Here is a 115,343-nt window from a genome sequence, read left to right on the forward strand (position 1 = left end):
TGGCCGTGGCCGCACCGCCGCTGAACGCTTCGCCGAACGCCAGGCCGAGCGCCTGGCGCAACAGGCGCACGCGCACCCGGACGCCGACGATCGCAACACTGATGATGCCGACGCGGACGACAGTGCGCCGGTGGTGGAGGCCTATGCCGCGTGGCAGAGCGCGCCGGAAGCAGCCTCCGACCAGTCCGACCAGTCCGACAACGAGACGAAAGCGCAGCGTTCGGCCCAGCCGGAATCTGACCGCAATCGCGGCCGTGGACGCGGCAATCGCGGCGGCCGCAAGCAGAACGATCGCCATGGCGGCGAAGGCGCTGTCGCCGCCGCCGAGGCGCCGGTCGTGACCGAAATGACGGAGATGGCGGTCGATCAGCCGGTCCAGCCGCCGGTTGCCGAAGCCTACGCTGACGCGGTCCAGGACGCGCCAGCCGAAGCGGTCGCGCCGGCGAAAAAGAAAAGCGGCGCCAAGCCGCCCGCCCGCAAGGTCAAGGCCGCGGCCAAACCGCAAGCGGAAGAGGGCAAGCCGGCCAAGGGCGCCAAAGGCGGCAAGGGTCGCAATGCCGCAACGGCGGGCGCCGCCGAGCCGGCCGCGATCGCCGTGGAGCCGGCCGCGCCGGTGGTGGTCGAGGCTGAAGCGACGCAAGCCGCGCCGGCCAAGCCCGCCAAGCCAAGGGCACCGCGCAAGCCACGCGCCCCGAAGGCCGCCGCCGAGTCCGGCGAGTAATCTGCGAGTAATCGGCAAGGCCCGGCAAGGGCGGCTATGGATCGTATAATGACAATGTTACGATCTTATTAACCGGTGCGGCGGACGCCGCCCATAAAGGTAGCCGCCTCATGCCCATCCTTTCCGCACTCACGCTGTATCCGATCAAATCCTGCGCCGGCGTGGCGTTGCAGGACGCCACGCTGACCACGGCGGGGCTGATGACCGAGAAGATCTACGACCGCGAATGGATGGTCGTCGACGAGGACTCCGTGGTCATGACGCAGCGCGAACATCCCCGCATGGCGCTCATCACTCCCACGCTGAAAGCCAACACGCTCGAGTTGCGCGCGCCCGGCATGCTGCGCCTGGAGATTCCGCTCGGCCTGCCCGACCCCGATTTGGCGCCGACCCTGTCCACGCAAATCTGGGACCACACCATCCTGGCCTACGACTGCGACGACCTGACCGCCGAATGGTTCACCAAGGCCATCGGCGTGCCGTGCCGCCTGGCGCGCTTCCACGCCAACGCCACCCGCGCCGTCAGCGAGACCTGGACCAAGGGCGTGCCGGCCACCACCTTGTTTTCGGACGGCTATCCGATCCTGGTGGTGGGCGAGTCGTCTTTGGACGACCTCAACGACAAGCTGCGTGCCGCCGGCCGCGCGGCGATCCCGATGAACCGTTTCCGGCCCAACCTCGTCATCGGCGGCATCGAGGCCTTCGAGGAGGACTACGCCGAGTCGTTCCAGATGGGCGACGCGCTGCTCAAACCGGTCAAACCGTGCCCGCGCTGCCCGATGCCGTCGATCGACCAGGCCACCGGCGTGTTCGGCCCCAACCCGCTCGACCTGATGCAAGGCTACCGCGCCAAGCCCGAACTCGACGGCGCCGTCTGCTTCGGCATGAACAGCATCCTGATCACCGGCGACGGCCAACGCGTGCGCGTTGGTCAGGAAATCGTCGTTACACTGGCGTTTTAATGCACTTGGGCCGTCCAGGGCATTCCCAAGCGGCGCAACTTGGCGTAATGTTGCAATGACATGAAACCGGGTGAACAGTAAGGGCAATTATGACGCAAACCGCCACTGGCAAAGTAACGACGCCGACCGACCACGCAACGCGCGCGAACGATCTGGCGGCCGAAAACCAGGCTCTGCGGGCACGCATGGCGTATCTGCTGGAACAGGCCGAACGCAACCACTCGATCATGACGCGCCACCAGGCGTTCGACCTGAACATCGTCGGCGCCCCTAATTTCCCCGAGCTGGTCGGCACCATCTTCCGCGTGCTGCCGGTGATCTCCGAGCTCGACAGCGTGACCCTGACCCTGGTCGACGAGGGCGCCGACATCCGCGAGGTCATGCTCAAGCTCGATGTGGTGTTCGCCGATTTTCCCGACCTGATCTTCGTCGAGGAGCTCGATGGCCTCGGCTTCGACCTGGGCCAGCGCGGCCCGGGCGCGGCGCCACCCAAGCCGCTGTTGGGCATGTACGACGCGCAGCGCCACGCGCTGCCGTTCCCCAACGCGCCGGCCGGGCTGCAAAGCGTGGCGCTGGTGCCGCTGCTGCGCAACAAACGGGTCATCGGCAGCCTCAACCTTGGCAGCCGCGATCCGACCCGCTTCACGCCCAGCCTGGGCACCGACTTCATCGAGCATATGGCGTCGATCATCGCCATCTGCCTGGAAAACGTCATCAGTAACGAGATGCTCAAGTACATCGGCCTGACCGACTCGCTGACCGGCGTCTACAACCGCCGCTACATCGACCGCCGGCTGCTCGAGGAGATCGCCCGCGCGCGGCGCCAGTCGTATCCGATCTCGTTCATGTACATCGACATCGACCACTTCAAGCGCGTCAACGACACCGTCGGCCACGGCGGCGGCGACGAGGTGCTGCGCGAGGTGGCCACCCGCATCAAGAACGAGCTGCGCGCCTCGGACGCGCTGGCCCGCTTCGGCGGCGAGGAGTTCGTCGTGCTGCTGATCGACGCCAATCTGGAAAGCGCCGCCTTCGTCGCCGAACGCATCCGCTCGAGCGTGGCCGGCACGATGATCGCGCTGTCGCCGGAACTGCAACTGTCGGTGACGGTGTCGATCGGCGTGGCCTGCCTCAACCCCGGCGACACCGAGGGCGACCCGGTCACCGTGGCGCGCGACTGGGTGGCCCGGGCCGACACCCTGCTGTACGCTGCCAAAGACGCCGGGCGCAACCGCGTGGTCAGCGTGCCGCCGGCGGCGTGAGCGATCGCTTCAGACTGTGCTCCGTGTTGTTCCACGTAGGGCGGATTAGGCGGCACGCCGTAATCCGCCAATGCACGCGCCGTCGAAACGCACGCATTGGCGGATTACGCTGCGCTAATCCGCCCTACGTGTCTCCGGGGTGTTTTTGACGGCGGTGGCGCTAGCGCAGCAACCGGCTTTCCGCCCGCGCGACGGCGTCGGCCACGCCGCGCACCACCACCACATCGCCCGCCTCCAGCACCGTGTCCGGCCCCGCGTCGAGCTGGGCCTTGCCGCGCCGGATGGTGGTCACCTCGGCGCCCGAGCCGGCGACGTCGAGCTCGCCGAGCGCGCGGCCGACGGCGGTGGCGCCGCCGTCCAGCGTGACCGAGTGTAGCCGCTCCAGGTCGGCGTCCTCGCCGGCGTCGCTGACGCCGCGGAAGTAGCCGCGCAGCGACGCGTAGCGTTCCTCGCGCGCGGCCTGCACCCGGTGCACCACGCGCCGCAGCGGCACGCCCAGCATCACCAGCGCGTGCGAGGCCAGCATCAGGCTACCCTCCATCAATTCCGGCACCACCTCGGCCGCGCCGGCCGCCTTGAGCCGGTCGAGGTCGGTGTCGTCGTGCGCGCGCACGATCACCGGCAACGTCGGCGCCAGCTCGTGCACCAGGTGCAGCACCTTGAGCGCCGACGGCGTGCTGGCGTAGGTGATCACCACCGCGCTGGCGCGGTAGATGCCGGCCGCGATCAGGCTCTCGCGCCGCGCGGCGTCGCCGTACGACACTTGCCGTCCGGCCGCCTGCGCCTCCTGCACCCGCTCGGGGTCGAGGTCGAGGGCGTGGTATTCGATGTTTTCCTCGCTCAGCAGGGTCGCCAGGCTCTGGCCGCTGCGTCCGAAGCCGGCCACGATCACGTGCTTGCTGGTGGACATGGTGCGGCTGGCGATCTTGGTCAGCGCCAGGGATTGCATCATCCACTCGTTGCTCGACACCTTCATGACGATCTGGTCCGATTTGGCGATGATCAACGGCGCCACCAGCATCGACAGCACCATCGACGCCAGCACCACCTGGATGATGAACGGGTCCATCAGCTTGCTGCCGCCGGCCAGGTTGAGCAGCACGAAGCCGAACTCGCCGGCCTGCGCCAGCGCCAGGCCGGTGCGGATCGAGACGCCGTCCGACGAGCCGAACAGCTTGGCCAGGCCGGCGATCAGCGCGAACTTGAGCAGCACCGGGCCGCCCAGCAACACCAGCACCAGCCACCAGTTCTCCAGCACCAGGCGCACGTTCAACAGCATGCCGATCGTGATGAAGAACAGCCCCAGCAGCACGTCGCGGAAGGGCTTGATGTCCTCCTCCACCTGGTGGCGGTATTCGGTCTCGGAAATGAGCATGCCGGCCACGAAGGCGCCCAGCGCGAGCGACAGCCCGGCGCGCTCGGTGATCCAGGCCGCGCCCAGCGTGATCAAGAGCAGGTTGAGCATGAACAGCTCCTGCGAGCGGCGCTTGACGACGATGGTGAACCAGCCGCGCATGAGCCGGTGGCCGACGAACAACAGCAGCGCCAGCACGATGACCGCCTTGACGCCGGCCCAGGCCAGGGTCTCGACCAGCGCGTCGGGGCGCTGGCCCAGCGACGGGATCAGGATCAGCAGCGGCACCACGGCCAGATCCTGGAACAGCAGGATGCCGATGATCTTGCGGCCGTGTTCGCTTTCGAGCTCAAGCCGCTCGGTCAGCATCTTGACCACGATGGCGGTCGACGACATCGCCAGCGCGCCACCGAGCGCGAACGAGGCTTGCCAGCTGATTTGGAGGGAGGGGGGCAATTGGGTGGCGATGGTCCAGCCGAACAGCATGGTGGCGCCGATGGTGCACACCACCTGCGCCATGCCGAGCCCGAAAACGATGCCGCGCATGGCCATCAGCTTGGGCAGCGAGAACTCGAGGCCGATGGAGAACATCAGGAACACCACGCCGAACTCGGCCAGTCCGTGGGTGGCTTCGCTTTGCTCGGCCCAGCCCAGCGCGTGGGGGCCGATCAGGATGCCGACGGCCAGGTAGCCGAGCATCGGCGGCAGGTGCATCATGCGGAAAGCGACCACGCCCAATACGGCGCTGCCGAGCAGTATCAGGGTCAATTCCAGGGGTGAAAACGTCATTTCAACATAGCCGGTAAAATAATATTTAGTTGTTTGTCGCCAAGGCCCGGCGTTATGTTTTGACTGGCAAGTTTTTTGCTTTCTCAATTCGGCTATACTTGGGTATGAGTGTAACCCATGAAAAAACAATGCTGAAAGCTTTTGACGCAAAAACGGCCGGGCACGCGTTGCGGTTGGCAAGTGAAACGTTGCAAAACGAGGCCGACGCCATCGCCGCGCTCAACGCCCGCCTGGGCGACGACGACAGCGTCGTGCGGGCCATCGAGTTGTTGCTGAACTGCAAGGGCAGGGTGGTGGTGTCGGGCATCGGCAAGTCCGGCCACATCGCGCGCAAGATCGCCGCGACCCTGGCCTCGACCGGCACGCCGGCGCTGTTCGTGCATCCTGCCGAGGCGGCCCACGGCGACCTCGGCATGGTCACCGCCGACGACGCCTTCATCGCCATTTCGTATTCCGGCGAGAGCGCCGAACTGATGACCATCCTGCCGGTGGTGAAACGCATGGGCAGCAAGGTCATCGCAATGACCGGCAAGCCCGGCTCGAGCCTGGCCGGGATCGCCGACGTCCACCTGAACGTGGCCGTGGACAAGGAAGCCTGCCCGATGAACCTGGCGCCGACGACGTCGACCACGGTAACGCTGGCGCTGGGCGACGCGCTGGCCGTCGCGCTGCTGGACCTGCGCGGCTTCCGCGAAGAAGATTTCGCGCGCTCCCATCCGGGCGGCGCGCTGGGCCGGCGCCTGTTGACGCACGTGCGCGACGTCATGCGCAGCGGCGACGACGTGCCGAAGGTCGGCGCCGACGTCAAACTGACCGACGCGCTGCTGGAAATTACGCAAAAAGGCATGGGCATGACCGCCATCGTCGACGCCGACGGCAAGCCGGTCGGCGTGTTCACCGACGGCGACCTGCGCCGCATGATCGAGAAGGTCCAGGACTTCACCAAGGTGGTGATCCGCGACGTGATGCACCCGAATCCGCGCAGCATCTCGCCGGAAAAACTGGCGGTCGATGCCGTGGCCGTGATGGAGCAGTACCGCATCAACCAGATGCTGGTGACCGACGCCGATGGCAAGCTGGTCGGCGCGCTGCACATCCACGACCTGACCCGAGCAAAGGTGATTTGATGACCGAGCTGACTTATGTGGAACGCGCCGCGCGCGTCAAACTGATGATCTTCGACGTCGACGGCGTGCTGACCGACGGCAGCCTGCACTACGGCGCCGAGGGCGAGGCGCTCAAGACCTTCAACGTGTACGACGGCCTGGGCATCAAGCTGTTGCAGGAGTCCGGCGTGCAGACGGCCATCATCAGCGCGCGCATCTCCCCGCAGGTGGCCAGGCGCGCCGCCGACCTGGGCATCGGCTTTGTGCACCAGGGCGGCCACGACAAGCTGACGCCGTTTAACGCGCTGCTGGAAAAGACCGGCCTGACGGCCGAACAGGTCGGCTTCATCGGCGACGACATCGTCGACCTGCCGATCCTGACGCGGGTCGGCTTCGCGGTGGCGGTGCCGGGCGGACGCAAGGAAGTGCTCGAGCGCGCCCACCACGTGACGGTGGCGCAGGGCGGGCGCGGCGCGGTGCGCGAAGTGTGCGAACTGCTGCTGCACGCGCAGGGCACGTACGAGCGCGTGCTGGCGCAGTTCATGGTGTGACGGAGTGTAATCATGCGTAAAAGAACAGCACATCGCTGGCAGCTCACGCTGACGATGATCATCGGCGTGTTTGTCGCCGTCGGCAGCTTTTGGCTGGTGCAGGTGGTCAACCAGTCCGGCCAGGAGCAGCAGGCGGACCAGTTCCTCAACGAACCAGACTACATCATCGACCGCTTCAGCCTGGTGCGCATGACGAAGGAGGGCAAGCCGGCCTACATCATCTCCGGCGACAAGCTGACGCACCGCCCGATCGACGACTCGTCCGACATCGACAAGCCGTTCCTCAACAGCCTGTCGGGCCAGCAGCCGCCGATGACGATTCACGCCGAGACCGCGCGGGTCGACCAGAACAACACACGTGTCACGCTCAACGGCAACGTCGACGTGGTGCGGCCGGCTTCGCCCAAGGCGGAGGCGATGCGCCTGCAAACCAGCACCTTGACCGTGTTCCCGGACGAGGAACGGATGGAAACCAAGGCGCCGGTGCAGATGAAGCTGGGCAGCACGACCTCCAGCGGCACCGGCATGAAAACCAATAACGCCACGCGCCAGCTGCAACTGGGCGGACGCGGAACGATCACGATGCCGCCCAAGGCGCCGCGCTAAATCAATACAAGATACGACAAGAGACAGATATGAAGGACACCATGATGAAAAAACTGATACTGTCGGCCGCGCTGCTGCTGGCCGCGATGGGCGCGGCCCACGCTGAAAAAGCCGACTCCAACAAGCCGACCGAGATTTCCTTCGACAACCTCGACGCCGACGACGTCAAGCAGATCAAGACCTTCACCGGCAACGTCGTGCTGACCCGCGGCACTTTGCTGATGAAGTCGCCCAAGGCGGTCGTCACCGAGGATCCCGAGGGCTACCAGCTGGTGGTGCTGACCGGCGCGCCGGGCGTGCAGGCGACGTTCCGCCAAAAGCTCGACGGCGCCGGCGACCAGTGGGTCGATGGCCGCGCCGACCGCATCGAGTACGACGGCAAGACCGAGCTGGTCAAGCTGTTCTCGAAGGCGCAGATCAAGAAACTGGAAGGCAGCAAGACCGCCAGCCAGGTCGATGGCGAATTCATCTCCTATGACAGCCGGCGCGAATTCTTCGCCGTGAAAAACACCGCCAGCGGCGAGAGCAAGCCGGGCGCCGGCCGCAGCACGATGGTGATCCAGCCGTCGGCCAAGCAGGCTCCCCAGCCCGCTTCGGCCACCAATCCAGCGGCGGGGAAATAAGCATGGAGCCAACATGCGGTAGCACCCTGATCGTGCGCGGCCTGCAAAAGACCTACGGCAAGCGCCAGGTCGTGCATGACGTGTCCTTGCAGGTCGAATGCGGCGAAGTGGTCGGCCTGCTCGGCCCCAACGGCGCCGGCAAGACCACTTCCTTTTACATGATCGTCGGCCTGGTGCCGTCGGACGCCGGCACCATCGATATCAGCGGCGTCGACATCTCCTCGCTGCCGATCCACCGCCGCGCCTCGCTCGGCCTGTCGTACCTGCCACAGGAGGCTTCGGTGTTCCGCAAGCTGACCGTGGAAGAGAATATCCGCGCCGTCCTCGAAATCCAGAAAGTGGACGGCAAGCCTTTATCCAAGGCTGCCATCGATGAACGGCTCAATACCCTGCTGGCCGATTTGCAAATCGAAAAGCTGCGCGAAAACCAGGCGCTGTCGCTGTCCGGCGGCGAGCGCCGCCGCGTGGAGATCGCCCGCGCGCTGGCCACCAACCCGCGCTTCGTGCTGCTGGACGAACCTTTCGCCGGGGTCGACCCGATTGCCGTCATTGAGATCCAGCGCATCGTGCGCTTCCTCAAGGAACGCAATATCGGCGTCCTCATTACCGATCACAATGTGCGCGAGACGCTGGGCATCTGCGACCGCGCATATATCATCAACCAGGGCTCGGTTCTGGCTTCAGGCCGGCCGGACGATATCATCGCCGACGAGTCGGTCCGCCGCGTGTACCTGGGTGAACACTTCAGAATGTAATCGCGCCCCATGAAACAGTCATTGCAACTGCGCACGTCGCAGCACCTCGCGCTGACACCCCAGCTGCAGCAGTCGATCCGTCTGCTGCAGCTGTCCACGCTGGAGCTGCATCAGGAGCTCGAGCAACTGCTCACCGACAATCCCCTGCTCGAGCGACTGGACGACCCGCTCGACCGTTCGCTGCGCTTGCTGTCCGACGGCGCCATCAGCCAGCAGGCGCCGTCCGGCGAAGCGCCCGCCGAAGGCCCGCCCAACCAGCAGGACGCGCCCGCGCCGGCCGACGCCGACACCTACGACGGCCCGGCCGCCGATACCGAAAGTACCAGCAGCGAGGCCGATGTCGACTGGAGCGACGCCGGCCGCAGCAAGGCGCCCGACGACGAGGACGCGCGTCCGCAACTGGAGGCCAACCACTGCACCCTGCGCGAGCACCTGATGGAACAGATGCGCGTGACGGTGCTGGAGATGCGCGACCGCGCGCTGGTCGAGCTGATCATCGACGCGCTCGACGAGAACGGCTACCTGGAGGAGCCGCTGGAGGAAATCCACGCGCGCCTGCCGGAGGAACTGGAAGTCGACATCGACGAGCTGCGCACCGCGCTGTCGATGCTGCAAAGCTTCGACCCGATGGGCGTGGGTGCGCGCAACGCCTCCGAATGCCTGGCGCTGCAGATCAAGCGCCTGCCGGGCATCGCCCTGGTGACGCGGCGCATGGCGCTGACCATCGTCGAGAACCATTTGACGTGGTTCGCCCAGCGCGACTTCAACAAGCTGAAAAAGGCGCTGGTGTGCGACGACGAGGATTTGCGCGAGGCGCAGGCCGTCATCCGCCTGTGCAATCCGCATCCGGGCTCGGCGTTCGCGTCCGACGTGTCCGACTACGTGGTGCCGGACGTGATCGTCAAGAAGGCGCGCAACGGCTGGCAGGTCAGCCTCAACAACGACGTCATGCCGCGCCTGCGGGTCAACGCCATGTACGCCAACCTGCTCAAGCAGGGCAAGGGCGAGGGCCAGATGGGCGCGCAGCTGCAGGAGGCCAAGTGGCTGATCAAGAATATGCGGCAGCGCTTCGACACCATCCTGCGCGTGGCCCAGGCGATAGTAGAAAGACAAAAGAACTTTTTCTCGCACGGCGCCGTTGCCATGCGCCCCCTTGTGCTTCGCGAAATTGCTGATACACTGGGTTTACACGAGAGCACTATTTCTCGGGTGACGACTCAAAAGTACATGCTGACGCCGCACGGCATGTTTGAGTTGAAATATTTCTTTGGTAGCCACGTCGCCACCGAAGCGGGCGGTGAAGCAAGTTCGACGGCGATACGGGCACTCATTGTGCAATTGACAGGAGCTGAAGACCCTAAAAATCCATTATCCGACAGTAAGATTGCGGACATGCTGGGGGAACAAGGCATGGTGATTGCGCGACGCACTGTTGCCAAATATCGCGAAGCGTTGAAAATCCCTCCCGTCAGTCTCCGCAAGTCTTTGTAGTTACTTGGTCACTGTGCGCCCGGCCGCAATGGGCGCGGCACTGACCGTAAGCGACATCTATCTTTAGGAGCGTGTATGAATCTGACCATCAGTGGACATCATCTCGAAGTGACCGCGGCCATCCGCGAATACGTACAGAACAAACTGGAACGTGTCACTCGTCACTTCGATCAAGTTATTGATATTGCTGTCATTCTGACTGTAGATAACCTTAAAGAGAAATCCAAGCGCCAAAAGGCGGAAATCAATCTGCGCATGTCGGGTAAAACCGTGTACGTGGAAAGCCTGTCCCAAGACCTGTACGCCGCGATCGACACCCTGGTCGACAAGCTTGACCGGCAGGTCATGAAATACAAATCCAAAGTTCAGCAGCACGGCCACGATGCGATCAAGCATCTCCCGGATAGCTACGAACCCGCTGCCGCCGCCCTATAACAACGGCCTCCGGCACCATCCAACAAAGGGCGCAAGGGCGCCCTTTTTTGTGTCCGCGTTTTTCGGTCCCGCGTTTTACTTCCTCTCGATTCGATGAAAATCATTTATCCCGTTTCGACGGTAGAATAGATTTTTTTTCACGGGTTGCGACATCATGAGCGAATTGGTCCACACCGCTATCGTCAACGGCACCGGCTTCATCACCTTGGACCGGCCCAAGGCGTTGAATTCGCTGTCCCTGCCGATGCTGCGCGATATCACGGCGGCGTTGCTGGCGTGGCGCGACGATTCCGATGTCGGCGCCGTGGTCATCCGCTCCAGCAGCGAAAAGGCCTTCTGCGCCGGCGGCGACATCCGCTTCTTCCACGACGCCGGCCGCGCCACGCCGCAAACCGGCAGCGCGCTGATCGAGGATTTCTTCACCGAGGAGTATTCGCTCAACCACCTGGTGCACAGCTATCCGAAACCGTACATCGCGCTGATGGACGGCGTGGTCATGGGTGGCGGCATGGGCATCGCGCAGGCCGGGCCGGACAGCCGGGTGCGCATCGTCACCGAGCGCACCCGGATGGCGATGCCGGAGGTGAACATCGGCCTGTTCCCGGATGTGGGCGGCAGCTATTTCCTGTCGCGCGCACCGGGCGGGCTGGGGCGTTACCTCGGCGTCACCGGCGTCACGATAGGGGCGGCCGATGCGCTGTACGCGGGCCTGGCGGATCACTATGTGCCTGCGGATGAACTGGAGGTGCTGGACGCGATTCTGGAGTCGACGCCGGGCGCCGAGCTGGTCGAGGCGATCGCGGCCTTTGCGGAGTCGTTCAAGGACGCGGCCGGGGTATCCAGGCTGGAGGCGAACCGCGCCGACATCGACCGCCACTTCGGCGCCGGCTCGGTGCCGGCCATCTTCAAGTCGCTGGAGGCGGACACCACGCCGTTCGCGCTCGACACGGTGCGCGCGATGGCCGGGCGGTCGCCGTTGATGATGCGCGCGACGCATGAGTTGATCCGACGTGGCGCGGCGCTGGACATGGCCGGCTGTCTGCGCATGGAGCGCGCGCTGGTGCGGCGCGTGTTCGACCACGGCGAAGTCATCGAAGGCGTGCGCGCGCTGGTCATCGACAAGGACAACGCGCCGAAATGGAATCCGCCGTCGTTGGAAGCGGTGACCGAGGAAATGGTGCGGCAGCTATTCGAGCCGGTGTGGCCGGAATACGCGCACCCGCTACGACATCTGTGAGCTGGAGGCTACTGCTCGCGGTGCCGCAACACCACCCGTTCATTCGGGTGGAAATACGCCGCCAGTTTCTCCGCCATATACACCGACCGGTGCTGCCCGCCGGTGCATCCCAGCGCCACCGTCAGATAACTGCGGTTATCGGTCTTGAAGAACGGCAGCCACTTCTCGACGAAGCCGCGGATATCGTTCATCATTTCCACCGCGCTCGGTTGCGCGTCGAGAAAATCGATCACCGGCGCGTCGCGGCCCGTCAGCGGGCGCAGCGTCAAATCATAGTAGGGATTCGGCAGCGCGCGCACATCGAACACGAAGTCCGCATCCATCGGCACTCCCAGCTTGAAGGCGAACGACTCGAAGAACAAGGTCAGCGGCGCCCCCTCGCTGGCGACCAGGTCCTTGACCCAGGCGCGCAGCTTGTTGGCGCTCAGCTCCGACGTATCGACCACATGGCCCAGCTGCTCGATGGCCGACAGCCGCTCGCGCTCTTCCATGATGCATTCGATCAAGGTGCGGCGCGCGGCCGGATTCTGGCCCGGACGCAACTCGTGCGACAGCGGATGGCTGCGGCGCGTCTCCGAAAAGCGCGCCACCAGCGAGTGCGTGTTGGCGGTCAGGAACATGACCTTGACGTCGTGCCCCTCTTCGCGCAAGCGCTTGACGTCGGCCGGCAACGAGGCCAGCGATTCGGCGCTGCGGGCGTCGACGGCAACCGCCAACGCCTGCAAGCCTTCCTCGGCCAACGTCGAGACCAGGTTCGACAGCAAGGCCGGCGGCAGGTTGTCGACGCAATAGTGGCCGGTGTCTTCCAGCACGTTCAAGGCCACCGATTTGCCGGAGCCGGAGATGCCTGTGATGAGGACGATACGCATGATGGTTTTAATCTCCGCTCATGGCTTGTCGCTGACGCTCCATGAACTCTTGTAAGGTGTCGATACCGCGCAATTGCAGAATGGTGTTGCGTACGGCGGCCTCCAGCAGCACCGCGATGTTGCGGCCGGCCGCGACGGGAATGACGACCTTGCGGATCGGCAGTCCCAGCACGTCCTCGGTCGGGAACTGGAACGGCAACCGCTCCACTTCCTCCTCGGCCGCGCCACGGCGCACCAAGTGCACGATCAGCTTCAGGCGCATCTTGCGGCGCACCGCCGTCTCGCCGAAGATCGCCTTGATGTCCAGCAGGCCCAGCCCGCGCACTTCCAGCAGATTCTGCAGCAGGGCCGGGCAGCGCCCCTCGATCATGTTCGGCGCAATGCGCGAAAACTCCACCGCGTCGTCGGCCACCAGGCCGTGCGAGCGCGAAATCAGTTCCAAGCCCAGCTCGCTCTTGCCGAGGCCCGAGTCGCCGGTGATCAGCACGCCCACGCCCAGCACGTCCATGAAGACGCCGTGCATGATGATGCGTTGCGCCAGCTTCTTGGAAAGATACACGCGCAGGAAGTCGATCACCTGTGCGGCAGGTAACGGAGTGGAGAACAACGGGATGTTTTTTTCGTCGCAGATGGCGAGGATGTCGGGCGGCGTTTCCAGGCCTTGCGCGATGATCAGCGCCGGCGGGCCGCCAGCGATCAGCTCGCCGATGACGTGGGCGCGCGTGAGCGCCTTCAAGCGCTGGTAGTAATTGATTTCCTGGTGCCCGAAGACCTGGATGCGGCCCGGGTGGATGGTGTTCAGGTGGCCGACCTGGTCGGCGGCGGAGGCGACGTCGCCGGAGATCAGGCGCTCGCCGCCGGGAAAGCCGGCGAACCAGCCGAGCTGCAAACTCTCGCGATTGTCGTCGTAAAGCCTTTGTATCGTCAGCGGCGTTTGCAGCATGGGGCGTCTTTATCTCAAGGTTGAACTAAGGTGGGCCTGCCCCGTAGTTTAACCTATTGTCCCGCTACCCATGCTTGCAAGCCATTTCCCGATGACCTGTCAGCCGGCGGCCTGCAGGCTCGGCATCCAGTTGATGATGCGCGAATGCACCGATTTCGGGTCCGGATCGGTCGAGAGCGCGGTGCGGAAAGCGTCGTCGGAGAACATCTCGGCGATTTCCGACAGGATTTCCAGGTGCTGTTGGGTGACGTGGTCCGGGATCAGCAGGAAGAACAGCAGGTTGACCGGCTTGCCGTCGGGCGACTCGAAAGGAATCGGCTCGGCCAGGCGGACGAACGCCGCCAGCGGCGATTTCAGGCTCTTCATGCCCTTGATGCGGCCGTGCGGCACGGCCACGCCATGACCCAACCCGGTGGAACCGAGGCGCTCGCGCGCGAACAGGTTGTCCGAGACGGTGGAGCGGGCGATCCCGCAATTGTTTTCGAAGATCAGGCCAGCTTGCTCGAATGCGCGCTTCTTGCTGGAGACTTCCAGGTCAAGCAGGACATTTTCGAGTGAGAGTATTTTGCTCAGGTTATTCATAAGACGATAAGAATGTTACGACGCACAAGGCGTGCCGCCGCCGAATTATAGGCTTGTTTGTGCGCCATGTAACATGAATTCGCGCGCGCCGGCGTTGCTTAATGATCAGGCAGCCAACGCGCCGGGGCGCCAACGGTCCTACTGAAAATGCACCGCAGAAAGCATTTGCTATTTATGCGTAAAAAACCGCGAAAGCGCCGGTTTTTCGCCGCAAAGCGGCCCGCTTTTCCGATTTTTCGCGTTTTTCCAGCGAGGCGCGCATTTCTTACGAAAGTCGCATCGTTGATCACATCATACGCCTGATTTTTGCTATTGACGCGCGCCGCGCAGGTTCGGTGGTTTCTGTGCCGTGCTGAAATTGCTGCGCCACGGATTGATGTCCAGGCCGCCGCGCCGGGTGTAGCGCGCGTACACCGCCAGCTGCTGCGGCGCGCACTGGCGCAGGATATCGACGAAGATGCGTTCGACGCATTGTTCGTGGAATTCGTTGTGCTCGCGGAAACCGATCAGGTATTTCAATAAACTTTCCTGGTCGATTTGCGGGCCGGCGTAATGGATCTGCACGCTGGCCCAGTCGGGTTGGCCGGTGACCAGGCAGTTCGACTTGAGCAGGTGCGACACCAGCTTTTCCTCGACCGGCTCTTCGTCGTGGGCGGCCTTCAGGATTTCCGGCGACGGGCTGTAGTTATCGACCTCGATGTCGAGGCGGTCCAGCAGCAGGCCGTCGAGTTCGCCCATCGAGATCATGCCGAATTCCTCCGGCTGGGTGATGGTGATGTGGACGTTGGCGCCGGCCGCCTCGGTCAGGTCCTGTTGCAGCAGCGACTTGAGCGCCACCACGTTTTCCAGGCGCGTCTGGTTGAACGAATTGAGGTAGAGCTTGAACGATTTCGACTCGATGATGTTGGGCGAATCGGCCGGGAAGGTCACGCGGGCGATCGCCACCTGCGGCTTGCCGCGCTGGTTGAGCCAGGAGATCTCGTAGGCGTTCCAGATATCGACGCCGAAGAAGGGCAGGGTGCCGGCCAGGCCCAGCTCGTCGCGCTTGCCCTGGCGCGGGATGGGGAACAGCAGCTCCGGCGCGTAATCGGTGCGGTAGGCGGAGGTTTTTCCCAGCGGGGACAGGTCGACGGAGTTGGTCATGGCGGGCTTTGAATCGGTAAAGGTGAAATGGTAGCGTACTTTGACCCGGCGGGCTTCGCCAACGCGCGCCGCTCGGAGTATCGAACGAATTTCTCGAACCACCACAGGGCCACCAGGGTCGCCAGCAAGAGCATGACATTACTCGCCCAGGCGTATTGGCTTTCGTACAGCACCATGCCCTTGATATGCCCTAAATTGCGGCTGTGATAGCCAGTTGCAAACACGGTGGCGAAATCCCATCCGAAGTGGAATGCCGTGGAAAACCATAGGGATTTTGTCTTCACTACTGCCCAGCCTGAAAATAGTCCGAACACGAAGGCGGAGAAGTGAAAAACATAATTCTGGGAGGGGTGTGACGCCGCAAAAAGCACGGCCTGAAGTGCCAGCACGACAACCAACGGGAATTTGCGGAAATATTTCGTCAGCAGGCCGAGGATGACGCCTCTGAAGATGAACTCCTCTCCAACGGCCGCCATCAGCGCGACCGCCGCAACGGCTGAGAGATGGTATAGCGACAGCTCGGGCTTGAAGGCCTCGCCGTTCCTTAGCTGAAATACGATAAAGGTGGATAGCACGGCTAGCAGCAGCGAGGACATCAACCCAAACAAGGCAAACCGAAGATCCCGATTTCCGAACAGGAAATACGAGGACAGGATGGCAATCGCCGAACCCATGCCCAAAATGATTGTATTGATCGACAGCGGTAATTCTGCCGCGCGCAGGCATGGGATCAGTAGAACAAACAACAGAACGGGCGAGATGTTGCGGGCGATCTTTTTCATAGGTGCCGCGCTATTGCGGAAGCGGAGTTGATCGGTGATGCGGAGCGTTGCGGTGGCTTTAGCGCCGTCAACCCGCAGGACGTGATGGGGTCGTACCCGACGGGTACGACCCCTAAGCGACGGAGCGTGGTCCGTCACAACAAGGTGGGTGGGTTCAACCCAGGAACAGCTTGTACACCGGATTGGCGCTCTCGTCCCAGTAACGGTAGCCGAGCGTGGTCAGGAACTGCGCGAACGCGCCCATCTCCTCGGACGGCACCTGCAAGCCGATCAGGATGCGGCCCACGTCGCCGCCCTGGCTCCGGTAATGGCACAGCGAAATGTTCCAGTTCGGCGCCATGCTGTCGAGGAAGCGCATCAGCGCGCCCGGGCGCTCCGGGAACTCGAAGCGGTACAGCAGCTCGTCCTTGGCCAGCCCGCTCTTGCCACCGACCAGGTGGCGGATGTGCGCCTTGGCCAGCTCGTCGTGGGTCAGGTCGAGCGTCTTGAAATCATGCTCTTCGAACTTGCGCGCCAGCGCGCCCGACTCGCCACGGTCGGCGATCTGCACGCCGACAAACACATGCGCCTCGTCCTTGTCGCTGATGCGGTAGTTGAACTCGGTGACATTGCGCGGGCCCACCAGCGAGCAGAAGCGCTTGAAGCTGCCGCGTTGCTCGGGCAGGGTGACGGCGAACACCGCCTCGCGCGCCTCGCCCAGTTCGGCGCGCTCGGCAACAAAGCGCAGGCGGTCGAAATTCATGTTGGCGCCGCAGGCGATGGTGATCAAGGTCTCGTTCTTGACCGGGTCCTTGGTCATGGCCGCGCGCTCGATGTAGGCCTTGGCGCCGGCGATGGCCAGCGCGCCGGCCGGCTCCAGGATGCTGCGGGTATCGGTGAACACATCCTTGATGGCGGCGCTGATGGCGTCGGTGTCGACGATGATGATGTCGTCGACCAGCTCGCGCGCGATGCGGAAGGTTTCTTCGCCGACCAGGCGCACCGCTGTGCCGTCGGAGAACAGGCCGACGTCGGCCAGGGTGACGCGCTCGCCGGCCTTGATGCTGCGCGCCATGGCGTCCGAATCGATGGTCTGCACGCCGATGATTTTGATGTCCGGGCGGATCGCCTTGACGTACGACGCCACGCCGGCGATCAGGCCGCCGCCGCCGATGGCCACGAAGATGGCGTGGATCGGGCCGGAGTGCTGGCGCAGGATTTCCATGCCGATGGTGCCCTGGCCGGCGATGACGTCCGGATCGTCGAACGGATGGACGAAGGTCAGCTTCTGTTCCTGCTCCAGGGTCAGCGCGTGGTTGTAGGCATCGGTATAGGACTCGCCGTGCAGCACCACTTCCACGTCCGAGCCGCCGCGGGCCTTGACGGCGTCGATCTTCACTTGCGGGGTGGTGGTTGGCATGACGATCAGCGCGCGGCAGCCCAGCTTGGCCGCCGACAGTGCCACGCCTTGGGCGTGGTTGCCGGCCGAGGCGCAAATGACGCCGCGCTTGCGCTGGGCGTCGCTCAGGTGGGCCATCTTGTTGTAGGCGCCGCGAATCTTGAAGCTGAACACGCTCTGCATGTCCTCGCGCTTGAAATAAATTCGGTTCTCGTAGCGCTGCGACAAGGTCGGCGCGAGTTCCAGCGGGGTTTCATCAGCGACGTCGTAGACGCGCGCGGTCAGGATTTTCTTCAGATAGTCGATAGTCATGGTCTGCAAACAGTGATTCCAGAGGGCCAGAACCCCGGGGGTCAAGTCTGTCATTCGGACACGAGCTGTGCCGTAACTGCGGCTACGGCACAGCTCGTGTCCGAATGACAGACTTGACCCCGCGGGGTTCCGCAGTTGTTCGATGCTAACTATCCGGCGGGTGACCGGGTCGGGCAGGGGCGCGGGTTGCGGCCGGTGGGCCGGGACCTTGCTGTTCAATCGTGCGGTGTGCTGATCATTATAATGGACACCTTTCGTCCCGCTAAAGAAACCGATGATCGAATCTGCAATCGCCTGGCTGCTCAACGTGCTCGCGGCGCCGGAAGTGGGCCTGACATCGGTCTTCGTCATCAGTTTCGTTTCCGCCACTCTGGTGCCGCTGGGCTCGGAACCGGCGGTGTTTGCGGTGATCAAGGCCAATCCGGAGCTGTTCTGGAGCGCCATCGGCGTCGCCACCGTCGGCAATACCCTCGGCGGCGCCGTCGATTACTGGATCGGCTACCAGGCCAAGACCACCTTCGCCAAGGAGCGCAAGAGCCGCTGGTTCCATTGGCTGGAGCGCTACGGCGCCAAGACCATGCTGCTGGCCTGGCTGCCGGGCATCGGCGATCCGCTGTGCACGCTTGGCGGCTGGCTCAAGCTACCTTTCTGGCCCAGCCTCGCCTACATGGCGGTCGGCAAACTGTTGCGCTACCTGACCATGACCACCCTGCTGTTGTATGTGCCGGACGGCGTCTGGCACCGGATCGGGCAAATGCTGGGCTAATCTGGTGCAATTGATCGTATTGCCGGAAGCGCAGGATTCGGAATTTCGTTTAGTTTTTAGCGGAAAATTTGAATTTTATCGCCGGTAAACGAGCTCATCCGCAAATTAATAGCGCAGGATGGCCAGCGCGAGAGTCCCCCCGCCGTCTAAGGGTGTTCCGACATGGTGCGTCGCAATACGCTAGAATGGCCCTCCCGGGTTCCAGTTTACAAGTCCAATCGCATAATGAATGCCCCTGCTCAAATCCAAGCTCTGCTGGCGGAAACGCCCCACGGACCGGAGGCCCAGCGTCTCCGCGAAATTCCTTACAACTACACGTCGTTTTCCGATCGCGAGATCGTCATCCGGCTGCTGGGCGAGGAATCGTGGAGCTTGCTCGATGCCTTGCGCGGCGCGCGCCAGACCGGCCGCTCGGCCCGCATGCTGTACGAGGTGCTCGGCGATATCTGGGCCGTCCGCCGCAATCCGTACCTGCAGGACGACATGCTGGACAATCCGAAGCGCCGCCAGGAGCTGATCAACGCGCTGCACCACCGCTTGGCCGAGGTCGACAAGCGCCGCCTGACCGTCGACGACGACGGCAGCGAATCGGAAGCGTCCAAGCAGCGCAGCGTCAATGTCATCAAGCTGCTGCGCGCGGCCGGCAAGGCCGTGGCCGACTTCGGCGAGGAATTCAAGCAGGTCTACGACCTGCGCAAGCGCACCAACAAGGTGCTGGGCCGCTACACCGACAAGCACAACATCTGCTTCGACGGCATGAAGCGCATCTCGCACGTGACCGACGCCACCGACTGGCGCGTCGAGTATCCGTTCGTCGTGCTCACGCCCGACAGCGAAGAGGAAATGGCCGGCCTGGTCAAGGGGTGTATCGAGCTGGGGCTGACCATCATCCCGCGCGGCGGCGGCACCGGCTACACCGGCGGCGCCATTCCGCTGACGCCGATGTCGGCCGTCATCAACACCGAGAAGCTGCTCAACATGGGCCCGGTCGAGATGAAGGTGCTGCCCGGCCTGGACAAGGAATACGCCACCATCTACACCGGCGCCGGCGTGATCACCAACAAGGTGTCCGAAGCGGCTGAAAAAGCCGGCTTCGTGTTCGCGGTCGATCCGACCTCGGCACACGCGTCCTGCATCGGCGGCAACATCGCCATGAACGCCGGCGGCAAGAAGGCCGTGCTGTGGGGCACCGCGCTCGACAACCTGGCATCGTGGCGCATGGTCGATCCGAACGGCGACTGGCTCGAAGTGACGCGCCTGGACCACAACCTGTCGAAGATCCACGACACGCCGTTGGCCCGCTTCAAGCTGGAATGGACCCATCCGAGCGCGCGCGGCGAAGCCAAGGGCGCGCCGTTCAAGACCGAAATCCTGGAGATCGCCGGCCGCACCTTCCGCAAGGAAGGCCTGGGCAAGGACGTGACCGACAAGTTCCTGTCCGGCCTGCCGGGCATCCAGAAGGAGGGCACGGACGGCCTCATCACGTCCGGCCGCTGGATCTTGCACAAGATGCCGAAGTTCGCCCGCACCGTCTGCCTGGAGTTCTTCGGCCAGGCGCGCGACGCCATCCCGTCCATCGTTGAAATCAAGGATTACCTCGACGGCCTGCCGGCCAAGGGCGAGCAGTTCGCCACCCTGCGGCTGGCCGGCCTGGAGCATCTGGACGAGCGCTACCTGCGCGCGGTCGGCTATGCCACCAAGTCGAAACGCGGCGTGCTGCCGAAGATGGCGCTGTTCGGCGACATCGTCGGCGACGACGAGAACGCCGTGGCCATGGCCGCGTCGGAAGTGGTGCGCATCGCCAATACCCGCGTGGGCGAGGGTTTTGTCGCCGTCAGCCCCGAGGCGCGCAAGAAGTTCTGGCTCGACCGCGCCCGCACGGCCGCCATCGCCAAGCACACCAACGCCTTCAAGATCAACGAAGACGTCGTGATCCCGTTGAACCGCATGGGCGAGTACACCGACGGCATCGAGCGCATCAACATCGAGCTGTCGATCAAGAACAAGCTGCAGCTGGTCGATGAGCTGCGCGACTTCTTCGCCGCCGGCAATCTGCCGATCGGCAAGAGCGACGACGCCGACGACGGCGTGGGCGACGCGGAAATGCTGGGCGATCGCGTGCAGCAGGCCGAGGCGCTGCTGACGCAAGTGCGCGACCGCTGGACCTTCCTGCTGGCCGAGCTCGACAAGCCGTTGAGCACCGTCACCGGCGAGCTGGCCGCGCTGGGCCTGGAACGCCTGCTGGCCGTGTTCGACGAGCGCCTGAAAACACAGCCGGACGCGACCCTGTTCGACATCGTCCAGGACCGCACCATCCGCGTGACGTGGAAGCAGGAAATCCGCGCCCAGCTGCGCCAGATCTTCAGCGGCGCGGCCTACAAGCTGATCCTCGACGAGGCCACGGCGATCCACAAGCGCGTGCTGCGCGGGCGCGTGTTCGTGGCGCTGCACATGCACGCCGGCGACGGCAACGTCCACACCAATCTGCCGGTCAACTCCGACCACTATGAGATGCTGCAACTGGCGCATTCGGCTGTCGCGCGCATCATGGTGCTGGCCCGTTCGCTCAACGGCGTCATCTCGGGCGAGCACGGCATCGGCATCACCAAGCTGGAGTTCCTTACCGAGGAAGAAATCGGCCCGTTCCGCGACTACAAGCTGCGCGTCGATCCGGAAGGGCGCTTCAACAAGGGCAAGCTGCTGAACCTGCCGGGCATGGAGGCGGACTTGTCCAACGCCTATACGCCGTCGTTCGGCCTGATGGGCCACGAATCGCTGATCATGCAGCAAAGCGATATCGGCGAGATCGCCAACAGCATCAAGGACTGCCTGCGCTGCGGCAAGTGCAAACCCGTGTGCTCGACCCACGTGCCGCGCGCCAACCTGCTGTACTCGCCGCGCGACAAGATCCTGGCGACGTCGTCGCTGATCGAGGCCTTCCTGTACGAAGAGCAAACCCGCCGCGGCATCTCGATCAAGCACTGGGAAGAGTTCGAGGACGTGGCAGACCACTGCACCGTCTGCCATAAATGCGTAACGCCATGCCCGGTCAACATCGACTTCGGCGACGTCTCGATGAACATGCGTAACCTGCTGCGCAAGATGGACAAAAAATCGTTCAATCCGGGCAAATCGGCGGCGATGTTCTTCCTCAACGCCACCGATCCTTCCACCATCAACGCCACCCGCGCGGCGATGGTCGGGATCGGCTACAAGGCGCAGCGCCTTGGGAACGACTTGCTGAAGAAATTCGCCAAGAAGCAGACCAAGGCGCCGCCGCCGACCACCGGCAAGCCGCCGGTGCGCGAGCAGGTGATTCACTTCATCAACAAGAAAATGCCGGGCGGCCTGCCGAAGAAGACCGCGCGCGCACTGCTCGACATCGAGGACGACAAAGTCATCCCGATCATCCGCAATCCGAAGAAGACCACGGCCGATACCGAGGCGGTGTTCTACTTCCCGGGTTGCGGCTCGGAGCGGCTGTTCTCGCAGGTGGGCCTGGCGACCCAGGCGATGCTGTGGGAAGTGGGCGTGCAGACCGTGCTGCCGCCGGGTTACCTGTGCTGCGGTTATCCGCAGCGCGGCTCGGGCGAGTACGACAAGGCCGAGAAGATGATGACCGATAACCGCGTGCTGTTCCATCGCATGGCCAACACGCTCAATTATCTGGACATCAAGACGGTGCTGGTGTCGTGCGGCACCTGCTACGACCAGCTGGCGACCTACGAGTTCGACAAGATTTTCCCGGGCTGCCGCATCATGGACATCCACGAGTATTTGCTTGAGAAGCAGGTGCGCCTGGAAGGCGTGACCGGCACGCGCTATATGTACCACGAGCCGTGCCACACGCCGATGAAGTTGCAGGAGGCGACCAAGACCGTCAATGGCCTGATCGCCACCCACGACAACGTCAAGATCGAGAAGAACGACCGCTGCTGCGGCGATTCGGGCACGTTGATGATCGCGCGTCCGGACATCTCGACGCAGGTGCGCTTCCGCAAGGAAGAGGAAGTCATCAAAGGCGCCGACAAGCTGCGCGCCGACGGCTTCGAGGGTGAGGTCAAGATCCTGACCAGCTGCCCGGCCTGCCTGGGCGGCGTGTCGCGCTACGGCGAGGACGCCGGCACCACGGCCGACTACATCGTCGTCGAGATCGCCAAGCACCTGCTGGGCGAGAACTGGATGGCCGACTACGTCAAGCGCGCCAACGACGGCGGCATCGAGCGGGTGCTGGTGTGACGGCGGCCTTTGCTGACACCTGTGATCTTTGCCGGCTGCTGGCGGCGCCCGCCGAGGGCGTCGTCATCTGGAGCGACGATCAGCTGTCGGTGATCGCCGTCGAGGATGCCGAGTATCCGGGCTTCACGCGCGTGGTGTGGAACGCCCACGTCAAGGAAATGACGGATCTGGATGCGGCCGAGCGCGGCCATGTGATGGATGTCGTGTTCGCGGTGGAGTCGGCGCAGCGCGCCGTGATGGCGCCGGAGAAGATCAACCTCGCCAGCTTCGGCAACATGACGCCGCACGTGCACTGGCATGTGATTCCGCGTTATCTGGACGATGCGCATTTTCCCAACGCGAGCTTTGCCACGGCCGTGCGGTCCGGCGCGCCGGAAGTGCTGGCCGCGCGCCGCGCGCTGGTGCCGGCGCTGCACGCCGCGATTGTCGAACGTTTAAACGCCTGATTGAAAGTCCACCTATGAGCACCAAGAATCCAACCGCCATCACCGTCCACAACAAGTCCAAGGTGCTCGACATCGCCTTCGACGACGGCGCCTCGTTCACGATTCCGTTCGAGCTGATGCGCGTGTATTCGCCGTCGGCCGAGGTCATGGGCCACGGCCCCGGCCAGGAAGTGCTGCAAGTCGGCAAGCGCGAAGTGGGCATCGCGGCGATGGACCCGGTCGGCAACTACGCGGTGCAGCCGACCTTTACCGACGGACACAATACAGGATTGTTCACGTGGGATTACCTGTACAAGCTCGGTAACGAGAAGGACAAGCTGTGGCAGGATTATATGGACCGCCTGCATGCTTCGGGACTGGAAGGCGACAGCGGCCGCGATCCCGCCAACACCCCGGCGCCGGCGCCGCACGTGCATGGTCCATCCTGCGGGCACAAACACTAGTGTCACGGGGAGACACGTAGGGCGGATTAGCGAAGCGTAATCCGCCATGCATGCTCCGCCAGCGGCTCAAAGATGGCGGATTACGGCGTTCCGCCTAATCCGCCCTACGTGTCTCCGTTAGACTTTACCTGCCGCCGGTCGGTTGCCACGGCCAGACGCTTACTGCCACATTGATCGGCTTCGGTATCAATTTCTGCTGATAGAACACGTCCGCCACGCGCTGCTGATTGGCGGCGATGGCGGCGCTGACCGGCACCGCGCCATAAAGCGTGCGGCGCTGCCAGGTCGCCACGATATCCGCTGGCAGTCCCATTTGCGGCGCCAGCATCGCGCTCACTTCCTTCGTGTGCCCGTTGGCCCACTGGCCGGTCAGCGCCACCTGTTCCAATAGCGCCGACAACACCTTCGGCGACTGCGCGGCGAACTTGCGCGACGCCAGATAGAATCCGTTCGCCTGCGGCAGGCCCGTATAGTCGCTCAGCACCCGCACCTGATACGACTTCTGCGCCGACGCGAAGTACGGGTCCCACACCACCCACGCATCGATGCCGCCGCTGACGAACGCCGCCCGCGCATCTGATGGCGACAGGTACACCGGCTTGATGTCGCTGAGCTTCAAGCCCGCCTTCTGCAACGCCGACGCCAGCAGGAAGTGCGACCCCGATCCCTTCTGGAACGCGACCTTCTTGTCTTTCAAATCCGCCACCGTGCGCGCCGTCGAGTCCTTCGGTACGAAGATCGCCTCGCTGTTGACCGGCGCCGGCTCGGCCGCGACGTACAGCAGGTCGATGCCGGCCGCCTGCCCGAACACCGGCGGCGGCGCCCCCGTGCTGCCGAAATCGATGCTGCCGGCGTTGAGCGCCTCCAGCATCTGCGGACCGGCCGGGAATTCGATCCACTTGATCTGCTGGCCGGCGAAGGCCTTCTCCAGCGTGCCCTGATTCTTCAAGATGCCCAGCAAGCCGCTGCTTTTCTGGAAGCCGATGGTGATGGCCGGCGCGCTGTGCGCCAGCAGGGGAAGGGCCAGCAGCAAGCCGGCGGCGATGTTCTTCATGGTTTTCCTTTATGCGCTTTCGCGCTCGATAAGTTCGCAGGCCAGCAGGTTGAGGCGCGTGTCCTGACCGGACGCCGGCAGCACGCCCAATTGTTCGAGGATGCGCAGCGCGGCGATCTCGCCGATCTCGCGTCCCGGCGGCCGGATGGTGGTCAAACTGGGAAGCAGCAGCGGCGAGAACGGATAGTCGCCGAAGCCGACAATGGCGCACTGTTTGGGTATCTCCAGCCCGGCGCGCTGGCCCGCCAGCAAGGCGCCCGCCGCCAGATTGTCGTTGGCGAAGATGATCGCTTCAGCATTCCGGCCGCTGCGCTTTGCAGGCTTGAGCGCCAGCGCCTCAATGGCCTGTTTCCCGGCGTCGAACGGCGCCTCGGCCGTCGGTACGTAGATGTTCGGTTGCAGCCCATGCTCGTGCATCACGGCCGCGTAGCCGTCGCTGCGGTCCACGGCACTGAGGTCGCCCGCCAGGCTGTTTTGCACGAAGGCGATGCGGCGGTAGCCTTTGGCGTACAGATAGCGCGCCGCCTGCTCCCCAACCACGTGATTGGAGTAGCCGACTTGGATCGGCTTGCGGCGCGGTTCGTAGTCCCATGTTTCGACCACCGGGATCCCTGCCTCCGATAGCAGCTTTTCCGTTGCGCGGTTGTGGAACCGCCCTGTCACCACCAGCGCCGCCGGCTTCCAGCCGAGGAAGGCGCGCACCGCGTTCTCCTCCTGCTTGGCCGAGAAGTAACTTGACGCCAGCAGCAGTTGATAACCGTGTCGGCTTAACGTGTCGCTGAAACTCTGGATCGTGCTGGCGAAGATCGGGCCGGAGATATTCGGGATCACCATGCCGATGATGCGGCTGTGCGACGACGCCAGACTGCCCGCCATCAGGTTCGGCACATAGCCCAACTGCTTGACGGCGGCGGCGATGCGCGCGCTGCGCGTGGGCGCCACGCGGCCCGGCTCCGTGAAGTAGCGCGACACAGTGATCGAGCCGACTTCCGCCAGCCGCGCCACGTCGTGGATGGTCGCGCGGCCGGAGCCACGGCGCTTGCGTGTGATTTCCGGATCGCTCATTTGCTTGGTTCGCGCATATTTAAAAAAGACATATCGATGAGTTTTTTAATTCTTTGACTTCAAATCGGCCCGCACCGACACTAAAAAAAGGGTATCGGTACCATTTAAAGTCTAGCAAACGTCAGGCGGGGAACTAAGTTGGTTCTTCGATGATGAAAGTGGATTTTCCGCATATGGCGCAAAGGGCGCTTTCAAATCAAGGGATCGGCAATGAAGAACAACAGTAAAAATATCGGTGCGCTGACGTTGGGCGCTTTGCTTGTCAGCTCGGCGTGGGCGGGCGGGTTGGATGCGGCTGATGCCCTGGACGCGGCCAGCGCACCCATTCTGGATCGCGCCGACAGCGCCGCCGTTCCCAGCGTGACGGTCAGCGCGACGCGCCGCAACACCTCGCTGCAATCGGTGCCGGTGGCTGTGTCGGTGTTGAACGGTGACGACCTGGCACAGGCCAACCGCACCAGCATCGACACGATCGTCCAGGAAGTGCCGAGTGTGACGTTCCGCCAGCAGGGCGGTAACAAGGATTCGACGATCTTTGTGCGCGGTATCGGTACCATCTCGACTTCTCCCGGCGTGGAACCGACTGTGTCGACGGTGATCGACGGCGTGGTGTATGCGCGCCCGGGCCAGGCGACGCTGGATTTGCTGGACATCGAGCATATTGAAATCCTGCGCGGCCCGCAGGGAACCTTGTTCGGCAAAAACGCGTCGTCCGGCGTGCTGAATGTGATCGGCCGCAAACCATCGGAACAAACCAGCGGCTTTGTCGACGCTTCCTGGTACGAGGGCAACGAGAAGCGCGTGCGCGGCGGCCTGTCCGGCACGATCCAGCCAGGCGTGGTCAGCGCCGCCGTCACCGCGCTGTATGCGGACTACGACGGCAACGTCGATAACGTGCATGCCGGCGGCGGCAAGGTGAATGGCTACGACCGCAAGGGCGTACGCGCCCGCGTCGACATCACGCCGAACAAGGATCTGGATGTGAGCCTGATCGCCGACTATCTGCGTTCGAACGCGACACCTTCCTTCACCGCCTACAAATCCACCAGCGCGCCGTTCTCGCAGGCGATCGCGCCGGTCGTCGCGTCCACCGAAAACCGCAGTATCAACACCGATATCCCAAGCGATATCCGCGATACTAACAAAGGCTTGTCGGCGCAGGTCGACTGGCGCAACGGCGGCTACACACTGACTTCGATCACCGCCGTGCGTGACTGGGACAACCAGCAGTACACCAGCACCTCGGCCATCGGCAACGCGGCGGAGGTGGCGCGCATCTCGGCCGCGTATCCTGCGACGCGCGATATCGGCACCGTCGATTTCCGCCAAGTGTCGCAAGAACTGAGGCTGGCGTCGCCGAAGGATCAGTTCCTCGAATACGTCGTCGGCGCGTTCTACTTGCATGGCAAGGACCGCGAAATGTACCAGCGCATCGTCGTCACCACCACTGCGTCGAACGCCGGCCGCGCTGACTATGGCGTCAAGAACGACAGTTACTCGCTGTTCGGCGAGAGCACGCTCAATCTGACGCCGGAGTGGCGCGCCATCGTCGGCGCGCGCTGGACCAAGGACGAACTGTCCTACGACCATGTCCGCACTTCGACATCGACGGCGGCTTTCCCCGGCGTTCAGCCCGGCGTAAGCAACAGCGGTTCGACCAGCGAGGACGGCTACTCCGGGCGTTTGGGCCTGCAGTACCAGCTGTCGCGCGACGTGAACGCCTACGCGACCTACTCTCGCGGCTACAAGGGACCGGCCTATAACGTCTTCTTCAACATGCTTGGCCGCGACACTTTGGCGCTGAAGCCTGAAACGTCCGATTCGTTCGAACTGGGACTGAAGGCGAGCGCCTTCGATCGCCGGCTGACCGCCAACGTGGCAGTCTTCAATACCAAGTACTCCAACTATCAAGCCAACTTCTTCGATACCGTCGCCGGCACCGTGATCACGCGCCTGATCAACGCGGGCGACGTCTCGACCAAGGGCGTCGAGCTGGATATCAATGCGCGGCCAACCCGCCAGCTGACGTTGACCGCGTCGCTGGCCTACACCGATGCGCGTATCGACAGCTTCAACTGCCCGCCGGCCGCCACGGCGTCGTGCAACCTGAATGGCCAGCCGTTGCCGTTCTCGCCGAAGTGGAAGTCCTTCACCCGCGCCAACTACGCGCTGCCGCTGCAAAACGGCTTGATCGTCGACTTCTCGGCCGACTATACGTATCAGGCCAAGACGCAGTTCGACCTGTTCCAGTCGCCGGATGCGATCCAGGGCGCGTATGGCGTTATCAACGCCGGCATCGCGTTGTCGTCGACGCCGGGCGGCTGGCGCGTCGCGCTGGTGGGTAAAAACCTGGCCAACAAATCCTACGCCACCAATCTGGTCACTTCGACCGGCTACGTCACGCGCGCCGTGCCAAGGGACGACGAGCGTTACTTCGGCATCACCGCGCGCAAGGAGTTCTGATGACGCGTCAATTGAGCATCGCCGCCTTCATGATGCGGCACGGGCACCATGTGGCCGCGTGGCGCCATCCGCAAACGGACCTGGAGTCGAATCCGTTCAAGGTATTCCGGCAGCAGGTGCAAAGCGCGGAGCGGGCCTGCCTTGACGCGGTGTTCTTCGCCGACAGCCTGGCGCTGACCGGCGGCGTACCGGCGCTGGAGCCGTTGACCTTATTGTCGGCGCTGGCCGCATCGACCGAAAAGATCGGTTTGGTCGGCACCGCCACCACCACCTACAACGAGCCTTACACGGTGGCGCGCCAGTTCGCGTCGCTCGATCAGATATCGGAAGGCAGGGCGGGGTGGAACCTGGTCACGTCCGACAACGCGGCGGAGGCGGCCAATTTTGGCCGCGACCAGCACGTGGCGCACGCGGCGCGTTATGAGCGCGCGCGAGAATTTCATCAGGTTGTCACGGGATTGTGGGATAGTTGGGAAGATGGGGCGCTTATTAACGACAAGGATGGCGGCCGGCTGATCGATCCCGCCAAGCTGCGCAAGCTGGATCATCGCGGCCCGCATTTCGCTGTCGCCGGACCGCTGAACGTGTCGCGCAGCCCGCAGGGGCGGCCGGTGGTGGTGCAGGCCGGCGGTTCCGAGGCGGGGCGCGATCTGGCCGCCGCCACGGCGGAGGTGGTGTTCACGGCGCAGCCCTCGCTGGCGAAGGCGCAGGATTTTTACCGCGACATGAAGCGCCGCGTGGCGGGGCACGGCCGCAGGCCGGAGTCGCTGAAGGTGATGCCCGGCTTGTTCGCCGTGGTGGGGCGTTCTCAGGGCGAGGCGGACGACAAGTTCGGTCAGTTGCAGCGTTTGATCGAGCCCAAGGCCGGTCTGGCGCTGCTGGGACGCATGATCGGCAACTTCGATTTGTCGGGCTATCCGCTGGACGGGCCGCTGCCGGATCTGCCGCAGACGCAGGACGGGCAGCGCAGCCGCCAGCAGTTGCTGACCGATCTGGCGCAGGGCGAGAATTTGACGATACGCCAGCTGTACGAGCGCATCGCCGGCGGGCGTGGACACTTCACGGTCGTCGGCACGGCGCAGGCGGTGGCAGATCAGATGCAGGCGTGGTTCGAGCAGGAGGCAGCGGACGGTTTCAATTTCATGGCGCCGGCGCTGCCGGGAGGCCTGGATGATTTTCTGTCGCTGGTGGTGCCGGAATTGCAGCGGCGCGGCTTGTTCCGCACCGAGTACCGTGGCACGACGTTGCGGGAGCATCTGGGGCTGAAGGCCGTTGATAATTCGTGGTGACACGTAGGGCGGATTAGGCGGAACGCCGTAATCCGCCAATGCGTGCGCCGTCGAAACGCACGCATTGGCGGATTACGCTTCGCTAATCCGCCCTACGTGTCTCCGTGGTTAAGCTATGTTTAGAATAGGATGTGAGATGAAGGTAGCTAGCAGGATTGTGATCGCGGCGGTAGCCGTATCGGCATTCATCGCGCCATTGCACGCACAAGAATACTTCGGCGACTTCCGTCCCGACGCGCCTGAACTGGCCGCGCGCGGCTCGTTGCCGGTCGGCGTGCGCACCTTGGTCGCCGAGCATGCGGACCAGATAGACGTGCTCCGTTACAGCGACGCCAATCCGAATCCGCGCTACACCCGCAAGCTCACACTGGAAGTCTGGTATCCGGCCACCCTTGCGGCGGGACAAAAGGAACATACGGTTTATAACGATGTGTTGGGCTCCGGTCCGAACGATCCCGCCCGGCCCAACACGCCATTCCAGTTCAACGGCCGCGCGGCGCGCGACGCGGCGCCGGTCGCCGGACGCTATCCGCTGGTGATCGTCTCGCACGGCTATCCCGGTTCGCGCCTGCAAATGAGCTACCTGACCGAGAACCTGGCGTCGAAGGGCTACGTCGTGGTGGCGATCGACCATCCCGAATCCACCCGCGCCGACAAGGCCGGTTTCGCCAGCACCCTGCTGAACCGCCGCCTGGACGACCTGTTTGTGCTCGACAGCGTGACGGCTTGGGCCAAGCCGGGCAGCGGCAACTTCCTCGCCGGCGTGGTCGATGTCGGCAATACCGCTTTGATCGGCTACTCGATGGGCGCATACGGCGCGCTGAACACCGTCGGCGCGGGCGTGAGTGCCGCCGCCGCCGCGTTTGTCCCCGGCGGCAAGCTGGCCGTGAACCAGCAGGGCAACGCGGACTACGCATCGCACCGCGACGCCCGCATCAAGGCGGTGGTGGCGTTCGCCCCTTGGGGCGGCGCGCACAAGGTATGGGATGCCGATGGGCTGGCCGGCGTGCGCACGCCAACCTTGTTCATTACCGGAGACCAGGACGACGTGGCCGGCTACAAGGATGGCGTGGTGCGTATCTTCGAGGGCGCCGTCAATGCGGACCGCTACCTGCTGACCTACCAGGGCGCTCGCCACAACTCGGCGCCAAACCCGCCGTCGCCGGCGATGTGGTCCAGTTTCGACGATTTCCAGTCCTATGCCGAGCCGGTGTGGGACAGCCGCCGCATCAACAACATCAACCAGCATTTCGTGACGGCCTTCCTCGGCATCCACCTCAAGGCGCAGGCGTTGCAGCCGTATCTGGAGCTACCGCCGCTGGCCGCCGACGGCACCATCAAGCCCGATCCTGGCCTGTGGAAGGGCTTCCGCAAGCGCGCCGCGCTTGGGCTCGAGTGGCGCCATCTGCCCCCACAATCGGCCCGATAGGCGTCCAAGGGCGCGCGGAAGGGAAAAAACCCCGTGCGCTTGTATAATGCAGGCAAACTAACAGGCCTGCCACCATGACAAATACCACTCATTTCGGTTACAAAACCGTCGCGGAAGACGACAAAGTCCGCGAAGTTGCCAAGGTTTTCCACTCCGTCGCCGCCAAGTACGACATCATGAACGACGTCATGTCGGGTGGCCTGCACCGTCTGTGGAAGACGTTCACCATCGCCAACGCGGCCGTGCGCCCCGGTTTCAAGTGCCTCGACATCGCCGGCGGCACGGGCGACCTGGCCAAGGTATTCGCCAAGCAGGCCGGCCCGACGGGCGAGGTCTGGCTGACCGACATCAACGAGTCGATGTTGCGCGTCGGCCGCGACCGCCTCTTGAATCGCGGCCTGTTGACCCCCACCTTACTGTGTGACGCGGAGAAATTGCCCTTTCCGGACAACTATTTCGACCGCGTCAGCGTCGCCTTCGGGCTGCGCAACATGACCCACAAGGACCAGGCGCTGGCTGAAATGCGCCGCGTATTGAAGCCCGGCGGCAAGTTGCTGGTGCTGGAGTTTTCGAAGGTGGCGACGCCTTTGCAGAAACCGTACGATATTTATTCATTCAAGGTGCTGCCTTGGATGGGCCAGAAGATTGCCGGCGACGCTGAAAGCTATCGCTATCTGGCCGAGTCGATCCGCATGCACCCGGACCAGGACACGCTCAAGACCATGATGGAAGAGGCGGGTCTGGAACGGGTAACGTATTACAACTTGACGGCAGGTGTGGCCGCTTTACACACCGGTATCAAACTGTAAATACTGTAGGAATGACCATGAACATGAAAAAACTGATGATCAGCGCGGTTGTTGCGCTGTCCGCGTTCACGATGCTGGCCGAGGCGACCGCGCGTCCCGCCGGCGGCAACCGTTCGATCGGCCGCCAGTCGCAAAACGTCAACCGCATGCCGCCGGCCGCCGCGCCGACCCCCGCACCGCGCCAGGCCGCGCCTGCGCCGGCACCCAACGCACAAAACGCACCGAACGCCATGCCGGCCAAGCGCCCAAGCATGTGGAAAGGTATCCTCGGCGGCGCGCTGCTGGGGCTGGGCCTGGGCGCCTTGTTCTCGCACTTGGGCATCGGCGGCGCGATGGCCGGCATCCTGAGCACGATGCTAATGCTGGCGTTGCTGGCCGGCGCCGCGTACTTCATCTTCCGCATGTTCCGCCGCAAGTCGCAGCCGACCGTGGCCCCGGCAGGTGGCAATTTCGGCGGCAACTTCAACGGCAACAACAATGCGTATAACAACGCGAACGCCTATACCGCGCCTGCGAGCGGCGGCACGCCGGAAATCGGTTCGCGCCTGCCTGAGCAGCAATACCAGCCGGTGCAAGCCGCGCCGGTGCCGCACACCCCGTGGGGCGTGCCGGGCGATTTCGACGCCGTGTCGTTCCTGCGCGTTGCCAAGAGCAACTTCATCCGCCTGCAAGCGGCCTGGGACAAGGGCGACACCGCCGATATCCGCGAGTTCACGACGCCTGAAGTGTTTGCTGAAATGAAAATGCAAATCAACGAGCGCGGCGCGCAAAAGGATTACACCGACGTCGTCAGCATCGACGCCGAGCTGCTGGGCATCGAGACCAGCGAAACCGAATACTTGGCCAGCGTCAAGTTCACCGGCATGATCAAGCCGGCGCCGGACGCGCTGGCCGAGCCGTTCAACGAGGTGTGGAACCTGACCAAGCCGATCTCCGGCGCCTCGGGCTGGTTGCTTGCTGGTATTCAACAGTTGGCCTAATCACCGGGAAATCCCGGCGAACTGGTAAGATCGAGACCGCCCGCTTTCCGGGCGGTTTTGTTTTTCTGGCGTAAAGAACTTGTTGAGCGACGACCTACCGATGACCCCACTGAATTTCAGCCACTTTTCCGCCCTGTTATCGGCCGCCGCGCCTGCCAGCGCGGCCGTCAACCATTTGCTGGCGCAGGAGCCGTGGGCGCGAGAGCAGTTGCGTCGCCACGCCGGCAAGGTCGCCTGCATCGATGCCGGCACCGTCGCGCTGCGCCTGCGCGTGACGGCCGACGGTATGTTCGAGGCCGCACCGGCGGACGAGCAGGCCCGGGTTACCATCAGGGTCAAACTGTCGGACTTGCCGCTGATCGCGCAAAACCGCGAACGCGCGTTTTCCTACGTGCGCATCGAGGGCGACGCCGATTTCGCCAACGCCATCTCCAGCCTGAGCACGTCGCTGCGCTGGGAAGCGGAATCCGACCTGGAAAAAGTGGTCGGCCCGGTGGCGGCTGTGCGCATGGTCTCGGGCGCCAAGGCCGCGTTCGAGGCGGTCAAGACGGGCCACCAGAAGCTGGCCGAAAACGTCGCCGAGTTCCTGCTCGATGAAAAACAGGTGCTGATACGCCCGCAGGCGGTCGAGCAATTCTCGGCCGACGTGGTGCGCCTGCGCGATGACGTGGAACGGGCCGCCAAGCGCCTGGCCAAACTGGAACAGAAACTGGGAACCCAATGATTTTGAAATTTTTACGCCTGCTGAAAATCCTGCGGGTCGCCATTCGTTACGGTCTCGACGAAATCGCCATCTCCGGCCTCAAAGTGCCGCGCACCGCCAAACTCATCGACACCATCATTTTCTGGCGCGACATCTCCGCGCCGCGCGGCGTGCGCCTGCGCATGGCGCTCGAGGACCTGGGACCGATCTTCGTCAAGTTCGGCCAGGTGCTGTCGACCCGCAGCGATTTGATACCGGCCGACCTGGTGATCGAGCTGTCGCGCCTGCAGGACCGGGTGCCGCCGTTCGATTCCGACCTGGCCATCGCGCAGATCCGCAAATCGCTGGGCGCCCATCCCGACCAGCTGTTCGCCTCGTTCGAGCGCACCCCGGTGGCGTCGGCGTCGATCGCGCAGGTGCACTTTGCCACCTTGAAGGACGGCAAGCAGGTCGCGGTCAAGGTGCTGCGTCCGGGCATGAAGAAATCCATCGACGAGGACGTCGCGCTGATGCATATCGCCGCCGAGTGGGTCGGCCGCGTTTGGGCCGACAGCAAGCGCCTGAAGCCGAAGGAAGTCGTCGCCGAGTTCGACAAATACCTGCACGACGAGCTGGATCTGATGCGCGAGGCCGCCAACGCCAGCCAGCTGCGGCGCAATTTCGCCGACTCCAAGCTGCTGATGGTGCCGGAAATGTACTGGGACTATTGTTCCAACAGCGTGATCGTCATGGAGCGCATGCACGGCTTGCCGGTGTCGCAGATCGACAAGCTGGAAGCGGCCGGCGTGGACCTCAAAAAACTGTCCAGCGACGGCGTCGAGATTTTCTTCACGCAAGTGTTCCGCGACGGCTTTTTCCACGCCGATATGCATCCGGGGAACATCCTGGTGTCGATCGAGCCGGAAACCCTGGGCCGCTACATCGCGCTCGACTTCGGCATTGTCGGCACGCTCAACGACTACGACAAGGATTACCTGTCGCAAAACTTCCTGGCCTTCTTCCGCCGCGACTACAAGCGTGTGGCCGAAGCCCACATCGAATCGGGCTGGGCGCCGAAGGAAACCCGTGTCGACGAACTCGAATCGGCCGTGCGCGCCTGCTGCGAGCCGATCTTCGACCGCCCGCTGAAGGATATTTCCTTCGGCCAGATCCTGCTGCGGCTGTTCCAGACCTCGCGCCGCTTCAATGTCGAAGTGCAACCGCAACTGGTGCTGCTGCAAAAGACGCTGCTCAACATCGAAGGCCTGGGTCGCCAGCTCGACCCCGACCTCGACCTGTGGAAGACCGCCAAGCCATATCTGGAAAACTGGATGGCCGAGCAGGTCGGCTGGCAGGGCTTGTTGCAGCGATTGAAGGCCGAGGCGCCGCGCTACACGCAAATCCTGCCGCAACTGCCGCGCCTGGTGCACCGGGCGCTGGAGCAGCAGGGCGAAAAGCCAACCGATAACGGCGAGCTGATCAAAGTGCTGATCCACGAACAGCAGCGCACCAACCGTCTGCTCAGCCTGGTGATTTATGTTGGCGGCGCGTTCGGGCTGGGCGTTGCCGGCTTCCAGCTGTATCTGCGCTGGCACCATCTGCTCTGACCATGGCCGAGTTCCAGCAGCGCGATCCGATGTCGCCGGCGTTCTGGGATGAACGCTTCGCGCGCAACTTCACGCCATGGGATCGGGGCGGGGTGCCGCTGGCGCTGCGCGACTTTGTCGCCGCCAACGCGCCCATGGTCACCCTGATACCCGGCTGCGGCTCGGCCTACGAGCTGGCGTTTTTGGCCGGGGCGGGGTGGGATGCGACCGCGATCGATTTTTCGCCGCAGGCAGTGCGGGCAGGTAAGCTCGCTGTTGGCGAGCATGCGGATCGCGTGGTCGAAGCGGATTTCTTTGCGTGGCAGCCGGCAAAGCCGTTGCAGCTGATATATGAGCGCGCCTTCCTGTGCGCCATGCCGCGCGCGATGTGGCCCAGGGTGGCGACGCGCTGGGCCGAGTTGTTGCCCGCCGGAGCGCTGCTGGCCGGCTACTTCTTCTTCGATGACGCGCTCAAGGGGCCGCCGTTCGGCATCGCCCGCGAGCAGCTGGATGCATTGCTGCGGCAAGATTTCGAGTGCGTCGCCGACGACCCGGTCAGCGATTCCATCCCGGTCTTCGAAGGCAAGGAGCGCTGGATGATCTGGCGTCGACGGACTTGACCGCAGGAAACAGGCTAGGGCGGTGTAAAAAGCTTTATAATTCAGGGTTTTGATGATTTTTGCGGAGTAATAGATGCCGATCTACGCTTACCGCTGCGAGGCATGTGGTTTTGCCAAGGATGTCTTGCAGAAGATTTCCGACCCGCAGCTGACTGTTTGCCTGTCGTGCGGCAAGGAGTCGTTTAAGAAACAATTGACCGCAGCTGGTTTCCAGCTGAAGGGTACCGGCTGGTACGCGACCGATTTCCGTGGCGGCACGCCGCCGGCGACGGGCGTGTCCACCGGTCCGGTGGACGGTGCGGCCAAGGCCGACGCCCCCAAGGCGGACGCGGCTGCGAGCGCGCCCGCCAAGCCGGCGAGCGGCACGGGAACGGCCTGAACGACGGCAGCGGTCCGGCCGCTGCCGCCCGTCATTCCACCCACATGAGCACCCATATAAGAGTCTTCGATGCGTAAATATTTCATTACCGGCCTGCTGATCCTGGTGCCGCTGGCGATTACCGCCTGGGTGCTGAGCCTGGTCATCAACACGATGGACCAGTCGCTGCTGTTCGTGCCGGAGCGCTGGCAGCCGCATACGCTGATCGGCTTCGACATCCCCGGCCTGGGCACGCTGCTGACGATCGTGATCGTGTTCCTGACCGGCCTGCTGACCAACAACCTGGTCGGCAACTACGTGGTGCGCATGTGGGAAAAGCTGCTCAAGCGCATTCCGCTGGTGAACTCGCTCTATTCGAGCGTCAAGCAAGTGTCGGACACCTTGTTCTCGTCGTCGGGCAACGCCTTCCGCAAGGCGGTGCTGATCCCGTATCCGCACCAGAACTCGTACACCATCGCCTTCCTGACCGGCACGCCCGGCGGCGACGTCAAGAACCATCTGGTGGGCGATTACGTCAGCGTCTACGTGCCGACCACGCCGAATCCGACGTCGGGCTTTTTCCTGATGCTGGCGCGCAAGGATGTGGTCGAACTCGACATGTCGGTCGACGCCGCCCTGAAGTACATCGTCTCGATGGGCGTGGTGGCGCCGGAAAGCGTGCCCCAAGCCATCCAAGTCGTCAGCAAATAACGCAGCATCAGCAACACACCGAATTCACGAGCAATCTAACCTGAACCGAGAAATAACATGTCCTCAATGCGTACTCACTACTGCGGCCTCACCACTGAAGCGCTGCTTGGCCAAACCGTCAGCCTGTGCGGCTGGGTACATCGTCGCCGCGACCACGGCGGCGTGATCTTCATCGACCTGCGCGACCGCGAGGGCCTGGTACAGATCGTTTGCAATCCGGAACAGGCCGAAGTCTTCAAGGCCGCCGAACACGTCCGCAACGAGTTCTGCCTGCGCGTGACCGGCGTGGTCAAGGACCGCCTGGCCGGCACCGTCAACGCCAACCTGAAGTCGGGCAAGATCGAAGTCGTCTGCTCGCAACTGGAGGTGCTGAACCCTTCCGTTGCCGTGCCGTTCCAGCTGGACGACGACAACCTGTCCGAAACCACCCGCCTGACCCACCGCGTGCTGGACCTGCGTCGTCCGCAGATGCAAAACAACCTGCGCCTGCGCTACAAGGTGACGATGGAAGTGCGCAAGTATCTGGACAACCTGGGCTTCATCGATATCGAAACGCCAATGCTGACCAAGTCGACCCCGGAAGGCGCGCGCGACTACCTGGTGCCGTCGCGCGTGAACGCCGGCAGCTTCTTCGCGCTGCCGCAGTCGCCGCAGCTGTTCAAGCAGTTGCTGATGGTCGCCAACTTCGACCGTTACTACCAGATCACCAAGTGCTTCCGCGACGAGGACCTGCGTGCCGACCGCCAGCCTGAATTCACCCAGATCGACTGCGAAACCTCGTTCCTGACCGAACAGGAAATCCGCGACCTGTTCGAGGAAATGATCCGCATCGTCTTCAAAAACACGATGGACGTCGACCTGCCGAACCCGTTCCCGGTGATGGACTTCTCCGAAGCCATGGGCAAATACGGTTCGGACAAGCCGGACATGCGCGTCAAGCTGTCGTTCACCGATCTGACCGACGTGATGAAGGACGTCGACTTCAAGGTCTTCTCGGGCGCCGCCAACATGCCCAACGGCCGTGTGGTCGGCCTGCGCGTGCCGAAGGGCGCCGACATGCCGCGTTCGGAAATCGACGCCTACACGCAGTTCGTGGCCATCTACGGCGCGCGCGGCCTGGCGTACATCAAGGTCAACGAAAAGGCCAAGGGCCGCGACGGCCTGCAATCGCCGATCGTCAAGAACCTGCACGACGCCGCCCTCGCCCAAGTGATCGAAATGACCGGCGCCGAAGACGGCGACCTGATCTTCTTCGGCGCCGACAAGGCCAAGGTCGTCAACGACGCCATCGGCGCGCTGCGCGTGAAGATCGGCCACAGCGAGTTCGGCAAGAACGCCGGCCTGTTCGACGACGTCTGGTCGCCGCTGTGGGTGGTCGACTTCCCGATGTTCGAACACGACGAAGAGAACGACCGCTGGACCGCGACCCACCATCCGTTCACCGCGCCGAAGGACGGCCACGAGGACATGCTGGAAACCAATCCGGGCGCCTGCATCGCCAAGGCCTACGACATGGTCTTGAACGGTTGGGAACTGGGTGGCGGTTCGATCCGTATCCACCGCGAGGAAGTGCAGTCGAAAGTGTTCCGCGCGTTGAAGATCGACGCCGACGAAGCGCGCCTGAAATTCGGCTTCCTGCTCGACGCGCTGCAATACGGCGCGCCGCCGCACGGTGGCCTGGCCTTCGGCCTGGACCGTATTGTGACCCTGATGACCAAGTCCGATTCGATCCGCGACGTGATCGCCTTCCCGAAAACCCAGCGCGCGCAGGATCTGCTGACCCAGGCGCCGTCGGAAGTGGACGAGAAGCAGTTGAAGGAACTGCACATCCGTCTGCGCGCCGTCGAGCCGAAAGTCGCCAGTTAATTAGTCTGGCATAATGAAAAGGCGCCAACGTTCGCACGTGGCGCCTTTTCTTTTGCCTGAAGCTTATGCCATACAAGATACCCGAATCCGTGCTGGTGGTGATCCACACCGCCGACCTGCAAGTGCTGCTGATCGAACGCGCCGACAAGCCAGGTTACTGGCAATCGGTGACCGGTTCGCTCGACGCCGTTGACGAGCCTTTGCTGGAGACGGCCGCGCGCGAATTGTTCGAGGAAACCGGCATCGTCGCCGACGGCGAGCGCATCGTGCTGCGCGACTGGCACTTGTCCAATATCTACACCATCTACCCGGTCTGGCGCCATCGCTACGCGCCGGGGGTGACGGAAAACACCGAGCATGTGTTCAGCGTGGAAGTGCCGCGCGATATCGCCATCACGCTCAGTCCGCGCGAGCATCTCCATCACGCGTGGATGCCGCACCTGGAAGCGGCCGATAAATGTTTTTCTTTCTCCAACGCCGAGGCGATCTTGCAACTGCCGCAACAAATTGTTATGAAATGAGTCATTCCGGCGTTTATTTATTGCCCGTCGGAAATTCATTGACTATACTCTTGTGACAGGGGCAATGGCCCGTCACCGGAGTCATTCATGAGCACGCCCACCACCTCCAGCCCCACGTCGTTCGTCCCGGACGCCGATGTCGTCCTGATCGATTCCCTGTTGTCCAGCTTCAAATGGGGCGGCGCGGCCGGCACCGGCGCCACCGTCACCTACAGCTTTCCGTGGACCACGGCGGTCGACGCCACCTACAGCGGTTCGGGCGGCACCGCGTATTCGCAGCTCGATGAGCCGAGCGGCACCCAGCATTTCGGCCTGAACGCTGTCCAGCAGGCGGCCGCTGCGGCGGCGCTGGGGGCTTGGTCCAGCGTCGCCAACATCACCCCTGCAAGGATCCAGGAAAGCAGCGCCGCCGTCGGCGATATCCGTTTCGGCTGGACCTCGTCGGCGGAACCGGTTAGCGACGGTTCGACCGCCTGGGGGTGGGCGTACTATCCGAACGCGGTGCACCCGAGCGGCGGCGATATCTGGATTCATGCCGGTCCGTCGGGCGTGACCGACCCCGACTGGACGGTGGGCAGCTACAACTACATGTCGCTGATGCATGAGTTGGGCCATGCGTTGGGCCTCAAGCATCCGTTCGAGGACGGGACGGTGATCAACCCCTTGCTCGCCAACCATCAATTCTCGATCATGGCCTACGATAGCGCCCTCTACAGCCAGTTCATCGATGTCACGGTCACCGCCAGCGGCCGCTCGTGGACCGCCCACGAGGTTGCGCCCGATACCCCGATGCTGTACGACATCGCCGCGATCCAGTATATGTACGGCGCCAACATGACCTACCACACCGGCAACGACACCTACACCTTCGATACGGCAACGCCGTTTCTGCGCACGATCTGGGACGCCGGCGGCAACGACACCATCTCCATCGCCAATTTCAGCGCGGGCAGCGAGATCGACTTACAGCAGGGGCATTACTCGTCGATTCACATCCCCTCCGACAGCACTGCGGGTTTCAACTGGTCCAGTCCGCCACCGGTGGGGGTCTACGACGGCACGGACAACCTGGCCATCGCCTTCGGCGCGGTGATCGAGAACGCCATCGGCGGCGCCGGCGACGACACCTTGATCGGCAACGGCGTCGCCAATCGGCTGCAGGGCAACGGCGGCAGCAATACCCTCGATGGCGGCGCCGGCATCGACACGGCCGTCTACAGCGGCAACTTTAGCGCCTACAGCATCGCCGCCAGCGGCAACGGCGGTTACACCGTGACGTCGCGCGCCAATCCGGGCCAGAGCGACACGCTCACCGGCATCGAGCGGTTGGCGCTGGCCGACGGCACGCTGTCGCTGGGCGCCGCCAGTCTGGCCGACGATCCGCTGCAGGCGCAATATGTCGCGCTGGCGCAAAAATTCTATGTCGGCTATTTCGGCCGGCCGGCCGACGCCGGCGGCCTGGCCAATATGGTGGCGCAGTTCGCGGCGGCCAGAGTGCCCACCACGATCGCCGAGTTCACCTCCGCCTACCAGACCGATAACACCGTCAAGACCTTGGTGAACGGCTTTGGCAACAGCACCGAGTCGGCCACGCTTTATCACGGCACCAACAGGGAGTTCGTCACGGCGATCTACCAGCATCTGCTGGGCAGGGCGCCCGCCGCCGAAGGCTTGAATTTCTGGACGAATGCGCTCGACGCCGACAACGGCCTGGCGCGCGGGCTGGCCGCGCTGAGCATCATGTCCGGCGCGGAACGCAACACCACGCCCCAGGGGCTGATCGACGCGGCGCTGATCGCCAACCGCGTCACCGTCGCCGCCAACTTCACCGCCAGCCTCGACCAGCCACGCGAAGTGGCCGGTTACGCCGGCGCGGTCGCTGCGGGTGTGGCGCGCGCCATGCTCGACGGTGTCGACCAAAACACCAGCGTGATCGCCTACCAGACCACCGTATTGAACACCACCAACACGCTGGCCGCCGGCGTGGTTGCCGGCGCGCCGGAATTGGTGCTGGTCGGCGTGGGCAGCTTCAGCCACGATCCGGTCTTCGCCTAAGACGGTTCCGCCGGCGCCGTTGGACGGTCGCCGGCCCCCGTTTTTGGCCACCGGGCGAGATTGTGCCGCATCAAATAGCGGCGGGCTGTGCCGCGCATACTTTGGAATTCGGAGCACCTTCCGGGGGATGTTGTGGCGACGCTGTTGCGGCTCAGAGGTTACCGTTTCTATTTTCACAGCCAGGTCACGGGCGAACCGCCGCACCTGCATGTGGACAAGGACCGCAAGTCCGCCAAGTTCTGGATCGAGAGCACGACGGTGGTGCGCAACGTGGGCTTCAGCCCGCTTGAAGTGCGCGAGATCACCCGCATCATCGTCGAGTACCGGCTGGATTTTCTGAGGATCTGGAATGACTACTACGCCTGACGAGCGTATCAGGACCGTGGTGTTCGAGGACCAGGCGCTGGTGGTCGGGCTGATGGACGGGCGACGCATCAGCACGCCGTTGGCATGGTATCCGCGCTTGGCGGGCGCCACCTCCGTGCAGCTGGATGAATGGGAAATCGTCGGCGCCGGCGACGCGCTGCACTGGGCGCGCTTCGATGAGGATCTCAGCGTGGCCGGCATGCTGCGCGGCTTCGCCGCCAACGGCAAGCGGGTTGATGAGGACGATCCGGGCTAACCGTGCGCGGATCGCTGTGTGCGTAGGCGAACACACGCGCAGGCGCACTCGGGGTTAGAATGTTCCGTATGAAAATCCGAGTTGCCACCTACAATATTCACAAGGGAGTGTCCTCCATCCGCGCCGAGCCGCGTGTGCTGGCACTAAAACAGGCTATCGGCCTGTTCAATGCCGATGTGGTTTTTTTGCAAGAGGTACAAGGCAAGCATGACCTCAAGGCCGCCAAGTACGGCGCCGAACAACTGGGCCAGAAGCATTGGCCCGCTGCGGCGCAGCATGAATATTTCGCCGGCGAGTCGCGCCATTTGCACGCCGCGTACGGCATGAACGCGGTCTACGACCACGGCCACCACGGCAACGCGCTGCTGAGCGCATTCCCCATCGCCAACATGGCCAACCACGACGTCTCCGACCACGCCTACGAACAGCGCGGCATCCTGCATTGCGTGCTCAACACCGAGCACGGGCTGGTGCATTGCTACGTGGTGCACCTGGGCCTGTTCGAGGCGGGCCGCCGCCGGCAGACGCAGGCGCTGATTTCGGCCGTGCGCGAGTCGGCGCCGGACGGCGAGCCGGTCATTATCGCAGGCGACTTCAACGACTGGCGCAACACCCTCAGCGGCGAGCTGCGCAACGCGCTGGGCGTGGTCGAGGCCTTTGACGAGCTGGGCACCAACGCGCAGGTCGACGGCATTCTGCGCACCTTGCGCCGCAAGGCCAGCCTGAAGGCCACCATCAACCCGGCGCGCACCTTCCCGTCGGCGCTGCCATTCTTCCGGCTCGACCGCATTTACGTGCGCGGCTTCAAGGTGGAATCAGCCGAGGTCATGCATGGCAGCCTGTGGGCCAAGCTGTCCGACCACGCGCCCATTGTGGCGTCGTTGTCGCTGGGGTAGGGCACGCCATGGGCTCCGTCAAACTGCTTGCCGATAACGAAGTCACGCTGCTGTACACCGGCACCGAGTTTTTCCCGGCGCTGATCGGCGCGATCGACGCGGCCCAGTACGAAGTCTATTTCGAGACCTACATCTTCGCCGACGACGAGACCGGCCAAAAAGTCCTGGCCGCGTTGTCCGCCGCCGCCCGGCGCGGTGTCGACGTACGCATGATCACCGACTGGTGGGGCACCGGACGCCGCAAAATCAACTGCATGCACGAGAAGCTCGAGGCCGCCGGCGTGCACCACCGCATCTTCAATCCGTGGTTTACGCGCGGCATCACGCGCACGCACCGCAAGATCTGCGTGGTCGACCGCGAGATCGCGCTGGTCGGCGGCATCAACATCAACGACGACATGTTCTGCGACTACAACCACGCGATCAGCCTGTCGGCGCCGCGCTGGGACTTCGCGGTGCAGGTGCGCGGCCCGCTGGTGGCGTCGATCCATCTGGAGGCGCAGACGCAGTGGCAACGCCTGGGCAAGATGGGCTTAATGAAGCGCATCAGTCTGTACCGCGATGCCCGCAAGGTCAACAAGATTGCCGCCGCCAACATGGTGCACGCCGGCTTCGTGGTGCGCGACAACCTGCGCAACCGCCGGACGATACAGCGCGCCTATCTGCAGGCGCTGGGCCGCGCGCGCAAAAGCGTGATGCTGGCCAACCCGTATTTCGCGCCTGGCCGTAAATTCCGCCACGCGCTGGCCGCCGCCGCCGAGCGCGGGGTCGAGGTGGTGTTGCTGATCGGCGTGGGCGAGATCTGGCTGCAGGACGCGGTGGCGCACTCGTTCTACCCGAAGCTGCTTGCGGCCGGCGTCAAAGTGGTGGAATATCACAAAACCCAGTTGCACGCCAAAGTGGCCGTCATCGACGACGACTGGGCGACCGTGGGTTCGAGCAATGTCGACGGCTTGAGCCTGTTTTTGAATCAGGAAGCGAACGTTATCATCAAGGATGCGGCCTTCGCGCAAAACCTGCGCCAGCACATCGAGGCGGCCGTGGCCGACGGCGTGGTCATCAGCTATGCCGACTTCGAGCACGTCGGGCGCTTCCGCCGCATCGGTTACGAAATCGCGTTCGTGTTTTACCGGACCGTGATGCGGTTGTTCTCCGTGGGGAAATACGCTTGAGCGATAGTGTCAGACTGGATAAATGGCTGTGGGCGGCGCGCTTTTTCAAGACGCGCTCGCTGGCCACGGACGCGGTGGACGCGGGCAAGGTCAAGGTCAACGGCGACAAGGTCAAGCCGGCGCGGACGGTGCGCATCGGCGACAAGCTGGACATTGACAACGGCTCGGACCGTTGGGAGATCGACGTGATGAACCTGTCCGACGTGCGGCAGGCGGCGCCGATCGCCCGCAATTTGTACGAAGAAACCGACGAGAGCGTCGAGCGGCGCGCCAACGTGGCCGAGAACCGCAAGATGTTCCGCGAGCCGAGCGCCGGTTTCAAAGGCCGTCCCACCAAGCGCGACCGCCGTCAAATGGGCAAGCTTTCATAACAGGCGTCAGCCGCCTGTGAGCGGCTTCCCGTATTCCCTTCATGCATCCTCTATTGCTGCGTCGCAGCAATAGACCCCCACCTCTAAATGTACTGTTTGACTTTTATCCCCCAGTGGATAATAGTACGAGCGTTCGCAATTTTTTCACACGGAGTAAACGAAGTGGAGCAAAATGTTCTTTTCTCCATGTAACTACACCTTGGGATGCAAGTTATTAATACCTCAACTAAATTTATGCGCAAGGGCGAGCTGACTCGCGCGGCGATCCTGGATGTGGCGCTGGACCTGGCCAGCCGGGACGGCCTCGAAGGCCTCACCATTGGATTGCTCGCGGATAAGATGAACATGAGCAAATCCGGCGTGTTCGCGCACTTCGGATCGCGTGAAGATTTGCAGTTGGAAGTGCTGAAGCTGTATCACCACCGTTTTGAGCAGGAAGTGTTTTTCCCCAGCGTGAAGGAGCCGCGCGGTTTGCAGCGTCTCCGCTCGATGTTCGCGCGCTGGGTCAAACGTGTCAGTGTGGAAGTGGCATCGGGCTGCATTTACATCAGCGGCGCGGTCGAGTACGACGACCGTCCGGGTCCGATCCGCGAGGAGTTGATGGCGATGGTCGGCGCCTGGCAGGGCGCGTTGCTGCGCTGCGTGAAGCAAGCCATCGAGTGCGGCGACCTGCAAGCGGACACCGATCCGCAGCAACTGGTCTACGAGATGTACGGCCTGATCCTGGCCCTGCACCACGATGCGCGTTTCCTGCGCATTCCGGGCAGCCTGGAGCGCGCCGGCGTCGGCTTCGAACGCTTGATCGTTTCCTACCGTAATGCAGAGGTCCCCCAGGCAGTTCCTCAATAACAAACAACGCATTTAAACTAATTTTAGTAGTCATCAGGAGAATAAACATGGGTCAATACGTCGCGCCAATCCGGGATATGCAATTCGTGCTGCACGAGCTGCTCAATGTGCAAGAAGAACTGAAGGCACTGCCGGACTACGCCGAAATCGATGCCGACATCATCAACCAGGTGCTGGAAGAAGGTGGCAAGTTCACGTCGGAAGTGCTGTTCCCGCTGAACCATTCGGGCGACCGCGAAGGCTGCAAGCACGACGCCGCGACCCACTCCGTGACGACGCCGAAAGGCTTCAAGGAAGCGTACAAGCAATACGTCGACGGCGGCTGGGCCGCGCTGGCGTGCGATCCTGAATACGGCGGCCAGGGCCTGCCGGTGCTGCTGAACAACTCGTTCTACGAAATGCTGAACTCGGCCAACCAGGCCTGGACCATGTACCCGGGCCTGTCGCACGGCGCCTACGAGTGCCTGAAGGAACACGGCACCGACGACCAAAAGAAAACCTACCTGCCGAAGCTGGTGTCGGGCGAGTGGACCGGCACCATGTGCCTGACCGAACCGCACTGCGGCACCGACCTGGGCCTGCTGCGCTCGAAGGCGCTGCCGCAGGCCGACGGTTCCTGGACCATCACCGGCAACAAGATCTTCATCTCGGCCGGCGAGCACGACATGGCTGAAAACATCCTGCACCTGGTGCTGGCCCGCGTGCCGGACGCGCCGGAAGGCTCGAAAGGCATCTCGCTGTTCCTGGTGCCGAAGTTCCTGCCGAAGGAAGACGGCTCGGTCGGCGAACGCAATCCGATCACCTGTGGCGCCATCGAAGAAAAAATGGGCATCCACGGCAACTCGACCTGCCAGATGAACCTGGACGGCGCCAAGGGCTGGATCATCGGCCAGCCGAACAAGGGCCTCAACGCCATGTTCGTGTTCATGAACGCGGCCCGCCTGGGCGTGGGCATGCAGTCGCTGGGCCTGACCGAAGTGGCTTACCAGAACGCGCTGATCTACGCCAAGGACCGCACGCAAATGCGCTCGCTGTCGGGCGTGAAGAATCCGGAACTGCCGGCCGACCGCATCATCGTGCACCCGGACGTGCGCCGTATGCTGCTGACCGGTAAGGCCTACGCCGAGGGCGCGCGCGCCTTCACTTCCTACGTCGCGCTGCAGATCGACCGCGAACTGCACCACCCGGACGAAGAAGTGCGCAAGGAAGCGGCCGACGAAGTCGCGCTGCTGACGCCGATCGTCAAGGCTTTCATCACCGACAACGCCTGGATCGCCACCTCGGAAGCGATGCAAGTGTTCGGCGGCCACGGCTACATCGCCGAATGGGGCATGGAGCAGTACGTGCGCGACGCCCGCATCAACCTGATCTACGAAGGCACCAACACCATCCAGTCGCTCGACCTGCTGGGTCGTAAGATCCTCGGCGACAACGGCGCCAAGCTGCGCAAGTTCGGCGAGAAGATCAAGGCGTTTGTCGAAGACAACGGCACCGACGAAGCGATGAGCGAATTCATCACCCCGCTGGGCGACCTGGGCGACAAAGTCACCAAGCTGACCATGGAAATCGGCATGAAAGCCTTCCAGAATCCGGACGAAGTCGGCGCCGCCTGCGTACCGTACCTGCGGGTTGTCGGCCATATGGTATACAGCTACTTCTTCGCGCAGATGGCGAAGATCGCACTGGCCAAAGAGGACAGCGGCGACAATTTCTACAAAGCCAAGCTGGCGACCGCACGCTTCTACTTCGCCCGCCTGCAGCCTGAAACCGCGACCTTGATCCGCCAGGCACGTTCGGGTTCCGCCAACCTGATGGCACTCGACGCCGACCTGTTCTAAGAGACTAGAGGAAACGACATGACCAATTTCATCGTTAAAAAAGTAGCCGTGCTGGGCGCCGGCGTGATGGGCGCGCAAATCGCCGCCCACTGCGTCAACGCCAAAGTACCCGTCGTCCTGTTCGACCTGCCGGCCAAGGAAGGCCCGAAGAACGGCATCGTTCTGAAAGCCATCGAGAACCTGAAGAAACTGTCGCCGGCGCCGCTGGGCAACAAGGACCACGCCGCGCTGATCGAAGTGGCCAACTACGAGGACGACCTGGCCAAGCTGGCCGAGTGCGACCTGATCATCGAAGCCATCGCCGAGCGCATGGACTGGAAGCACGACCTGTACAAGAAGGTCGCGCCGCACATCAGCGCCAATGCCATTTTCGCCTCGAACACCTCGGGCCTCTCGATCACCAAGTTGTCGGAAGGTTTCGACGCCGACCTGAAATCGCGCTACTGCGGCGTGCACTTCTTCAACCCGCCGCGCTACATGCATCTGGTCGAGATCATCCCGACCGAAGCGACCAAGCCGGAAATCGCCGACCAGCTCGAAGGCTTCCTGACCACCACGCTGGGCAAGGGCGTTGTGCGCGCGAAAGACACGCCTAATTTCATCGCCAACCGCGTTGGCGTGTTCGGCATCCTGGCGATCGTGCACGAAGCCGAGAAGTTCGGCCTGTCCGTCGACGTGGTCGACGACCTGACCGGCGCCAAGCTGGGCCGCGCCAAGTCGGGCACCTTCCGCACCGCCGACGTCGTCGGTCTGGACACGATGGGCCATGTGATCAAAACCATGCAGGACAACCTGCCGAACGATCCCTTCGCCGCCGTCTACAAGACGCCGGAAGTGCTGGCCAAGCTGGTCGAGAAGGGTGCGCTGGGCCAGAAGTCCGGCGCCGGTTTCTATAAAAAGGTCGGCAAGGACATCCAGCGTCTGGATTTCGCCACCGGTGAATACGTCGCCGGCGGCGGCAAGGCCGCCGACATCATCGCCCGCATCTTGAAGGAAAAAGATCCGGTCAAGAAAATGAAAGCGCTGCGCGAATCGACCAACCCACAGGGCCAGTTCCTGTGGGCGATCTTCCGCGACGCCTTCCACTACATCGCCGTGCACCTCGACACCGTGGCCGACAACGCGCGCGACATCGACTTCGCCATGCGCTGGGGCTTCGGCTGGACCACCGGTCCGTTCGAGACGTGGCAGGCGGCAGGCTGGACGCAAGTCGCCCAATGGGTCAAGGAAGACATCGACGCCGGCAACGCGCTGTGCAACGCACCGCTGCCGGCTTGGGTGTTCGAAGGCCCGGTCGCTGAAAAAGGCGGCGTCCACACGCCGGAAGGTTCGTACTCGGCCGTCTCGAAATCGTTCGTGCCGCGCTCGACTTTGTCGGTCTACGACCGCCAGGTGTTCCGCGCGCCGGTGTTCGGTAGCGGCGAGATCGACGGCAAGAAAGCCGGCACCACCGTGCATGAAGACGACGACGTGCGCCTGTGGCACACCGGCGACGACGTGCTGATCATCTCGCTCAAAACCAAGATGCACGTGATCAGCCCTGGCGTCATCGCCGGCTACCGCAAGGCGTTGGCCGAAGCGGAGAAGAACTTCAAGGGCCTGGTCATCTGGAATTCGGACGCGGCCGAAGGCGGCGCGTTCTCGGCCGGCGCCGACCTGCAATCGGCGTTGCCTGCGTTCATGCAGGGCGGCGCCAAAGCGGTCGACCCGATCATCAGCGAACTGCAAAACACCTTCATGGCGATGAAATACTCGAACGTGCCGGTGGTGGCCGCCGTGGCCGGGCTGGCGCTGGGCGGCGGTTGCGAAATGGCGCTGCACGCATCCAAGCGCGTGGCCTCGATCGAGTCGTACATCGGCCTGGTCGAAGTGGGCGTCGGCCTGATCCCGGCCGGCGGCGGCCTGAAGGAAGCGGCATTGCGCGCCTTCAAGGAAGCCAAGGGCAACGACATCCTGCAATTCCTGAAAACCGGCTTCACCAACGCGGCCACGGCCAACGTGTCGAAGTCTGCGCTGGAGGCGCAGGCGATGGGCTACCTGAAGGAAGACGACGTCATCGTCTTCAACCCGTACGAGCTGCTGCACGTGGCCAAGGTTGAAGCGCGCGCCATGTTCGACAAGGGTTATCGTCCGCCGTTGAAGACGCCGATCCAGGTCACCGGCCGCTACGGCTGGGGCACCATCAAGGCGCAACTGGTCAATATGCGCGACGGCGGCTTCATCTCCGCGCACGACTTCAAGCTGGGCGACATGATCGCCGAGATCGTCTCCGGCGGCGACATCGACCAGGGTTCGTTCGTCAGCGAGCAGTGGATCCTCGACATGGAGCGTAAAGCCTTCCTGGAACTGCTGAACCATCCGAAGACGCAAGAGCGGATCATGGGCATGATGCAAACCGGTAAGCCGGTCCGCAACTAAGCCGCCGACCGATACTGAACAGGAAGAACATAATGAGCAAACAAATTCAAGACGCATACATCGTCTCCGCCACCCGCACCCCGATCGGCAAGGCGCCGCGCGGCATGTTCAACAAGACCCGCCCGGACGACCTGCTGGTGCGCGTGCTGCAATCGGCGCTGGCGCAGGCGCCAGGCCTGGACCCGGCGCTGATCACCGACGCCATCATCGGCTGCTCGTTCCCGGAAGCGGAGCAGGGCTTCAACATCGCCCGTCAAGCGGTGCTGCTGGCCGGCCTGCCGAAGACCGTCGGCGGCGTCACCATCAACCGTTATTGCGCCTCGGGCATCACGGCGCTGGCCATGGCCGCCGACCGCATCCGCGTCGGTGAAGCCGACGCCATGATCGCCGGCGGCGTCGAATCGATGTCGATGGTGCCGATGATGGGCCACCACCCATCGATGAACCTGAACATGTTCACCGACGAAAACGTCGGCATGGCTTACGGCATGGGTCTGACCGCCGAGAAAGTGGCGACGCAGTGGAAAGTGTCGCGCGAAGCGCAGGACGCATTCGCCGTCGAATCGCACCGCCGCGCCATCGCCGCGCAGCAGGCCGGTTTCTTCAAGGACGAGACCACGCCGGTCGAAATCATCACCCGTACGCCGGACCTGAGCACCGGCGAGATCAAGGTCAAGACCCGCACCGTCGACACCGACGAAGGCGCCCGCGCCGACTCGACGATGGAATCGCTGGCCAAGCTGAAGCCCGTGTTTGCCGCCAAGGGTTCGGTCACCGCCGCCAACAGCTCACAGATGTCCGACGGCGCCGGCGCGCTGCTGGTCGTGTCGGAGAAATTCCTGCGCGAGCACAACCTGACGCCGCTGGCCAAGTTCTCGTCGTTCGCCGTCAAGGGCGTGCCGCCGGAAATCATGGGCATCGGTCCGAAGTTCGCGATTCCCGACGCCTGCAAGGCCGCCGGCATCACCCAGGACCAGCTGGACTGGATCGAGCTGAACGAAGCGTTCGCCGCGCAGGCGCTGGCCGTCATCGGCGACCTGGGCCTGGATCCGGCGAAAGTGAACCCGATGGGCGGCGCGATCGCCCTGGGCCACCCGCTGGGCGCGACCGGCGCGATTCGCGCCGCGACCGTGGTGCACGCGCTGCGCCGTAACAACCTGAAGTACGGCATGGTGACGATGTGCGTCGGCGCCGGCATGGGCGCGGCCGGTATCATCGAACGCGTATAAATCTGACCGGGTAATCAAAAAGAGGGCGCTGTCGGGCAACCACGGCGCCCTTGTCATATGGAGATAGCATGGATATTTTGAGCAGCAAGGAAAACGGCGTCCTGACCCTGGAATTCAACCGCCCGGAACGCAAGAACGCGATCACCGCCGCGATGTACCAGACCATGGCCGACGCCATCAACGCAGCGGAGCAGGACGCGGCCGTGCGCGCCATCCTGATCGTCGGCAAGCCGGAGATCTTCACTGCCGGCAATGACCTGGAAGACTTCATGAAAACGTCGCCGTCGACCGGCGCGCTCGAAGACCGTTCGGTGTACAAATTCATGATGGCATTGACCGGCACGACCAAGCCGGTGGTCGCCGCCGTGGCCGGCGCCGCCGTCGGCATCGGCACCACCTTGCTGATGCACTGCGACCTGGTCTACGCCGCCGACACGGCCAAGTTCTCGATGCCGTTCGCGCAGCTGGGGCTGTGCCCGGAGTTTGCCTCCAGCGTGCTGCTGACGCAAATCGCCGGCTATCCGCGCGCGGCCGAAAAGCTGATGCTGGGCGAAGCGTTCCTGGCGCAGGAGGCGATGGAAATGGGGCTGGTGTCGCGCGTGTTGCCGGCCGCCGAGTTGCTGGCGTTCGCGCAAGGGCAGGCGGCCAAGCTGGTAGCCTTGCCGGCCAGCTCGATCCGCGCCACCAAGCAACTCATGAAGGCCAGCCGCAACGCGCTCGTCAGCGAAACCATCACCGCCGAGAACAGGCTGTTCAGCGCGATGCTGACGGCGCCTGAGGCCAAGGAGGCGTTCACCGCGTTCTTCCAGAAGCGCAAGCCGGATTTCAGCCAGTTCGCTTGAAGGTATATTGGTGCGGAGTAAGCTCGCTTTCTGAGGCGTGGTCACATCAGGTCACACTGATACTAAAGCTGGTTATCGCCCGCACCAGCTCCGGTGCTTGAGCGAGCGGTATTGCAGGTCCAACCGGGATCAGCTTGCTTGCCGCCCTGTCAAAGAGGATCACAGCTTGTTCGTTCGGTAGATGGCGGGACACATAAATGAAGCCGTCAACGTTGAGAGGGTTGTCGAAGACAGCCTTCGCCCACGTTTGCGATATCTTGTAGCTGCTGGTGCCCGTCAGCGCGGCATGCCCGCCCATTTTTATCAGTAAGTGACCTGTCAAATCGAACAGGTTCAAATGTGCCGAAAAACGATGCACCCAGCGTCTGTCAATTTCTGACTTAGCGATGCCGAATTTACCTCTCCTTGGTACTGCGTCATGGAGCAGCGATTCCGCAAGTGCGACGTCAAAACTAAGGCCGAGATAGCAACAAGAATATTCGGCTGCGCCACATGCGCAGCCTGGCGCATCGAAGCGGTTCGCGCCGCTTTTACCGAAGTAAGGTTCGCCGGTTTCAAAGCCCGAAATCCTCAACAACTCCGGTACTGGCAATGGCACTATTGCGATATCTGTGTTTGTTGAAAGAGATTTGTCAGGCTTTCTTAAACGAAGGGCACCCAATCAAGCCTCCAGAAACGCGGTCGCCGCAGCCAATACTTCGTCGTACCTTCCCTTTCGAAGCGCCTCTACAGGCGTTTTTTTTCCTAACGAGAGACGCGGATTCGTAAAGAATTGCCATTTGCTTGACCCCGCCAAATGACCGAGCGCTTTGCTCACAGCCTGGAGCTTGCGGCGATCTATGCTGGCGTCTGCAAAGAATGCTGGATAGAGTTTTTTGCCGGACTCGCCATCCAGAGAGAACATCCGCATCTCGGCTACGGCTTTGTTAATCGCCTGTCGAGTCAAGCCCATTCGATCAGCCAGCGCGCCAGAGTCAATCAACTCTCCTTTCTCCTCTAGTTTGGATCTGTGTTCGAGTTCCTTTTTCGCAAACTGGTCAAGAAATTCCTCGTTTTCATTTCGAATTGCGTCCTCGCTGGCTGGGGCATCGATTCCGGGGGCTTTCGAAATTACTTCAGTGGCGGACTGGTGTTGGAGGCGAGCGAAAATGTCAGCTACTTGTTCCCAACGCACATCAGGGGCACGCTGAAACTCCAGCAGTAGTGAATCCACTTTGGAAGCTTTTTCTTTTGGTTCACGATTGGGCGTGTCCTTGATATAAACCAAAAAGTAGCCATCGCCAAGATCGGCGCTCCCGCTGATGATCCCGCCAGTTGTGATTTGCTTTTCACTTTTTGGTTGCGCCGAAGTTGGCGCGTGATGGGTGCGTTTCGACTTCATGATGGGACGTGAGATTTTCGGGTCTCCCAGCTTTGCAGCTCCCTGTTTCGACATGACGCCCTCCTGTTCCTGGTTCCCTCATTGTACTCCGCTACGACTTCGTGGCAACCAAAACAACCAAAACAACGAAAGAGGTCAGCGGCATCAGGTCGAGCTGAGTCTGGTTACGCCGTGTCGCCGGGCCGCCCGTTCCGTTGACAATTTCATCGTCCTGTCATATTAAAAACCTAAGCTTGTCCGCTCTTAAATGATCGGAGCAAGCATGACTTCATCGATTTCGCGTCGCAGTTTCCTGGCCCAAGGTGGGGTATTGGTGGGCAGTTCGGCCTTGGGCGGCCCGCTGTTGCTTGGGGGCTGCGGCGGCAGCACCACCCCGATCGCCATCGGTGTCAGCGAGAACGAACGGCCCAAGATGCCCTCGGGAATACAGTTCGGCGACATTGCGGACAACCGCGCGATCATCTGGAGCCGGAGCGACCGTAACGCGCAGATGATTGTCGAATACGATACCAGCGACCGTTTCAGCAACGCCAGCCGCATCGTCGGCCCCACCGCCAGCGACGCCACCGATTTCACAACCCGTGTCGACTTGGGCGGCTTGCCCGCCGGCCAAACGGTATTCGTGCGCGTGCGCTACGTGGATCCCAACAATTCGAAAATCGAAAGCGAAACCATCTCGGGCCAATTCAGGACCACTCCTGCTGCCGATGCAACCCGGGCCGTGCGTTTTCACTGGAGCGGCGACCAGTGCGGCCAGGGCTGGGGCATCAATACCGAGTTTGGCGGCATGAAAATCTACGAAGCGATGCGTTTGCGCGACCCGGACTTTTTCATCCACAACGGCGACACGATTTATGCCGACGGCCCGATCCTGGCCCAGGTCACGGCGGAAAACGGCAAGGTCTGGCGTAATCTGGTCACGGAAGAAGTCAGCAAGGTCGCCGAAACGCTGAAGGAATACCGTGGCCGCCATGCCTACAATATGATGGATGCGAACTTCCGCAAGTTCGCCGCCCAGGTGCCGCAGGTCTGGCAATGGGACGATCACGAAGTGACCAATAACTATAGCGCTTCCAAGGATTTATCGGCCGACGCGCGCTACACCGAAAAAAGCATCGCGACCCTCACCACCCGTGGCAGACGCGCCTTCCTGGAATATGCGCCCATGCGCTATTACAAGCAAAGCGAACCGCAGCGCATTTATCGCACCATCTCGCACGGTCCGCTGCTGGACGTGTTCGTCGTGGACATGCGCAGCTACCGTGGTCCGAACAGCACCAACCTGCAAACCGCTGAAGACGCCAGTTCGGCGTTTTTGGGTCGTGAGCAGGTGGAATGGCTGATCGCCGCGTTGAAGGCCTCGACCGCGACCTGGAAAGTCATCTCCGCCGACATGCCCATCGGCCTGAACGTCGGCGACGGCAAGAATGCCCAGGGTGAGGCGTTGTGGGAAGCACTCGCCAACGGCAACGACGGGCTTCCCCTCGGCCGCGAACTCGAAATGGCTCGCCTGCTCAGTAGCATTAAGGCAGTGCCCAACGTGGTCTGGATCACCACTGACGTTCACTACTGCGCCGCCCACTACTACGATCCCGCCCAGGCCAAGTTCACGAATTTTTCCCCATTCTGGGAATTCGTCGCCGGCCCGATGAATGCCGGCACCTTCGGCCCGGGCGTGCTCGACAAGACCTTCGGCCCCACAGCCGTATTCTCGAAAAGCCCGCTGATTCAGAACTCCTCGCCGTTTGCCGGCTACCAGTTCTTTGGTGAAGTCAATATCGACCCGCAAACCAAGGCGATGAAGGTCGAGCTGTTCAACCTCGACGGCGTCTCGCAGTTTGCACAGACGCTGCCGGCGGTGGGTGTTTAAACCATAGACCGGTAGCGCGCAGGCCAGCAGCGGGCGTCAGACTACGGTGTGGTCTGGCGCCCGTCAGCATTTTTATCTCCTTTTATTCCTCTTTATTCCGGCTTCGATAACGTTATCCCCAGCGGGATAATCGTCAATAAAAAAACCGGGGGTCAGTGCCGACATTCGGACAAATTAAGATAATTGGGAACTTTTCTATGGTTAAAAGTTCCACAATGTCCGAATGTCGGCACTGACCCCCGCATGGGGTGCCGGGATTTCACGCGTTTTCAGCTACTATGACTAACCTTACGCAAGTAAACTCCTTGCCAACATCTTCCGGACCGATCCGCTGACTCCCTCCGCTGCGGGTACGGATCCTGCTTTATCATCAAGACAATAGAATATCTCCGGCGCCTCGGCAGTGTTGCTGCCTTCGTCCCGTGCAATACTTACCGAAAGGCACTACCGAATGGCCATCCGCGTCGCCCTGCACCATAAAACCAGCTACAAATTCGACCGTTTGGTCACGCTTTCACCGCATGAAGTGCGCTTGCGCCCGGCGCCGCACGCGCGCACGCCTATCCTGTCGTATTCGCTGAGCATCACTCCGGCGCAGCACTTCCTCAACTGGCAGCAAGATCCGTATGGCAACTACATCGGCCGCGCCGTTTTCCCGGAAGCGACCAAGGAGCTCGATTTCACCGTCGACCTGATTGCCGACATGACGGTCATCAACCCGTTCGACTTCTTCCTCGAGGATTACGCCCAGCATTTCCCGTTCGCCTATCCGGAAGCGCTCAAGCTCGAACTGGGCTCGTATCTGCACTTTGAGGAAGATCCCGAGGTCGTCGAGTGGATCGCCATGGCGCGCCGCGAGATCCTCAAAAAAGACCTGATGACGAATGACTTCCTGGTCGCCATCAACCAGCGCCTGCAGGGCGACATCGGCTATCTGGTGCGGATGGAACCGGGCGTGCAAACCCCCGCCGAAACGCTGGAGAAGCGTTCCGGCTCGTGCCGCGACAGCGGCTGGCTGCTGGTGCAAATCCTGCGCGGCATGGGGCTGGCGGCGCGTTTCGTGTCGGGCTACCTGATTCAATTGAAGGCCGACCAGCAGGCGCTCGACGGCCCAAGCGGCACCGACGTCGACTTTACCGACCTGCACGCGTGGGCCGAGGTCTACATCCCCGGCGCCGGCTGGATCGGCCTCGATCCCACCTCCGGCATGCTGGCCGGCGAGGGCCACATCCCGCTGGCCTGCACCGCGATCCCGTCGTCGGCCGCGCCGGTCAGCGGCTTCACCGACGTCGCCGAGGTGGAATTCCACCACGTGATGACCGTGACGCGCATCCACGAAGACCCGCGCGTGACCAAACCCTATGCCGACGCCGATTGGCACAAGATCGACGCCCTCGGCCAGCAGGTCGACTACGACCTGCAAGCGATGGACGTGCGCCTGACCCAGGGCGGCGAGCCAACCTTCGTCTCGATCGACGACATGGACGGCGCAGAGTGGAACACCTTGGCGCACGGCAACAAGAAACGCGAACTGGCCGGCGAATTGATGCTGCGCCTGAAGAACCACTTCGCCCCCGGTGGCATGCTGCACTACGGCCAGGGCAAATGGTATCCGGGCGAACCGCTGCCGCGCTGGGCGCTCAACATCTTCTGGCGCACCGACGGCCAGCCGATCTGGCGCAACAAGGCGCTGTTCTCGGACGAGAAGAAGGCTGACGGCTACGGCGCAGAACACGCCAAGCGTTTCACCGAGGCGCTGGTCAGCACCCTCGGCCTGCCGTCCAACAGCCCGATCCCGGCCTACGAGGACGTGCTGGTGCAAGCCCGCCGCGAGGAGAACCTGCCGGTCAACCTCGATCCGCTCAAGGCAGACTTGAAGTCTTCGGAGGAGCGGCGCCGCCTTGCGCGCCTGCTGGAAAACGGCTTGGGCGCGGTGGCCGGCTACGTGCTGCCCCTAAAACCGGAAGAACTGACCGACGACGCCAAGGCGCGCCTGTCGATCGCCTTGCCGACCACCTGGCGCACGTCGGCCTGGCCGCTCAAGCGTGAGCACCTATACCTGATCGAGGGCGAATCGCCGCTCGGTCTGCGCCTTCCGCTCAACGCGCTGCCGTGGGTGCAGCCGGAGGACGAGGAGCCGGAATTCGACCGCGATCCATTCGAGCCGCGCGGCCCGCTGGCGCCGGCGGCGAAAGGCGACGGCGTGCCGTCCCACGCGGAAGTCGACGCGGCAGCCCGCAAATCGGCGGCCAAGAAGGTCGATCCCGCCCCGGCGCCGCGCGAGGTGATCCACACCGCGCTGTGCGTCGAAGTGCGCGGCGGCCGCCTGCATGTGTTCATGCCGCCGCTCAAACGCATCGAGGACTACCTGGCGCTGGTAACCGCGATCGAAACCACCGCCGCCCACCTGAACATGAAGCTGTGGCTCGAGGGCTACCAGCCGCCGCGCGACCCGCGTGTCAAGCTCCTGAGCGTGACCCCGGATCCCGGCGTCATCGAAGTCAACGTGCAGCCGGCGGCCAGCTGGAAAGAGCTGGTGCACAACATGACCACCTTGTATGAGGAGGCGCGCAAGACCCGCCTGGGCACCGAAAAATTCATGAACGACGGCCGCCACACCGGCACCGGCGGCGGCAACCACGCCACCCTGGGCGGCGCCACCGTCGCCGACAGCCCGATGCTGCGTCGTCCGGACTTGCTCAAAAGCCTGATCACCTACTGGCAAAACCACCCGGCGCTGTCGTATCTGTTCTCCGGCACCTTCATCGGCCCGACCAGCCAGGCGCCGCGCGTGGACGAGGCGCGCGACGACAATCTGTACGAGCTGGCGATCGCCTTCCAGCAAATGGACAAGGTGCTGCCGACCCTCCACGAGGGCGACAAACCCTGGATGGTCGACCGCCTGCTGCGCAATTTGCTGGTCGATTTGACCGGCAACACGCACCGCTCCGAGTTCTCGATCGATAAGCTGTATTCCCCCGACGGGCCGACGGGCCGTCTCGGTCTGGTAGAATTCCGTGCCTTCGAGATGCCGCCGCACGAGCGTATGAGCCTTTTGCAGATGCTGTTGCTGCGGGCTTTGGTCGCGCGTTTCTGGCGCCAGCCCTACCAGGCCAAGTTGGTCCACTGGGGCACGGCGCTGCACGACCGCTGGATGCTGCCGCACTTTGTGGCGCAGGATATCCGCGATGTTGCGCGCGATTTGCGCGCCGCCGGCTACCAGTTCGAGGAGCACTGGTTCGATCCGTTCATCGAATTCCGCTTCCCGCGCTTCGGCACCGTGGTGTACGAGGGCGTGGAGATGGAGCTGCGCCAGGCGATCGAGCCGTGGAATGTCCTGGGCGAGGAAATGACCGGCGGCGGCACCGCGCGCTATGTCGATTCGTCGGTCGAGCGCATGCAGTTGCTGGTGCGCGGCCTGACCGACGGGCGCCACGTGGTCGCCTGCAACGGCCGCATGCTGCCGCTGCATCCGACCGGCGTGCCGGGCGAATATGTGGCCGGCGTGCGCTTCCGCGCGTGGAGCCCGTGGTCGGCGCTGCACCCGAGCATCAAGATCCAGGCGCCGCTGGTGTTCGACCTGGTCGACACGTGGAGCGGGCGCGCCATCGGCGGCTGCACCTACCACGTGGTGCACCCGGGTGGACGCAGCGAGGACAGTTCGCCGATCAACGCCAACGCCGCCGAGGCGCGCCGCTTCGCCCGTTTCTGGGCGCATGGGCACACGCCGGGGCAGATGTATGTGTACAAGGAAGCACTGAATCCGAGCCTGCCGATGACGCTCGATTTGCGCTGGCAGCCCGATTGAGCGCACTATAGAGAAAAATTAGAAGAAAAACCGATCGACCGCGATGCCTAAGCAACTGCTATCCAAATATCTGGCCGCACCGGATAGTTTCGACGAAATGCTGGACGCCTCGAAAGAGCCGCGTCCGCATTGGCGCGCCATGTTGGACGGCCTGCGCGCCGAAGCGCCCGATTTGATGCGCCAACGCCTCGAAACGGTGCAACGCGAGGTGCGCCAGAACGGTGTCACCTACACCGTCTACGGCGACACCGCCGGCACGCACCGGCCGTGGGACCTTAACCTGCTGCCGCTGATCCTGCCGCGCCAGGAATGGGAGGGCATCGAGGCGGCCGTGATCCAGCGCGCCACCCTGCTGAACCGCGTGCTGGGCGACGTCTACGGCCCGCAAAACATGCTCAAAGAGGGCTTGCTGCCGCCAGCGTTAATTCACGGCCACGCCGGCTTCCTGCGCGCCGCCCACGGCATGCGCCACCCGGACGACATTGCCCTGCATTTTTACGCGGTCGATCTGGCGCGCGCGCCCAACGGCCGCTGGTGGGCCACCGCCGACCGCACGCAATCGCCTTCGGGCGCAGGCTACGCGCTTGAGAACCGCGCCATCATCGGCCGCAGCTTCCCGGCACTGCTGCGCGACATGAAGGTGCGCCCGCTCGAAGGCTTCTTCGGCACCATGCGCGACAGCCTGGCGCACTGGGGCCGCCGCTGCGCCGCCAACGGCGACGCCCATCCGCTGCGCGCCGGCGAGGCGCCGCTGATTGTGCTGCTCACGCCCGGTCCCTACAACGAAACCTACTACGAACAAGCCTACCTGTCGCGCTACCTTGGTCTGCCCTTGGTGGAGGCGGGCGACCTGACCGTCCGCGGCGGCATCGTGTTCATGAAGACCTTGTCCGGGCTGCGGCGGGTGCACGTGATCATGCGCCGCGTCGACGACGACTTCTGCGACCCGCTGGAGCTGCGCTCCGACTCCGCGCTGGGCGTGGCCGGCCTGACCGAGGCGGCGCGCCGAGGGAATGTACTGGTCACCAACAGCCTGGGATCGAACCTGCTGGAATCGGGCGCCTTGCTCGGCTTCCTGCCGGCGCTCAGCGAACGCCTGCTCGGCCAGCCGCTGCGCATGCCGTCGGTGGCCACCTGGTGGTGCGGCGAGCCGGCCGCGCTGGAGGAGGCGATCGAAAAACTGGACCAGCTGGTGATCATGCCGGCCTTCCCGCAGCTGCGCCAGGCGCCGGTATACGGGCGCGATCTGAAAGACGCCGCGCGGGCCACGCTGATCGCGCAGATGCGCGCCAACCCGAACAACTACGTCGCCCACGAATTGGTCCGGCTGTCGCAGGGGCCGGTGTACCAGCCGGAGACCGGGCGCCTGAGCGCGCACTCGATCGGCCTGCGCGTGTTCGCCTGCGCCACGCCGGACGGCTACGTCGTCATGCCGGGCGGGCTGACGCGCGTCGCCACCGGGCCGGACGCGCGCGTCATCACCATGCAGCACGGCGGCGGCAGCAAGGACACGTGGGTGCAGGCCAGTTCGCAGGCGCGCCACCAGCAACCCGTCCCGCGCAGCATGACCGCGCAAGACCTGGTGCGCGACGACACCCAGCTGTCAAGCCGCATGGCGGAGAACCTGTTCTGGTTGGGCCGTAACACCGAGCGCTGCGACGACATCGCGCGCCTGCTGCGGGTGGCGCTTAACATCGTCTTCAACGTGCGCGCCGGCTATCCGGGCGCCGAATGGCCGACCGTCGAATCGCTGTGCGCGTGGTTCCAGCTGACCCCCATGCCCGAACCGGAGCCGGCGCAGCGACAGAGCCAGCAAAGTCAAAGCCCGGATCAGCAAACCCAGAGCCAGGACCAGCAGACCCAGACCCAAAGCCAGGACCAGAGCCAAAGCCAGAGTCAGGGCCAAAATCAAAGCCAAAGCCAAAGTCAGAGCCAGGGCGCGGCACCAGAAGCCGGGCACGAGCCCGAGCCGCCGGCGTCTGCGCGCATCGCGCACGACGCGCAGATCGAAGCGGCACTGCTGCTGGCGGTGGTCTCGCCGGAGGTGCCGGGCCTGGCGCGCCAGCAGCAGCAGCTCTATAACACCGCCAGCCAGTTGCGCGAGCGGCTGTCGGTCGACAACTGGCGCGCGCTGAACCGGCTGGTCGAACGCGCCGGCGGCGCCGCGCTGCCGTCGCAATCGGAAGCGATGACGATCCTTGACGACGCCGCCGCCTCGCTGATGACGTTGACCGGGTTCGGCCTGGATGGCATGACGCGCGACATGGGCTGGCGTTTCCTGTCGCTGGGGCGGCGCCTGGAGCGCCTGCAATTCCAGAGCATGGTGCTGCGGGCGGCGCTGGGTATGGACCCGGAGGGCAATCTGGATTGGGTACTGGAGCTGTCCGACAGCATCGTCACCTACCGCGCGCGCTACCGCGCCCAGCCCGAGTGGCTGCCGGTGCTTGACCTGTTGATCCTCGACGACAGCAATCCGCGCTCGATCAGCCATCAGCTGCATGGCGTGCTCGAAGGCTTGCGCAAGATCGCCAAGGTGTACGGTCCTTGCGGCGAGCACAATCTCGCCCCGTTGCAGAACGAGCTGCTGTCGCTGTCGCCGGAGGCGGATCTGTACGGCGCCAATCCACGGCTGATCGACCTGCTGGCGCGCGTGCAAAATGCCAGCGAGGTGATGGCCGAGCAGATCGGACTGCAGTTCTTCAGCTACACTGGCAGTCTGCAGAACAAATTCGAAACTCCGTGCGCGCGGGGGTATGCGCGATGACGCAATCCCAAACCCAGCAAACCGCCAGCCCGCTGCCGAACACCGCCACCGACACGCCTCCACCACAAGCGCCGATCGCCTGCGCGCGCTACCTGGTGGTGCACCAAACCCGCTACAGCTATCAAAGCGCGGTGTCGCTGTCGCAGCAGTACCTGCACATGACGCCACGCTCGTTCGACTACCAGCGCACCGAATCGCACCGGATCGTGACCGACCCGCCGGCGGAGGACATCACCGACGGCGCCGACTACTTCGGCAATCTGACGCGCCACTTCAGCATCACCGCGCCGCACAGCGCGCTGCTGGTGCACGTCGAATCGACCTTGGCGCTGTCCCCGCGCCGCACCTTGGAGCAGATCGCCGACAGCGCCCCATGGGAGCTGGTGCGCGACCTGATGCTGACCGACCGCAGCGACGCCACGCTGGAAGCGTGCCAATACCTGTACGCGTCGCCGCATGTGAGCCTGAGCGCGGAGCTGGCCGACTACGCGCGCGCCAGTTTCAGCGCCGGCCGCCCGCTGCTCGACGCCGCGCTCGACCTGACCCAGCGGATCTTCGACGACTTCGAGTTCGACAGCACCGCCACCGACATTTCGACGCCGCTCGAGCAGGTGCTGAGTGGACGGCGCGGCGTCTGCCAGGACTTCGCGCAACTGATGATCGGCGGCTTGCGCGGGCTGGGCCTGCCGGCGCGCTACATGAGCGGCTATTTGCTGACGCATCCGCCGGAAGGGCAGCCGCGCATGATCGGCGCCGACGCCTCGCACGCCTGGGTGTCGGTGTACGACCCGGCGCTGGGCTGGATCGACTTCGACCCGACCAACCGCTGCCTGGTGCAGCACGAGCACATCGTCACCGGCTGGGGGCGTGATTTCAGCGACGTCACGCCGATGCGCGGCATCGTGCTCGGCGGCGGTGAACAGGGCTTGCAGGTTAACGTTACCGTCACGCCGCTGGAATTATTGTAGCCCGGCATTGAAGCCGCACTGTTGTCAATCCACGCACTTCCAGCCCTATGCGCGCTGGCTAACTGAACAACATGGCCCATGTGGCTATGATGCTGGCAAGCGTGCCTTCCGGCGACCGCACCCACCCATCTTCCAGGCAAAATGAAAACCTTTCACTGCGACAAGTGTGCCCAACAAGTCTTCTTCGAAAACACGCTGTGCTTCAATTGCGACAGCATGCTCGGCTACCAGCCGGAGCAACGCGTCGTCAGCAGCTTCGAGCCGGCGGAGGAGGGCACGTGGCGCAGCTTGAACAAGAACGACGCCGGCCGCCTCTACAAGCAATGCAGCAACTACGTTAACCATCAAGTCTGCAATTGGATGCTCGATGCCAACGATCCGAACGAGTTATGCGCTTCGTGCCAGTTGACGGTCGTCATCCCCACCCTCAGCTCGGAAAAGAACCACCTGTTCTGGCAGCGCCTCGAATCGGCCAAGCGGCGCTTGCTGTATTCCCTGTACTCGCTGCACCTGACCCCGGTCTCGAAGGAGGAGGACGAGGAAACCGGCCTGGCCTTCCAGTTCCTGGAGGATGGCCCGGGCGACGACGAGAAGGTGATGACCGGCCACGATAATGGCCTGATCACGCTCAACATCGCCGAGGCCGATCCGGCCCAGCGCGAGCGCACCCGCGAGCAGATGCACGAACACTACCGCACCTTGCTGGGCCATTTCCGCCACGAGAGCGGGCATTATTACTTCGACCGCCTGATCGCCGACAGCGAGTGGATCGACGGCTACCGCGAACTGTTCGGCGACGAGCGCCAGGACTACAGTGAGAGCCTGAAGAAACACTACGAGAACGGCGCGCCGGCCGACTGGGAGCAGCACTTCATCAGCACCTACGCCAGCTCGCACCCTTGGGAGGATTGGGCCGAAACCTGGGCGCACTACCTGCACATGATCGATACGCTGGAGACGGCGCACGCCTGCGGACTGTCGCTCAAGCCGCGCAAGAAGGAGGAGCCGGAGATGGTGATCACCGCGCCGCCGCTGAAGATCGATTCCTTCGACGAAATCATCGCGGACTGGTTCGCGCTGACCTATGTGCTCAACAGCTTGAATCGCAGCGTCGGCACGCCCGACTCGTATCCGTTCAAGCTGCCGACGCCGGTCCAGGAAAAGCTGCACTTCATTCACAAGGTGGTGTTGGAGCAGGTTGGGAAGAAGAAAGCCAAGCCGGCGCCGAAGACCGCCGTCGCGAGCGATAAAAAAGCGCCGGCGGTGGCAACCGCATGACGCGCGGCGCGCCGCCGGCTCACGGTTTGGCCGGTGGCGGCTGCATCTCGCGCCAGTAGTCGCGCTCTATCCTGGATAAATCCACGTCCCTTGCGGCCTGGTCGAACGCCCGCTGGTGTATCAAGCCCTGCGCGGTGTGCTGGAAGCACACGTGCACGCTGCGCGTGGAGAACAGATGGTCGGCCGTCTCGATCCGGTCGCGCTCGCCTTGCGTGTAGCGCTCGGCGGCGAGCAGGTAGCGCAATATGCGCTTCTCGATGACGATGGCGGCGAAGCGTCGCGCCAGCAGCTTGCGCACGTTGATCTCATCGCTGATGGCTGGTTCTGCCATTAGCACGCCCGCCCGCGCGAGGCTGTCGAATTGCTCGCCGTACGAGTAGCCGCCCACGGTGCCGATGCGCACCGTTTCCAAATCCTTCAGCGCGCCAGCCGCCACCGGCTTGTCCTTCAGGTAGGCCAGCACCGTCTGCCGGCTACCAACGGCGCTGGAAAAATGGCATACCTTCTCCCGTTCAGGATTGCGGATCAGCGCCACCGCGCCGGCGTAGTCGCGGTCGTGCAGGCCGACTTCCATCGCGCGCTTCCATGGGAAATAGTCGATCTGAATCTCGTAGCCCATGCGCCTGACCACCGCGCCGATCAACGCGCCCGTCAGCCCGTTCTCGGGCAGCGTGCGGCTGAAAAACGGCGGCCATTCCTCGGTGGCGAAGCGCATGACGGGCGGCTCGGCGCCGAGCGCCGGGATGCTCAGCAATAAACCTGCGCAAAATTTCAACAGCCGTAACAGCTTCAAGCAGCCCCCAATCCCACCGCGACGGCGGTGAACGTGTCGACTATGCTCCCACAGTTCTTCGGCAGCCGCAAAGCTTGTTGCCGGAGGGTGACTTCCACTGGGAGGCGCCACATGCGTTATGCAAGTGAGGTGAGCTCAGCGGTGGACTTGGCCCAGCAATGCGTCGATCAATTGCCGGCTGTCGTACGGGCTGTCCGGCAGCGGAAGATCTGGCCGCACGAGCGCAGGCTCGGCCGCGCCGGAAGGCCGCTGGAAGATCCGGCGCGGCACGCTGAATCCCAGGCCGCTGGCGGGCAGCGCGAAGTTCTGCGTGCCGCCGCTTTGCCGCGTGCGCGCCGAACCGGGCGCGCCGGCCACCTTGGCGAAGCCGAAGTCCTGCACCACGTTGCTGAACAGGATGGCCGACGAGTAGGTGTTGCGTCCCACCAGCACGTAGGTGGCGCCGCCGAAACGCAGCGGCTCGTCCGCTTGCGGCGGCAGCCATTTTTCTATCGATCCGTCGACCACGTCGCCCAACTTTTCGGTGGCGCTCTCGCGGCCCTTGATTACCTTCTTCTTGTACGTCGACGCCCAGCGATACGGCTTGTCGGCGATGTAGCGCAGGATGCCGTCCATCCACATGTCGTCGTTGCCGCCGCCGTTGGCGCGCACGTCGATCAGCAGCGTCTTAACCTTGGCGTCGCGCAGCTGGGTGAAGGCGCGCTCGGTGAAGTCGGTGAACTGTTTTTTGTCCGGCCAGTAAAAGGTGTTGACCGTCATGAGCGCGGCGCTACCGGGCAGCAGCTCGAAACGGAACTGCCGGTCGAATTGCGATCGTCCGTCCAGGTAGGCGGGCAGCCTGCGGCCGGCCTCGGCGTGCAGGCGCCGGCCATCGGCGGTCAGCACATCGAACCGGGCCGTGTCGCCGTACATCTTCCAATACAGGAAGGGCCAGCGGGTCGACAGCAGGTCGGCACGGAAGGCGGGCGTGTCGCCATGGCAGCGTTCCAGCAGCTCGGCGACCACGCGCCGCGCGGGCACGCCGTTGATCTGTTCGATGCGCGCGCCGGCCAGCGGGGAGGCCGCGCCGCCCAGTTCGGCGCGCACGGTCAGGCCGCCTTGCGCGTCCACCACCACTTCATAGGGGAAGAAGCCGCCGCCGCCCGCGATGAACGCCTCGCTCTGGCCGCCGGCGTCGGGTTGCGTCACGACCATGTGGGCGTCCGCGAAGACGGGGTTGAGCGTGGCCAGCAGCCGCCAGACCTGGTCGCGTGTCATCGGTTTGTCCAGTTGCGCGTCGATGCGCCGGTAGGTCTGCCGCAATTGTTCGGCGTCGACCGAGAATCCGGGATCGGGATGGGTGCTGGCGATGGCGTCCTGGATGAAGCGCAGGTCGGCGCGCAACTGTTCAGGCGTGAAGACGGGCGCCGTTTGCGCCTGGGCGCAATGCGCGGCCAGCAAGGTGGCGGTGGCGATCAGGGCGAGCAAGGCCGGCCGGGCGAAGCGGAGGGTGGGCGTCATCGGTTTCCATCAGTAAAGATCCATGGGATGACTGTAGTGCCTGCCGGTGGCGTTGACCAGCGGTGGGCGACGAACTGCGGGTTTGACGGTATGGAATGCCTTATTGCCGGTGTGGCACGGTTGTGGGTGTGGCACGCAACAGACATTGCAGAGCAATGACGGCATCATCGACCAGTCAGCCAACTAGCCCGCAGGATACAAAATGGATTCCCCCACCCGCCATCTGAACCAACCGCTCCCCTATGACCCGTCCTACGAAATCGAGGAGGAGGACGAGGCCAAGACCATCGCCGGCCTGCAGGATGCCATGCGCAACGTTGCCGAGACCGTCCACAAGGACAGCGGCCACGCGCCGCGCGGTGTGCATGCCAAGAGCCACGGTTTGCTGCGAGGCCAGTTGCGGGTGCTGGACCGGATTCCGCCGGACTACTCGCAGGGTCTGTTCGCCACCGCCGGCGAGTATCCGGTGGTGATGCGCCTGTCGACCACGCCCGGCGATCTGCTGGACGACAAGGTGTCGACGCCGCGCGGCATGGCGATCAAGATCGTCGGCGTGCCCGGCGAACGGCTGGCGGACACCGAGGGCGACACCACGCAGGACTTCGTCATGGTCAACGGGCCGGTGTTCCTGTCGCCGACCGCCAAGCAATTCCTGAACAGCGCCAAGCTGCTGGCTGCCACCACCGACAAGGTGCCGGCGTTGAAGAAGGCCTTTTCGGCGGCGCTGCAAGGCGCGGAGAAGGCGATCGAGGCGGTTGGCGGCGAGAGCGCCGCGCTGAAGGGAATCGGCGGCCACCCGGAAACCCATATCCTCGGCGAGACATTTTTCACGCAGGTGCCGGTGCTGTTCGGCCGCTACATGGCCAAGCTGTCGCTGGTGCCGGTGTCGCCGGAACTGGTCGCGCTGAAGGACCAGCCGGTCGATCTGGATGGCAAGCCCAACGGCCTGCGCGGCGCGGTGGTCGATTTCATGACCGAACACGCGGCCGAGTGGGAGTTGCGGGTGCAGCTGTGCAACGATCTGGCGACGATGCCGATCGAGGACGCGACGGTCGAGTGGACCAGCCCGTGGGTGGCGGTGGCGCGCATCAGCGCCGGGCCGCAGGCGGGGTGGACGCACGGGCTGTCGGTGCTGGTGGACGACGGCATGCAGTTCAGTCCGTGGCACTGCATCGCCGCCCACCGTCCGTTGGGTTCCATCATGCGCGTGCGGCGCGCCGTGTACGCGGCGTCGGCGCGCTTCCGCGCCGAGCGCAACGGCACGCCGATCGCCGAGCCGGTCAACCTCGACCATTGGCGTGAGCACTGATCGACGCCTTCGACGGCGCATAGATGGCGGTTTACGGCGTTCCGCCTAATCCGCCCTACGTGTTTCCGAGGGCACTCCACGTGTGGGTCCACGGGAGACACGTAGGGCGGATTAGCGTAGCGTAATCCGCCATGCACGCGCCGTCGACGGCCCGCGATCAATACTTGTAATTCAACCCCACCACGAAGGTCCGCCCCGAGTGCACGTACAGCAAGGTGTCGTTGCGCTGGCTGTCACGCCCGTAACGCAGCGGCGTGTCGTTCAGGTTCTGCCCCTCCAGACTGACGCGCAACTGCGGGGTGATGTTGTACGACATGCTGAAGTCGATGTTGGTCGAGCCATCGACCACGGTGAAGTCGTGTCCCTGCACATCGCCCAGCACGTTGAGCAGATACGACGAACGGTGCGCCGCCGACACCCGCGCGCTGAACGTCTTGTCCTCGTAGAACAACGTCAGGTTGTGCGCCTTCGGTGACAGGCCGGTGAAGTTGGCGCGCCGCGTCAGCAGCTCATTGGCGGCCGTGTTCGGGTTGTCCACCCGCGTGATGTACGTGATCTTCGAATCGACGTGCGTATAGTTGGCCAGCAGGCCGAAATTGGCCCAGATCCCCGGCAGGAAGCTGAACGGCGCCTGCAGGTTGAACTCGTACCCGGTCAGCGGGCCGCCCGGCGTGTTGACCTGGCGGTTGACCACCACCGTGGTGTTGGGCAAGGTGGCGCAGGCCGGCGTGCCGCCGGTGATGCTGCAACCGCCGCCCAGCAGGATCGATTCCGGCAAGCCCAGCGACGAGAACACCGCGCGCTCCGACACGCCCTGGATAAAGGTGCCGATATCCTTGTGGAAGGCGCCCACCGACACCATCGCGTTCTTGGCGTAGTACCACTCGGCCTGCACGTCGTAGGTCTTGGCGCGGATCGGCGCCAGATTGGGGTTGCCGATCGTGACCGTCTGCACCTGCGTGCTGAGCGTGGTCGACGGCGCCAGGTCGGTGTATTCCGGACGCGCCAAGGTCTTGCCGGCCGAGAAGCGCAGCATGACGTCGTGCGGCAGGGTGGCCGAGACGTTGAGCGCCGGCAGGGTGTCGCGGTAGCTGTTCTTGAATCGCGCCGGTTCCAGCACGCCGTTGGCGTTGAGCAGCGCGAAGCTGTCGACGTTGGTGCGGGCGTGGCGCACGCCGACATTGCCGCGCAGCGGAATCGAGAACAGGTCGTATTTGAAGTCGGCCGCCAGGAATAGCGCCTTGATCGACTCGTCGACGCCACGGTTGGCCTGGTTCAAAAAGTTGTAGCTCGAACCCGGCACCTCGGTGCAATGGCACTCGATGTTGTAGACCTTGAGGAACTTGTCGAGGTCGACGGCCGCCCACGCGTTCGGCACGCCGCCGCCGCCCAGGCCCTTGCCGAAGCCGCCGATCTGGCGCGTGATGTCGCCCATGCCGACGCCGGCCGGCAAGGTCAGGCCGTTGCCGCCGGAGCCGATCTCGACGTTGGTCCAGGTGTTGTCGCGCTTGGAGAAGCCGGTGCGCAAGGTCAGGTTGTCGTTAAGCTCGTAGCTGGCGTTGACCTGGTTGGTCTTGAGCGTGTTGCGGGTGTGCAGATAGCGGCCGACGAACTGGCCGTGGAAGGTGCCGTCCGCCTCCTGCGGCGCGAAGCTGAAGTTGTTCGGGTTGGTGACGTCGATGCCGAAGTTCATCGTCGGTACGTTGCGGTTGTTGCGGAAGTCGAAGGAGTAGCCGTTGGCGTTGGGCGAGTCGAACTGCACCGTGGTGCGCTGCGGCTCGTCCAGGTCCGAACGCGACTGGCCGGTCAGGAAATCGATCTTCAGCCGGTCGGTGACATCGTGGCGGCCCGACAACACGTGCTGCCGGAACAAGGTCGAGTAGACGTCGAGCAGCCCTTCGCTGCGGATGTCGACCGCGTTGAACTTGCCGTAGTCCCAGCTGCCGGCTTCGTTGAAATGGCTCTCCAGGATCGACGTCTGCGGCTTGCCGTTCGATTGCCCCAGGCTGCGGCCGAAAGAGATGGCCGAGATGTAGTTGTCGTAGCGCTTGTTGTTGAACTTGCCGCCGAGCAGATCGAGATTGAGCTCGGTGCTGCTGCTGGGGCGCCATTGCAGCGAGCCGGTCACGCCGGAGCGCTCGTACTGGGTCATCGAGCGGCGGTAGCGCGGGATGCGTGGCGCGAACGCGCCCGAGCCGGGCAGTGGATTGGCGACGGTTCCCCCGTAGTTGTCGGTGCGCGACATGACGTCGTTGTACGCGGCCAGGTTGGACGTGCGCGGCACGCCGAAGCCGCAGTTGGCCGCGTTGATGCCCTTGACGGCGTTGTTGGCGGGATTCTGCGGCGCGTAGCCGGCCGGGGCGCAAAAGCCGCCGTCGTTGCTGGCGCTGAGCAATTCGACCGCCTCGTAGCCTTCCTCCTGCACCGTGCGTTTCGAATAGGCGGCCGAGATCAGCGCGCCGAACTGGCCGTACGGCGTTTTCCAGCGGTCCGACAGCAGCGCCGTCACGCGCGGGCTGTATTTTTCCGACAGCGAGTTGTGCATCTCCTGCGCGCCCAGGCTGAAGGTGCGGCCCTTGAAGTCGAACGGGCGCGCCGTGCGCAGGTCGACGGTGGCCCCGAGCGAGCCTTCCTCGACGCTGGCCTCGGAGGTCTTGCGCACCTCCAGGCTGTTGAACAGTTCGGAAGCGAACACGGAAAAGTCAAAGCCGCGTCCACGGTTGGTGCTGCCGTTGATGTCGGAGGCGCCGGTGGCCGTCACGCCCTCGATGCCGTTGATGCGCACGCGCGTGAAGCCGGCGTTCAGGCCGCGCACGGTGATCTGCTTGCCCTCGCCGCCGTCGCCGCGCGTGAGCGACACGCCCGGCACCCGCTGCAGCGATTCGGCCAAGTTGGCGTCGGGGAACTTGGCGATGTCCTCGGCCTTGATGACGTCGATGATGCCGTCGCTGGCGCGCTTGGTGTTCAGCGCACTGTTGAGGCTGGCGCGGAAGCCGGTCACGACCACCACGGAGTCGGCGGACTGCGCGGACGCTGGCGTCGTTGCCGGCGCCGGTTCGGCGGGGGAGGTTTGCGCGTGCGCGGATGTGGCCACGGTGGCCATCGCGGCCATCGCGGCCAGCACGCCGCCGACGGCGAGCACGGACGGTTTGAGCGGACTTGGGTTCCGGTTCTTCATGCGTATCCTTTTGTATTTTTTGATGCTGTGTGGATGTCTCTCCCTGCTTGGGAAAATCGATCATATGCGACTTCAACGCGCGAAAAATCGGCGTCGCGGAAACGATCAGTGAGTTGATTTATTGGGGGAGGTTGCGGGCGTTGGCGTTGCTTGCTAACTACAATTCGCGTCGCCGGGAAAGGTTCGATCCCGCGCGCGCCTATTGTGCGCCGCCGTACAGTGCTCTTGCTACACTTTGGCTTTCGGCACATAAAGTCATCATGGCGGCCCACTCCGTTACTACGCTGTCCTTCCCCGCCGCCGTCGGCGCCCGGTCGACCCGCTTCATCGGCGGCGGCACGCCCATGCGCGACATGGTGCGCGATTTCCCATGGCAGGACACGGCGCTGGGCGCCATCGACGACTGGTCCGCCGCGCTGCGCACCAGCGTCGGCATCGTCATGCATTCGGTGCACCCGATGTTCCTGTGGTGGGGCGACGGGCTGACGCAGGTCTACAACGACGCCTACGTGCCGTGCTTCGGCGAGGGCAAGCATCCGGCCGCGCTCGGGCATGGCGGGCGCGAATGCTGGGCCGAGATCTGGCCCATCATCGGGCCGCAGATCGACGCGGTGCGCAACGGCGGCGAGCCGCGCTGGTACGCCGACAACCTGGTTCCGATCTGGCGCAACGGCCGCATCGAGGATGTCTACTGGAGCTACACCTACACGCCGGTGTTCGGCGAGGACGACGGCATCGCCGGCGTGCTGGTGGTGTGCACCGAGACCACCGCCAAGGTGCTGGCCGAACGCCGCCGCCACGCGCTCGACCTGCTGGCGCGCCGGCTGCTGGCCTGCCGCAGCGAGGCCGACGTGCGCGCCGGCATCGCGCTGAGCGCCGGCGACGCGCCGGACGACCTGCTGTCGGTGGACCTGTTGCGCGGGCCGGGCGCCGCTGCCGCCAACGGCGCCGACCTGGCCGTCGGCGATCCTGCCGTCATCGTCATCCGTGGCGCCGAACTGCATCTGTGCGACGAGCTGGCGCTGGCGTTCCGCGTGTCGCAACGGCTGCCGATGGACGTGTCGTTCCGCCAGTTCCTGGAACAGTACACCGCCACCGTGTGCGCCACGCTGAGCCGTCTCGACAGCGACCGCGCGCTGGCGCAGGCGATGGCCGAAAGCGAGCGCCTCAACGCCGACCTGAACGCGTCGTCGCGCACCAAGGACGAATTCCTGGCCATGCTGGGCCATGAGCTGCGCAATCCGCTGGCGCCCATCGTCACCGCGCTCAAGCTGATGAAGCTGCGCGGCGGCGAGCACAGCGAGACCATCCACGAGCAGGAAGTGATCCAGCGCCAGGTCGACCACTTGGTGCGGCTGGTGGACGACTTGCTCGACGTCTCGCGCATCGCCAGCGGCAAGGTCGAGCTGCGCAAGGAGACGGTGCCGCTGGCGGACGTGCTCAACAAGGCGATCGAAATGGCCGGTCCGCTGCTCGAGCAAAAGCAGCACCGGCTGCTGGTCGACGTGGCGCCGGTGCGCTGGCACGGCGACCCGGCGCGGCTGGCGCAGGTGGTGTCCAACCTGCTGAGCAACGCGGCGCGCTACACGCCGGCCGGCGGCCACGTGACCCTGGCCACCCGGGTCCGGGAGCGCGCGCTGACGCTCCAGGTCACCGACGACGGCTCGGGCATCTCGCGCGACCTGCTGCCGCACATCTTCGATCTGTTCGTGCAGGGCAACCGCCTGGTCGACCGCGCCAAGGGCGGCCTGGGCATCGGGCTGGCGCTGGTGCGCAACCTGGTCCGGATGCACGGCGGCGACGTGGCCGCCTACAGCGCCGGCGAAGGGCGCGGCAGCACCTTCACGCTGACCTTGCCCGACTCGGTGGTGGAGGAAGCCGACTCCGGCCACGCCCCGTCGAGCGACAGCGCGCCGGCGCAGGGCGGCGGCACCCATGTGCTGGTGGTCGACGACAACCAGGACGCCGCCGATTCGCTGGCCGAGCTGCTCGGCGCGCTCGGCTACAACGCCACGGTGGCCTACGATCCGGCCCATGCCATCGCCGAGGCGGACAGGGCGATGCCGCAGGTGGCCATCCTCGACATCGGCCTGCCCGGCATGGATGGTTTCGAGCTGGCCGCCCATCTGCGCCGCCTGCCGCGCGGCGACGGCCTGAAACTGATCGCGCTGTCCGGCTACGGCCAGGAGAACGACAAGCACCGCAGCCGCGAGGCGGGCTTCGCCGCCCACCTGGTCAAGCCGATCAATATTGCCGACCTGCAGACAACGTTATCATAAAGAGTTGTGTTTTTCTTAAATAAGCCGCTAGAATAGCTCCCGGGAAACTTTATCAGGCCGGGAGCCGTATGGAATTGGTTTATAAGAACGAAAAAGCGTTGTTCGGCATCATGCTGGCCGTCTCGCTTGCCGTTTGGACCGGCCTGCTGGCGGCGACCATGGGCGTGGCGCTGGCCTATTTACTGATTTACCTGCTGCTGTTCTTCATTACCTACTGTTTCGCGCAATCGGCGCTGGTGTCCTGGCTCAAGGGCACGGGCGTGCGCATCACCCCCGAGCAATTCCCCGACCTGCGCGAGCGCATCGACGCCTGCTGCCGGCGCCTCGGGCTGGAGAACGCGCCGGAGGCGTACCTGCTGCAAATGGGCGGCAGCTTCAGCGCCTTCGCCACGCGCTTTCTCGGCAAAAACTTCATCGTGCTGTATTCGGACATCGTCGATGCGCTGGAGGAGCGCCCGGACGCGATCAACTTCTACATCGGCCACGAAATCGGCCACCTCAAGCGCCACCACCTGCGCTGGTCGGCGTTGCTGGCGCCGGCGTCCTGCGTGCCGCTGCTGGGCGCGGCCTACGCCCGCGCGCGCGAATACACGTGCGACCGCCACGGTTTCCATGCCTGCGACGACCTCGACAGCGCACAAGTAGGCCTGGCGGCGCTGGCGGCCGGCGGCAAGCGCTGGCGCCAGCTCAGCACGGCCGGTTACGCCGCGCAGGCGCAGCAGTCGTCCGGCTTCTGGATGTCGTTCCACGAACTGGTCGGCGACTATCCGTGGCTGGTCAAGCGCATGGCGGTGATGCGCGGGCTGGCCGGCGGCAGCGAGGTCGAGCAGCCCGGCCGCCACGGCTGGGCCTATTTGATGGCGCTGTTCGTGCCGCGGCTCGGTGTCGGCGGCGCCGGTTCGCTGCTGGCGGTGCTGGCGCTGGGCGGCGTGCTGGCGGCGGTGGCGCTGCCCGCCTACCAGGACTACGCCACGCGCGCGCGCATGGCGCAGGCGGTCGGCGTCGGCCAGGACGCGACGGCGGCGGTGGAGCGCTACTTCTACGCCCACGGCAGCGGCCCGGCCACCCTGGAGCAGGCCGGCTACGCGATGGCCGACCCCAACCACGTGGTGCAGAGCATCACGGTCGATGCCGCCAATGGCGCGGTGCACGTGTTCCCGGCCGACTTGAATTATCGCGGCAAGGCTATTGCGTTCACGCCGAGCCTGGATGAGAATAAGCGCGTGGCCTGGCGCTGCGGCAGCGACGCCATCCCGGCCCGGCTGCTGCCGGCCGACTGCCGCGAGTAGTCGGCCGCGCCGGCCCCGCCGACCCTCGGCGCCACCCCTCGAAGGACGCCGTTTTGATCACACCGCTGGAAGTCGCCGCCAATGCCGTCATGGCGCTCTCCATCGTACTTGCCGGCCGCAACAATGTGCATTCGTGGTGGCTGGGCGTGATCGGCTGTTCGATGTTCGCGGCGTTGTTCTACACCTCCAGGCTGTACGCCGACGTCGCCCTGCAGGCCTTTTTCATCGTCACCTGCCTGATCGGCTGGCGCCAGTGGGTGGCCGGCGGCGGCGGCGCCGCGCTGCCGATTTCCAGGGCGCGTCCGTTGCTGGTGGGCTCGATGGCGGTGGCCGGCCTGGCCGCCACCGCCGCCTATGGCCTGATGCTGCAAGCGTGGACCGACGCCTACGCGCCGTTCATCGACTCGGCCGTGCTGATGTTCAGCATCATCGCGCAACTGCTGCTGATGGGGCGGCGGTTGCAAACCTGGCCGTTCTGGCTGCTGGTCAACACCGTCTCCGTTCCGCTGTACGCCAGCCGTGGCCTGTACCTGACCGCCGCGCTGTACGCAGCCTACTGGCTCAACGCGCTGGCGTCTTGGTTTTTCTGGCGCCGGCAGATGCGCGGCCAAGAGGCAACGGCGCAACTAAACGCGTAGAAAACACCGACAAAAATCGACATTGCTCTAAGCACGCTCTATCATTCATTTCCAAGCGGAAAAAATATGGAGCACAAAATGCAATGGTTCTATGATCTCAAGATAGGCAAGAAGTTAATTCTGGCGTTCGCCGTGGTGATCGCGCTGACCTGCTTCCTGGGCCTGTTCTCGATCAACCAGCTGGTCAAGGTCAACCAGGCTTCCACCGATATCGCCACCAACTGGATGCCGGCCGTGCGCTACCTGGGCCAGATGCAAACGTCGATGTCGCGCTACCGCATCTCCGAATCGACCCACATCCTGCTGTCCGAGGAGGCCGACATGGCGGCCACCGAGAAATCGATGGCGACCCGCCTCGAGACGCTGGGCAAGCAACAGGCCTCGTACGCGGCGCTGGTGTCGGAGCCGGAGGAAAAACGCATCTATGCCGAGTTGCAGAAAACCTTGGAGGCCTACCAGGCCGAAAGCAAGAAACTGACGGCGCTGTCGCGCGCCGGCCAGAAGGACGAGGCGCGGGTGCTGTTCCGCGGCGCCTCCAACAAGGTGTTCCGCCAGGTCAACGAGCAGCTTGACGCGCTGGTCAAGATCAACGACGACGGCAGCATGGCGGCCGACACGTCGGCTGCGGAGACGTTCTCGCTGGCCCGCAAGCTGATCCTGGGCACGCTGGGCGCGCTGATCGTCATCAGCCTGCTGCTGGCGACGACCGTCTCGCGCGCCGTCGCCGCGCCGCTGCAGGAGGCGGTGGTGATCGCCCGCCGCGTGGCCGAGGGCGACCTGACCGGCCACATCGTCAGCAGCAGCAAGGACGAGACGGGGCAATTGATGTTGTCCCTCAAAGCCATGAACGACAGCCTGTTGCGGGTGGTGGGCGAGGTGCGCGGCGGCACCGATACCATCGCCACCGCCTCGGCGCAGATCGCCAGCGGCAACCTCGACCTGTCGAGCCGCACCGAGGAACAGGCCAGCTCGCTGGAAGAGACCGCCTCGGCGATGGAGGAGCTGACCTCGACCGTCAAGCAGAACGCCGACAACGCCCGCCAGGCCAACCAGCTGGCGCAATCGGCGTCCGGCACGGCCACCGACGGCGGCCAGGTGGTGGGCGAGGTGATCGCGACCATGGAGGCCATCAGCGCGGCCTCGCGCAAGATCGTCGACATTATTTCCGTCATTGACGGCATCGCCTTCCAGACCAACATTTTGGCGCTCAACGCCGCCGTCGAGGCGGCGCGCGCCGGCGAGCAGGGGCGCGGTTTCGCGGTGGTCGCCAGCGAGGTGCGCAACCTGGCCCAGCGCAGCGCGGCGGCGGCCAAGGAGATCAAGCAGCTGATCGACGATTCGGTGACCCAGGTCGACAGCGGCACGGCGCTGGTGCAGCGCGCCGGCACGACGATGAGCGAGGTGGTGTCGAGCGTGCGCCGCGTCAGCGACGTGGTGGCCGAGATCTCGGCCGCCAGCCACGAGCAGAGCACCGGCATCGAGGAGGTCAACCGCGCCATCACGCAGATGGACGAGGTGACCCAGCAGAACGCCGCGCTGGTGGAGGAGGCCGCCGCCGCCGCCGGGTCGTTGCAGGAGCAGGCCGCCAACCTGGCGGCGGTGGTCAGCGTGTTCCGGCTGCGCTAAGCCCGCCGCACACGCCCCGCACAACGCCGCGCCCCGTCAGGAGTGCGGCGTTTTTCTTTGGTGGTTGGAGGTGCGGAAGGCGCTCGGCGTGATGCCGGTGCGCTCGCGGAAGGCGGTGGCGAAATTACCCGCATTGTTAAATCCGATCAGCAGCGCGATGTCCTGCACATCCATGTCGGTATCGCGCAACAATTCCTCGCCGCGCCGGATGCGCGCGTCGCGGATGAAGGCGAACACCGTCATGCCGGTTTGCTCGCGGAAGATTTGCGACAATTTTTCACGGTAGGTGCCGACGCTGCGCGCGATCTCCGCCAGCCCCGGCAGGGTGGCCAGGTTGTCGTCGATCAGGCGCTTGACGGCGGCCACGATGACCGCGTCCGGATCGCTGTCGGCGGCGCTTCCAGCGTCGCCGGAGCCTGCTTCGGCATCGTTGGAGGCTTGCTGGCCACGGTCGCTGACCCGGCGCGCCAGGTTCAGGTGCACCTGGATGCGGGCCGCCAGCTCGCCCGGCGAAAACGGCTTGGATACATAGTCCACGCCGCCGATCGACAGGCCCATGATGCGCTCCTCGTCCGCGTCGGCGCCGCTCAGGAAGATCACCGGAATGTCCTGCGTCACAGGGTTGGCTTTGAGCAACCTGCACGCCGTGTAGCCGTCCATATTGGGCATGCGCACGTCGAGCAGGATCAGGTCCGGTTGATTGGCCAGCGCCAGCTGGTAGCCCTGCAGCCCGTTGAAGGCCACCGACACCTTGTAGGGCAGCTCGCTAAGGAGATCGACCAGCACGCGCTGCTCGAACGCGGAGTCATCCACGATGAGGATTTTGCGCTGCGTACTGTCACTGGTCGGCATGGTTCACCTTGCTTGGTTGATAAATTCTTCACGCCCTGTTGCGTATTATGCCTATCTTTTAAAAATTTTTAATAGTTTTCTACGCTCCCAAAACCGTAGTCACTTGTAGCAAAAGCACGGTTTTTTTTTATCATCAATAATTGGTTCAAGTGTTGAGTGATGGCAATTGTCCTGAACAACGCCCCTCCGCACCGTCGCTCAATTGTTAATTATGGGGGTAGAAATGAAAAACAGGCGCACATCCCGGTTGGCGGGCGTGGTGGCGGTGATGGCGGCGGCGCTGGCCGCCACCACGCCGGTGGCCGACGCGGCCGTCTATGTCAACGGCAGCAAAACCAGCAACTTCGACGTGACGATGAAAATCATCGCCGACTGCACCATCGCCTCCAACGCGCTCGACTTCGGCCAGTCGCAGGGCGTGCTGGCGACGTCGGTGTCGGTCAACACCACGCTCAGCGTCACCTGCACCAACACCACGCTGTACAACGTGGGCCTGAACGCCGGCACCGGCACCGGTTCGACCACCGCCGCGCGCGTGATGAGCGGCACCGGCGCCAACACCAGCACCGTCGCCTTCAACCTGTACCAGGCGGCCGGCGCCACCAACTGGGGCAACTCGCAGGGTACCGACACCCGTTCGGGCACCGGCACCGGCAGTGCGCAGACGCTCACCGTGTATGGCGTGGTGCCGGCCCAGGCGACGCCGCAGCCGGATACCTATAAATCGACGATCACCGCCACCGTGTATTTCTAAACGATGAAACTACCGGCGCGACGGTTGTGCTGGATGGTGTACGGCGTCCTCGCGATGCTGGGAGTACAGGCGGGCGCTGCGAATCTGCAGATTTCCCCCGTGATGATTGTTTTGCGTGCCGGCCAGGGTGCCACCGGCATCACCATGCAAAACCTGGGCGAGAGCCCGGTGTATGGCCAGGTCAGGGTGTATCAGTGGGAGCAGAAGGACGGCGACGACCTCCTGACGCCGACCCAGGAAGTGGTAGCGAGTCCCCCAATTCTACAGATCGGGCCCAAGAGCAGCCAGATCATTCGCCTGGTGCGACGTAGCCAGCAACTCCCAAGCAGCGAGTTGTGCTACCGGATTTTGATCGACGAGATTCCGCCCGAGGGCGGCGGCCCGGCGGCCGGCGTGGATATCCGCCTGCGCTATTCGGTGCCGATGTTTGTGTTGCCGGCCGACGAGCGCGCCGCGCCGTCGCTGGCGTGGAGCGTGTTCAAGAAGGACGGCAACTGGATGTTGCGGGTGAAAAACAGCGGCAACCAGCGCGCGCAGATCGGCGCGCTGGAGCTGCGCAACGCCGCCGGCGGCCAGTTCGTCATCGCCCCGGGCCTGTTCGGCTATGTGCTGGCCGGGCGCGAGCGTGAGTGGCGCCTGCCGACGCCGGCCGAAGCGGACCTGCGCGGCGCGCTGGCCGTCAAGGCCAACATCAACGCCCGGCCCGTCAGCGATAGCGCCACCGGACGGCTGGACTGAGCGGGCATGTGGGGACGGCTGATCTGCCTGTCTCTGATGGCCCTGAACCTGGCGACGGCCGCGCTGGCGCAAGCACCGCCGCCGCCGCCGGTGGAAGAGGAACTTTTTTTGGAGGTGGAATTGAACGGCGAACCGACCGGACTGATACTGCGCTTTACCCGTGGCACCACCACGGGCTTGCGCAGCAGCGTGCAGAACCTGCGCGACCTGGAGCTCGACCCCCGCCTGTTCGGGGTCGAGGGCCGGGATCAGTTCGACCTCGACGACATCAAGGGCCTGCGCTACAGCTACGACGCGGCGCGCCAGTCGATCGCGCTGCGCGTCGACGACACGCTGCGCGCGCCGGTGGCGCTATCCGGGCGCACCGTGCGCGTGGCCGGCCCGGCCGCCGTCACGCCGGGGCTGGTGCTCACCTATGACGCCTTCGGCCGGCTCGACCGCGAGCGCGGCGTCTCGGTCGCCAACGAGGTGCGCTACTTCAACGACAGCGGCGTCTTCACCAGCACCGGCGTCTACAACGCCGGCGCCACCGGCACCGGTCCGCGCTTCATCCGCCTCGACAGCGCCTGGGTGCGCTCCGACCCGGTGACCCTGGAAACCTGGCAGGTGGGCGACCTGATCTCGTCGTCGCTGCCGTGGAGCCGTTCGCTGCGCATGGGCGGCGTCCAGTGGCGCAAGAGCTTCGACCTGCGGCCCGACCTGCTGACCTTCCCGGTCGCCAGTTTGGCCGGCTCGGCCGTGGTGCCGAGCGCCGTCAGCCTGTACGTCAACGGCGTGCGCCAGGTCGAGACGGCCGTGCCGTCGGGCCCGTTCGTGATCAACCAGGTGGCCGGCATCAACGGCGCCGGCCAGGCCACGCTGGTCACGCGCGACACCGCCGGGCGCGCGGTCACCACCACCGTACCTTTATATGTCGACACGCGCCTGCTGGCGGTCGGCCTGACCGATTATTCGGTCGAGCTGGGCGTGCTGCGGCGCGACTACAGCACCCGCTCGTTCGGCTACGCGCGCGTGCCGGCCGTCAGCGGCTCGCTGCGCCACGGCGTGAGCGACAGCCTGACCGTCGAGGGCCACGGCGAGCTGGGGCGCGATGTCGTCAACGGCGGCGCCGGCGCCATGCTGCGCCTCGGCCAGGCCGGCGTGGTGCGCGCCTCGCTGGCCGCCAGCGGCGGGCGGCGCAACGACAGCGGCAGCGGACGCGGCCTCCAGGCCGGCCTGGGCTACCAATATCTGAGCGGGCGCTTCAGCATCGACGCCGAGACCCTGCGCGCCAGCGCCGGCTACAGCGACCTGGCCACCGCCGACAGCGGCGCCGGCGCCCGCGCCAACGACCGCATCAACCTGAATCTGGCGCTGTTCCCCGGCCACAGCGTCGGCGTCAGCCTGGTAAGCCTGCGCGCGCCGTCGCTGCCGCCGGCGCGCATCGCCGCGCTGTCGTATTCGGCCACCCTGGGCGCCGGCTTCTACCTGAGCGTGAGCGCCTTCCGCGACCTGCGCGACGCCGCCGCGCGCGGCCTGTTCTTCAGCCTGAGCGCCTCGTTCGGCGACCGCATCGCCGCCAACGCCAGCGCCGGCCGCCAGAACGGCGTGCGCAGCCGCATCGTCACGGTGGGCCGCTCGGCCGACTACGCCGGCGGGTTCGGCTGGGGTCTGCAGTCGCTCGAGAGCAACGGCGCGCCGCTGCGCCAGGGCCAACTGACGTATCTGGGCGGCTACGGCCAGGTCGGCGCGCTGGTGCAGCAAAACGGCGACAACCGCAGCGCCTCGCTCAGCGCGGCCGGTTCGCTGGTGGTGATGGACGGCGGCGTGCACGCGGCGCGCCAGGTCGGCGCCGGCTTTGCGCTGGTGTCGACCGACGGCGTCGGCGGCGTGCCGGTGCTGCAGGAGAACCGGGTGATCGGCCGCACCGGCGCCGGCGGCTATTTGCTGGTGCCCAACCTCAATCCCTACCTGATCAACCAGGTCGGCATCGACACCGGCGCGCTGCCGCTCGACGCCCGCATTCCGGTCTCCCGCCGCGAGGTGGTGCCGGCGCGCCAGTCCGGCGTGCTGGCGCGCTTCCCGGTCGAGACCTACGCGGCGGCCAGCGTGATCGTGCACGGCGCCGACGGCAAGCCGGTCGCCGCCGGCGCGCAGGTGCTGCATGTCGAGAGCGGCGCGTCCACCCTGGTCGGCTTCGACGGCGTCGCCTTCATCGACAACCTGGCGCCGCTGAACCATTTGCGGCTGACCGTCGACGGCGTGCCATGCATCGTCGAGTTCGCGTACGAGGCGGTCAAGGGCCGGGCCATGCCGACCCTGGGCCCCTTCACTTGCCGGGGTGTGCAATGACGGCGCGGCGGCTGGCGCCGTGGGTAGGCCTGCCGCTGGCGCTGCTGTGCGCCCACGCGCGCGCCGACAACTGCACCATCGCGCCGCAAAACATAGTCTTCCCCAGCGTCAGCTCCATCTCCAGTGTCCCCGTCTACGCCTCGGCCACGTTCAAGGTCACCTGCACCTGGACCGACTTCCTGGGCAACCTGCTGACGCCGAACGTGACCGTGTGCCTGTACCTGGGCGCCGGCAGCAACTCGTCGTCGACGGTGACGAGCACGCGCCAGGTCGGCAACGGCGCCATGCGCGCCAACTACAACATTTATACCGACGCGACCTACGCCCCGGCCAGGATCTGGGGCGGCTGGGTCGGCACCGACACGCCGACCCCGATCACCTTCACCCTGACCAAGAGCGGCGGGCTGGGCACGCTCGAGCAGAACGTCACGCTGTATGGCAGGCTGGCGGCCGACGCCACGCTGGCTGCCCTGGCGGTGGGGCCGAACGACCTGACGTTCACCTCGGATTTCGGCGCCGGCAACGGCCTGATGCAATACATTTTCTTCCTGCTGCCGGCCACCGGATGCGCGCTGGGGCCGACCCTGCCGATCGTGTTCCAGGTGCGGGCCGCCGTGATCAACGATTGCAACATCAACGTCGGCAACCTGGCGTTCCCGAACAGCTCGCTACTCAACAGCAATGTACGCACGACGTCGACGATGTCGGTCCAGTGCAGCAAGAGCACGCCGTACCGGGTGGCGCTGTCGGCCGGTACCTACGGCGCCGCGACGACGGCGCGCAGGATGCGCAACGTCTCGACCACGGAATTGTTGAGTTATCAGATATCGAACACGCTCGACGGCGCCAGCTGGGGCGACGGCAGCGGCGGCACCACGATCGTCTCGGGCACGGGCACCGGCGGCACCCAGACCCAGACGGTGTACGGACTGGTGCCACCGCAGAGCACGCCGTCGCCGGGGGACTACAAGGACACCGTGACGGCCACGGTGGTGTTTTAACGGGGAAGGAGCCGGCGCGCGCGGGTGGCGGCCGGTGGCATTAGAAGTAGACGACCCAGCTCTGCGTGCCCGATTCGGTGCGGATGGGCGCGGCGGAGCGGTCGGTGGTGGCGGAATTGGCGGCGGCGGGCTGGTCGCCTCCGCGCGTGAGCAGGTAAGGGGTTTTCAGTTCGCAGGCGACTATCGGGGCGGCGGCGGTCGTTGCCGCAGTGGCGGTGCGGGCGGTGGCGCGCGGCTCGCTGGCGGTCTGCACGGTGCAAGCCTCCTTGACCACGAAGCTCACCTGCATGGCGCTGGTGGCGGCCTTGTTGCCCGCGACCGCAGACAGCGGTGAGCAGAAGAGGACGGCGGCAAGCGCGACGGTAAGTGGGGCGGCAAGGATTTTCATGACGATCGATTCGAAAGGCAGTGGTTAGTAAGTTGCATCCATAGAACGAATTTTACCGTGAATCAACATTCTATCCAATGTTCACATTTCACGCTGAAATTCACTTTCGCAAAACGGCGGAATTTGGAGAGTTTTCAAGGTCGTTTTTTAGCCTATGTTGGTCACTGAAAAAAGGCTAAAAAATATTGTTTTTCAGAGGGAAAGTACTTAAACCGCAGGGCAAAAAAGGGAGGCGAAATTGACACTAGAAAAATCACACATAGTCACAGGGGTTTGCTCGCAAAAAAGTCACACATTGTTACAGCCGGCATGCAAGTAAGTCGCATCGCTCGCTGCATTCTCAATCAATTTTCCTGTTCACCTGAACCGAGGAGTTACACATGAAACATACCGATTTCGGCCGCATGCCTTGCCCTATCGCCCGCAGCCTGGGTAAAGTTGGCGAATGGTGGAGCATTTTGATCCTGCGCGACGCCTTCTACGGCCTGTCGCGTTTCGACGAATTTGAAAAGAGCCTGAAGATCGCCCCGAACATGCTGACCCGCCGCCTGGCCGGGCTGGTCGAGGGCGGCCTGATGGAGCGGCGCCAGTACAGCGCCCGTCCACCGCGCTATGAATATCTGCTGACCAAGGCCGGCCGCGACTTCAAGCCTGTGCTGCTGGCCTTCATCGCCTGGGGCAACGACCATTTGGCACCGGAAGGCGCCAGCCTGCTGGTGGTGAGCCGCGAAACCGGCAAACCGGCCGATCAGGTGCTGGTCGACGCCAACAGCGGCCTGGCCATCAACGACGAAGACTACATGTTCGCACCGGGGCCCGCCGCCAGCGACACCATGCGGACCCGTTTGATCGAGATCAGCAAGCACGCTTCCTGAGCGTTGTCGTAGCCACACAAGAAGGCGCCGCTTGCGGCGCCTTTTTTCGTTGCGGCCGTGCTCCCGCCTCTCGTTCTTGCATAGCCGTAAGGTGCGTCCGCCATTGTCCAGGCTTTGTAAAATTAATTCCTCGTCATTCTTTTGGGAGCACCCATCATGAACAACAAGATCAGGATCGCCGTCGCCGCGTGTGCGGGCTTGCTGGCCGCCGGTGCCGCCACCGCGCAAAATCTGAGCAAGGGCGACCAGCGACTCCTCACCAGCCTGGCCCAGGCCAACGTCAACGAGGTCGCCGCCGGCAACATCGCGCTGCAAAAAGCCACGTCGCCGGAGGTCAAGTCCTTCGCCCAGAAGATGGTCGACGACCACACCAAGGGCTTGCAGGAGGTGCAGCAGGTGGCGCAGGCCAAGAACGTGACCCTGCCCGCCGAACCCGACGCCAAGCACAAGAAGATGGCCGACCGGCTCAACGCGCTCAGCGGCGAGGAGTTCGACAAGAGCTACATCGCCAACGCGGGAGTCAACGACCACAAGGCCGCCCACAAGCTGGTTACCGACGCCCAGCAAAAGGCCAAGGATCCGGACATCAAGGCGCTGGCGGCCAAGTTGCAACCTACCATAGACCAGCATATGAAGACCGTGCCGCAGCTGGCGGCGGGCAAAAGCGACGCGCCTAAAACACAGTAAATAAATTGCTGCAAGGAACTGAATTAGCTTTGCATTCAGGCACTTGGCGCGGGGCGGCGAGGGCTCCTGAAAACTGTGGAATAATGCGGTAACAGCGTTTAAATGCGTTCGGGCAACTATGCCCGGCACACAGTCAAAGGACGTCACTTGGTGGACATGTTTGCCCTCGATGAGGAGCTGGCGCGGTGGGAGGCGGTGTTGCCGGAGATTTCCGGCACGGCGCGCTTGCCACTGCTCGTGGCGCTCGCCTGGCATTTGCGCCAGCGCGCGCCCGCGCGTGCGCGCGCCCTGTCTGCCGACATCGCCGACATCGCTGCCCTGACGGGCGCGCTGCCAGCGGCCGACGCGCTGGTGGTGCGCGGCCGCCTGCTGCTGATCGCCGCAGAATCGGAATGGCTCAATGGCCGGCTCGACACCGCTCAGTACCAAGCGGAACAGGCGCTGTCGCTGTTCGAGCAGGGCGCCGCCATCCGTCCCGACGCACACGCCGCGTGCGCCCGCGCCGACGCCTGCTGGTTGCTGGCCTGGGTGTCCAACGACCGTGGCGACAGCTCCGCCGGCGATCGTTGGCTGGCGCTGGCCGGCGCCGCCGCCCGCGTCGGCGGCGACCCGGTGCGGGTGGACGTGATCGACGCCGCCGCCGGCATTTGCGCCGCCTTCGGCGACTGGCAGGCCGCGCAGCGGCACTGGGACGGCCGCTTCGATGCCGATCCAAGCGGCCTGGCGCCGATCGCCGCCGGCTGGGTCAGCGACTACTTCGGCACCTGCGCCTTTCAGCGCAGCGAGTACGGCCGCGCCATCGGCCACCTGATGCTCAGCTTCGAGATGGCGCTGGTGAGCGGCCAGGTCCGCCGCGCCATCATCATCGCCACCAACATCGGCAACGGCTTCACCAGCCTCAACGCGCACGAGGCGGCGCTGGAATGGATGCAGCGCGGCCTCGACCTGGCGCGTCCGGCCGGCTGGCCGCTGTCGATCGGCATGTGCCTGATGCAGACCGCCGAAACCTTGCGCCAGCTGGGCCAGCGCGAGGCCGCGCAAACCCTGTTGCGCGAGGCGCTGGCCGTGCTGGCGCCGTTGTCCGGGTCGCGCGCCTACGCGGTGGCGCTGGAATACCAGGGCGACCTGGCGCTCGACCTGGGCAACCACGCGGCCGCGCTCGACAGCTTCACGCGGCTGGCCGCGCGCGGCGACGCGCTGGCGCAGAACGATTTCCAGAGCAGCGCTCGGCGCGGCCAGGCGCACGCGCTGTCGCACCTGGGCCGGCCGGACGAGGCGCTGGCCGCCGTGTGCGGCGCGCTGGCGCTGGCGCGCGAGCATGGCGACGCGCTGGGCCAGATCGCCGCCCTCAATGTGCTGGCCGATATCCACGCGCACCACGCGCTGCCCGAGCCGGACCTGATGATGGCGCCCAACCCGGTGCTGCACTACCTGCTGCTGGCGCTGGAGATCGCCGCCACCATCGACGGCTACACGGTGCCCGGCGCGCTGCTCGACGCCACCGCGCGCGCGTACGCCGCCATCGGCGACCACGCGCGCGCCTACGCGATCGCGCTGCAGGCCTCCGCCGCGCGCGACCAGACCCACAGCCAGCAGGCCACCAACCGCGCCATCGCCATGCAGGTGCAGTACCAGACCGAGCGCGCGCAGACCGAGGCCGAGCATCATCGCCAGCTGGCGGCGGCCGAGGCGCAGCGCGCCGAGGTGCTGCAGCAAACCAGCGCCACCCTGGCGCACCTGAGCGCGATCGGCCAGGAGATCACCGCGCACCTGGACGCGGCGGCGGTGTTCCGCGCCCTCGACCGGCACGTGCACGGCCTGCTCGACGCCACCCATTTCTCGATTTTCCTGCTCGAGTCGAACGGCGTGTGGCTGTCGTGCGCCTTCGGCGTCGAGGCCGGCAATCCGCTGCCGGAGGTGCGCTATTCGCTGGCGGACCCGCGCGCCAACACGTCGCGCTGCGTGCGCGAGCGGCGCGAGATCCTGATCGAGCTGGGGGCGGCGGATGTGACGCCGAACCTGATCCCCGGCACCTTGCCGACCCTGACGTTGCTGTTCGCGCCGCTGCGCGTGGGCGAGCGGGTGCTGGGGGCGATGACGGTGCAGTCGCTGCACGCCAACGCCTACGGCGAGCGCGAACGGCTGATCTTCCGCACCTTGTGCGCGTACGGCGCCATCGCGCTCGACAACGCCAGCGCCTACCGGCAGGTGGCGGCGACTTTGAAGACGCTGAGCGCGACCCAGGAGCAGCTGCTGGAAAAGAACCTGGAGCTCGAACGCGCCTACCAGGCGCTCGAGGAGGTCAGCCTGACCGACCAGCTGACCGGCCTGCGCAACCGCCGCTTCTTCCTGCGCAACGTCGACGCGGATGTGGCGATGAGTTTGCGCGGCTACGACGGCGGGCAGCATCGCGGCCACCAGTTGACCGAGTCCGAGCTGCGGGCAGCCAACGATCTGGTGTTTTTCATGGTCGACATCGACCACTTCAAGGAGGTCAACGACCGCTATGGCCACGCCGCCGGCGACGCCATCCTGGTACAGATGACCGAGCGCCTGCGCGAAGTGTTCCGCGAATCGGACTATGTGATCCGCTGGGGCGGCGAGGAGTTCCTGGTGCTGGCGCGCGCCACCCACCGCGACGACGCGCGCGTGGTGGCCGAACGCATGCGCCGCGTCGTCGCCGAGCGCGAGTTCGTGCTGCCGGACGGCGTGCGGCTGTCGAAGACCTGCTCGATCGGCTTTGCCTGTTTTCCCTTCCTGCCGGCGCAACCGCGCCTGCTGTCATGGTCGCAGGTGGTGGAGCTGGCCGACCAGGGCCTGTACATCGCCAAGCGCTCCGGCCGCAACGCCTGGGCGGCGTTGTACGGCACCGAGCGCGCCCGTGCCGACGGCCTGTTCCCGCGCCTGATGCATCAAGTCGACGAGGCGCTGTCGGAAGGCGAGGTGCGGCTGGTCAGCAATCTGGAAGGACCGCTGTCGCTGGGCGGCGAGCGCCGCCGCATCGGCTTGTCGAGCGACCTGGAAACCTGATCCGGTTCGATCAGGCGGCCGGCGGCTCGACCACCACCTCGAAATTGAGCGAATTGGCGATGTAGCATTTTTCGTGCGCCTCGTGGTGAATGGCGTGCAGTTCATCGTCACCCGGCGGCGCGGTGCCGGCGAACACGATGGCCGGGCGCAGCGCGATGCGCGTCATCGCCATTTTGCCCTGATCGTTCTTGCCGAGCGTGCCGATGGCGTGGTCGGTGTAGCTGTCGACCGTATGCCCCCGTTTGGCGGCGATCGAGAGGAAGAACAGCATATGGCAGCTCGACGCGGCGGCCACCAGCGCCTCCTCGGGATCGACGGCGGCGGCGTCCGACATCGGCAGCGGCACCGACAGCGGCGACGACGACGCCGGCACAACCGCGCCGCCGTCGAAGCGCCAGGTGTGCGCGCGGCTGTAGCGCTGACCGAGGAAATCCTGTCCGTCGCGTTTCCATTCCAGTGTTGCCTCGAACTGCATGCGATGCTCCTATTTGGCGGCTTTGGGGCATTCAGTATCCCACATCGCCGGCAGCGAGTCGGGCATGGCCGGTTTCATGTCGGTGATGACCAGCGAATTTTTTCCGGATAACTCAGCGTCGATTTCGATCGGCACCCGGCAGCCATTCCAATACACCGTCTGGTTCTTTTCCAGTCGCGAGAATTCCGTCGTTGATTTGATGAGCATTTGTCCCGGTTCGAGGCGCTCGCCGATGGGGAGCGTCCAGCCATCGTGCTGGGGATCGCTGAAGAAGGCGACCTTGTCCCGCAGCGGATTGATGATGAGCGTTTTGACATTGACGGCGGTGTTGCCGGTGTTAAGCACCGAGACGTAAGTGGTTGATTTTATTTTATTATCTTCCAGTATGTACCACGACGACCGCAGGCGGATGGTTTGATAGCAGCAGCCGGACAGCAGCGCGGCCAGCGCCACGAACGCGCCGGCCCTCATGGCCGCGCTCCATCGCCGCCGCGCACATGGGCGCGGGTATTGGTCTTGTGGATCTCGTCGGTCTGCGCCTTCAGCGTTTGATCGAGTACGGCGAGCTGAGCGGAGATGGCGCCGATGGCGGCGCTGTAGTCTTTCTCCGCCGGCAGCTTCGCCGATATTGTCAGCAGCGTTCCCTTAATGTCGCTCAGCGTCTGCGCACTTTTGGTATTGTCTAAAGTATTGATCAGGGTGATCTGCTTGTTGAGCAACTGGCCGAGATCGTTGCTGATCTGGTTATTGACGGTTGAATTATCGATGATCGATTGCTGAAGTTTTTTCAGTTGCGCGGTCAGTTCGATGATCAGCGCGGCGACGGCCGGATCGCCCTCCCGCGCTTGTAATATTTTCCTGAGCTCGTCGAGTGTTTCTTTGCTGAAGGCGACCTCGCCGCCCTTCGCGAGCGCCACTTCGCCGCCTTTTTGGAGCGCGAGCGTGCCGACGACGCCGGCGCCGAGTGCGCCCGTCGCCGCGATGGTGGTCCACAACAGGCCCGCCTGGCCGGCCGCGCGCACCGCGTCGGCCGCCGCCATCGGTGGCGCACCCGCACCTGCGTTGTCGGCGGCCCGCTCGGCGGCGGCCAGCTGTTCCTCGCTGGCGTCCACCGCGCCGGCGGGGAAGCGCTTCCAGTACTCCCCCTGCGGGAAGTCCGCCATCACGCTGTGGTAGCCGAGCGCGCGGTAGCTTTCGAACTGGACCTCGTCGAAGAACTGGTCGGCCGTCGAATGGTGCGGGAACGGGTTCATCTGCGCCTTGTCGGCCTTGGCGGCGTAGCGCGTGATGTCGAGCGGCTCGTTGCCCGACAATAGCGGCTTGATATAAATGATACTGCCGTCGGGGCACGATCCGTCCACGGTGGAGTAGCGGATCACGCCGTGCGCCGAATGTTTATGCCTGTTTTGCGCGCCGCGCGTCCAGGCCGGCGTCGGCAGGCCGTCGGGGAAGACGATGGAGACGCCGAAGTCGGTGCGGATCTTGCGGATCGCGTTTTCCAGGTCTTCGAATTCGTATTTCGGATCGCAGCTGGCGTCGACCACGACGATGCGCCGGCAGCGGCGGCGCACCATCTCGTACAGGCCCAGGTTCTCGAAGTGGCCGCCGTCGCTCAGGTAGACGAAGTCGCTCTTGGCGGTCGTCGCGCCCAGCGACTCAGTCAGGATCGACATGGAGCCGAGCGGGGGCTCTGAACGCTGCAGCGCCTTGACGTCCTTCAGTGCGGGATTGGGCAGCCACCATCCCAACCGGACGTTAAAGAAGGTCATCACGAAGGCGATCAGCGTCGAGGTGTGGTATCCCATGCTCGATGACGCGGCCGCGCCGGAGATCGTCATGGCGCGCGCCAGCGAAATGCCTTTTTCGGACGAATAAAAATCCGAACGCTGATACTCGGTGCCCTTCGAGCCGGTGAAGTGCGGCGTGACGGTGAACGAGGCCGCCTTGCGTTGCTGCCAAGCGAGGTCCTCATTGCTGGGCTTGACCAGGTTGAGCGCGATGTTGATCACATGATAGAGCCGTGGCCTCGGTGGCGGACGTGGCGGCGGCGTCTTTAGCGGGTCCAGCTCCTTCATCTGCAAATTGTCGTTCGGATCGAATCCTGTGAACGGATCTGGTTCGCGCTTGTCACGCGCGGCACCCAGATAGGCGCGCACCAGCCGGTTGCCGTACATGCTGTGCAGGGAAAAGGTGTTGGTGCCGAAGTAGCGCGAGGCGATCAGGCCGATGATGACCGAGCCGGCAAATATGAAGAACTGGCCTCCCAATCCGGCTTGCGTGGTCTGGATGGCGTAGTAGGTGTCCAGATTGGCGCACAGGCGCGTGTTTGCAAAGATGGCGCCCAGCGTGAGGTGTTGCAGGTCGCCGATCATGGCCAGCACGAAGCTGGTGACGATCAACAGCGCGGTGATGAAGATCGCCGCGGCCAATTGCAGTACGTGCTCACCGGCGATGGCGAACGCGCTCTTGACTTTGCGCGTCAGCCGTTGGCCGCTTTTGCTCCAGTAGCCGTATAGCCCCGTCACCACGCCCATGCCGCCGGCCGACGCGCCCAATAATTTGGTCCATGGGCTTTGCAGCAGCAGATAGGGGCCGAAGATCACCACGGCGTTGGAGAACATCCAGGCCAGGCAGGTCCAGAATATCCAGGCGCTGGCGCGCGCCCACCATTCGCGGTCATCTTCATCCGAGAAGCGCTGCGCGAGGCCGACGTAGATGGTGATGGTCAGCCAGCCGGCCGCCAGCAGCGCGGGCACGCAAAATACGGAATACAGGCCCGCCGCCAGCATGTCGTTGGGTGCGTAGTGCTCCATCAGTGCCAACTGTGAGAATTTTTTTATCACGTGGAACATCAGCGCGCCGGCGATGGCGCCAACGCCGAATGCGGCCAGCATCTTCTTGCCGGACTTTGCGTCAGGGGTGTTCGATTGCGGGCGCAAGGCAAGCAATTGGGCCGTCGTCGTGACCACGGCGCCAACGCAGACCGCGATCCAGAGCATGTTGGTGGTGAAAAAGTCTGGCGTGACAACGCGAGGAATGGCCCAGCTTTGCACGATCGCCGCGCAGCACATCGGTCCGAAGCATCGCTTCATGAATGTGTTTTCTTTGCCTGCTTGCGGGGCGTAGCTTGGCAGACTCGTCAGCGCTTCTCCGAGTCCCCACAGGAGCAATCCCATCATCACGCCCAGAAAGCAAACGCCGGCCGTGTACGAGGAGAACCATGGTCCGGCGCGGAAAGTCATCGCAAGATTCAGTCGCGGGAGCATGACCAGCGCCGCCAGCAAGGGCAGCAGCATCAGCCAGTGCAAGGTCAGGTTGCGGATGAAGGTGGCGATCAGCGTGATCAGATCGATCGAGAAACCGTGAACCGGGCTCATATAGTTGCTATAGGCGCGCAACTGCCGGACTTGATCGGGTTCGGGCTTCTCGTGCAAGGGCGCCTCGCCGGTGCGCGCGGGCGCCAGTTTGTCCAGTACGCCGGCGACGTTGCCTTTTTCCCGCGCGATCCAGCTCGACAGTCAACTGGCGATGTAGCCGCCGCCGGAGACCGACGACATGTAGTGGAATTTGTCGAGCCACTCGCGTTCGGCCAGGGCTTGCAGCACGCCGAGGCAGAAGGTGGCGCTGCGCACGCCGCCGCCGGACAGGCAGATGGCGGTGCGCTCGTCGCACTCGGGCAACGCATGTACCGCGGCCCGGAACTGAAGCTCGCGACGCGAGTTTTCCTTGTCGGCATCGGCAGGCTCGATGGGCTCGAGGGACTCCAGGCGCACGCCGTGGAGCAGCAGTAATTCATATTCCAACACACTGGACACTGGCACCGGCACACCCTTCGCAGGTTGGCGGCTGGTATTAAAAAAGTCAAACGCAGGCTCTGTGGGGAACGGCATGGCGGTTCACTCCCGGTTTTGGACGACTTATAATATTGTGATTTTTATAGTTATCAAGAATAGATATAAAAATGACAAAAAGCAAGCGCTCCCGCCGCCACTGTGGTAATCCCCGCACACGCCCGATACCGGGTGGTATACCTTATACTGACGCGCCACCATTCTTCCCGCTCACATGACCAAGACCCGCTGCGGCTGGGCCAACCCGGCCAATCCCCTGTATCTGCACTACCACGACACCGAATGGGGCGTGCCTTGCCACGACGAGACGCGCCTGTTCGAGATGCTCAATCTGGAGGGCGCGCAGGCGGGGCTGAGTTGGGAAACCATTCTCAATAAACGCGAGACCTACCGCGCCGCCTTCGACCAGTGGGACGCGCAGAAGATCGCCGCCTACGACGCCGGCAAGGTGGCCGCGCTGCTGGCCGATCCCGGCATCGTGCGCAACAAGTTGAAGGTGGCGGCGGCGATCACCAATGCGCAGGCCTACCTGCGCCTGCGCGCCGGCGGCGGCAGCCTCGATCAACTGCTGTGGGCCTATGTCGGCGGCAAGCCGGTAGTGTCGGGCGACGGCCCGCGCGCCAGCAAGACGGAACTGTCGGACCGCATCTCGAAGGATCTGGCCAAGCTGGGATTCAAGTTCGTCGGCTCGACGATCATTTACGCTTACATGCAGGGCATCGGCATGGTCGACGATCATGATCCGGCGTGCTTCTGCCGGAAGCGGCGCAAGTGACGACGGCGGGCGCGTCACGGCGCGTGGTGCTCGATACGGACTTCGCCGATGGCGCGCGGTTTCTGGCCGCATGGGCGCAGTCCTCTGCGCCGGGGGCCTCGCCGCTGCACTACCTGGCCGTCGCGCCGGCGCTGCCGGACGCCCAACGCATTGCCGATGCGCGGCTGCGCGCCACCTGGCCGCTGAACGTGCCGGGCTTGCACCGCATCGTGCTCGATGACGGCCGCGTGACGCTCGATCTGCTGGTCGGCGCGCTCGACGCGGTGCTGCCGCAGATCGAGGCGCGGGTCGACGACTTCCAGGTTTCGTCCTGCGCGCCCGATTTTGTCTCCGCCTTTGCGCGCGGCCTGGCGAAGCTGGCCGCGCCGCGCGCGACGCTGCACGCGCATGCGCCGGACGAGCCGCTGGTGTGGGCGCTGACGGCGGCCGGTTTCGCCTGCCACGCCGTCGCCGGCTCGCGCGACGTCGGCGCGGTCTACCAAAGCCGCAAGCCGCAGCCGCCCGCGCCGCCGCAGCCGGAGCGGCGCGCGATCGTCGTCGGCGCCGGCCTGGCCGGTTCCTCCGCCTGCCATCGCCTGTGCGCCAACGGTTGGGAAGTGACGCTGATCGAACGGCACCCGCAGCCGGCGCAGGAAGCTTCCGGCAACCTGGCCGGCATCTTCATGCCGCTGCTGTCGAAGGACGACAATATTCCGACCCGCTTGAGCCGCGCCGCCTACCTGTTCGCGCTGCGCGAATGGCGGCGCCTGGGCGGTGTCGGCAAAGCGTTCGACGGCGCCGATTGCGGCGTGCTGCAACTGGCGCGCGACGCCGCGCATGCGAAGGTGCAGCAGGACGTGCTGGCGGCGTGGAATTATCCGCCGGCGTATGCGCGCTGGCTGGCGGCCGATGGCGCCGGCCGCTTGCTCGGTGGCGGGACGCCGCACGGCGGCTGGCTGTTCGAGCAGGGCGGCTGGGCGCGGCCGGCGTCGCTGTGCGGGGCCATGCTCGACGCTTGCGGCGCGCGTTTGCGCCGCGCGTTCCACACGCAGGCGCTTGAGTTGCGGCGTATCGACGGCGAGTGGCATGTGATCGGCGCCGACGGCGCGACGATCGCGCGGGCGCCGACGGTCATCCTGGCCAACGGCACCGGCGCCGTCGACATCGCGCAGGCGTCGCTGCTGCCGCTGTCGGCGCTGCGCGGCCAGGTCACGCACCTGGCGCTCGACGAACCTGGTTCGGCGGGCGCACCCCGGCTGCCGCTGGTGGTCTGCCGCGAGGCGTATGTGACGCCGGCCGCCAACGGCATCGTCAGTGCCGGCGCGACTTACGACAACGACGACGATCCAAACCTGCGCGCGGACAGCCAGTTGGAAAACCTTACCCGGCTGGCGGAGATCGTCCCGGGCGATAACGTGGCGGCCCTGGCGGCGAGCGCGCCGCTGGCGGGCAGGGTGGGCTTCCGCTGCGCCGCGCCGGACCGCCTGCCGCTGTGCGGCGCCTTGCCCGACCACGGCGCCGCCGGACGCCTGGAGCGCCTGCGCGACGTGCCGCGCCATCCCGGGCTGTATGGGCTGCTGGGCTACGCGTCGCGCGGCCTGATCTGGGCGCCGCTGATGGCCGAGTTGCTGGTCAGTCAACTGGAGAACACGTCGCCACCGCTGGAGGCGAGCCTGGTGGCGGCGCTCGATCCGGGACGCTTCCTGCTCAAGGAGCGCCGCCGCAGCCAGTGATCAGCCCGTGATCGCGCCGCCACACCGGCGTTGCGTTGACGCAAATATCCTGCGCACACAAGCCATCCCGGCGTTGGCTTGGCTATATCCCGCAGGATATAATCACCCTTTGAACCGGGCGCGAGCACCGCACAACAATGGACGAAGACCAAGCGCAGCACTACGAGGGATCGCCAGAGCTGCTGATGTTCCTGGCGTCGACGGTGCACGACATGAAGAATTCGATCAGTGTCCTGAGCGGCACGCTGGAGAACCTGATCGCCGGCCCCGCCTCCACCGCCGCGCCGCCGCCTGCCCCGGCCGCCGGGCAGCCGCACTACGAGCAGCTGGGCCAGATGCTGTATCAGACCCGCCGCCTCAACGACAACCTGATCCAGTTGCTAGCGTTGTACAAGGAGGTGGGCAAGCCCGGCTACCCCTTCGATCCGGCCGCCCACCGTATCAGCGAGTTGGTCGACCAGGTCAAGGGCCAGGCGCGCATCCTGCTGCAATCGCGCGGCGTCACGCTCGATGTCGATTTTCCGGCGGACGCCATCTGGACCTTCGACGAGGACCTCATCATCGGTGTGCTGGTCCACGCCATCAACAACGCCATCCGCTACACGCGCGACCGCATCCGCCTGGCCGTCAAGGTCGACGGCGACTACCTGGAACTGCGCGTGGAGGACAACGGCGACGGCTTCCCGCCGGCCATCCTGGAGGCCGGCGCCGACGCCATGAAGACCGGCGGCGGCAAGGTCAACTTCCTTAGCAACAGCAGCGGCCTCGGTCTGTACTTTTCCAGCGAAGTGGCGAAGATGCACAAGCATCGCCAGCGCCACGGCGGCATCGCCCTGGAGAATGGCGGCAGCGGCGGCGCCCTGGGCGGCGGCTGCTTCATCCTGCGGCTTCCATGAGCGCGGAAAACCAGGCCAGCGGCGACATCGATTGGGCCGAAAAGCGCTACCTGCTGGTCGATGATTTCGTCGGCATCCGCCAGCTGCTGCGCGAGTCGCTGCGCAACCTCGGCGCCAAGCACATCGACCAGGCGGCCAGCGGCGGCGAGGCCATCGTGCTGCTGTCGAAGACGCGCTACGACGTCGTCATGTGCGACTACAACCTTGGCGACGGCAAGAACGGCCAGCAGGTGCTGGAGGAGGCGCGCCTGCGCAACCTCATGCTGCCCAGCAGCGTGTGGCTGATGGTCTCGGCCGAGAAAAGCGTGGAGTCGGTGATGGGCGCGGCCGAGCACCAGCCGGACGCCTACATCATCAAACCGATCACCGAGGGCGTGCTGTTGACGCGCCTGAACCGCGTGTGGAACAAGAAGCAGATCTTCCGCGAGATCGACCAGGCCTTCGCCGACAAGGACTACCTGCGCGCGGCGCGCCTGTGCGAGGAGCAGATCGCGCTCTATCCGCTGCACGAGATCGACCTGCAGCGGATGAAGGCGACCTTGCTGCTCAAAAGCGGCGTGCCGGAACAGGCGCGCGCCGTGTACGAGAAGGTGCTCGAGGAGCGCGACTACAACTGGGCGCGCTGCGGCCTGGGGAAGATCCGCATGAGCGCCGGCGAGGTCGAGGCGGCGCAGCAGATGTTCCAGGCGGTGATCGCCGACAACCGTTTTTACATCGACGCGTTCGACCAGCTGGCGCTGTCGTTCCAGCAGCAGGGCAAGCACGAGGAAGCCTTCGGCGTGCTGGAAAAAGCCGCCAAGCTGTCGCCCAATTCAGTGCCGCGCCAGCGCGCGTTCGGCCAGACGGCGCTCAAGCTGGGGAATATCCCGGTGGCCGAAAAAGCCTTCCGCAAATGCATAGAGATGGGCGAGTATTCGGTGGCCAAGACGGTCGACGCGTACTTCGGCCTGGCGCGCGTGTGCGGCCAGAAGAACGACACCAAGGAAGCGATACGGCTGCTGAACGCGGCGGTCCATCAATTCGGCGGCGACCAGGTTACCCTGCGCGCCAAGATCACCGAGGGGCTGGTCTACCACGAGAGCGGCGACTACCGGCGCGCGCGCAAATCCGGCGACGAACTGGAGGCGATGCTGGCCGACGAGACCAAGCAGCGTCCCGACAGCACCACCTGCCTCGATATGGCGACGTTGCTGTTCGCGGTCGGCGTCAAGGATGCGCCGGTGACCTTGCTGTGCTACGTGGCGCGCAACAACCATGACAACGCGGCGCTGCTCGAGGATGTGCAGAAGATTTTCGACAAGGCGCGCATGGGCGACGAGGGCACCGAGTTGATCAAGGCCTCGCGCCAGGAGGCGGCCGACATGATGAACAAGGGCGTGCTGCTGTGGAAGACCGGCAAGTTGATCGAGGCGGTCGAATGGATGCGCGTGGCGCGCAAGGCGCTGCCGCACAATATGCGCATCCTGTTTAATTCAGCGCAGATCCTGATCTCGCAGCTGCACCAAACTGGCTATGTGCGCGAGCTGGCGGAGGAGGCGATCGGCGTGTTGATGCATGTCGACGCGATCGCGCCGGGCCAGCTGCGTTTTGCGCAGTTGATGGAGCAGCTGGCGATGCTGGCGCCGGTGTCCGGCGTGGTGGCGGCGGCGGCGGCGAGCGAGTACGAGGCCGCCAACGGTGCGGTTCCCGACTGATTTCGTGGTGACGGATGGACGCAACAGCCAACTTGTTTCCGGGTCACCAAATGATTACACTGAATCGCGGCGCAGCCCTGTCTGCGCCTTGAAATAAAGGGCAAAACCATATGCGTGATATCGCAAAAGAAGTGTATACGAAGATGAAAGTAGGCAGCGTGGCCTGGATACGGCCGGTCGCCGCCAAGGGCGATACCCTCGACAGTTTTCAGTCCGCCCACGACAGCGCCAAGCTGCTGGAGGAAGAAGGCTTGATCGATATCGAAAAAGTGCAGCGCCAGGAAGACGGCATGATCGACGCCATCCGCATCCAGCGCCTGGCCTGAGGCCGGGCGCCGGCCGCAGTGGCGCCGGGTACTGGCCCGTTACTCGCTAAAGCTTGTCGGAACCGGGCTTGCCGGTTTTCGCCGGCGCGGTTTTGGCCGGGGCCTTTTTCGCCGCCGGCTTGACGGCCGGCTTGTCCGCCGATTTATCGGCCGATTGATCAGCTGCCGGCGCGGCGCTGGCCGCCTTCGCGGTGACCGGACCGGTGCCGGCGTCCGCACCGGCGGCCTTGCCGCCGGCCGTGGCGGCGGTGGCGAATTTCACCGCCGTATCGGTGGCGCGCGCGGCGGCATCGGCCATCATCGATTCGGACGCCATCGCCGTCGACACGGCCTGCTTGAATTGATCCTGCAGCAGATTCCACCACACGGCCGGATTGGGCATCTGGGCGGCGGAGGCGGAGGCGGCGTCGGGGGCCGGCTTGGACGGCGGCGCGGCGTCCGGCGCCTTGGGCGCGGCTTGCTGCGCCGGAGCGGGTGCCGGTGCCGGCGCGGCCGATGGCGCCGGCGGCCATGACGGCTTGCTGGCGGGCGCCTTGTCGGCTTCGCGGGCGTGGTGGAAGAAGGCCGACGCGTACGGATTGGCGTCGAAAATCGACTTGTCGTTGGCGCCCGTGTTGACGGCGGCGGCCAGGCTGGCGCCGACGGATTTGAGCGTGGCGATGGTCCCGCGCTGCACTTCGAGCGCCTGGATGCTACCGCGCAGCATACTCATATTGAGGTTCAGCCAAGCCTCGACGGCCTTCAGGTCGTTGATCTTCTTATCCAGTTCCTCGACCGACAAGGTCGGCGCCGTCAATCCCGGCACGCTCATGCTACCCCACAGGTTTTTGACAAAGTCTAAAGTATCCGTCATCACTCCGGCGCCCGGGATGTGCGGCATTTGCGTATTGGCCATAACTGTCTCCTGTGGATTTTAGCTTTCAGCGTAGCAGATATCCGGGCCGCATTCAAAAAGATTTTGACAACATTTCCATCGCCGCGCGGCGGCGGACCGATGGCTTTGCCCGAACACGTTAAACTAGCGGCATGACGATTGTTTCCTACCTCTTTCAACGCCGACGCCTGCTGGTCGTATGCGCGGCCACCCTGGCGCTGCATTTGGCGGCGATCGACTGGGCGGGCAATCACCTCGGTTCCTCCGCGCCGCGCACTTCGCCCCATCCGCCGTCGGTGATGACGGCGCAATTGCGACTGACCTTGCCCAAGCGCGTCGAGAGCGCGCCGCTGGTGGACGTCAAGCCGCTGGCGCCGCAGGAAGTGCCGCGTCCCCGCGTCAAGCGCCCGCCGCCGCCCCGCGAGCTGCCGCCACCGACGGAACCGGCGCCGGCGACCGACGCGCTGGTCGCCATCGCCGCCATGCCGGTGCCGGCCGGCGACGCTACGTCGGCGGACGGCGTCGGTGAGGGCGCGCCGGCCGGCGGCAAGGATGGCCAAGCCAGGGCCGGGGCGGCGAAGGCGCAAACGGGCACGCCGCCGGCGCCCGCCGAGTCGCCGACGCCGGCGCCGGCCTTGCCGGCCGAAGCTCCGCCGCAGGGCACGCGGCGATACAAAGTGCATCTGCCGCCGTCGGCCAAGTTCGACATGGCGGTGGCGCGGGTGGACGCCGACGGCACCAAATGGACGGGCTCCGCGTCGATGACATGGCATACTGACGGCAGCCGCTACGACGCCTCGGTCGAAGCCGGCGTCAGCCTGTTGGTGACGCGCGTCAACCTGCTGGTACTGCGCAGCGAAGGCGTCATCGACGACTACGGCATCGCACCGGTCAGGGTCACCGAAAAGCGCACGCGCCGGGCGGAGACCGCGACCCACTTCAACCGCGAGCAGGGCACGATCACGTTCTCGGCGTCCGAGCGCAGCTATCCGTTGCTGACGGGCGCGCAGGACAAGGCGACGGTGCCGTTCCAATTGGGCGGCATCGGCCGCGCCGACGTCAACCAGCTGGGCGGCGATATCGATCTGCAGGTCGGCGACGAGAAGGAGGCGACGATCTTCCGCTTCCAGCTGGTCGGCGAGGAGGAACTGAACACGAAGATGGGCAAGCTGGTCACCTGGCACCTGACGCGCCCGCCCAAGCCGGGCACCTATTCGTCGCGGCTGGACATATGGCTGGCGCCGGGGATGAACTGGTACCCGGTCCAGATGCGCAACACAGAGGCGAGCGGCGCGCTGACCACGCAGACCGTCTCCAATATTACGATGACAGAATCCGGAAAATAACATGCAAAAAAAACCTACCATCCGCTTGCTGGGCGCCGCCGCGCTGCTGGCGTTGTTTGCCGGCGCAGGCGCCATGACGGGCGCCCACGCTGCCGGCGACGCTGCCGGCCCCCACCCGAGCGCCAAGCGGGCGCACAGCGAGCCGCCGTCGGCGGACCTCAACTACAACATCACGGCCAAGCAGCACGGACTGACGATCAACGGCACGGCCGCCGTGCAATGGCGCGCCGGCGACGGCAAGTACGCGCTGTCGGTCGAAAGCCGCGCCGCCATCTTCGGCAAGATCCTCGAAACGCGCAGCGAAGGGCTGATCGACGACTACGGCCTGGCGCCGGTGGCGTTCTATGAAAAGCGCTTCCGCAAGGAGGCCAACACCACCAGCTTCAAGCGCGACACCAAGACCATCAGCTTCAGCGTCGGCGACGAGACCTACCCGATCAAGGGCGGCGAGCAGGATCGGGCCAGCATCCAGTGGCAGATCGCCTCGCAGGCGCGGGCCATGCCGGACAAATTCAAGCCGGGCAGCGAATGGGCCTACTTCGTCGCCGGGCGCCGCAACGCCGAGCAATGGAGCTTCAAGGTCGCCAACGTCGAGCCGGTGCAGACCGGCAACGGCGAGGTCAGCGCCGTGCACCTGGTGCGCCAACCGCTCGACGACGACAAGGGCTCGCAGGTCGACCTGTGGCTGGCGCCGTCGCTGGACTGGTACCCCGTGCGGGTAGTGTTCAAGGACGCCGACGGCGACTTCGTCGACCAGACGCTGGATAAGGTTGCCAAGAAATAAACTCCGGGGTCAGGTCCACCATTTCTACACGGGCTAAACCGTTTAGAAAGGAGGCCCCGACCCCGCCCGCCTGCTATACTGACGCCCCCGCGATGATGATGCTTTGTTGCACGATTTGCAATCGCGTTGCGACCAGAATGGCAGAGAATGATTGAACTTATAACAAGTGAGTCCGCGTCCGATCCGGCGCTGGACCAGCAAGACACGCAAAACAGCCTCCAGGCGCACTTCAAGCCGAACATCTCGGCCGACGAAATCGAGCAGGTCTACCACCTGAAACGCGCGCAGCCGCTGCTGCAGGTGTTCACGGCGCTGTTCCACGGCGGTTTCGACGGCGTGCTGGTACGCCTGCTGGTGCTGCGCGAGCTGGCCTCCGACACCGCGTCGGCCAGCTTTAGCCGCGCCGACATCAACACCCGCCTGGCCTATCTGCTCCCCGAGAGCCTGGAGACGGTGCTGATGCGCCTGCGCACCAACCAGCTGCTGGCCTGGGACGCGCAGCACGCCGTCTACCGCGTCACGCCGATGGCCCGCAACGTGCTGTCGGCCATCGACGCGCTGCTGGCGATGGGCAAGGAGGAAGACCCGGCCGACATGGGCTACCTGCTGTCGCAGGTGGCCGGCGCCCAGGTGATGGGCGGCGTCACCGTCGACCAGCTGCAGCATTTGCTGGGCCGCCTGGTGGAGCTGACCGAGGAATTCTCCGACGCCATCGCCTCCGGCTCCGAGTTCCGCCTGCGCGCCTCGCAGGCCAAGTGGCACATGGCCTGCGACTGGGTCGAGAAGGGCTCCGAGATCCTGCGCGCCATCCTGGCCGACGAAAATGCCGACAGCGCCACCCACCGCGCGGCGCAGGCGATCGGCCGCGCGCAATCGGCGCTGCTTAATATGCAGGGCATGTTCTCGCGCGCCCTGAACCAGATCGAGCGCCAGCGCGTGCACCTGGGCCAGTCCGGCCTGTCGACCACCGACATCAAGCGCTGGCTGCTGCTGCACGAGGACCTGGCGTCGCTGGCAGAAGGCGCCATCGACCAGCCGGTGGTGCCGCTGTTTATCACGCCGGCCGAAATGATCGACGTCGCCGAGACCGAGCTGCTGGCCGACCGCGCCGTCAGCGCCGTCTCCGGCGGCCTGCCGTCCGGCGAGGACGCGCCGACCACCATCAGCGACGGTCCGGCGATGCAGCAGGAGCTCGACGAATGGCTCTCGCGCCTGTCGGATTTCGCCACGCTGGCCAAATTGCCGGCGCCCGGTGCTGGCGAGCCCGCGCCATCGATCCCGGTGCAGGATTCGCTGCTGCCGGCGACCTTCGCCGTGGCGTCCTACCGCGCCTCGCTGTTGCCGCTGCTGGGCGACGCCGACGAAGCGCGCCTGCAGGGCGCCACCGGCGACCTGGCGCGCCTGCCGGTCACCTTCAACCCCTGCGACGAAATGGTGCAGCTGCCCGATTTGCACGTGGCGGCGATGTCACTGGCCTCCCTCTCACTTTCTTTGAAACCGGAAGGCGACAAGTCCGATGAATGACGATTCCCAAATCCTGATCGCGCGCCTGCTGACGCATCAACACCTGCGCCGCGACGACAAACTGGTCAAGCGCGTGCTGTCGGACGAGTTGTTCCGCGCCGAAGTGGACGCGCGCCTGCTGGCCACCGGCCTCAAACTGCTCGACAACGTGTACGCCGACCACGTGACCCTGGCGCTGCACCGCGCCATCGAACCGAAGATCTTCGGCGCGCGCGACGTCTGGCAAAACAATAACTTCGGCCTGTCGCGCGACGGCGTGGCCCTGCTGGTCGTGCTGTGGGCGCAGATCATCCTGCCCAAGCGCGAGCGCCAGGAGACCCACCAGCACGCGGACGATGAACAGAACGACATGTTCGGCATCGAGAAGCCGCTGCCGCGCGCCGAGGACACCTCGATCGGTATCGCCTACAAGGCGCTGCTGGCCGACTTCGGCGACAAGTTGGGCAAGAAAACCCGCCTCGATATGAACCTCGGCATCCTGGCGAAACTCGGCTTCATCGAGCGTCGCGGCGACGTCATCGTCGAAGGTCCGTTGCTGGACCTGATGATGGACACCGACCAGCTGAAGGAGCGCATCATCAACGGCGCGCTGGCCGACGTCTTCAAACGCTCGCCGGCGCAGGTCATTCCGGTGCCGCGCCGCACGCCGCCGATCGCCGTCGACGACGAACCGGCTGCGGAGCAGGCGGCCGAAGAAGTTGAAGACGACGTCCCGGCGTTCGACATCCCCGTCGAAAGCCTGCCAGACGCGTCGCCAGCCGACGCGCCAGCCGACGACACCGACCTGCCCACCAAGGACTAAACCATGTTTCACATCAAATCGTTAGAACTGGTCCACTGGGATTACTGGCAGCGCATCAAGAACATCCCGCTGGACGCCAAGATCATCACCATCGCCGGCCAGAACGGCTCCGGCAAGACCACCTTGCTCGACGCGCTGCGCACCTTGTTCGGCCTCGATTGCTCGATGGGCCGTACCTACAAGCACTACGCGCGCCACAGCGGCCAGCAGACCGCCTGGCTGCGCGCCGTGGTCGACAACAAGAACGTCGGCAAGCAGCTGTCGAACCGTCCGTTCCGCAGCTCCGGTTTTTTCAGCGACGACGAGGTCACGCTGTTCTGCCAGATACAGAAGAACGGCGGCGACTGGAAGCGCCAGTACCTTATGCGTCCCGGTAACGTGCAGATCGAAGACATCGGCGAAGCCGGCAACGACTGGCTCGGCGTCGAGAACTACCGCAAGCGCCTCGCCAACGCCGGCCTGTCGCCGGCGATGGCCAAAGTGCTGGCGCTCGAGCAGGGCGAGACCGACAAGCTGTGCGAATACGCGCCGCGTCAGTTGCTCGACCTGGTGTTCCAGGTCTTCGGCGACAAGGAAGTGCTGGACGCGTACGACGAGGCCAAGCGTCACCAGCGCGACACCGAAGTCGAACTGAAACGCTTCGAAACCGAACTGGAAGCTTCCAAGACCAACCTGGAAGGCCTGCGCCTGCGCGTGGCCAATTACCACCAGTGGGAAGACCTGAACAAGGAACGCCGCAACCTGCAGGAAGAAGTGCTGCCAACGCTGGAATACCACGAGGCGCGCGAAAAGCACGGCAACGTGAGCCGCCAGCTGCGCGAGGCGCGCAAGCCGCTGATGCAGGCCGACCAGCAGATCACCGACAAGCGCAACCAGCTGGCCGCGCAGGCGAAAGCGCTGACCGACGCGCAGCAGCACGAGACGGTGCTGGAGCAGGAATCGACGTCGCTGCAAACGCGCCTGACGCACATCAACGGCAAACTGAAGCCGCTCGACAGCCTGCTGGAACAGAAGGTGCGCCTGCAAAAGCTGGCCGCAGATTCCGGCGCCGACCTGGCCGAAGTGGCGCAGCAGCTACAGGAAAAGGAAATCGAGCTGGCGCGCCAGCGCAACGCGCGCGACGCCATCGCCGCCAAGATCGCCGGCGAACTGTCGACCATCTCGGCGTTGCAGGGCAAGACCGCGATGCCGGAACCGGAAGCCCAGCGCACCATGCGCCGCGCGCTGAACGACGCCGGCATCGGCCACGCCATGCTGTCCGACATCGTCGAGGTGACGGATGCGCGCTGGCAGGGCGCGATCGAGGGTGTTCTCGGTGGTTATGCCTCGGTGGTGCTGCTGGATAAATCCAGCGACGCCTCGGCGGCCTACCGCCTGGCGGAAAAAGAACGCTATCGCCACTTCATCGTGCCGGACCTGGTCAACGCGCCGACCGTCAAGGACGACAGCCTGATGTCGGTGGTGAAGTTCTCGGCCAAGGTTCCGGCCTGGCTGGTGGAACAGCTGTCGCGCATTACACGCGTGGACACCGTCGATGCCGGCGCCAAATTGGGCAACCACGAAGAGTGGATCACGCCGGACGCCTACCACCGCGAACGTCGCGGCGGCCGTTCGCTGTTCGTGGAAGTGTCGCGCTACCGCTTCGGTTCGGCCGGCCGCACCCAGCGTATGGAAGCGATCCAGCGATCGCTGCCGGCGCTGGAGGCGCAGGAGGACGCGCTGACATTGATCGTCTCGAAGCTGGCGTCGGAAATCAGCGCGCTGAAGACCCGCCTGGCCGGCGTCGACGCCGCCAAGGAACTGGCCGCGCGCCAGGAAGAATTCGACGAGGCGGCGCGCAACGCCGTGCCGTTGAAGGAAGAGCGCACCGAAGTCGGCACCCGCCTGGGCGAGCTGCAAAACCTGATCAAGAACGCCGTCGTCACGCGCACGCGCGCCGACACGACGTGGCAGAACGCGCGCTTCGCCTTGTCGGAAGCGGAAGCCGGTATGCGTCTGAATAACAAGCGCCAGATCGAGCAGCGCGCCGATCACGCGCGCGCCTTGCTAGCGTTGCGCAAGTCGTGGCGCCATCTGCCGAAAAGCTGGCGCCGTCCGGAACGCCGCCTGCGCCTCGTCAAGGACCACCAGAACGCGCACCAGGTCAACCTGCGCATCCATAGTCTCGAGGCCAGCCTGGCGCGCAGCGACTGGGAACTGGATGCGACGGTCATCGACCAGTACCAGCGTCTGAACGATCAGCTCAGCGGCCGCCAGTCCGAGACCGAGGAGCGCCGCTATCAGAACAACCGCGCCATCGAGGCCACCGGCAACGCCCGGGGAGCCTACATGGAGCGGCTGCGCTACACCATCAAGACCTACTCCAAGAACATCAAGGAGCTGGGCGAGCTGGCGGGCATCGAGGTGCATTCCGATCCGGTGCGCCTGGAGAACGACGACGTGCAATTGGCGCAGGCCGGCCTGCACGTGCGCTTCAAGTTCGACGGCAAGGGCATCATCGGCATGAACGACGGCGAAGCGTCCGGCGGCCAGCAGGTGATGAAATCGCTGGTGCTGCTGATTGGTTTGCTGAAGTCCGAAGACGGCTCCGGCGGCTTCGTGTTCATCGACGAACCGTTCGCCCACCTGGATATCCGTAACATCCAGCTGGTCGGCGAGTTCCTGAAGAACACCGACGCCCAGTACCTGATGACGACTCCGCTGACGCACAACACGGACGTCTACGATCCTTCCGAACTGACGCTCATCACGAGTAAAAAGAAGAAGGATACCGAGTGGGCGCAGCCGATCTTCGTGCTGCAGCGCCGGACCGACGGCGCCGCCGCCAAGGTGGCTTAAGTGGTCGTGATGCCCAACAGCTGATCGAGCTGGCGGGCGAGGGCGGCGGCGGTCTCGCTGCCGCGCGCCTTTTGCACCGCCTCGATGTAAGCGTGGCGCAGTTCGCGCAGCTCGGCTACGCTGCTGGCCTTTTCGACCTTCAGCTGCAAGGTGAAGCCACGCAGGCCGATGGTGTTCTTGATGGTCTTGTTGTAGAAGTCATAAATCGACTGGAACTGCGCGATCTGCGCGGTCTGCGCGGTCTGTGCCGATTGCAATGGCGGCTCGGCCGGCGCGGGTTCTTCGACCAGCGCCGCGTAGCCAGTGGCCGGCACGATGTAACCATGCTCCAGCAATTCGGCCAGCGCGCTCGCGCCTAGTCCCAGCCCCGCCACATTGCGCAGCAGTTCCTCCTCCGTGCGCCGGCCATCGATCAGCACCAGCAGGGCGCGCAGACGCGGCGCAAGCTGATACTTGCGCGTCGCAATCTCCTCCTTGCCCTTGGCGGTCTTGTCGTAGATGGACGTGTTCATAGCCGTGCGAAGTATTGCTGTGCGGATACTTCAGGATATCACCGTTTGCATCCAGCCACGCAGCATAACGATAGCACTGTCGTTTAAATGGCGTGAAATTAATCCGGGATTATTTGATATCGAAGATGTCGATCGGGCGTGGCAGCGGTTTCTGGCTTTTGTGCCAGCGCACCAGCAGCAGGCTGTAGGTGGCGTAGTAGCCGGCCAGAAGACCGGACAGCACGGCCGTCACCGGGTTGCCGAGGAAATCGGGGTCCAGCGGCAGGCCGTCGTGCATGTGCAGGTACGCTTCGAACAGGCGGTAGATCAGGCGGCTGACGAACAGCATCGTCACCAGCAGGGGGATGCGCCGGTCCGGCGTGTAGAAGAAGCCGTCCGGTTTGTTCTCCAGGCGGGTCAGGCGGAAATTGCGCTGGCCCAGCAGCGCGCCGACGACGGCGCCGGCGACCAGCGCGCCCAAGGCGATCCATTTGCCGATCAGCAGGCCCAACATTACCAGGATGACCAGGGACATCACGCTCGCCATCGCATAGTGGCGCCACAGTTCCGACCTGGTGCGCACGATCATTTTTTTCAGCCGGGAGTAAATACGCCACACCGCCAGTGGCACCAGCAGTAGCAACGTCAGCGTTGTCATTTCCATAGTCTATCCAACCGCGTCATTCGAAGAACTGCGATTGTACGCGAGAGTGGGAAGGGCAGGCAGGGCAGCCCACCGCGAACCGCCCAGGATGCCGCGCTGCAGCATGCGTTACAGATTGTCACGAGAATTCCTGCGTGCATTGACATTCGCGTTTAGCATGAGCACACTGAACCGCAGCAGCCCCACTGATTCTGGACCGAAAGGACATCCATGAACAAACAGATCCCCATGCTGCCCCTGAATTTAGGTTTGATGGCCGCCTCGCCGCAGACGGGCGCGCAGGAAGGCGGCTACCGTTTGCCGCCGGCAGCCCTGCAGGCCATCGTCGACGCGCCGCGCGCTCCGGCGCTCAGCCTCAGTCCCCAACGCGACCTGGCCGCCGTGGTGCAAACGCCGCCGTTGCCGGGCATCGCCGAAGTGGCGCAGCCCGAACTCAAACTGGCCGGCCTGCGCATCAATCCGCGCACCTGCTCCTCGTCGCGCTTCTCGTTCGGCACCGATCTGGCGCTGCTCGATATCGCCACGCAGAAGGAAAGCCGCATCCGCGGCCTGCCGCGCGGCCTGCGCCTGTCGGACCTGGCCTGGTCGCCGGACCAGCGCTACCTGGCCTTTACGCACATGGCCTTCAAGGGTGATCGCGGCGCGGTCGAACTGTGGCTGGTCGATATCGCCGCCCGCAAGGCCGGCCGGCTGTCGGCGCAGCCGCTGTCGGCGGTGCTCACGCGCGGCTTCAACTGGCTGCCCGACAGCAGCGGCCTGCTGGTGCACTGGCGGCCGACCGGCATGGGCAAGGCGCCGCAATCGACCGGCATTCCGTCCGGCCCGATCCAGCAGGACAGCGAGGCCGATGGCGCCATGCGCCAGCTGCGCACCTATCAGGATTTGCTCAAGAACGAAGACGACGCGCGCCTGTTCGAGCATTACGTCACGGTGCAGATGGTGCTGCTCGACCTGCACGGCAAGGGGCGCATGATCGGCGCGCCCGGCCAGTATTCGCGCACCTCGATCGCGCCCGGCGGCGAGTACCTGCTCACGCAAAGCATCACGCGGCCGTATTCGTACATCGTGCCGGCCAACAGCTTCGGCGAGCGTGTCGACGTGCGCAACCTCGATGGCGAATTGCTGCACACGGTGGCAACCTTGCCGCTGGAGGAAGGCCTGCCGCCGGGGAACGACGCGGTGTCCGACGGCGTGCGCCACGTGTCGTGGCGCGCCGACGCGCCGGCGTCGCTGGTGTGGGCCGAGGCGCAGGACGGCGGCGATCCGGCGCGCGCGGTGGCCGACGGCATCCGCGACCTGGTGTACCTGCATGCGGCGCCGTTTGCCGAACCGCCCAAGGTGCTGGCGCGGCTGACGATGCGCTACGCCGGCATCGCCTGGGGCAGGGAAGATGTCGCGCTGATCAACGAGCGTTGGCACAAGACGCGCGACTACAAGCAGTGGATGATCGCCCCCGGCCATTTGTCGACGCCGCCGGAACTGATCTACGCCGGCTCGTACGAGGACCGCTACAGCAGCCCGGGTTCGCCGGTGATGCGCGCCGACGCCACCGGCTTCCCGCGCCTGCTGATCGGGCCGGGCACCACCATCCTGCTCGATGGCGCCGGCGCCACGCCGGAAGGCGACCGTCCGTTCATCGACCGCCTCAGCCTGACGACCAGGCAGAAAACGCGGCTGTTCCAGAGCGAGGCGCCGTACTTCGAGAATGTGGCGGCGGTGCTCAACGACGACGGCACCTTGTTGATGACAACGCGCGAGTCGCCCACCGAGCGGCCGAATTATTATCTGCGCGACCTCACCAAGCCGGCCGGCAAGCAGTTGCGGGCGCTGACCGACTATCCGCATCCGACGCCGCAGTTAAAGGATGTGCACAAGGAGCAGATCCGCTATCCGCGCAACGACGGCGTCGAATTGACGGCGACGTTGATGCTGCCGCCGGGCTACGAGCAGGAGCGCGACGGCCCGCTGCCGCTGCTGATGTGGGCCTATCCGCAGGAGTTCAAGTCGGCCGGCGCGGCCAGCCAGACCACCGGTTCGCCGTACCGTTTCAACTCGGTCAGCTACTGGGGGCCGGCGGCGTTCCTGGCGATGGGGTATGCGGTGCTGGACAATCCGTCGTTCCCGATCGTCGGCAGCGGCGAGGAGGAGCCCAACGACACCTATCTGCCGCAGCTGGTAGCGGACGCGCAGGCGGCGGTGGACGAGGTGGTGCGGCGCGGCGTGGCCGACCGCCATCGCATCGCCATCGGCGGGCATTCGTATGGGGCGTTCATGACCGGGAACCTGCTGGCGCATACGCGCCTGTTCCGGGCCGGGATTGCGCGCAGCGGCGCCTACAACCGCACGTTGACGCCGTTCGGCTTCCAGTCGGAGGAGCGGCCGTTCTGGCAGGCGCAGGCCGTGTACCAGGCGATGTCGCCGTTTAATAACGCCGACAAGATCAAGGACGCGATGCTGTTGATCCACGGCGAGGAGGACAGCAATTCCGGTACCTTCCCGTTGCAGAGCGAGCGCATGTTCCAGGCGATCAAAGGGCTGGGCGGGACGGCGCGGCTGGTGATGCTGCCGAAGGAATCGCACGCCTACCGGGCGCGCGAATCGATCCTGCACATGCTGTATGAGACCAACGCCTGGCTGGATAAATACGTGCGCCAGGCGAAACCGGTGTAATCGGCGGGCGTCGTAGAATGGACGCCCGCCCTTACCCTGGAGTGAAGATCATGGAATATGTCACCTCCCAGCGCGCGCCCGATCCCTTGCCGGACGATGATACGGCGCCGCCATCACCACCCCATGTGCCGCAACCGGTGCCGCAGGACGACCCGGTGCCGGACCACAATCCGAGTTGACGGTTTAAAGTTGATTCGTCAATCGAACGCCCAGGAATACAGCACGTCCAAAGCGTTGTTGGTCCCCGTCTGGAACTGCAAGGTAATGCGCGGATTGAGCTTGTAGCGCAGCTTGACCAGACTGGTGGCCGTTCCCGCGCCCTGCTCGAAACTGAGGTAGGCGCGCGACGAGATACGCTTGCCGACCGTGACCACGGTGTTCTGCAACCCGGTCGCCGCGCCGGCCGACGACGTGCCGGACGCCTGTCCCACACCCAGTTCGTCCAATCCCAGTTTGCCCGCCAGCTTGCCCGTGCCGCCACCGCCGCTGCCGCCGAACAGCGCGCCGGCGGCGGTGCTGAGCAGCGCCATGTCGTTGCCGGCCGTGTTCTCGATGCCGTGTCCCAGCACCAGCCATGACAGCTTGTCGCTGTCCGGCACCGTCGGCGTCGACACCAGCTTGGCCGCCGGCGCCAGCGCCGTGCCGCGCACTTCAACGCCCGCTTCCACATTGGTCTCGCTGAGCTGCTCGCCCTCCGGGCGGCGGCGCACCGCCAGGATGTTCAGGCCCGGGTTGTCGTAGGCGCCGGTGAAGTTGATCACGCCACGTTCGATCGCCAGTTTCTGGCCGTAGGCCGCATAGGTGCCGTCGACCACGCGGATGCTGCCGTTGACCCGTGGCGGTCGGCGGTCGGCGATGCGGATGCGCACCGCGCCCGCCAGCCGCGCGTCCAGCCCTTTGCCTTGCAGCTTGAACGAGTCGCCAAGGTCGGCTTCGACGTCGACGTTGAGCGGCATGCCTTGCGCCGGCTTGGCCGTTGCCGGCGCGCCCTTGCCGATGATGACCACGTCGTTGCTGATGGTCGGTCCGCCTTCGCCGGCCAGCTCGATGTTGGCGCGGTCGGCGCGGAATTTGCCGTCGAGCTGGAAGCGTTTGGCGTCGCGCGTCAGCGAGCTTTGGCCGCTGACGACCAGGATGCGGTCGGGCCGCGACAGGATTTCCAGCTTGTCGGCGGTGAGCTTGAGCGCCATCGTCGCCTCGTTGCCGGCGTAACGTATCCAGCCGTCGGCCAGCGCGCGGCCCTCGGCGCCGTCAAAACTGAGTTTTTGCAGTTGCAGCTGGTCGCCGGCCAGGCGCGCCTGCAGCACGCCGTTGCGCAGCTTGATGCCTTCGTCGGGTAGGTTGACCACCAGTTTGTCGCCGTTGATGTCGCCGTTCAGTTGCGGCGCGCCCAGGGTGCCGCTGCCGGAAATGGCCAGCTTCAGCGTGCCGTCGATCTCCAGTCCCGGTTGGCCGGCCAGCGGCGCGAGCCAGGCCAGCGAACCCATATTGGCGTTGCCTTCGAGGGTGAACGGGCTGTCGTCGGCCAGGCGGCCTTCGCGCAATTGCGCGCTGCCGTCGATGCGGGCCTGGCCCACGCGGGTGCCGTCCACGTCGAGCCGGGTGCGCAGGGTGCCGTTGTTGACGTCGACGCGCGCATCGAGCTTGGTCAGCCCGAGCGCCTGCGACAGATCGGCGCCGATGATGGTCAGGTCGCCCTGTTCGCGGAACACGTGGAACGAGCCGCCCAGCACCGGGGCGCTGGTCTTGGTGCCCGCTTGCAGGTTCAGGCCCCAATCGGCGCCGATGGTCAGGTTGCCGCGCACGTTCTCGCGCCAGGCGTCGGACAGTTGGCCCAGATAGTTGACCGGCACTGCGTTGGCTTGGCCCTTGCTGCGCCAGGCGCCGCCGTTTTTCTCGACGCTGTCGATGCGGATGGCGCCATCGCGGATCTTGATGGTGGCGTTGGTCAGGGCGATTTTATCGGGACGCGTCAAACCGGCGACGCCGCTGCCGTCCGGCGCCACCAGGCGCAGTTGCGCCGGCGCGACGAGGTTGAGCGCGAAGCGGCCCTTGTTTTGCAGCGAGTCGATGGTGCCGGTCCAGGCGTCGTCGGCCCAGGCGCCCTTGACGCGCAGCGAGGCGTCGAAGCGCGGATTGCTGGCGCTGACGTCGATCGTATGGCCGCTGCGGGTGCCGCTCGTTTGCAGGCGCGCCTTATCGATCTTGATCGATGGCGACTCGTAGAGCGTGATTTCGATGTCGCTCACCAGCGGCACGTCGGCCGTGGCGTCACGATTTGCGGCGCGGCGGGCGCTGGTGGAACCGGCGGCCGTCGCCGACGCGGCCATCGCCACCGTGTTGCCCAGCGTGGCGCTGCCACGGATGGCGGCGATCTGCTGCTGGCCCGGCAGGCGCAGGGCGCTGCCGTCGAGCGTGAGGGCGATCGCCGGCCGGGCGGTGGTGCCGGACAGCGTGCCGCTGGCGCGCAGCGCGCCGCCAAACGGCGGTCCGAGCGCGGCCAGTTGCGGCGCTTCCAGCTTCCACTCGAGTTTATCGAGCGCGCTGCCGAAGCTGCCCTTGGCGAGCAAGCGGTTGGTGGCCAGGCGCAGGTCGATGTCGGCGTCGCGGATCACGTCCTTGCCGGCCGTGAGTTTGGCGTAACCCGACAACGGCGCGCTGGCCAGGGTCGATGGCTGCAAGGTCAGGTTCAGGCCCGCGCGCCAGTCGGCGGACAGTTGGGCGTCGGCGGTGAAGGTGGCGTTGATGGCGCCACTCTGCGCCGCGCCGAAGGCGGCCGGGTTGAGGCGCTGCACGGTGCCGGTCATTTTCACTTCAGGGATTTTCCTGGCGCCGGCCAGCGCCAGGTTGCCGCTGGCGTGGATCAGGCTATCGGGCGCGGGGCGCTTGGCCGAGGCCAGTCCCAGGCCTTTGGCGTCGGCCTCGAAGCTGCTGCGCGGCGCTTCCATGGTCCCGGTGACGACGCCGCTGGCGTTAATGGCGCCCAGCAGATCGCTGCTGACGGCCGACAGCTGGCGCGCGTCGATCTTCCAGCGCAGTTGTTCGCCCGGCGCGCCGAAGCTGCCGGTGATCTCGGCGTTATTTTGCGCCATCGTCACCTTGGCGTTGATGCCGCTGATATGTTTGGCGTCGGCATTCAGTTTGCCGTTGCCGGTGAGCGGCTGGCCAAACAGTTTGCTCGGCTTGATCTGGAAGTCGGCGGCCACCTGCCATGCCGGCGCGATGGCGCCGCTGGCGTTGACGTCGGCGTTCAGATCGGCGACCGGGAAGCCGGTACCCAGCGCCGAAGGATCGAAATGATCGGCGCGCAGCTTGGCGCTGAAGGCCTGCTTGTCCTTCAGGCTCAGTTGGCCGGTGGCGCTGATCGTGCCTTTTTTCGCTTGCAGGCGCGCCTGCTGCAATTGCAGCAGCGCGTCGGCCAAGGTGGCCTGCACGTCTAGCTTCAGGCCGGCCTGCGCCAGATTGGCGTTCAGGGTTTGCTTGGTCGGCGTGCTGGAAAGCGCGATGTCGCCGGCCACCGTTGTTTTGTTGGCGCTGGTGTGCAGGTGGCTCAGGTCGAGGCGGTCGGTGTGCAGCTTGAAGTTGGCGGCGTCGATGCCAGCGTCCGGACCCTTGCGCTGGACGTCGCCGCCGCCGGTGAAGTGGCCGGCCGCGCCCAGGTCGAGCAGCACGTTTTCCAGCAGCGAGGCGGTCAGCGTGCCGCCCAGGCGGCCGCTGAAGATTTGCAGCGGCAGCGCCTCGCGGTCGATCGGGCCGGCCTTGTCCTGGTTCACCAGCGCGAACTGGCCGGACAGCTTCTGGTCCGCGGTGATGGCCGCCGTCACCTTGAGGTTGAACTTCGCCGGCGGCAGGCCGGCTTCGAAGCCGGCCGGGTTGACGTCGCGCGCGGTCAGGTCGATGGCGCGCAGGATGATCGGGTCGAACGGCGCAAGCGACAGGGTGGCGTCGCCGCTGGCCGGTCCGGCTTCGCCCTGCGCCTTGAGGTTCAGCAGCGCCAGGCTACCGCCTGCGGTCACGTTCAACTGGGCGGGAATGGCGGCGGTAGCGCTGTCCGCCGGAAGCGCAGGTTTGGCGCCGTTGGCGGACACCTGCGGCTTGGCGGCGGGGACGATGGACTGCGTCAGCGAGGCCTTGCCTTGCAGCGCGAACGGCTTGTTGGCGGCGATGGTCAGGTCGGCCTTGGCGTTGCCGAACGGCGTTTTGGCCGACGCTTCCTGGAGGTGCCAGCTGGTCTTGTCGCCATATAGCTCGAAGCGCACATTCTCGATCACGTTGGTGCCGGTTTCGCTGACCAGGGTCAGTTTGTCGAGGCGGGCGTCGGAAAGACTGAGGCGGAACGGCGCAGCCAGCGATTCAGGCATCTTGGCCGGCTCGGATGGCCCCAGGCTTTGCACCGTCAGCGCGGCGACATGCAGCTCGCTGATGGCCAGGCCCTCCGAAAAATACTGCAAAGGCGACCAGTTGATGTCGATGTTCTGCGCGGTGATGACGCTGTCCTTGCCGCGATAGACCAGCTTACCGATATGCATGCGGTGGTACAGCGACCCGCTGACGTCGGTGACGGCGATGCTGCCGCCGCTGGCCTTGGAGACGCGCGCGACCAGCTGCTGCAAGGTCGATTCGCGGCCCAGCAGCCAGAAGGCGCCGGCCAGCAGCGCGACCAGCACCACGAACGAAATGAGAACGCGGCGCGGCCAGCGGCGCGGGCGGGGACTGGCGGGAGCGACGGCGGAATCGGGACCGCCCGGCTGCTCGGTGTTGTTATTGTCGGCCATCAGAAGGTGAATCCCAGCGAGAAGTGCAAACGATATTTTTGAACCGCGTGTCCGTACGCGACATCGACGTTGATCGGACCCACAGGACTTTTCCAGCGCGCGCCGATGCCGTAGCCGGATTTCGGATGCAGGGCGCTGAAGCTGTCGCCGGCGTTACCGGCGTCGTAGAACACCGCCGCGCCGTACTGCGGCTTGAACCAGTACTGGTATTCGGCGCTGGCGGTGGCCAGGTAGCGGCCGCCCACGGTGGCTTCGCCCTGTTTGACGCCCAGCTCCTGGTAGGCGTAGCCGCGCACCGACTGGTCGCCGCCGGCGCGGAACAGGTACACGGCCGGCACGCCGACCTTGCTGCGCGAACCGAGCGCGCCGAGTTCCGCGCGCAGGATGATGTTGGAGGTGGTGTTCAACGGCAGATAGTAGATGCCGCGCGTGTAGGCGCGCACGAAGGCTTCGTCGGTCAGGATCGGCAGCAGCGCGCCGCCCACCTGGGCGTTGAGCGCGTAGCCCTTGGTCGGCATCAGCAGGTTGTCGACCTTGCGCCAGGTGGTGGCGTACGTCAGCGGCAAGCTTTTGCTGGTCACCGATTCCTGGCCCTGCACGGTCTTGGTCTCGGACAGCAGCTCAAGCGAGATGCTGCGTTCGAGCAGCGGCGTGCCCCAGGCGCGCTTGGCGGCGATGCTGGTGACGGCGGTGACTTCGCCCTCGATGTCGCTGCGCTCGTAGGAGGCGCCGATACTGTGGTTGTAGCCGTCGGACGTGACGGGGAAGTAGAAGTCGCCGCGCGCGGTCTGGCGCTTGGTTTCCAGGGTCAGCGCGCTTTTCAGGCGCAGGCCGAAGATGGCCAGGTCGTCATAGGTCAGCGACGCGCGGTTGCCGGTGTTGGTGCTGTAACCGACACCGGCGCTGACGTTCTTGCGCTTGTTCTCGGTCACGCGCACCAGCAGCGGCAGCGGCGCCATCGTCGCGGCGTTGTCCGAGCGCGGCATGGGCACGGCGGCGGCGGCGACGGTGGCGGGGTCGGCGCCCGGCGGCGGGGCGGTCGCGGCGGCCGCCTCCAGCTGCTCGTTGAGGATGGCGCTCATGTCGGCGCTTACTTCCACGCTGCTGAAATAACCGGTGTCCTGCAGGCGCGATTGATACGACTGCAGCGCCGCCTCGCTGTAGTAGTCGCCCGGATCGATCGGGTTCAGATTGCTGATCACCGATTCCGGGTAGCGCTTCAAGCCCTCGATGCGCAGTTCGCCGAAGCGCAGCTCGGGGCCGCTGTCGAGCACCACGCGCAGGTTGGCCTGGCGGCTCTCCGGATCGACGGTGGCCTGGCTTTCGAGCAGCTGGGCGCGCGGATAGCGGGTCTGCACCACCTGGCGCAGCAGCGCGCGCTTGGAGGCTTCCCAATCGTCCTGGCGGAAGATTTCGCCGCGTTTCAGCGGCCAGGTCCCCCTCAGGGCGTCGGGGTCGAACTGGTTGCTGGCGCGCTGGTCCGGGTTGGGCGGGAAACCTTGCAGCACGATCTCGACCTCGCCCACCCGTACCGGCTCGCCGGGGGCGACCGTGACCTGCACCGCCAGCGGCGCCGCATCACGGTCGAGCTTGACGCTGACCTCGGGCGCGTAATAGCCGGCGGTGGCGACCAGGGTACGGATCTGTTCCGGCGTCGTGCGTACCAGCCTGAACAGTTGCTCTCGGGTCATGCGGGCATTGCCGCGAAAACGCATCAGGTCGAGGTTTTTCTCGAGCAGCTCTTCCAGCTCGTCGGGCGCGTCGATATTGACCGTGTACTTGATGCCGGCCGACACCACCGGGGCGGGGGAGGCTGGTTTCGCTTCCGCTTGCGGGGCGGCCGGAACCGCCGCCGGAGCGGTGTCGGTCGCCGGCGTTTGGTCCTGTGTTTGGTCCGGGTTTTGGTCCGTGGTTTGGCCCAAAGCGGGCCCGGCAGTCATCACGGCGCCCGTCGCGAAGGCCAGTAACAGAGTGAATGCTGCGTGGCGG

Annotated in this window: 91 protein-coding genes (1 of these 91 running past the window's edge); 66 read left to right on the forward strand and 25 right to left on the reverse strand. The window is 64.7% G+C overall.

Annotated elements, in window-relative coordinates; all coding sequences use genetic code 11:
- The 3 genes from NHH73_04250 to NHH73_04260 form a co-directional block, all read left to right on the forward strand.
- Positions 1-721, forward strand: partial view of an NYN domain-containing protein gene (locus tag NHH73_04250; protein USX27520.1) — the 3' portion only. The gene continues 920 nt to the left of window position 1, outside the view; only the last 721 of its 1,641 coding nucleotides appear in the window; its start codon lies off the left edge, out of view; its stop codon occupies positions 719-721.
- A gap of 110 nt (positions 722-831) precedes the next feature.
- Positions 832-1,683: an MOSC N-terminal beta barrel domain-containing protein gene (locus NHH73_04255; protein USX27521.1), complete on the forward strand. Its 852-nt coding sequence runs from the start codon at positions 832-834 to the stop codon at positions 1,681-1,683.
- A gap of 89 nt (positions 1,684-1,772) precedes the next feature.
- Positions 1,773-2,945 carry a sensor domain-containing diguanylate cyclase gene (locus NHH73_04260; GenBank protein ID USX27522.1) on the forward strand — a complete coding sequence of 391 codons (1,173 nt, stop codon included), beginning with the start codon at positions 1,773-1,775 and terminating at the stop codon, positions 2,943-2,945.
- A gap of 160 nt (positions 2,946-3,105) precedes the next feature.
- On the opposite strand, the gene NHH73_04265 is transcribed toward NHH73_04260, so the two are convergent.
- Positions 3,106-5,088, reverse strand: coding sequence for a cation:proton antiporter (locus NHH73_04265; GenBank protein USX27523.1), 1,983 nt, complete (start codon positions 5,086-5,088; stop codon positions 3,106-3,108).
- A gap of 128 nt (positions 5,089-5,216) precedes the next feature.
- Between NHH73_04265 and NHH73_04270 the strand changes: the two genes are divergently transcribed.
- The 8 genes from NHH73_04270 to NHH73_04305 all read left to right on the forward strand — a co-directional run bounded on the left by NHH73_04270 (position 5,217) and on the right by NHH73_04305 (position 11,892).
- Positions 5,217-6,215 (forward strand): KpsF/GutQ family sugar-phosphate isomerase, encoded by a 999-nt coding sequence (locus NHH73_04270; GenBank protein USX27524.1) that lies wholly within the window; start codon positions 5,217-5,219, stop codon positions 6,213-6,215.
- The gene (locus tag NHH73_04275; GenBank protein USX27525.1) at positions 6,215-6,745 is read left to right on the forward strand and encodes an HAD hydrolase family protein; all 531 of its coding nucleotides are present in this window, start codon (positions 6,215-6,217) and stop codon (positions 6,743-6,745) included. The genes NHH73_04270 and NHH73_04275 overlap by 1 nt, the downstream gene beginning before the upstream one ends.
- Before the next feature lie 12 nt (positions 6,746-6,757).
- Complete coding sequence (lptC, locus tag NHH73_04280; GenBank protein USX27526.1) at positions 6,758-7,351, forward strand: LPS export ABC transporter periplasmic protein LptC; 594 nt, start codon at positions 6,758-6,760, stop codon at positions 7,349-7,351.
- A 29-nt stretch (positions 7,352-7,380) separates the two neighbouring features.
- Complete coding sequence (gene lptA / locus NHH73_04285; protein USX27527.1) at positions 7,381-7,974, forward strand: lipopolysaccharide transport periplasmic protein LptA; 594 nt, start codon at positions 7,381-7,383, stop codon at positions 7,972-7,974.
- A 2-nt stretch (positions 7,975-7,976) separates the two neighbouring features.
- Complete coding sequence (gene lptB, locus NHH73_04290) at positions 7,977-8,729, forward strand: LPS export ABC transporter ATP-binding protein (protein ID USX27528.1); 753 nt, start codon at positions 7,977-7,979, stop codon at positions 8,727-8,729.
- A gap of 9 nt (positions 8,730-8,738) precedes the next feature.
- Entirely contained in the window at positions 8,739-10,220 is a 1,482-nt protein-coding gene (locus NHH73_04295; GenBank protein USX27529.1) for an RNA polymerase factor sigma-54, read from the forward strand.
- A 75-nt stretch (positions 10,221-10,295) separates the two neighbouring features.
- Positions 10,296-10,655 (forward strand): ribosome-associated translation inhibitor RaiA, encoded by a 360-nt coding sequence (gene raiA, locus NHH73_04300; protein USX27530.1) that lies wholly within the window; start codon positions 10,296-10,298, stop codon positions 10,653-10,655.
- Between the two features lie 154 nt (positions 10,656-10,809).
- On the forward strand, positions 10,810-11,892 hold the full coding sequence (locus NHH73_04305) for an enoyl-CoA hydratase/isomerase family protein (protein USX27531.1): 1,083 nt from the start codon (positions 10,810-10,812) through the stop codon (positions 11,890-11,892).
- 8 nt (positions 11,893-11,900) lie between these two features.
- On the opposite strand, the gene rapZ is transcribed toward NHH73_04305, so the two are convergent.
- The 6 genes from rapZ to ilvA form a co-directional block, all read right to left on the reverse strand.
- Complete coding sequence (gene rapZ, locus NHH73_04310) at positions 11,901-12,761, reverse strand: RNase adapter RapZ (protein USX27532.1); 861 nt, start codon at positions 12,759-12,761, stop codon at positions 11,901-11,903.
- Positions 12,762-12,768: 7 nt separating this feature from the next.
- The gene (hprK, locus tag NHH73_04315; protein ID USX27533.1) at positions 12,769-13,704 is read right to left on the reverse strand and encodes an HPr(Ser) kinase/phosphatase; all 936 of its coding nucleotides are present in this window, start codon (positions 13,702-13,704) and stop codon (positions 12,769-12,771) included.
- 99 nt (positions 13,705-13,803) lie between these two features.
- Positions 13,804-14,286: a PTS sugar transporter subunit IIA gene (locus NHH73_04320; protein USX27534.1), complete on the reverse strand. Its 483-nt coding sequence runs from the start codon at positions 14,284-14,286 to the stop codon at positions 13,804-13,806.
- 309 nt (positions 14,287-14,595) lie between these two features.
- Positions 14,596-15,429 carry an NADPH-dependent 7-cyano-7-deazaguanine reductase QueF gene (gene queF, locus NHH73_04325; protein USX27535.1) on the reverse strand — a complete coding sequence of 278 codons (834 nt, stop codon included), beginning with the start codon at positions 15,427-15,429 and terminating at the stop codon, positions 14,596-14,598.
- A complete protein-coding gene (locus NHH73_04330) occupies positions 15,426-16,211 on the reverse strand; it encodes a CPBP family intramembrane metalloprotease (protein USX27536.1) in 786 nt (261 codons plus the stop codon). Before NHH73_04330 ends, queF begins: the two co-directional genes overlap by 4 nt.
- Before the next feature lie 154 nt (positions 16,212-16,365).
- Positions 16,366-17,901 carry a threonine ammonia-lyase, biosynthetic gene (ilvA, locus tag NHH73_04335; protein USX27537.1) on the reverse strand — a complete coding sequence of 512 codons (1,536 nt, stop codon included), beginning with the start codon at positions 17,899-17,901 and terminating at the stop codon, positions 16,366-16,368.
- A 274-nt stretch (positions 17,902-18,175) separates the two neighbouring features.
- Between ilvA and NHH73_04340 the strand changes: the two genes are divergently transcribed.
- The 4 genes from NHH73_04340 (at position 18,176) to NHH73_04355 (ending at position 23,795) form a co-directional block, all read left to right on the forward strand.
- Positions 18,176-18,667 (forward strand): DedA family protein, encoded by a 492-nt coding sequence (locus NHH73_04340; GenBank protein ID USX27538.1) that lies wholly within the window; start codon positions 18,176-18,178, stop codon positions 18,665-18,667.
- Positions 18,668-18,892: 225 nt separating this feature from the next.
- Positions 18,893-22,906, forward strand: a complete 4,014-nt coding sequence (locus NHH73_04345; GenBank protein ID USX27539.1) for an FAD/FMN-binding oxidoreductase — start codon at positions 18,893-18,895, stop codon at positions 22,904-22,906.
- Positions 22,903-23,352 carry an HIT family protein gene (locus NHH73_04350; protein USX27540.1) on the forward strand — a complete coding sequence of 150 codons (450 nt, stop codon included), beginning with the start codon at positions 22,903-22,905 and terminating at the stop codon, positions 23,350-23,352. The genes NHH73_04345 and NHH73_04350 overlap by 4 nt, the downstream gene beginning before the upstream one ends.
- Positions 23,353-23,366: 14 nt before the next feature.
- Entirely contained in the window at positions 23,367-23,795 is a 429-nt protein-coding gene (locus tag NHH73_04355; GenBank protein ID USX27541.1) for a DUF971 domain-containing protein, read from the forward strand.
- Positions 23,796-23,919: 124 nt separating this feature from the next.
- On the opposite strand, the gene NHH73_04360 is transcribed toward NHH73_04355, so the two are convergent.
- Entirely contained in the window at positions 23,920-24,849 is a 930-nt protein-coding gene (locus NHH73_04360) for an aliphatic sulfonate ABC transporter substrate-binding protein (protein ID USX27542.1), read from the reverse strand.
- Between the two features lie 9 nt (positions 24,850-24,858).
- The gene (locus NHH73_04365) at positions 24,859-25,914 is read right to left on the reverse strand and encodes a LacI family DNA-binding transcriptional regulator (GenBank protein USX27543.1); all 1,056 of its coding nucleotides are present in this window, start codon (positions 25,912-25,914) and stop codon (positions 24,859-24,861) included.
- 210 nt (positions 25,915-26,124) lie between these two features.
- On the opposite strand from NHH73_04365, the gene NHH73_04370 reads away from it, so the two are divergent.
- From NHH73_04370 to NHH73_04480, 23 genes are all read left to right on the forward strand, one after another.
- A complete protein-coding gene (locus tag NHH73_04370; protein USX27544.1) occupies positions 26,125-28,377 on the forward strand; it encodes a TonB-dependent receptor in 2,253 nt (750 codons plus the stop codon).
- Positions 28,377-29,666, forward strand: a complete 1,290-nt coding sequence (locus NHH73_04375) for an LLM class flavin-dependent oxidoreductase (protein ID USX27545.1) — start codon at positions 28,377-28,379, stop codon at positions 29,664-29,666. Before NHH73_04370 ends, NHH73_04375 begins: the two co-directional genes overlap by 1 nt.
- 136 nt (positions 29,667-29,802) lie before the next feature.
- Positions 29,803-31,095, forward strand: coding sequence for a dienelactone hydrolase (locus NHH73_04380; GenBank protein USX27546.1), 1,293 nt, complete (start codon positions 29,803-29,805; stop codon positions 31,093-31,095).
- 74 nt (positions 31,096-31,169) lie between these two features.
- Complete coding sequence (ubiE, locus tag NHH73_04385; protein USX27547.1) at positions 31,170-31,904, forward strand: bifunctional demethylmenaquinone methyltransferase/2-methoxy-6-polyprenyl-1,4-benzoquinol methylase UbiE; 735 nt, start codon at positions 31,170-31,172, stop codon at positions 31,902-31,904.
- Positions 31,905-31,921: 17 nt separating this feature from the next.
- Positions 31,922-32,884, forward strand: a complete 963-nt coding sequence (locus NHH73_04390; protein ID USX27548.1) for a Tim44-like domain-containing protein — start codon at positions 31,922-31,924, stop codon at positions 32,882-32,884.
- Positions 32,885-32,984: 100 nt separating this feature from the next.
- On the forward strand, positions 32,985-33,608 hold the full coding sequence (locus NHH73_04395; GenBank protein ID USX27549.1) for an SCP2 sterol-binding domain-containing protein: 624 nt from the start codon (positions 32,985-32,987) through the stop codon (positions 33,606-33,608).
- Positions 33,605-35,173, forward strand: a complete 1,569-nt coding sequence (ubiB, locus tag NHH73_04400; GenBank protein ID USX27550.1) for a ubiquinone biosynthesis regulatory protein kinase UbiB — start codon at positions 33,605-33,607, stop codon at positions 35,171-35,173. Before NHH73_04395 ends, ubiB begins: the two co-directional genes overlap by 4 nt.
- A gap of 2 nt (positions 35,174-35,175) precedes the next feature.
- Positions 35,176-35,772: a TPMT family class I SAM-dependent methyltransferase gene (locus NHH73_04405; GenBank protein ID USX27551.1), complete on the forward strand. Its 597-nt coding sequence runs from the start codon at positions 35,176-35,178 to the stop codon at positions 35,770-35,772.
- A 73-nt stretch (positions 35,773-35,845) separates the two neighbouring features.
- Positions 35,846-36,151, forward strand: a complete 306-nt coding sequence (locus NHH73_04410; protein USX27552.1) for a zinc ribbon domain-containing protein — start codon at positions 35,846-35,848, stop codon at positions 36,149-36,151.
- Between the two features lie 69 nt (positions 36,152-36,220).
- Positions 36,221-36,841, forward strand: coding sequence for a DUF502 domain-containing protein (locus NHH73_04415; protein ID USX27553.1), 621 nt, complete (start codon positions 36,221-36,223; stop codon positions 36,839-36,841).
- A gap of 66 nt (positions 36,842-36,907) precedes the next feature.
- On the forward strand, positions 36,908-38,707 hold the full coding sequence (aspS, locus tag NHH73_04420) for an aspartate--tRNA ligase (GenBank protein ID USX27554.1): 1,800 nt from the start codon (positions 36,908-36,910) through the stop codon (positions 38,705-38,707).
- Positions 38,708-38,772: 65 nt separating this feature from the next.
- Complete coding sequence (gene nudB / locus NHH73_04425) at positions 38,773-39,228, forward strand: dihydroneopterin triphosphate diphosphatase (GenBank protein ID USX27555.1); 456 nt, start codon at positions 38,773-38,775, stop codon at positions 39,226-39,228.
- An 87-nt stretch (positions 39,229-39,315) separates the two neighbouring features.
- Positions 39,316-41,283 (forward strand): M10 family metallopeptidase C-terminal domain-containing protein, encoded by a 1,968-nt coding sequence (locus tag NHH73_04430; GenBank protein ID USX27556.1) that lies wholly within the window; start codon positions 39,316-39,318, stop codon positions 41,281-41,283.
- A gap of 144 nt (positions 41,284-41,427) precedes the next feature.
- Positions 41,428-41,649, forward strand: a complete 222-nt coding sequence (locus NHH73_04435; GenBank protein USX27557.1) for a DUF4160 domain-containing protein — start codon at positions 41,428-41,430, stop codon at positions 41,647-41,649.
- Positions 41,633-41,905 (forward strand): DUF2442 domain-containing protein, encoded by a 273-nt coding sequence (locus NHH73_04440; protein USX27558.1) that lies wholly within the window; start codon positions 41,633-41,635, stop codon positions 41,903-41,905. The genes NHH73_04435 and NHH73_04440 overlap by 17 nt, the downstream gene beginning before the upstream one ends.
- 68 nt (positions 41,906-41,973) lie before the next feature.
- On the forward strand, positions 41,974-42,801 hold the full coding sequence (locus tag NHH73_04445; protein USX27559.1) for an endonuclease/exonuclease/phosphatase family protein: 828 nt from the start codon (positions 41,974-41,976) through the stop codon (positions 42,799-42,801).
- A gap of 8 nt (positions 42,802-42,809) precedes the next feature.
- Entirely contained in the window at positions 42,810-43,973 is a 1,164-nt protein-coding gene (gene clsB, locus NHH73_04450; GenBank protein ID USX27560.1) for a cardiolipin synthase ClsB, read from the forward strand.
- A complete protein-coding gene (locus NHH73_04455) occupies positions 43,970-44,344 on the forward strand; it encodes an RNA-binding S4 domain-containing protein (protein USX27561.1) in 375 nt (124 codons plus the stop codon). The genes clsB and NHH73_04455 overlap by 4 nt, the downstream gene beginning before the upstream one ends.
- A gap of 234 nt (positions 44,345-44,578) precedes the next feature.
- Positions 44,579-45,193 carry a TetR/AcrR family transcriptional regulator gene (locus NHH73_04460; protein USX27562.1) on the forward strand — a complete coding sequence of 205 codons (615 nt, stop codon included), beginning with the start codon at positions 44,579-44,581 and terminating at the stop codon, positions 45,191-45,193.
- Between the two features lie 47 nt (positions 45,194-45,240).
- Positions 45,241-47,031 (forward strand): acyl-CoA dehydrogenase C-terminal domain-containing protein, encoded by a 1,791-nt coding sequence (locus NHH73_04465; GenBank protein ID USX27563.1) that lies wholly within the window; start codon positions 45,241-45,243, stop codon positions 47,029-47,031.
- An 18-nt stretch (positions 47,032-47,049) separates the two neighbouring features.
- Positions 47,050-49,449, forward strand: coding sequence for a 3-hydroxyacyl-CoA dehydrogenase/enoyl-CoA hydratase family protein (locus NHH73_04470; protein ID USX27564.1), 2,400 nt, complete (start codon positions 47,050-47,052; stop codon positions 49,447-49,449).
- Positions 49,450-49,481: 32 nt separating this feature from the next.
- Positions 49,482-50,678, forward strand: a complete 1,197-nt coding sequence (locus NHH73_04475; GenBank protein ID USX27565.1) for an acetyl-CoA C-acyltransferase — start codon at positions 49,482-49,484, stop codon at positions 50,676-50,678.
- Positions 50,679-50,746: 68 nt separating this feature from the next.
- Complete coding sequence (locus tag NHH73_04480; GenBank protein USX27566.1) at positions 50,747-51,520, forward strand: enoyl-CoA hydratase; 774 nt, start codon at positions 50,747-50,749, stop codon at positions 51,518-51,520.
- A 46-nt stretch (positions 51,521-51,566) separates the two neighbouring features.
- On the opposite strand, the gene NHH73_04485 is transcribed toward NHH73_04480, so the two are convergent.
- The gene (locus NHH73_04485; protein ID USX27567.1) at positions 51,567-52,181 is read right to left on the reverse strand and encodes an RES family NAD+ phosphorylase; all 615 of its coding nucleotides are present in this window, start codon (positions 52,179-52,181) and stop codon (positions 51,567-51,569) included.
- The gene (locus NHH73_04490) at positions 52,182-52,955 is read right to left on the reverse strand and encodes a hypothetical protein (protein USX27568.1); all 774 of its coding nucleotides are present in this window, start codon (positions 52,953-52,955) and stop codon (positions 52,182-52,184) included.
- A gap of 208 nt (positions 52,956-53,163) precedes the next feature.
- Here NHH73_04490 and NHH73_04495 point away from each other — a divergent pair, with 208 nt between their 5' ends.
- The 5 genes from NHH73_04495 (at position 53,164) to NHH73_04515 (ending at position 63,589) form a co-directional block, all read left to right on the forward strand.
- Positions 53,164-54,771, forward strand: coding sequence for an alkaline phosphatase D family protein (locus tag NHH73_04495; GenBank protein ID USX27569.1), 1,608 nt, complete (start codon positions 53,164-53,166; stop codon positions 54,769-54,771).
- Positions 54,772-55,222: 451 nt separating this feature from the next.
- Positions 55,223-58,579: a transglutaminase family protein gene (locus NHH73_04500; protein USX27570.1), complete on the forward strand. Its 3,357-nt coding sequence runs from the start codon at positions 55,223-55,225 to the stop codon at positions 58,577-58,579.
- 43 nt (positions 58,580-58,622) lie between these two features.
- Positions 58,623-61,343, forward strand: a complete 2,721-nt coding sequence (locus NHH73_04505; protein USX27571.1) for a circularly permuted type 2 ATP-grasp protein — start codon at positions 58,623-58,625, stop codon at positions 61,341-61,343.
- The gene (locus tag NHH73_04510) at positions 61,340-62,311 is read left to right on the forward strand and encodes a transglutaminase family protein (protein USX27572.1); all 972 of its coding nucleotides are present in this window, start codon (positions 61,340-61,342) and stop codon (positions 62,309-62,311) included. The genes NHH73_04505 and NHH73_04510 overlap by 4 nt, the downstream gene beginning before the upstream one ends.
- Positions 62,312-62,452: 141 nt before the next feature.
- Positions 62,453-63,589 (forward strand): putative zinc-binding peptidase, encoded by a 1,137-nt coding sequence (locus tag NHH73_04515; GenBank protein USX27573.1) that lies wholly within the window; start codon positions 62,453-62,455, stop codon positions 63,587-63,589.
- A 19-nt stretch (positions 63,590-63,608) separates the two neighbouring features.
- Here NHH73_04515 and NHH73_04520 read toward each other — a convergent pair whose 3' ends face one another.
- The gene (locus tag NHH73_04520; protein USX27574.1) at positions 63,609-64,343 is read right to left on the reverse strand and encodes a transporter substrate-binding domain-containing protein; all 735 of its coding nucleotides are present in this window, start codon (positions 64,341-64,343) and stop codon (positions 63,609-63,611) included.
- A gap of 174 nt (positions 64,344-64,517) precedes the next feature.
- A complete protein-coding gene (locus tag NHH73_04525; protein ID USX27575.1) occupies positions 64,518-65,882 on the reverse strand; it encodes a S41 family peptidase in 1,365 nt (454 codons plus the stop codon).
- A gap of 202 nt (positions 65,883-66,084) precedes the next feature.
- Between NHH73_04525 and NHH73_04530 the strand changes: the two genes are divergently transcribed.
- Positions 66,085-67,191: a catalase family protein gene (locus tag NHH73_04530; GenBank protein ID USX27576.1), complete on the forward strand. Its 1,107-nt coding sequence runs from the start codon at positions 66,085-66,087 to the stop codon at positions 67,189-67,191.
- A 157-nt stretch (positions 67,192-67,348) separates the two neighbouring features.
- Here NHH73_04530 and NHH73_04535 read toward each other — a convergent pair whose 3' ends face one another.
- Complete coding sequence (locus NHH73_04535) at positions 67,349-70,369, reverse strand: TonB-dependent receptor (GenBank protein USX27577.1); 3,021 nt, start codon at positions 70,367-70,369, stop codon at positions 67,349-67,351.
- Between the two features lie 260 nt (positions 70,370-70,629).
- Here NHH73_04535 and NHH73_04540 point away from each other — a divergent pair, with 260 nt between their 5' ends.
- From NHH73_04540 to NHH73_04555, 4 genes are all read left to right on the forward strand, one after another.
- A complete protein-coding gene (locus tag NHH73_04540) occupies positions 70,630-72,648 on the forward strand; it encodes an ATP-binding protein (GenBank protein USX27578.1) in 2,019 nt (672 codons plus the stop codon).
- Between the two features lie 68 nt (positions 72,649-72,716).
- Complete coding sequence (locus tag NHH73_04545) at positions 72,717-73,937, forward strand: M48 family metallopeptidase (GenBank protein ID USX27579.1); 1,221 nt, start codon at positions 72,717-72,719, stop codon at positions 73,935-73,937.
- A 53-nt stretch (positions 73,938-73,990) separates the two neighbouring features.
- A complete protein-coding gene (gene pnuC / locus NHH73_04550; GenBank protein ID USX27580.1) occupies positions 73,991-74,575 on the forward strand; it encodes a nicotinamide riboside transporter PnuC in 585 nt (194 codons plus the stop codon).
- A 78-nt stretch (positions 74,576-74,653) separates the two neighbouring features.
- On the forward strand, positions 74,654-76,201 hold the full coding sequence (locus NHH73_04555; protein USX27581.1) for a methyl-accepting chemotaxis protein: 1,548 nt from the start codon (positions 74,654-74,656) through the stop codon (positions 76,199-76,201).
- 36 nt (positions 76,202-76,237) lie between these two features.
- Here NHH73_04555 and NHH73_04560 read toward each other — a convergent pair whose 3' ends face one another.
- Positions 76,238-77,053, reverse strand: coding sequence for a response regulator (locus NHH73_04560; protein USX27582.1), 816 nt, complete (start codon positions 77,051-77,053; stop codon positions 76,238-76,240).
- Positions 77,054-77,321: 268 nt separating this feature from the next.
- Between NHH73_04560 and NHH73_04565 the strand changes: the two genes are divergently transcribed.
- From NHH73_04565 to NHH73_04580, 4 genes are all read left to right on the forward strand, one after another.
- Positions 77,322-77,807 (forward strand): spore coat U domain-containing protein, encoded by a 486-nt coding sequence (locus NHH73_04565; protein ID USX29555.1) that lies wholly within the window; start codon positions 77,322-77,324, stop codon positions 77,805-77,807.
- Positions 77,808-77,909: 102 nt separating this feature from the next.
- On the forward strand, positions 77,910-78,545 hold the full coding sequence (locus NHH73_04570; GenBank protein ID USX29556.1) for a fimbria/pilus periplasmic chaperone: 636 nt from the start codon (positions 77,910-77,912) through the stop codon (positions 78,543-78,545).
- A 6-nt stretch (positions 78,546-78,551) separates the two neighbouring features.
- Positions 78,552-80,876: a fimbria/pilus outer membrane usher protein gene (locus NHH73_04575; protein ID USX27583.1), complete on the forward strand. Its 2,325-nt coding sequence runs from the start codon at positions 78,552-78,554 to the stop codon at positions 80,874-80,876.
- The gene (locus NHH73_04580; GenBank protein USX27584.1) at positions 80,873-81,877 is read left to right on the forward strand and encodes a spore coat U domain-containing protein; all 1,005 of its coding nucleotides are present in this window, start codon (positions 80,873-80,875) and stop codon (positions 81,875-81,877) included. The genes NHH73_04575 and NHH73_04580 overlap by 4 nt, the downstream gene beginning before the upstream one ends.
- A gap of 40 nt (positions 81,878-81,917) precedes the next feature.
- On the opposite strand, the gene NHH73_04585 is transcribed toward NHH73_04580, so the two are convergent.
- Complete coding sequence (locus NHH73_04585; GenBank protein USX27585.1) at positions 81,918-82,265, reverse strand: hypothetical protein; 348 nt, start codon at positions 82,263-82,265, stop codon at positions 81,918-81,920.
- Positions 82,266-82,645: 380 nt separating this feature from the next.
- On the opposite strand from NHH73_04585, the gene NHH73_04590 reads away from it, so the two are divergent.
- The 3 genes from NHH73_04590 to NHH73_04600 all read left to right on the forward strand — a co-directional run bounded on the left by NHH73_04590 (position 82,646) and on the right by NHH73_04600 (position 86,857).
- Positions 82,646-83,140 carry a helix-turn-helix transcriptional regulator gene (locus NHH73_04590; GenBank protein ID USX27586.1) on the forward strand — a complete coding sequence of 165 codons (495 nt, stop codon included), beginning with the start codon at positions 82,646-82,648 and terminating at the stop codon, positions 83,138-83,140.
- 156 nt (positions 83,141-83,296) lie between these two features.
- The gene (locus NHH73_04595; protein USX27587.1) at positions 83,297-83,827 is read left to right on the forward strand and encodes a DUF4142 domain-containing protein; all 531 of its coding nucleotides are present in this window, start codon (positions 83,297-83,299) and stop codon (positions 83,825-83,827) included.
- A 156-nt stretch (positions 83,828-83,983) separates the two neighbouring features.
- Positions 83,984-86,857, forward strand: a complete 2,874-nt coding sequence (locus NHH73_04600; GenBank protein USX27588.1) for a diguanylate cyclase — start codon at positions 83,984-83,986, stop codon at positions 86,855-86,857.
- Positions 86,858-86,867: 10 nt separating this feature from the next.
- Here the strand turns inward: NHH73_04600 and NHH73_04605 are convergent, their stop codons facing one another.
- The 4 genes from NHH73_04605 to NHH73_04620 form a co-directional block, all read right to left on the reverse strand.
- Positions 86,868-87,332 (reverse strand): OsmC family protein, encoded by a 465-nt coding sequence (locus tag NHH73_04605; protein USX27589.1) that lies wholly within the window; start codon positions 87,330-87,332, stop codon positions 86,868-86,870.
- Positions 87,333-87,341: 9 nt separating this feature from the next.
- Positions 87,342-87,803, reverse strand: a complete 462-nt coding sequence (locus NHH73_04610; GenBank protein USX27590.1) for a hypothetical protein — start codon at positions 87,801-87,803, stop codon at positions 87,342-87,344.
- Positions 87,800-90,709, reverse strand: a complete 2,910-nt coding sequence (locus NHH73_04615; protein ID USX27591.1) for a hypothetical protein — start codon at positions 90,707-90,709, stop codon at positions 87,800-87,802. Before NHH73_04615 ends, NHH73_04610 begins: the two co-directional genes overlap by 4 nt.
- A gap of 141 nt (positions 90,710-90,850) precedes the next feature.
- A complete protein-coding gene (locus tag NHH73_04620) occupies positions 90,851-91,153 on the reverse strand; it encodes a patatin-like phospholipase family protein (protein USX27592.1) in 303 nt (100 codons plus the stop codon).
- Between the two features lie 244 nt (positions 91,154-91,397).
- Here NHH73_04620 and NHH73_04625 point away from each other — a divergent pair, with 244 nt between their 5' ends.
- The 5 genes from NHH73_04625 to NHH73_04645 all read left to right on the forward strand — a co-directional run bounded on the left by NHH73_04625 (position 91,398) and on the right by NHH73_04645 (position 96,586).
- On the forward strand, positions 91,398-91,958 hold the full coding sequence (locus tag NHH73_04625) for a DNA-3-methyladenine glycosylase I (protein USX27593.1): 561 nt from the start codon (positions 91,398-91,400) through the stop codon (positions 91,956-91,958).
- On the forward strand, positions 91,931-93,670 hold the full coding sequence (gene mnmC, locus NHH73_04630; GenBank protein ID USX27594.1) for an FAD-dependent 5-carboxymethylaminomethyl-2-thiouridine(34) oxidoreductase MnmC: 1,740 nt from the start codon (positions 91,931-91,933) through the stop codon (positions 93,668-93,670). Before NHH73_04625 ends, mnmC begins: the two co-directional genes overlap by 28 nt.
- A gap of 137 nt (positions 93,671-93,807) precedes the next feature.
- The gene (locus NHH73_04635) at positions 93,808-94,566 is read left to right on the forward strand and encodes a HAMP domain-containing histidine kinase (GenBank protein ID USX27595.1); all 759 of its coding nucleotides are present in this window, start codon (positions 93,808-93,810) and stop codon (positions 94,564-94,566) included.
- Complete coding sequence (locus tag NHH73_04640) at positions 94,563-96,260, forward strand: response regulator (protein ID USX27596.1); 1,698 nt, start codon at positions 94,563-94,565, stop codon at positions 96,258-96,260. The genes NHH73_04635 and NHH73_04640 overlap by 4 nt, the downstream gene beginning before the upstream one ends.
- 143 nt (positions 96,261-96,403) lie before the next feature.
- Complete coding sequence (locus NHH73_04645; GenBank protein ID USX27597.1) at positions 96,404-96,586, forward strand: hypothetical protein; 183 nt, start codon at positions 96,404-96,406, stop codon at positions 96,584-96,586.
- A gap of 46 nt (positions 96,587-96,632) precedes the next feature.
- Here the strand turns inward: NHH73_04645 and NHH73_04650 are convergent, their stop codons facing one another.
- Positions 96,633-97,481 carry a hypothetical protein gene (locus NHH73_04650; GenBank protein ID USX27598.1) on the reverse strand — a complete coding sequence of 283 codons (849 nt, stop codon included), beginning with the start codon at positions 97,479-97,481 and terminating at the stop codon, positions 96,633-96,635.
- Positions 97,482-97,612: 131 nt separating this feature from the next.
- Here NHH73_04650 and NHH73_04655 point away from each other — a divergent pair, with 131 nt between their 5' ends.
- From NHH73_04655 to NHH73_04675, 5 genes are all read left to right on the forward strand, one after another.
- Positions 97,613-98,806 carry a DUF3108 domain-containing protein gene (locus tag NHH73_04655; GenBank protein USX27599.1) on the forward strand — a complete coding sequence of 398 codons (1,194 nt, stop codon included), beginning with the start codon at positions 97,613-97,615 and terminating at the stop codon, positions 98,804-98,806.
- Position 98,807: 1 nt separating this feature from the next.
- Positions 98,808-99,590 carry a DUF3108 domain-containing protein gene (locus NHH73_04660; GenBank protein USX27600.1) on the forward strand — a complete coding sequence of 261 codons (783 nt, stop codon included), beginning with the start codon at positions 98,808-98,810 and terminating at the stop codon, positions 99,588-99,590.
- A 147-nt stretch (positions 99,591-99,737) separates the two neighbouring features.
- On the forward strand, positions 99,738-101,114 hold the full coding sequence (locus NHH73_04665; GenBank protein USX27601.1) for a hypothetical protein: 1,377 nt from the start codon (positions 99,738-99,740) through the stop codon (positions 101,112-101,114).
- Positions 101,107-101,916 carry a hypothetical protein gene (locus NHH73_04670; GenBank protein ID USX27602.1) on the forward strand — a complete coding sequence of 270 codons (810 nt, stop codon included), beginning with the start codon at positions 101,107-101,109 and terminating at the stop codon, positions 101,914-101,916. The genes NHH73_04665 and NHH73_04670 overlap by 8 nt, the downstream gene beginning before the upstream one ends.
- 3 nt (positions 101,917-101,919) lie before the next feature.
- Positions 101,920-104,754, forward strand: coding sequence for a chromosome segregation protein SMC (locus NHH73_04675; GenBank protein USX27603.1), 2,835 nt, complete (start codon positions 101,920-101,922; stop codon positions 104,752-104,754).
- Here NHH73_04675 and NHH73_04680 read toward each other — a convergent pair.
- Both NHH73_04680 and NHH73_04685 read right to left on the reverse strand, forming a co-directional pair.
- Complete coding sequence (locus NHH73_04680) at positions 104,751-105,266, reverse strand: hypothetical protein (GenBank protein ID USX27604.1); 516 nt, start codon at positions 105,264-105,266, stop codon at positions 104,751-104,753. The genes NHH73_04675 and NHH73_04680 overlap by 4 nt on opposite strands.
- A 109-nt stretch (positions 105,267-105,375) precedes the next feature.
- Positions 105,376-105,909 (reverse strand): hypothetical protein, encoded by a 534-nt coding sequence (locus NHH73_04685; GenBank protein ID USX27605.1) that lies wholly within the window; start codon positions 105,907-105,909, stop codon positions 105,376-105,378.
- Between the two features lie 210 nt (positions 105,910-106,119).
- Here NHH73_04685 and NHH73_04690 point away from each other — a divergent pair, with 210 nt between their 5' ends.
- Positions 106,120-108,579 carry a prolyl oligopeptidase family serine peptidase gene (locus tag NHH73_04690; protein USX27606.1) on the forward strand — a complete coding sequence of 820 codons (2,460 nt, stop codon included), beginning with the start codon at positions 106,120-106,122 and terminating at the stop codon, positions 108,577-108,579.
- Positions 108,580-108,776: 197 nt separating this feature from the next.
- Here NHH73_04690 and NHH73_04695 read toward each other — a convergent pair whose 3' ends face one another.
- Both NHH73_04695 and NHH73_04700 read right to left on the reverse strand, forming a co-directional pair.
- Entirely contained in the window at positions 108,777-113,354 is a 4,578-nt protein-coding gene (locus NHH73_04695) for a translocation/assembly module TamB domain-containing protein (GenBank protein USX27607.1), read from the reverse strand.
- Entirely contained in the window at positions 113,354-115,153 is a 1,800-nt protein-coding gene (locus tag NHH73_04700) for an autotransporter assembly complex protein TamA (GenBank protein USX29557.1), read from the reverse strand. The genes NHH73_04695 and NHH73_04700 overlap by 1 nt, the downstream gene beginning before the upstream one ends.
- Positions 115,154-115,343: the final 190 nt, after the last annotated feature.

Source organism: Oxalobacteraceae bacterium OTU3CINTB1, assembly GCA_024123955.1.
In the GTDB taxonomy this organism is placed as follows: domain Bacteria; phylum Pseudomonadota; class Gammaproteobacteria; order Burkholderiales; family Burkholderiaceae_D; genus Rugamonas.

Excerpts from the sequence above, each read along its gene's own strand:
- NHH73_04495 (USX27569.1), top strand. The coding sequence starts at position 53,164 with ATGACTTCATCGATTTCGCGTCGCAGTTTCCTGGCCCAAGGTGGGGTA.
- NHH73_04580 (USX27584.1), top strand. The coding sequence starts at position 80,873 with ATGACGGCGCGGCGGCTGGCGCCGTGGGTAGGCCTGCCGCTGGCGCTG.
- NHH73_04655 (USX27599.1), top strand. The coding sequence starts at position 97,613 with ATGACGATTGTTTCCTACCTCTTTCAACGCCGACGCCTGCTGGTCGTA.
- NHH73_04590 (USX27586.1), top strand. The coding sequence starts at position 82,646 with ATGAAACATACCGATTTCGGCCGCATGCCTTGCCCTATCGCCCGCAGC.
- lptA (USX27527.1), top strand. The coding sequence starts at position 7,381 with ATGAAGGACACCATGATGAAAAAACTGATACTGTCGGCCGCGCTGCTG.
- NHH73_04390 (USX27548.1), top strand. The coding sequence starts at position 31,922 with ATGAACATGAAAAAACTGATGATCAGCGCGGTTGTTGCGCTGTCCGCG.
- queF (USX27535.1), bottom strand. The coding sequence starts at position 15,429 with ATGACCAACTCCGTCGACCTGTCCCCGCTGGGAAAAACCTCCGCCTAC.
- NHH73_04460 (USX27562.1), top strand. The coding sequence starts at position 44,579 with ATGCGCAAGGGCGAGCTGACTCGCGCGGCGATCCTGGATGTGGCGCTG.
- NHH73_04410 (USX27552.1), top strand. The coding sequence starts at position 35,846 with ATGCCGATCTACGCTTACCGCTGCGAGGCATGTGGTTTTGCCAAGGAT.
- NHH73_04575 (USX27583.1), top strand. The coding sequence starts at position 78,552 with ATGTGGGGACGGCTGATCTGCCTGTCTCTGATGGCCCTGAACCTGGCG.
- NHH73_04475 (USX27565.1), top strand. The coding sequence starts at position 49,482 with ATGAGCAAACAAATTCAAGACGCATACATCGTCTCCGCCACCCGCACC.
- NHH73_04505 (USX27571.1), top strand. The coding sequence starts at position 58,623 with ATGCCTAAGCAACTGCTATCCAAATATCTGGCCGCACCGGATAGTTTC.
- NHH73_04415 (USX27553.1), top strand. The coding sequence starts at position 36,221 with ATGCGTAAATATTTCATTACCGGCCTGCTGATCCTGGTGCCGCTGGCG.
- NHH73_04490 (USX27568.1), bottom strand. The coding sequence starts at position 52,955 with ATGTCGAAACAGGGAGCTGCAAAGCTGGGAGACCCGAAAATCTCACGT.
- NHH73_04680 (USX27604.1), bottom strand. The coding sequence starts at position 105,266 with ATGAACACGTCCATCTACGACAAGACCGCCAAGGGCAAGGAGGAGATT.
- NHH73_04320 (USX27534.1), bottom strand. The coding sequence starts at position 14,286 with ATGAATAACCTGAGCAAAATACTCTCACTCGAAAATGTCCTGCTTGAC.
- NHH73_04405 (USX27551.1), top strand. The coding sequence starts at position 35,176 with ATGGCCGAGTTCCAGCAGCGCGATCCGATGTCGCCGGCGTTCTGGGAT.
- NHH73_04260 (USX27522.1), top strand. The coding sequence starts at position 1,773 with ATGACGCAAACCGCCACTGGCAAAGTAACGACGCCGACCGACCACGCA.
- NHH73_04510 (USX27572.1), top strand. The coding sequence starts at position 61,340 with ATGACGCAATCCCAAACCCAGCAAACCGCCAGCCCGCTGCCGAACACC.
- NHH73_04370 (USX27544.1), top strand. The coding sequence starts at position 26,125 with ATGAAGAACAACAGTAAAAATATCGGTGCGCTGACGTTGGGCGCTTTG.
- NHH73_04265 (USX27523.1), bottom strand. The coding sequence starts at position 5,088 with ATGACGTTTTCACCCCTGGAATTGACCCTGATACTGCTCGGCAGCGCC.
- lptB (USX27528.1), top strand. The coding sequence starts at position 7,977 with ATGGAGCCAACATGCGGTAGCACCCTGATCGTGCGCGGCCTGCAAAAG.
- NHH73_04515 (USX27573.1), top strand. The coding sequence starts at position 62,453 with ATGAAAACCTTTCACTGCGACAAGTGTGCCCAACAAGTCTTCTTCGAA.
- NHH73_04255 (USX27521.1), top strand. The coding sequence starts at position 832 with ATGCCCATCCTTTCCGCACTCACGCTGTATCCGATCAAATCCTGCGCC.
- lptC (USX27526.1), top strand. The coding sequence starts at position 6,758 with ATGCGTAAAAGAACAGCACATCGCTGGCAGCTCACGCTGACGATGATC.
- NHH73_04430 (USX27556.1), top strand. The coding sequence starts at position 39,316 with ATGAGCACGCCCACCACCTCCAGCCCCACGTCGTTCGTCCCGGACGCC.
- NHH73_04395 (USX27549.1), top strand. The coding sequence starts at position 32,985 with ATGACCCCACTGAATTTCAGCCACTTTTCCGCCCTGTTATCGGCCGCC.
- NHH73_04695 (USX27607.1), bottom strand. The coding sequence starts at position 113,354 with ATGGCCGACAATAACAACACCGAGCAGCCGGGCGGTCCCGATTCCGCC.
- NHH73_04605 (USX27589.1), bottom strand. The coding sequence starts at position 87,332 with ATGCAGTTCGAGGCAACACTGGAATGGAAACGCGACGGACAGGATTTC.
- nudB (USX27555.1), top strand. The coding sequence starts at position 38,773 with ATGCCATACAAGATACCCGAATCCGTGCTGGTGGTGATCCACACCGCC.
- NHH73_04470 (USX27564.1), top strand. The coding sequence starts at position 47,050 with ATGACCAATTTCATCGTTAAAAAAGTAGCCGTGCTGGGCGCCGGCGTG.
- NHH73_04465 (USX27563.1), top strand. The coding sequence starts at position 45,241 with ATGGGTCAATACGTCGCGCCAATCCGGGATATGCAATTCGTGCTGCAC.
- NHH73_04560 (USX27582.1), bottom strand. The coding sequence starts at position 77,053 with ATGCCGACCAGTGACAGTACGCAGCGCAAAATCCTCATCGTGGATGAC.
- ubiB (USX27550.1), top strand. The coding sequence starts at position 33,605 with ATGATTTTGAAATTTTTACGCCTGCTGAAAATCCTGCGGGTCGCCATT.
- NHH73_04610 (USX27590.1), bottom strand. The coding sequence starts at position 87,803 with ATGAGGGCCGGCGCGTTCGTGGCGCTGGCCGCGCTGCTGTCCGGCTGC.
- ubiE (USX27547.1), top strand. The coding sequence starts at position 31,170 with ATGACAAATACCACTCATTTCGGTTACAAAACCGTCGCGGAAGACGAC.
- NHH73_04380 (USX27546.1), top strand. The coding sequence starts at position 29,803 with ATGAAGGTAGCTAGCAGGATTGTGATCGCGGCGGTAGCCGTATCGGCA.
- NHH73_04360 (USX27542.1), bottom strand. The coding sequence starts at position 24,849 with ATGAAGAACATCGCCGCCGGCTTGCTGCTGGCCCTTCCCCTGCTGGCG.
- NHH73_04585 (USX27585.1), bottom strand. The coding sequence starts at position 82,265 with ATGAAAATCCTTGCCGCCCCACTTACCGTCGCGCTTGCCGCCGTCCTC.
- NHH73_04665 (USX27601.1), top strand. The coding sequence starts at position 99,738 with ATGATTGAACTTATAACAAGTGAGTCCGCGTCCGATCCGGCGCTGGAC.
- NHH73_04270 (USX27524.1), top strand. The coding sequence starts at position 5,217 with ATGCTGAAAGCTTTTGACGCAAAAACGGCCGGGCACGCGTTGCGGTTG.
- NHH73_04365 (USX27543.1), bottom strand. The coding sequence starts at position 25,914 with ATGAGCGATCCGGAAATCACACGCAAGCGCCGTGGCTCCGGCCGCGCG.
- NHH73_04640 (USX27596.1), top strand. The coding sequence starts at position 94,563 with ATGAGCGCGGAAAACCAGGCCAGCGGCGACATCGATTGGGCCGAAAAG.
- NHH73_04690 (USX27606.1), top strand. The coding sequence starts at position 106,120 with ATGAACAAACAGATCCCCATGCTGCCCCTGAATTTAGGTTTGATGGCC.
- NHH73_04500 (USX27570.1), top strand. The coding sequence starts at position 55,223 with ATGGCCATCCGCGTCGCCCTGCACCATAAAACCAGCTACAAATTCGAC.
- NHH73_04480 (USX27566.1), top strand. The coding sequence starts at position 50,747 with ATGGATATTTTGAGCAGCAAGGAAAACGGCGTCCTGACCCTGGAATTC.
- NHH73_04535 (USX27577.1), bottom strand. The coding sequence starts at position 70,369 with ATGAAGAACCGGAACCCAAGTCCGCTCAAACCGTCCGTGCTCGCCGTC.
- ilvA (USX27537.1), bottom strand. The coding sequence starts at position 17,901 with ATGACTATCGACTATCTGAAGAAAATCCTGACCGCGCGCGTCTACGAC.
- NHH73_04355 (USX27541.1), top strand. The coding sequence starts at position 23,367 with ATGAGCACCAAGAATCCAACCGCCATCACCGTCCACAACAAGTCCAAG.
- NHH73_04530 (USX27576.1), top strand. The coding sequence starts at position 66,085 with ATGGATTCCCCCACCCGCCATCTGAACCAACCGCTCCCCTATGACCCG.
- hprK (USX27533.1), bottom strand. The coding sequence starts at position 13,704 with ATGCTGCAAACGCCGCTGACGATACAAAGGCTTTACGACGACAATCGC.
- NHH73_04660 (USX27600.1), top strand. The coding sequence starts at position 98,808 with ATGCAAAAAAAACCTACCATCCGCTTGCTGGGCGCCGCCGCGCTGCTG.
- NHH73_04555 (USX27581.1), top strand. The coding sequence starts at position 74,654 with ATGCAATGGTTCTATGATCTCAAGATAGGCAAGAAGTTAATTCTGGCG.
- NHH73_04635 (USX27595.1), top strand. The coding sequence starts at position 93,808 with ATGGACGAAGACCAAGCGCAGCACTACGAGGGATCGCCAGAGCTGCTG.
- NHH73_04540 (USX27578.1), top strand. The coding sequence starts at position 70,630 with ATGGCGGCCCACTCCGTTACTACGCTGTCCTTCCCCGCCGCCGTCGGC.
- NHH73_04650 (USX27598.1), bottom strand. The coding sequence starts at position 97,481 with ATGGCCAATACGCAAATGCCGCACATCCCGGGCGCCGGAGTGATGACG.
- NHH73_04375 (USX27545.1), top strand. The coding sequence starts at position 28,377 with ATGACGCGTCAATTGAGCATCGCCGCCTTCATGATGCGGCACGGGCAC.
- NHH73_04675 (USX27603.1), top strand. The coding sequence starts at position 101,920 with ATGTTTCACATCAAATCGTTAGAACTGGTCCACTGGGATTACTGGCAG.
- aspS (USX27554.1), top strand. The coding sequence starts at position 36,908 with ATGCGTACTCACTACTGCGGCCTCACCACTGAAGCGCTGCTTGGCCAA.
- NHH73_04645 (USX27597.1), top strand. The coding sequence starts at position 96,404 with ATGAAAGTAGGCAGCGTGGCCTGGATACGGCCGGTCGCCGCCAAGGGC.
- NHH73_04275 (USX27525.1), top strand. The coding sequence starts at position 6,215 with ATGACCGAGCTGACTTATGTGGAACGCGCCGCGCGCGTCAAACTGATG.
- NHH73_04345 (USX27539.1), top strand. The coding sequence starts at position 18,893 with ATGAATGCCCCTGCTCAAATCCAAGCTCTGCTGGCGGAAACGCCCCAC.
- NHH73_04600 (USX27588.1), top strand. The coding sequence starts at position 83,984 with ATGTTTGCCCTCGATGAGGAGCTGGCGCGGTGGGAGGCGGTGTTGCCG.
- NHH73_04595 (USX27587.1), top strand. The coding sequence starts at position 83,297 with ATGAACAACAAGATCAGGATCGCCGTCGCCGCGTGTGCGGGCTTGCTG.
- NHH73_04685 (USX27605.1), bottom strand. The coding sequence starts at position 105,909 with ATGGAAATGACAACGCTGACGTTGCTACTGCTGGTGCCACTGGCGGTG.
- NHH73_04545 (USX27579.1), top strand. The coding sequence starts at position 72,717 with ATGGAATTGGTTTATAAGAACGAAAAAGCGTTGTTCGGCATCATGCTG.
- NHH73_04330 (USX27536.1), bottom strand. The coding sequence starts at position 16,211 with ATGAAAAAGATCGCCCGCAACATCTCGCCCGTTCTGTTGTTTGTTCTA.
- NHH73_04565 (USX29555.1), top strand. The coding sequence starts at position 77,322 with ATGGCGGCGGCGCTGGCCGCCACCACGCCGGTGGCCGACGCGGCCGTC.
- NHH73_04615 (USX27591.1), bottom strand. The coding sequence starts at position 90,709 with ATGAGCCCGGTTCACGGTTTCTCGATCGATCTGATCACGCTGATCGCC.
- clsB (USX27560.1), top strand. The coding sequence starts at position 42,810 with ATGGGCTCCGTCAAACTGCTTGCCGATAACGAAGTCACGCTGCTGTAC.
- raiA (USX27530.1), top strand. The coding sequence starts at position 10,296 with ATGAATCTGACCATCAGTGGACATCATCTCGAAGTGACCGCGGCCATC.
- NHH73_04440 (USX27558.1), top strand. The coding sequence starts at position 41,633 with ATGACTACTACGCCTGACGAGCGTATCAGGACCGTGGTGTTCGAGGAC.
- rapZ (USX27532.1), bottom strand. The coding sequence starts at position 12,761 with ATGCGTATCGTCCTCATCACAGGCATCTCCGGCTCCGGCAAATCGGTG.
- NHH73_04525 (USX27575.1), bottom strand. The coding sequence starts at position 65,882 with ATGACGCCCACCCTCCGCTTCGCCCGGCCGGCCTTGCTCGCCCTGATC.
- NHH73_04340 (USX27538.1), top strand. The coding sequence starts at position 18,176 with ATGATCGAATCTGCAATCGCCTGGCTGCTCAACGTGCTCGCGGCGCCG.
- NHH73_04295 (USX27529.1), top strand. The coding sequence starts at position 8,739 with ATGAAACAGTCATTGCAACTGCGCACGTCGCAGCACCTCGCGCTGACA.
- NHH73_04625 (USX27593.1), top strand. The coding sequence starts at position 91,398 with ATGACCAAGACCCGCTGCGGCTGGGCCAACCCGGCCAATCCCCTGTAT.
- NHH73_04445 (USX27559.1), top strand. The coding sequence starts at position 41,974 with ATGAAAATCCGAGTTGCCACCTACAATATTCACAAGGGAGTGTCCTCC.
- NHH73_04305 (USX27531.1), top strand. The coding sequence starts at position 10,810 with ATGAGCGAATTGGTCCACACCGCTATCGTCAACGGCACCGGCTTCATC.
- NHH73_04670 (USX27602.1), top strand. The coding sequence starts at position 101,107 with ATGAATGACGATTCCCAAATCCTGATCGCGCGCCTGCTGACGCATCAA.
- NHH73_04570 (USX29556.1), top strand. The coding sequence starts at position 77,910 with ATGATTGTTTTGCGTGCCGGCCAGGGTGCCACCGGCATCACCATGCAA.